We start from the raw sequence: 96,040 nt of genomic DNA, 5'->3' as shown, positions 1-96,040 counted from the left end.
ATTCATGCCTATGGCAGACAGGCTAGAAATATCTTGGATAATGCAAGAGCAGTGATTGCTTCTAGTATTGGTGCACAAGAGAATGAGATTATTTTTACTAGTGGCGGTACAGAAGCTGATAATTATGCTATCTTTGGCATTGCGAAAGGCAAAGAGGCAAAAGGAAAACATATTATTACAACAGAAATTGAGCATCACGCTGTATTGCATGCTTGCTATGAATTAGAGAAAAACGGGTATGAGATTACTTATCTTCCTGTTAATGAAGCGGGTGTAATTGATTTAAATGACTTAAAGTCTGCATTAAGAGAAGATACCATTCTCGTTACCATTATGTATGGCAATAATGAAATAGGATCTATACAGCCAATTAAGGAAATAGGATTACTATTAAAAGATCACCCTGCCGTATTCCACACAGATGCTGTACAAGCCTATGGTTTAGAGGCTATTGATGTGAAAGAGCAGCATATCGATCTTCTATCCGTTTCTTCCCATAAGATTAACGGGCCTAAAGGAATAGGCTTTTTATATGTAAGAAACGGTATTAAGCTAAATCCGCAATTATTTGGTGGAGAGCAAGAGAAAAAAAGAAGAGCTGGCACAGAAAATGTACCTTCCGTAGCAGGTTTTCAACTGGCCGTAGAAATTGCCGGGCAGGATAGATTACAAAAGAGAGAGCAATATAAAAAGTATAAGGAAATACTGATCGGAATCTTAAAAGAAAATAATATTTCATTTAAGCAAAACGGATTAGTTGAAAATACATTGCCACATGTTTTAAACTTAAGCTTTCCTGGTACAAATGTGGAAGCGATGTTAGTTAATCTTGATTTAGCGGGAATTGCTGCTTCAAGTGGTTCAGCATGTACTGCAGGATCAATCGAACCATCCCATGTCCTAGTAAGCATGTTTGGCAAAGAATCGGAGAGAACGAAAAATTCGATTCGATTTAGCTTTGGTTTAAATAATACGGAACAACAAATAGAAAAGGTCGGTCAAGAGTTAGTAAAAATTATAAACCGACTGACAAAATAAATACCTTCCCTTCCATCAAAGGGAAGGGCTAAAGGGGAAATTGAAATGGAAAAAGCATCGAAAGATACACGTGTTGTAGTAGGGATGTCCGGTGGCGTTGACTCGTCTGTTGCAGCACTTCTTTTAAAAGAACAAGGATATGATGTAATTGGGATTTTCATGAAAAACTGGGATGATACCGATGAATTTGGTGTCTGCACCGCTACAGAGGATTATGAAGATGTTATCCGTGTCTGCAATCAATTAGGGATTCCTTATTATGCAGTAAACTTTGAAAAACAATACTGGGATAAAGTATTTACTTATTTTCTTGATGAGTATAAGGCTGGTAGAACGCCTAATCCTGACGTTATGTGTAATAAAGAAATTAAGTTTAAAGCTTTCTTAGAGCATGCGATGAACCTTGGAGCAGATTATTTAGCGACAGGACATTATGCACAAGTTGTTAGAGAAGATGGGAAAGTGCGTATGCTTAGAGGAAAAGATGATAATAAAGATCAAACATATTTTTTGAATCAACTAACAGAAGAGCAACTAAGCAAAGTAATGTTCCCTATTGGTAGCATGGAAAAATCAAAGGTTCGCGAACTCGCTGCGAAAGCAAATCTTGCCACTGCTACGAAAAAAGATAGCACAGGTATTTGCTTCATTGGAGAACGCAATTTTAAAGAATTCTTAAGTGGATATCTACCTGCTCAAAAAGGGAATATGGAAACAATGGATGGCGAAGTAATGGGCCGTCACGATGGTCTTATGTATTATACAATTGGACAAAGACACGGTCTTGGAATTGGTGGAAGTGGGGATCCTTGGTTTGTAATTGGGAAGGATTTAAAACGAAATGTTCTCTATGTAGGACAAGGCTTTCATCATGAATTACTTTATTCAGACAGCATTATTGCAACAGATATTAGCTGGGTTTCCAAAGATAGCATAGGTACATCTTTGGAATGTACAGCTAAATTCCGCTACCGTCAGCCTGACAATAAAGTTACCGTTGAGGTTATGGGTGAAAATTCAGTGAAAGTCATTTTCCATGAACCGATTCGTGCTGTAACACCAGGACAAGCAGTAGTATTCTATCAAGGTGAAGAATGCTTAGGCGGTGGAACGATTGATAAGGTGTTCCGAAATAATGAAAGATTAACTTATGTCGGTTAATGATAAGTGTCGGCTAACTAATGAGTTAGTCGGCAGTTTTTTTAGAAGAGAAAAAGGAAGCTAGCAATATTCCTGCTTTAGGATGATTTGCTAGTTTCTTTTGTCTGTTGTTTCAACCGAATTCTATTTGAAAATATGCTATACTACCAATATGAAATGGAGTGTTTAAGATGGATAATAGTCAATTAGGAATACAATATATGAAAGAAGGAAAATGGGAAGAAGCAGCTAAATTTTTTATGGAAGAAATCGAGAAAAATCCTACTAATGCTGTTTCCTACGTTAACTTTGGAAATGTCCTATCTGCCTTAGGAGATGAGACAAGAGCGTTATCCTTTTATCAAAAGGCGATAGAAATAGATGATACTACGGCTGCAGCTTATTATAGTGCAGGTGCGGTTTATTATGAGAAAGAGGATTTAGAGTCCGCTAAAACAATGTTTGAACAAGCACTAGCAAAAGGATTAGAAACTAGTGATAATTTCTTTATGCTAGGATTAACTTATGTTGGTTTAGAGAAGGGGAAGCTTGCTATTCCTTATTTTCAACGTGCTGTTGAATTAAATAATCAAGATGCTGAGGCATTTTTTCAATTAGGTCTTTGTTTAGCTCAAAATGAATATATCGATGAGGCAATTACTCAATTTCAATCCTGTATTTCATTAGACGCTACTCACGCGGATGCTTACTACAATTTAGGCGTTGCCTATGGCTTTAAAGAAGAGACGGAAAAAGCAATGGAAATGTTGGATAAGGCATTAGAAATTCAGCCAGACCATCTCCTTGCTGGCTATGGGAAGCAAATAATCGAAGGAAATTAATAGGGGTGTAGAGTATAGAAAGGAGGATGTGAGTTGAACGAGCAAAATTCTTTGGATCTTTTTGAAAAGGAAAAAAAGTATGTGAAAGGACGACATCTTGTTACCATTTTTCATAATGAACAAAATCTCTACTCGGTTTTAAGAATAAGAGTAGATGAAACCAATCATGATTATGATGATAAAGAAGCAGTTATTACTGGTTATTTGCCAAAGATGAATGAGGAAGAGTCTTATACATTCTATGGTGATTTTAAAGAGCATCCAAGATTTGGGCTACAGCTGCAAGCAACTTCTTTTCGAAAAGAAATGCCACAATCAAAGCAAGGGATTATCGCATATTTATCCAGCAATCTGTTTAAGGGGATTGGGGAAAAAACAGCTGAAAATATTGTCGATACATTGGGAGAAGAAGCGATTTCTAAAATAATGAATCAGCCGTCGATTTTAGATACAGTACCTAAACTGGCTCCTGATAAAGCAAAGATACTATATGACACTTTAATGAAAAACCAAGGTTTAGAACAAGCGATGGTTTCATTAAATCAATTTGGCTTTGGTCCACAATTATCAATGAAGATTTATCAAGTGTATAAAGAAAATACGATAGAAATAGTGCAGACTAGTCCATATAAATTGGTGGAAGACATTGAAGGAATTGGATTTGGAAAAGCAGATGATCTAGGGGCACAGATAGGCATTACTGGAAATCATCCTGATCGACTAAAAGCAGGCTGCTTATATATTTTAGAGTTAAGCAGCAATCAAGAGGGACATGTATACCTCCAAGCTGAATATCTGCTGGAAAAAGTTAAAGTCCTGCTTGAAGAAAATCAAAAAGAGGAAATTGAATTTTCGCAAATTGCAGATCAAATTATTCAACTGGAAGCAGAAAGAAAAATCATAGTTGAAAATAAGAGGATATATTTACCTTCCTTGTTCTTCTCAGAAAAAGGAGTCGTACGGAATATTAAGCGTGTGATGGAACAAAGCGAGTATAAAGATCAATTTCCCGAATCTGAATTTCTCCTTGCACTTGGAAATTTGGAGGACCGAATAGGTGTCCAATATGCCCCATCTCAAAGAGAAGCAATTCAAACTGCCTTGATGTCGCCAATGCTTCTTTTAACAGGTGGTCCTGGTACTGGGAAAACGACAGTAATAAAAGGAATTGTCGAATTGTATGGTGAATTACATGGATGCTCCCTTGATCCAAAAGATTATAAAAATGACGAGCCCTACCCTTTTATTCTCGCGGCACCTACAGGTAGAGCTGCAAAGCGGATGGCAGAATCTACAGGGCTACCTGCTGTTACGATTCATCGCCTGTTAGGATGGAATGGGACAGGAACGTTTGAGCGAGATGAGGATCATCCTCTTGAAGGAAAGATTCTAATTGTGGACGAGACATCAATGGTAGATATATGGTTAGCCCATCAATTATTTAAAGCACTACCAGAGCATATTCAAGTGATTATTGTAGGAGATGAGGATCAACTTCCATCAGTAGGACCAGGTCAAGTCTTAAAGGATTTGCTTGATTCAGCGTGCATTCCAACCGTTAAGCTGAAAGATATTTATCGACAAGCAGAGGGATCTTCTATTATCGAACTTGCCCATGAAATGAAAAAGGGACAATTGCCAGCAAATTTACTTGTCCCACAGGGAGATCGCTCGTTTATAAAGTGCTCTTCTAGTCAAATTCCACAAGCAATTGAAAAAATAGTGCTAAATGCGAAAAACAAAGGTTTTGCACCGATGGATATCCAAGTATTGGCTCCTATGTATAGAGGTCCAGCAGGAATAGATCGATTAAACGAAATTTTACAGGAAATATTAAATCCTAATCCTGATGGCTCCCGAAAAGAGCTGAAATTTGGGGATGTTACATATCGAATTGGTGATAAAGTTCTTCAGCTTGTCAATCAACCAGAAAGCAATGTTTTTAATGGAGACATGGGGGAAATTGTATCGATTTTTTACGCGAAGGAAAATACAGAAAAGCAAGACATGGTTATTGTCTCTTTTGATGGAATAGAAGCAACCTATACGAGACAGGATTTAAACCAAATAACCCTTGCTTACTGCTGTTCTGTCCATAAATCGCAGGGAAGCGAGTTTCCAATCGTCATTATGCCTATCGTTAAAAGCTATTATCGGATGTTAAGAAAAAATCTAATTTATACTGGGATAACAAGAAGTAAACAATTCTTGATCCTTTGCGGAGAAGTAGAAGCAATGGAACTAGGCGTCAGCAGAAATGACGAATTAAACCGGCAAACGACCTTAAAAGAAAAAATTAAAGAAATGTTTGCAGATGTCTACAAGCCAGACGAAAAAGCTGAGTTGTCTACTGAGGATTCATTTGATTTATTATACGAAGGCAAAATAAATGAAATTGATCCAATGATTGGCATGGACAATATTACGCCATATGATTTTATGGAAGCATCTGAAGCATAAGGATTACTTTTGGGTCTTATTTAAACATAATTCAATAATAAATTTCCTTCTAGAGGAATTAGGCTGGGACAAAATTAAATAGACAATGAAGAATATCTCTTAAATTTTAGCGTGATCTTCACGAAAAAGTGAAGTGTATGCTGCGGGTAATAGTTGCAAACTTCATGGAACATCTTTTTTAAAACAAATAATAAATCCTGAACGGTTTATACAAACCTTTTGTTGGTAACCTCGTAAAATCGTTTGGGTCTATCTGTAGTGGGAAATCCTTTTGTCCCAACCTCTTTTTTTGCCAAAGTTTGCACTACATGATTTTAAATCCTTTGCGGAAAATAGTAATGTTATTCTTCTTCGAATAATCCAGTATCGATTCTAAAACTCCATAAAAATCGCCAACTCCTAAGAAAGTCTGGTATATTTGGACGCTAAATGGAGCATAATGGGAATACTTAACTGGGAATTCCATGTTTTATGGAATATTTCATGAAACGAATGAAGATGAGGTGTTTCCTATGCTCAAATGTCCAAATTGCCAGAGCAAAGATATTGGAAAAATTGGAATCAATCAATATTACTGCTGGAATTGTTTTATTGAATTATCTCTAACAAAGGGGATTATTCACACACATCAAGTGGAAGAAGATGGTAGCTTAAGTTCTTTAGATGATTTATTTGAAGAAGAAGAGCGTCGATTAAGCTAGGATTTTCTCTATATAGTATTGGCGCTCTCTTCTATAAAAAGGAGTGCAAAGTAAAATGGGTAAAGCAATCAATACAGCAATAGCAATTGGTGCAGGTGTAGTAGCAATAGGCTATATGCAAAAAAATAATATGATAAGTCAAAAGCAACTTAAAAGAATGCAAAAGAAAGTGATGAAAATGTTTTAATATGCTATTGAAAGGCTGTAGACAAGCTGTAAAAGTCTACAGTCTTTTTTCTCTGAAAATAGGAATAGGTATTAGACTATGCATAAAAAATCCTTCTATCTCTCACACTAATTTAGGAGGGAGGTAAGGAAATGGATATAAGAATAAAATGGTATTACCGATTAGGATTTACTTTATTACTTTTTATCGTTTTATTTGTGTTTATTAAATTATCACCGATTTGGTTGCCTGTTTTAAGTCTTATAGCAAAGGTTATTACTCCTTTTATCATTGGAGCATTTATTACCTATTTATTACATCCGATCGTAGAATTACTACATAAAAAAGGTTTGCATAGAGGATTATCGGTTGCACTTATCTATATTCTTTTTTTTGGCGGGATTGGATTTGCCTTATATAAAGGAATTCCCATTCTTATTCAACAGCTTGAAGAGCTTACAGAAAGTGCTCCTAAGCTTGCAGAAAGTTATAAAGATCTTATTGACTCAATCCAAAATAAAATGAAGTCTTGGCCGTTTAATCTACAGGAAAAAGTCGACCGAGGTATTGATATATTTGAAATAAAGATGGAATCTCTTTTGAATAAAGTAATTAATGGAGCAATGGGAATGATCAATTATTCGATTGTCATTATGCTTATTCCATTTATCTCTTTTTACATGCTTAAAGATATTGATGCGGTGAGAAAAGCCTTTAACGGGTTAATTCCAAAAAGATGGCGCAATAGTGCTCATTTATTTTTGGAAGATGTAAATGAATCATTAGGTAGCTATATAAGAGGGCAATTATTGGTTTGTACCATTATTGGTGTTATCTCGATGATATTATTTTGGGTGTTCCATATGAAATTTGCGTTAGTATTGGGAATCATTGTAGGGGCAACTAATGTCATTCCATATTTTGGTCCTATTATTGGTGCTATACCTGCTTTAATTGTGGCAAGCACTGATTCTGTTAAAATGCTGATAATTGTGGTTATTATCATTATTATTTTGCAATTTCTTGAAGGAAATATATTGTCCCCATACATAGTGGGAAAAAGCACTCATATGCATCCACTATTTATTATGTTTGCTCTTTTATTAGGAGAAGAGGTTGGAGGCATGATTGGCATGATAGTTGCTGTTCCGTTATTATCAATAGCTAAAGTCGCAATTATCCATATGAGAAAGCACTTTGGAAAAAAAGAGCCAGAAATGAACCGTATATAAACAGACCGTTATTGACAATACTGACTAATAATCAGTATAATTCGAATGAAGCATATATGGATAAAATGATGAAAGAAACAAGTAGATTATAGACCACTTGAAAAGAGAAGAATTCCCTTTAGGCTGAAAGGAGTTCTAAGTGAAGGATAATTGAAAGCTAGTTCTTGAATGCAGCTAATCACTGCCGTTTTCCGCGTTAAGGACAATTGAGAGATGGATAACACTTTTTAGTATTTTTGAATACTTTTTATCCATAATCAGGGTGGTACCGCGAGCAATACTTTCGTCCCTGTCCAGGGATGGAAGTTTTTTTTATGCCGAAAAAAAGGTGAAACTCTATATTTGTAGGAAATACATAAAGTAAAACAGGAGGAATATATTATGCAGAATTTAACTGGCGCAGAGATCAGAAGCAAATTTTTAGAATTTTTCCAAGGCAAAGGGCATGCAATTGAACCAAGTGCATCTTTAGTTCCCCATGACGATCCATCTTTATTGTGGATTAATAGTGGAGTAGCTACTTTAAAGAAATATTTTGATGGAAGAGTAATTCCAGAAAATCCAAGAATAACAAATGCACAAAAGTCTATCCGGACGAATGATATTGAAAACGTAGGAAAAACAGCTCGTCACCATACATTTTTTGAAATGCTCGGCAATTTTTCAATTGGTGATTATTTTAAAGAAGAAGCAATTGAATGGGCATGGGAGTTTTTAACTGATGAGAAATGGATTGGCTTTGATAAAGAGAAATTATCTGTAACCATTCATCCAGAAGATGAAGAAGCATATGTTTTATGGAAAGATAAAATTGGTGTTCCAGAGAATCGAATTATTCGTCTAGAAGGGAACTTCTGGGATATCGGAGAAGGTCCGAGTGGTCCAAATACAGAAATATTCTATGATCGTGGTCCTGAATACGGTAACGATATCAATGATCCAGAATTATATCCAGGTGGAGAGAATGACCGTTATCTAGAGGTTTGGAATCTTGTTTTCTCTGAATTTAACCATAATCCAGATGGCACTTATACTCCGCTTCCAAAGAAGAATATTGATACTGGCATGGGCTTGGAGCGTATGGCATCTGTTGTCCAAAATGTTCCGACTAACTTTGATACAGATTTGTTTATGCCGATTATTCAGGCTACGGAACAATTAGCTAACGTGAAGTATGGAAAAGATTCTTCGAGTGATGAAGCATTTAAAGTTATCGCGGATCATATACGTACAGTTGCTTTTGCGATTGGGGACGGAGCACTTCCATCGAATGAAGGAAGAGGCTATGTATTAAGAAGATTATTGCGTAGAGCAGTACGATATGCAAAGAAAATTAACATTAATCGTCCATTTATGTTTGAATTAGTTCCAGTTGTTGCAGAAATTATGGTTGATTATTATCCAACTGTAAAGGAAAAGACGGAGTTCATTCAAAAAGTAATGAAAAGTGAAGAAGAAAGATTCCATGAAACATTAAATGAAGGTCTTGCAATCCTTTCCGAAGTAATGGAGAAAGCAAAAGAAATAGGCGTAATAGCAGGAGAAGATATTTTCCGTTTATATGATACCTATGGTTTCCCAGTAGAACTAACAGAGGAATATGCGGAAGAACAAGGTCTTCGCATTGATCATGAAGGTTTTGAAAGAGAAATGGAAAGTCAGCGTGATCGTGCAAGAAAAGCTCGTCAAGAAGTAGATAGTATGCAAGTTCAAAGTGGTGTTCTAGGGAATATCAAGGTTGAAAGTCAATTTGTTGGTTATGAAGAGTGGGCAACTGAAGCAAAAATCATTGCATTATTAAAAAATGGGGAAGAAGTAGAGTCCGCTGAAGCAGGCGATGAAATTCAGTTTATCTTAGATAAAACGCCATTTTATGCAGAGAGCGGTGGACAGATTGCTGACAAAGGAAGCGTAAAAAATGATCATGTCACAATCAGAGTAGAAGATGTTCAAAAAGCACCTAATGGTCAAAATCTCCATAGAGGAACGATTGAAACGGGAGCTGTTATGATTAATGATGTATTAAATGCAACAGTAGATAGCCAAAATCGTTCAAAAATTGTTAAGAACCATACAGCAACTCATTTATTGCATCAGGCTTTAAAGGATATTTTAGGAACACATGTTAATCAGGCTGGTTCCCTTGTGCAACCAGATCGCTTACGCTTTGATTTTTCTCATTTCGGGCAAATTACAGCAGAAGAATTAGATGAAATAGAAAGAATCGTAAATGAAAAAATTTGGGAAAGTATTGCGGTCCAAATTGATTACAAAGATATAGATGAGGCAAAAGCAATGGGGGCAATGGCTTTATTTGGTGAAAAATACGGTAAAGTCGTTCGTGTTGTTCAGGTTGGTAAATATAGTTTAGAATTATGTGGTGGGTGTCATGTAGACAATACTTCAGCAATTGGTCTATTTAAAATTGTTTCGGAAGCTGGAATTGGTGCAGGTACTAGACGTATTGAAGCAGTAACTGGACAAGCAGCTTACCAGCAGTTAACAGATCAAATCCATTTATTGAAAGAAGCTGCAAATAAGTTAAAGACTAGTCCAAAGGATGTTTCTACTCGAATTGACAGTCTTCTTACAGAAGTAAAGCAATTACAACGTGAAAATGAGTCACTTGCTGCAAAAATAAGCAATATTGAAGCTGGCAACCTTGTAGACAAAGTAAAAATAATAAATGAGGTTCCTGTTTTAGTGGCTTCCATACCAAATGTCGATATGAATAATCTTCGTACTATGGCAGATGAATTAAAACAAAAAATTGGCTCTGTTGTATTAGTACTTGGTAGTGCAAATGAAGGCAAAGTTAATATAATTGCTGGTGTAACAAAAGATTTAATGGAAAAAGGCTTCCATGCAGGGAAGATTGTGAAAGAAGTAGCTACCATTTGTGGCGGCGGCGGCGGTGGTCGTCCAGATATGGCTCAAGCAGGAGGAAAGGATCCATCAAAATTAAAAGATGCCCTAGAATTTGTAGAAGAATACGTGAAATCCGTTTGATATTAGAGACAAGTAGTGTAAAATGTAGATAACTCTAAACAGAAATTGTTCGAAAAGGAAATGAGGTGTTTCAAAATGAGCTCATTCGATAAAACAATGAGATTCAATTTTCCAGAAGAACCGTATGAACATGATGTAAAAGAAGTACTTTATCAAGTGTACGAAGCACTTCAAGAAAAAGGGTATAATCCGATTAATCAAATTGTTGGATATCTGCTTTCCGGGGACCCAGCCTATATTCCCCGCCATATGGATGCGCGAAATATCATCAGAAAATTAGAGCGTGATGAAATCATTGAGGAACTTGTGAAATTTTATTTAAAACAGCAATGAGAGGAATAAACATATGCGAGTAATGGGCTTGGATGTTGGCTCAAAAACAGTAGGAGTAGCTGTTAGCGATGCTTTAGGATGGACAGCACAAGGAATAGAAACGATTCAAATCGATGAAGAAAAAGAGCGATTTGGTCTAGATCGCATTGGGTCCTTGATTGTTGAGTATGATGTAGGTAAAATAGTGGTTGGACTTCCGAAAAATATGAATGGTAGTATAGGATTTCGTGGAGAAGCTAGTCAATTGTATGGCAAGCTATTAGAAGAGCGATTTGAATTACCAGTTATATTTTGGGATGAACGACTAACAACAATGGCTGCTGAGAGAATCCTCTTAGAAGCAGATGTTAGTAGGAAAAAACGCAAGAAGGTTATTGATAAAATGGCTGCATCCTTGATTTTGCAAGGGTATTTAGACAGCCAAAAATAATGAGGTGGAAATATAATGGAACATGGCGAAACTAATACAATTACAGTTGTAGACGAACAAGGAAATGAACAATTATGTGAGATTCTGTTTACATTTGAATCTGATGAATTTGGAAAATCATATGTATTATACTATCCTATGGGAGAAGGAGATGACGATGAAGAAATTGATATCCACGCATCTTCTTTCATTCCAAATGAAGAAACAGGAGACGGTGAACTTTCTCCAATTGAAACAGAGGAAGAATGGGATCTTGTTGAAGAAATGTTAAATACATTCCTTGCTGAACAAGAAGAAGAGTAATCATCGTTTAAAAAAAGAGTCCTTAAGGGCTCTTTTTTTTTTGATACCATTGTAATTCTAATCTTATTAACTTCCCTCTAGATGTAAATTTCGATAAAAGCTACAACTTTTTTTGCAAAATATAGTATAATAGGTCGAGATATGTAAAAAATGTTTGAGTGGTTTGTGTCAAGGAGGGAAAAGATTGACTAAAAATAAAGAAGAAAACAATGCTTCTAATAGCAAGAAAGAGTTATTTTTAGCTAATTTACATCAGAGACAACAAGAAGCGAAATTAGTGAGAAGAATCGTTGCAATCGTTGCCTTTGCATTAATTGTAATTATAGCAATTGTAGGGACAACTGGTTATTTCTATATTAAATCAGCCTTACAACCCGTTAATCCTGAAAGTGAGCAAGAAATTATTATTGATATTCCAATTGGTTCTGGTGTTAGCACTATTTCTCAATTGCTTGAAGATAATGGACTCGTAAAAAATGCAAAGGTATTTAAATATTATGTAAAATTCAAAAATGAGTCGAATTTTATGGCAGGCGAGTATCATATGAATCCCTCCATGTCGATTCAGGATATTATTGAAAGCTTAAAAACAGGAAAGATTATGCAGGACCCAGTCTTTACAATGACGATACCTGAAGGCAAGCAGCTTCAGGAGATTGCCGCTATCATCGCTGAAAAAACAAATCAAAAGGAAGCAGAGATTTGTTTTTTCAGCGATGATAGCGGCAATCTCCGGAAGCAATTAAATGACGAGGCTTTTATTAAAGGCTTAATGGCCAAGTATCCTGATCTTCTTACAACAGAGATTTGGGCAAAAAACATTAAACATCCCCTTGAAGGGTATTTATTCCCTGCTACTTATTCGTATTATGAAGAAAAACCAACACTAGAAGCGATTGTTTCTGTCATGCTTGATAAAACGGAAAGTGTAGTAAAAGCTTATGAATCGGAAATAGTTCGAGATAACTTAACGGTCCATCAATTTTTAACAATGTCTTCTTTAATTGAAGAAGAGGCAACAAAAAATGTGGATCGAAAGAAAATTGCAAGTGTCTTCTATAATCGGATTGAACAAGGCATGCCTTTGCAAACAGATCCAACTGTCCTCTATGCATTAGAGGAACATAAAGATAGAGTACTTTATAAGGATTTAGAGGTAGATTCACCATATAATACCTATCAAAATGTGGGCTTACCACCTGGACCGATTGCAAATGCTGGAACAGTTTCCATGGAAGCTGCGTTAGATCCGGAAGAAACGGATTATTTATACTTTCTAGCTTCAAAGGATGGGAAAGTGTATTTCTCTAAATCACTCAATGAGCATAATGACTTGAAAGCTAAGTATATTACGGAGAATAACTAAATAAAAGACTGCGGACAAACCCAAATGGATGGCTGCAGTCTTTTTATTTATGGATTTTTTGATTTGCGAATTTGTTTGTTCGAAAAATCGTCAATTTTTGTAGGGGATTTCCCTTAGATAGCGAGATTTATTAGCATTCTGCAATATTTTATGATAAAATGGTACAAGTGTTTTTGAGTGTGTAATGTTTCATTATCCGAATTTCATACACTTTTTATGAGTTGTTAGGTTCTTTATATAGAAGCTAACTATTTTTAGGTAGAAGACAAAAGGATAGGGCTTTAAGGAAAATAGGAGGGACTCATCCTTGCAAAATAAACAAATCCTGGATTACATTGAACAATTAATTCCAGAAAGAAATGATCAGTTGAGAGAAATCGAAGAGTATGCTAAAAAAAATGATGTGCCGATTATGGAGTTAATAGGGATAGAAGCATTACTACAATTACTACGTATTCAGCAACCAAAAAAAATATTGGAAGTTGGTACTGCTATTGGTTATTCTGCATTAAGAATGGCTGATGCGCTTCCATCTTCTCAAATAATTACGATTGAAAGAGATGAACAACGGTATATAATAGCAAAAGAAAATGTCAAAAGGCTCAAGCGAGAATCCCAAGTTATCTTATTGCAAGGTGATGCCCTTGAACTTGATTCTATAGTGGAACAATATGGACCGTTCGATGCAATTTTTATTGATGCTGCAAAGGGTCAGTATCAAAAGTTTTTCAATCTATACAGCCAGTTTTTAGCAGACGATGGAATTGTCTATACAGATAATATTTTATTTCACGGTTTAGTTGCTTCTAGTGAGATTGAGAGCAGAAATGTTCGCCAATTAGTACGTAAAATAAAAAATTACAATCAATGGCTTATGGAAAATCAGGATTATCACACAGCGATTTTACCTGTGGGAGACGGTATTGCAATTAGTAAAAAGAGGGGATAATAATGAAAAAGGGGATAATAATGAAAAAACCGGAATTACTAGTAACGCCAACCAGCATAAACGATATAGAGCCACTTATTGATAATGGAGCAGATGCCTTTGTTATTGGTGAGCAAAAATTTGGTTTAAGATTAGCTGGTGAGTTTAATCGTGAGGAAGTAAAAAAGGCGATTGAAATGGCCCACCAAAGAGAGAAAAAGATTTATGTAGCTGTAAATGCAATTTTTCATAACGATAAAATTGAAGATGTAACAGAATATCTTCGGTTTTTAAATGATGTGAAAGCAGATGCCGTTATCTATGGGGATCCAGCTGTATTAATGATTGCTAGAGAAGTAGCGCCAAGTTTGAAATTACATTGGAGTACTGAAACAACAGGGACAAATTGGTACACATGTAATTATTGGGGACGAAAAGGAGCTAAAAGAGCGGTTCTAGCAAGAGAAATTAGCATGGATACGATAATCGAAACGAAAGAGCATGCAGAAGTGGAAATTGAAATTCAGGTACATGGAATGACAACAATGTTTCAATCAAAACGTACCTTGTTAGAACATTATTTCCAATATCAAGGGAAAGAAGTAGAATTAGAAGCTAACAAAACGGATAAAAACTTCTTTCTGCATGATAAAGAAAGAGAAAATAAATACCCAATTTTTCAGGACGAAAATGGAACGCATATCATGAGTCCGAATGATCTTTGTATTATTGATGAGCTGCAAGATTTATTGGATGCTGGCGTTGATTCTTTTAAAATTGATGGCCTTTTGAAAGATTCAGCCTATATTATTGCAGTTACAGGTATTTATCATCAAGCAATAACGATGTACTTAAATGATCCAGATCGATATGAAGAAGAAAAAGACAATTTACTTGCTGAAATCGAAAAGCTTCAACCACCTAACAGACAACTGGATACAGGATTTTTCTTTAAAGAAACGGTTTACTAAACAAAACGGAGGAGAAGGGAAATGACATTAGTTAAAGATCCTATTTCTGAAATAAGAGATGGAAAAAGAGTAATTGTAAAGAAACCGGAACTGTTAGCGCCAGCTGGTAATTTAGAAAAATTGAAAATTGCTGTGGCGTACGGTGCAGATGCTGTTTTTATTGGTGGGCAAGAGTACGGGCTTCGTTCGAATGCTGGAAACTTCACTTTCGAAGAAATGAAAGAAGGAGTGGAGTTTGCTAAGAAATATCAGGCGAAAGTATATGTAACTACAAATATTTTTGCACACAACGAAAATATCGATGGTTTGGAAGATTACTTATTAGGTTTAAGAACTGCAGGTGTACACGGAATAATTGTTGCAGATCCTTTAATCATTGAGACATGTCGAAAAGTAGCTCCAGAAATTGAAGTGCATTTAAGTACACAGCAATCCCTTTCTAACTGGAAGGCCGTTCAGTATTGGAAGGAAGAAGGATTAGAGCGTGTTGTACTTGCTCGTGAAACTAGTGCAGATGAAATAAAGGAAATGAAAGAAAAAGTAGATATTGAAATTGAAACTTTCATTCATGGGGCAATGTGTATTGCTTATTCTGGTCGTTGTACGTTAAGTAATCATATGACTGCTAGAGATTCTAACCGTGGTGGCTGCTGTCAATCGTGTCGTTGGGATTATGATTTGTACAAGCTGGATGGAGAAAAAGAACAGGCTTTATTTACAGATGGAGATGCTCCATTCGCGATGAGTCCAAAAGACTTAAAGCTAGTTGAATCGATTCCACGGATGATTGAACTTGGGATTGACAGCTTGAAGATTGAAGGAAGAATGAAATCAATTCATTATATAGCTACAGTAGTTAGTGTCTATCGAAAAGTTATTGATGCTTATTGTGCAGATCCAGATAATTTTGTAATAAATGAGGAATGGCTTAAAGAGCTGGATAAATGCGCAAATCGTGAAACAGCTCCTGCTTTCTTTGAAGGACAGCCAGGGTATAAAGAGCAAATGTTTGGAAATCATAGCAAAAAGACCACTTTTGACTTTGCTGGTTTAGTGCTTGATTACAACGAAGAAACACAAATAGTAACATTACAACAAAGAAACTTCTTTAAAAAGGGGCAGGAAGTCGAGTTTTTCGGTCCAGAAATCGATAATTTTACAATGATTGTTGATAAAATTTGGGATGCAGATGGTAAGGAAATCGATGCTGCAAGACATCCATTACAAATTGTTAATTTTAAAGTGGATCACCCTGTTTATCCAAATAATATGATGCGAAAGGAGCTTTAAAAGCATGCAGCCGAAACCAGTAGTTATTGGTGTCGCAGGTGGCTCCGGATCTGGAAAAACAAGTGTGACCAAAGCTATATTTGACCATTTTAAAGGACATTCGATTTTAATGATCGAACAAGATTATTACTATAAAGATCAATCCCATCTACCATTTGAGGAGAGATTGAAAACGAATTATGATCATCCGCTCGCATTTGATACGGAGTTATTAATAAACCATATCCAAAAATTATTAAATTATGAGGCAGTTGAAAAGCCTGTATATAATTATGCGATGCATACTCGTTCAGATGAAACAATATTAGTTGAGCCAAAGGATGTAATCATTGTTGAAGGTATATTGATTTTAGAAGATGAGGGTCTTCGTGATTTAATGGACATGAAGCTGTTTGTGGACACAGACGCAGATTTGCGTATCATTAGAAGGTTGATGAGAGATATCAAAGAAAGAGGAAGAACCATTGACTCCGTTATTGAACAATATGTCAATGTAGTTCGCCCGATGCATAATCAATTTATAGAACCAACGAAGAGATATGCAGATATTATCATTCCTGAAGGTGGCCATAATCATGTAGCAATTGATTTAATGGTTACAAAAATTCAAACAATTCTTGAACAAAAATCACTTTTATGAAACAATAGATAATATTGAATTACCAACAATTAGGCTGTTTGTCAATGGACAGCCTATTTTTCCCAATTTTGATTATGTAAGTAACCAATAGGTTAAGATAACAGGCAGAATAGACAAAGAAATGTTAGATTTATTTCTTTAGATTATTTTTTGAATGAATAAAAGTTTTAATATTGAGTTGACGAGAATACAAGTAGACACCACAGGGAGTAGCGAGAAAGAGGAAACCATAAAGGCTTGCATAGCGTTGATCATTGCTCCATAAAGAAAACGGTGTATATTCAATCTGCTGGCTATATTTCTAACCAAATAAAAGTGGTATACTTTAACAAAAAACCACTAATCAGTGAAAAAATGTTAAAGCAGAACGGATAATCTAATAGAAAATGCTTTCTTTTTTCTTCAATCCGTATTAAACTCATTCTATTAGAAAAAAGCGCGTCTATCCAAAGTTGTCGTGCTATTATCTTTAATACATAATTATTAGGGATTTTATAGAATAGCCTTTTTGCTATTTTTTCAACTATCCCATACTTGAAGGAGTGAAGATTTTGGCAATCGAAAAAGAATTTCCAATGACATTAGCAGGTAAAGAAAAATTAGAACAGGAACTAGAACAATTAAAAACAGTAAAACGTAAAGAAGTAGTGGAACGTATTAAAATTGCTCGTAGTTTTGGGGATTTATCCGAAAACTCAGAGTATGATTCTGCGAAAGAGGAGCAGGCATTTGTAGAAGGTCGTATTACGACGATTGAAAATATGATTCGCAATGCGAAAATAATCTCTGAAGATGAATTTGATCGTGACACTGTTTCACTTGGTAGTTCTGTAACATTTATTGAGCTTCCAGATGGAGAGGAAGAAACATATACAATCGTTGGTAGTGCAGAGGCAGATCCGTTTGAAGGGAAAATTTCTAACGATTCTCCAATCGCAAAAAGCTTAATCGGCAAAAAAGTTGGAGACAAGGTAATTGTACAAACTCCAGGTGGAGAAATGAATGTACAAATCGTAACAATTAAATAAGTATGATTTAAAATGAGTTGGTAACAATATAAAAAGTTATCATAGACTTGTTTATAAAGGAGACACCTCGTCAACACTCTTGATGAGGTGTTTTTTTATATGTGGAGAAAAAGAATAGTTGGCATTGGCATCATTTTTTTGCTCGCCTTGAGTGTATTGCTTTTACGATTAATACAAGTACAGCTGGTAGAGACAACTCATTTTACTAAGCATAATATTAATTTGGTAGAAGCAAGTGTGAAGCAAAGATCGCAGGAGATGGAATTAGACAATGGTCGGGGAACCTTTCTTGATAAAAAAGGAGATGCACTTACACACCAGACTAAGGCAGTTTTGATATTATTTCCATTTTTAAACAAAGTGGATTGGGATAGCAAAAAAGTAGCGGATATTATTGGGACGAGTGAATATAATGTAAAGAAAAGCATTTTAGATGCAAAAGAACCGGTAGTATTTGGAGATAAAGAACCTCTTGAATTATCAAACAGTCAAATGTCTGCCATCAATCAGTTGAAAATTCCAGGTGTATTTGCTGCCGAAAAAAAATTTCATATTAATAATAATATTGCAGAACAATTACTAGGTATCACGGGACAAAATGAAGAGCAATTACAGAAACGATATCCAGATAGAAAGCTGGCAGGTTCTACATTAATCGGATTAACGGGGTTGGAAAGAAGCTTTGACGAATTTTTATTGCCTGATGGAGAATCGAAGCTAGTGTATCATGTTGATGCAAAAGGAGGTCCTCTTTTTGGCTTAAACGTGAAATATGTGGAACCGGGAAATCCTTTTTACCCTGTAAATGTTCGAACAACGATTGATACTGATTTACAGGAGATGGCAGAAAAATTAGTCGATGAACAAGGAATTGAAAAAGGTGGTTTAGTTTTATTAGATTTGGAGGATAATTCCGTTGCTGCAATGGTTTCAAGACCACAAATAAATAAAACAAACCCATATCAGACAGATGGAGTAAATAACTATATGTTAAAGCAGCAAATCGTTGGATCTGTTTTTAAAACTGTCATTGCTGCTGCAGCAATTGATAATGAATTAGATGACGATAATATTCAATATGATTGTAGCAAGAAGATTAACGGAGAACCGGATCCAAATTATCAGCATGGTATGTTAAACTTTACAGAAAGCTTTGCTGTTAGCTGTAATAATACATTTGGAACATTAGCAAAGGATTTAAAAGAAATAGATGAGAATTTGATTGAAGAATATGCCGAAAAATTATCTTTAACAAGCATGGTCGGTTGGCAAGGCAGTGTCTTTCATTCGGCAGATTTCCAGCAGTTTAGTGGAGAAGAAAAGGGAAGAGTATTTCTTAACGAGGAAGCAAAAAAGGATAAGAACTACGTTGCTTTAACTGGAATTGGCCAGCATGAAGTTCGTGTTACCCCACTAGCTGTCGCCAATATGATGGCGACTATTGCCAAAGGAGGTAAGAAGGAAAGCGTACAAGTTGTATCAGATATACAATACAAAAATGGAACGACCTTCTTTTCTTTTGGTAAACAGGAGCTAGAAGGAGAACAAATTTCTCCCTATACTGCTTCAAGACTGCAAAAGCTGTTAAGAGAAGTTGTTACGAACGAGAAAGGGACAGGTAGATGGTTTCAGGACCTCCCTTACGCGGTTGCAGGTAAATCGGGAACAGCGGAAACAGGAGTATTTCAAGACGGTAAGCAGCTCCATAATAAATGGTTTGCAGGCTATTTTCCATTTGATAAGCCTAGATATGCATTAGTAACGGTGAATTTAGATGTCTTTTCAGAAGAAGGTGGAGTGAATCAACTATTTGCAGAGGTGGTAAAAGGGGTATATGAAAAAGAGGATGAGTCTGCTCAATAAGTAAGTACCTATGGTTCACACTTTTCTAAAAGTACACTGCCATGTTAAAATATGTACAGTGAAATAGAATATTATGTGTAAGCCTACTTATATAAAAAGGATAAGGATAGACAATAGGAGGAGAAACACCTTGAGCAAAGAAACAAATAGTGAAAATAGTACGAGATATCAACAACGATCTAAAAGAAAGAAAACGAATCTTATCTTAAATGGGTTAATTATTGCCGTAATTTTATTAATCGGATTCGTATCTTATTCTATCTTTCATACGAACGACGAAAATAATGCTGATAAAAAACAGGATAGTAATACAAATATAGGTCAAGAAGCAACTGATGATGAAACAGTTAATCCAACAAATGAATCTGACGAAACAACAACTGAAGAGGAAGATGCAGCAGTAGAAGAGGAAGAAGAATCTGAAAATGGTGAAATCGTAACAGAAGGCGGCAGTGATTCCAATGTGGTAAAAACGATTGAGAATCCGTCCTGGGAGCCCATTGGAACCACACAAACTGGTGAGCATGCTGCATCATATTCAGACGATAGCGTGGATTGGAATGAGCAAATAAAAGCTTTATCCTATGCGACAGGATTAGATAGTAGTAATATGACAGTGCAGTTTCTTGGTAATAACAATAACGATCCACAAAAATCAATAGGAACCGTATCTTCCAAAGACAAATCTGAAATTTATCGAGTATATATTGAATGGGTAGATGGAAGCGGATGGAAACCGACAAAAGTAGAGGAACTTAAAGAATTAATTATTCGTTAAGATTAGAACTGGAACTGGAGAAATGTCTCTCCAGTTCTTTTTTATTAGCATTAAAAATGCTTTTTCATTTTAAAGTGGACAACCGAGGTATAATAAGGTCGACCATTATCTAGTAGAGTAACTTGATGAGAAACAGAGTGCACAGAAAGTAAGATTGATTTATTTACTTCAATTTGTTCATTTATTTTTTTTTCTATTGATTTTAAACTCTCTCCTTCGAAAAATTCTACTTTATCTTCAATCATTTCTAATTGAATATTCATATCTAAACATCCTTTCCTCATACAGTAAAAATATCATAACATAAGCAACCAATAGAACAATAACAAAATAGATAAAATACAGGAGTAATTGTTGAAAAATAGGGAATAAACACACTTTTATTAGATTCTTGATAACAAGTAGAAAGATATGTTAAATTAAGAACAAGAAATTTTAAAAACCATAGTATACTTATAGGAATTATATATTATAACAATAGAGGTGCGAAGCTATGGGAAAAGAGTTCCTTGAGATCTTTGAACAATGGGCTGATTCGTATGATGACAGTCTCACTAATGATAAAGAATATGAAGCAGTTTTTCGTCATTATGATCGTATATTAACGAATGTTGCAGAACGTTCTGCTGGTCATGTTGTTGAATTTGGACCAGGTACCGGAAACCTTACACTTAAATTGATTGAAAAAGGATTAACTGTCACGGCGATTGAACCATCACCTGCCATGAGAAGGTTAGCAAAAGACAAAATTGGCACAAAAGCACAATTAATAGAGGGGGATTTCCTTCATTTTAAGCTAGATAGTACTCCAAATACATTTGTAAGCACCTATGCTTTTCATCATTTAACCGATCAGGAAAAGGACGAAGCGATTAAACAGTATAGTAATCTCCTCCCTAAAGGTGGTAAAATAGTGTTTGCTGATACAATGTATGTCACGAAAGAAGCGCACTACCAAGCAATTAAGGGCGCAACGGGGAAGGGGCAGAATAATTTAGCAGAAGACTTACAAAGAGAATACTATACAACAATTCCCATTCTTACAGAGATCTTAGAGAAAAATGGTTTTTCAGCTCGTTTCGAAAAGATGAATGATTTTGTTTGGATTATGGAAGGGAAAAAATAAACGAAAGAGGTTAATCAATTGAAGATCGCAATTATTGGTGCAATGGAAGAAGAAGTAACTTTATTACGTGAAAAAATAATAAACAAGAAAGAACAGACAATCGTTGGATTTCAATTTATTGAAGGGGAATTGTACGGGAAAGAGGTTGTTCTCCTTCGTTCAGGTATAGGAAAAGTAAATGCAGCAATGAGCACAACAATCCTCCTTCAAACATTTAAACCAGATTACCTTATAAATACTGGATCAGCAGGAGGTTTAAATCCTGATCTAGAAGTAGGGGACGTTGTCATTTCGAACGAAGTACGCCATCATGATGTTGATGCCACTATTTTTGGTTATGAATACGGGCAAGTTCCACAAATGCCAGCAAGCTTTAAGGCAAATGAAAAATTAATTGATGTAGCAGAGCAGAGCGCAAAGGAAATTGGTAATCATACAATCGTAACAGGATTGATTACCACTGGTGATTCGTTTATTAATCAACCTGAAAAAGCAGCCTTTATTCAATCAAAATTTGATAATCTGCAAGCTGTAGAAATGGAAGCAGCAGCAATCGCTCAAGTAGCGTATCAATATAACATTCCATTTGTTATTATACGCTCTTTATCTGATATCGCTGGGAAGGAATCACATTTATCCTTTGACCAGTATTTAGAAAAAGCAGCTGTACATTCAGCAAATCTAGTGATGGGTATCGTTGATAAAATTTAAAAAAGATGGAGGAGGGAAAAAGCCTCCTCGTCTTTCTTTAACAATAAATACTAGTAAACCACTAAGAATAATTGGAACTGAAGTAATTTATGGATTCAGACGAAATTTCTTATAAATAGGGTAAGAATAATAAGGGGGTGTGTAGTGTTGAAAGTTTATCAAAATGTGCATCAATTAATTGGGCATACACCTATTGTTGAATTGACTCATTTTTCATTACCTGAAAATGTTCATTTATTTGCAAAGTTGGAATTTTATAATCCTGGTGGAAGTATTAAAGATCGCCTAGGTTATGAATTAATTCATGAAGCATTGCAGAGTGGAAAGATTACCAAAGGTGGAACAATTATTGAACCTACTGCGGGGAATACAGGGATTGGGCTTGCGCTAGCAGCATTAAATACAGGAATAAAGGTAATGGTATGTGTACCTGAAAAATTTAGTGTGGAAAAACAAGAGATTATGAAGGCATTGGGTGCAGAAATTATTCATACACCTACTTTATTAGGAATGAAAGGTGCAATAGAAAAAGCGAAGGAGCTGCATCAAAAAATTCCTAATTCCTATATACCAGGACAATTTGAAAACGAAGCAAATCCCAATACGTATTATAAGACACTTGGTCCAGAAATTTGGGAGCAATTAAATCATCATGTCGATATATTTGTCGCTGGTGCCGGAACAGGCGGTACTTTTATGGGAACGGCCCGATATTTAAAAGAACAAAATCCAGCTATTAAAGCAGTAATAGTAGAACCAGAAGGCTCTATTTTAAATGGTGGGAAAAGTGGGCCGCATAAAACTGAAGGAATTGGAATGGAGTTCATACCAGTATATATGGATCCAGCCTTTTTTGATCAGATTCATACAGTTTCTGATGCAGATGCATTTGATTATGTAAAGCTAGCTGCTGAAAAGGAAGGTTTACTTATAGGTAGTTCTTCAGGAGCCGCTTTATATGCTGCTATCCAAGAAGCATATAAAGCAAAAAGTGGTAGCAACATTGTTGTGATTTTTCCAGATTCTAGTGATCGGTATATAAGCAAAAAAATATTTGATGGAGGAATATAAATGAAAAGAAAAACAAAATTAATACACGGCGGAATTCCTGGTGATCCTTATACTGGAGCAGTGAATGTTCCTATCTATCAAGTAAGCACTTATAAACAGGACGGAATTGGAAATCATAAAGGCTTTGAATATTCCAGAACGGGCAACCCTACTCGCCATGCTTTAGAAGAACTCATTAAAGATTTAGAGGAAGGAAAAAGAGGCTTTGCTTTTAGCTCTGGGATGGCAGCTATTACTGCAGTCATGATGTTATTTAAAAAGGGAGATCATATTCTACTAACAGACGATGTATATGGTGGAACTTTCCGTGTAATGACAAAGGTTCTAAATAAGTTTGGGATAGAGGCAACCTTTATTGATACAAGTAATAGTAGCAATATAAAAGAGGGAATCAAAGAAAATACTGTTGCTTTATATATTGAAACTCCGACGAATCCGTTATTGAAAATAACAGACATCAAGGAGGCGTCTCATGTTGCTAAAGAAAATGGCTTATTAACGATTGTAGATAATACATTCTCTACACCATATTGGCAAACACCATTAACATTGGGCGCAGATATTGTACTTCATAGTGCAACGAAGTATTTAGGCGGTCATAGTGATGTCGTAGCTGGATTAGTCGTTGTTAATGATGATAAATTAGGAGAAGATTTTCATTTCGTTCAAAATTCAACAGGAGGAGTATTAGGACCCCATGATTCTTGGCTATTAATCAGAGGGATGAAAACACTTGGAATACGCATGGAAGAGCATGAAAGCAATACGAAACAAATCGTTGCATTTCTAAAAGAACATCCATCTATTTCAAAAGTATATTATCCAGGATTAGCCACTCATCCAAATCATGAAATAAGCCAAAAGCAAGCACTTGGCTTTGGAGGGATGGTAAGCTTTGATGTCGGAAGCGCGGAAAACGCTGATAAGCTTTTGGAAAAAGTAAAATATTTTACCTTAGCAGAAAGTTTAGGGGCTGTTGAAAGCTTAATTTCGGTTCCAGCAAGAATGACACATGCCTCGATTCCAGCAGAAAGAAGATCCGAGCTAGGCATAACAGATGGACTTGTGCGTATTTCGGTTGGACTAGAAGACGTAGAAGATTTAATAGAGGATTTAAAGCAGGCATTACAATGAGTTAAGACAAGAGGTTTACAGATAGTTACGGCTATTTGTAAACCTTTTTTGACTAAAGTAAAAAACTCTTATGTTAGTAGAAAAAGAAATTCGATAACAAATAAAAGCTGTAAGCACCCGCACCCCTAGAATAAAAATCTTCATTAGCTTTTCGAACATCCCTTTTTATATTATTTATGGATATCACTTAAATTTTGCTCAATGGAATTGTTATATATAGAACTTATATGAGATAGGCCATTTCATTAAATAGCAGGGCGAAATATCTATATTTTCAAAAAAAGGTTTACAAAATTGGCATTGAAGGATATAATTACCAATGTGAGAACAAAAAATTCGAAGGAGGTTGAATAAAATGGCAAGATTATTACCAGAATTAAACAGTGTACTAGTAATTGAATATGCAATATACACGAATTCAACCACTCCGGAATGGGATTTGTTATCTTAGTTCATTTTAACTAAAATATATCCAACCGCAGGGTAGTCGTGTCCTGCGGTTTTATTATGCCTTTTTTAAGCCGCAGATAGGTCTATTTGCGGTTTTTTTGTGCACTCACGAGAAAAATATACCATTTTTGGAATTAAATACAAAAAAGTAGGAGGAGTAATCAATGACGTTAAATTTAATCTTTTTAACCGTTACACTGAAGAAAAAACAATGGACAAATAATGAAATTTTGCAGGAAATGGAAATGGAAAGGCGGATTGCCGAAAATCGTAGAAAATTATCTGAAATAGACTACTTAACACATAGGTTATAAAAAATTTCACTCTTGGGAGGTGAAGACATGACCTTAAATATTTTCTTTATAACAATAACGATTCATCTGAAAAAGATGACGGAAGAAGAATACCTTCATTTACAGGAAATTGAGCAAATGATGCAAGAAAATAAAAATAAACAGATTCAATCTGGATGTTTCTCTCGCATCAATTATTAAAATAAATAGGTGGTGTTAATTATGACGATAAATATGCTGTTTTTTACGATAACCTTTCATTCGAAAAAAATGACAGAAGAAGAAAAGATGCATCAACAATATATTGAAGAAATTATAGAAGAAAATAGAATGAAGCAAATATCAGTTACTCGCTTTTTATAAAAATGAAAGGGGCGGAATAAAATGTATTTAATCATCCTACAATGTCGTCAATCAATCTTATGGGCAGAGAAAGATACAGACTAACAAGTTACATCTAAATCGTCGCCTTTTGCAGGAATAGGATTGGGGTAATATATTGTGCCAGAACAATAAGAAGCTGATGAATATAGTCATCAGCTTCTTCCTTAATCATTAGGTTAATTCACTATTTTGGTATAGCTGTTGTTTTTAACTAATAATACTCCCACACGATTAACAGGACATTAACCGATTATTTTTTAATAAATCGGTATTCCAGCAATTGATTTAAATCGTTCATTTGCTCCAGTAGCTTTTCTCCTACGTTTGTTTCTAATACCTTCTTCCGTTGAAGTTCTCTATCAACAACTCTTTTTACAGACAAGACGTCCGTACCGTTTTCTAATACATCTTCCTTTGAAGTAAAATGCTTATGGGCAACTAATTGCATCCCATAGGAGTTATATAATAATGTATATCCTGCAATCCCTGTCTTAGATTGGTATGCTTTGGAGAAACCGCCATCAATAACAATCATTTTCCCATTTGCTTTAATAGGATTTTCTCCATTTATTTCAGCAACGGGGGTATGCCCATTAATAATATGTCCTTGATCCGGATTCAAGCCGAATTCCTCTAAAATACTGCGGCATATCTCTTCCTTTTCCCTTAAGGAATAATAAGGGTTCTTTTTCTCTTTATGCGTGTCCTTCTCTTTAATAAAGTATCGCTCAAATGTAGTCATATCCTTTTTGCCAAATAAAGAGGAGTTTTCCCCTGTCCATAAATACCAAACCAAATCTGTTGCAAAGTCATCGGTTATTTCTGGATGATTAAAGCTATAGCGTAAATAATATTCAAAGAGATCAAATAATTCCTTACCACGATAATCCTTTCCATCGATGCACATTGCTTTCATTGTTCCATCTTCATTTAAAGGAATGCAGCCATGGATTAATAAATTACTATTGTATTTTAAATATAATCTTCCTTTATTCATTAAAAAGTGAACATGTCTAGCTAGTTTTTCTGAATGCTGTATCGAAAAAAGCAGCTTATTCATGACTTGTTCTTCTTCTTTTAAAAGGATGGAAGGTGCGTTCGGATCGATTGTATTAAAGCAGGTATTTTCTAACGGGTAAATCTTTCCATTTAAATCAATAGTATTCATTTCGTAATCAATCTTTTCTAATAGGAGGCGATGATGCATTTGGAAATCAGGGCGCCTTTTAATAATCGGCATTTCCAGCTTGAATTGAATGATGGAAATAGCTTGATGAATTTTTGTAATTTGTAAAATGTTTTCTTCTGTATTCTCTTCTTTTTTTGCATTCATTTTTGGACGAAAAGCTTCATTATCTTTATAATATTTATTCGCTAAGTTAAGAAGTGGGCGCAAATTTATTCCATATGCATCTTCGATAATATCTAAGTTGTCATATCTAGCACAAATTCGAATAATATTAGCAAGACAGACTTTTGATCCGGCATATGCCCCAATCCATAGAACATCATGATTTCCCCATTGTATATCTACTGAGTGATAATCCATTAAAGTATCCATGATTTTATCTGGAAAAGGTCCTCGATCATATATATCTCCTACTACATGTAAATGATCGACAACAAGTCTTTGAATAGTATAGGCTAGGCCAATAATTAGTTTATTTGCTTGTCCTAATGAAATAATTCTGTTAATGATACTTGAATAATAATCCGTTTTATTATTTAATTCATTTTTTTCATACAATAATTCTTCAATTATATACACAAACTGCTGTGGCAATGCTTTTCTAACTTTAGAATTTGTATACTTGGAAGATGCATATGATACCAATCGAATCATTCTTTCGATTGTATCGGCATACCAATCATCTAGTTCTGATGTATGAATAAACGAATTAACAACTCTTTTTAGCTTTTCTTCTGGATAATAAACCAATGTTGCAAATTCATCGATTTCTGATTTCGAAAGCTCCTCTTTAAATAAATCACGGATTTTTTCTTTAACATTCCCTGAACCATTCCTTAAAACGTGTTGAAAAGCATGATACTCTCCATGCAGATCACTGACAAAATGCTCTGTCCCCTTTGGGAGGTTTAGTATCGCATCTAGATTTATTATTTCGGTAACCACTTTCTCTTCTGAATCATACTTTTCTGTAAGTAAATCTAAATATTTCGTATCCATTTTGTTTGGCGCACCCCCATGAAATAGAAAACAGCTATCAATATATGTATTATACAAGGAAAAAGTGAGAATTTAGTAACTATTTTAAAATATATGGAAAATAATTCTATTGTCCCTTTTTACACTAGAAACAAGCAGTTAGAGATATATCTTCTTAGATGAAATACTTCCTGATATTACCCAAAATAGAGGCAAATAAACCAAAATAAAATAGATTTTCTAAAGTTTATTGTCGTCTGGACATGCAAAACCTACTCTCTTTTCACATAGTAATGAAGTATAGGCAAATGTCCTTGAATGTGGAGGTGGAAAGATGTCTGGAATCTTATTGTCGCTTGGAGCTTTATTAAAAGAATTAGTTTTCCTTGTATCCTATGTTAAAAATAATGCATTTCCCCAACCATTATCAGCGAGTGATGAAAAGAAATATTTACGGTTAATGGCTGAAGGAGATTCCCATGCAAGAAATATGCTGATAGAGCATAACTTGCGCTTAGTCGCCCATATTGTGAAAAAATTTGAAAATACAGGTGAAGATTCAGAGGATCTAATTTCGATTGGAACCATCGGTCTTATTAAAGGGATAGAAAGCTTTTCTGAGGGAAAAGGGACGAAATTGGCTACTTATGCTGCTCGTTGTATAGAAAACGAAATTCTAATGCATCTAAGAGCGTTAAAGAAAACAAAAAAAGATGTATCCCTTCATGATCCTATAGGTCAGGATAAGGAAGGGAATGAAATCAGCCTAATCGATGTGTTGAAGTCAGAATCGGAAGATGTTGTTAATACAATTCAATTGAATATGGAGCTTGAAAAAGTAAAGGAATATATTGATGTGCTAGATGAAAGAGAAAAAGAAGTAATTATCGGAAGATTTGGTCTTGATTTGAAGAAGGAAAAAACACAAAGAGAGATTGCAAAAGAACTTGGAATTTCAAGAAGCTATGTTTCTCGGATTGAAAAAAGAGCATTGATGAAAATGTTCCATGAATTCTACCGCGCAGAGAAGGAAAAAAAACGGAAAAATGAGTAATAACTATACATAAGGATGTTAAAAACGTGCACATTCTTATGAGAAAATATTTTGTTTTCCAATAGGATGAATTCATGAAAAAAACCTGATTAATAAGGATAGAACCTATTATAAGTATATGTTAAGAATAAAGCAGAAGGATAGCAGGAGCCACTTAGTCATTGGTTTTGATCTATAAACTAAGTGGCTTTCTAATTCCTTAATATTTAGCATAGTGTATGTACTCTGTATTGTCTGTTGCGACAGTTTTTACTACATCACCTTGCCGATTTTTATAAATTTCATATTCACGATATACCTCTACAATAAAGCCATCCTCTTCCTTCGTCTCTTCTAATTTGTATTCAAGTTCGGGAGCACCGAATATTTCATCTGTATTACTCGAAACCTCTTGATCTTCATTTGTTTGGCCATAAAAAAGAACTTGATTTTTATTGATACTGGCAGTTGGGGTTTCTATGTATGCGATAAGAGCTAAAAGGACAATAACGAATATTAAAGAGATTTTTTTCATAGCTAATCTCCTCCTTCCTTTTCATTGTATGCATGTCCTTTGGAAGTATGCTGATAAGAAAAGAATGGAGTTTTTTAGAACTGGGAAATTTAGTCATTTTAAAGCTTCATATATCATATCGTTAATAAAGGTACAGGCCTTTACTGCCATGATTGTAAAGATGGAAGATTAGTATATACGCAAGAAAAAATTATGGAGATAGCTCAAAAATTTTCAAAAACCGTAAATATTTTATAATAATTGTAATATAAATGAAATATATAATTCTTTATTTCGAAAGGATAAGAGTTAATGGAAGGGGTTGAAGACCGATGTTTATGAGACAGCTGCTATTTATCACAATCATGCTATCCGTTCTTACTATTGGACCTATTCGTGGTGAATATGACTTCAAGGTAAGTGAGGATTATGATCAAACGAATGTAACTATTTCGGAGCTAAAAGATAAGGTTAGAAATATTCAAAGCAAAGCAGACATCAACTCCTATCTAGGTAAAAACTACCAAGTAATTAGAGGGGAAATGTATAACAATATTGTGTGGAGATTTGATATATATCCTGTGACAAGCTATCAATATACATCTGAATATGACAGGATAGATATGGAAGGTTTACAGGAGGGTTTAGTGAAATATCAAGTGTTTATCAACTTTGGCGGAGATGAAAATACTATTATCAGTAAATCTATTTATTATTGTGATAACGGTGGAAATGTCCGTGAAGTTAAATATATAGACAATACAGAGAGGGAGGAAATTATTTTTTCCAGATAGTAGTTAAGAGATGTAAGTAATCTCAATTGGAACATATAGCAATCTGTGAGTTGAAAAAAAGGATTAGATAAAGTTTTCCATCTTAATTTCTCTACTTTTGTAAGTATACTTAGGCTTTAAAACAAGCAATTTTTCACCACCTTTCTATACTATTAGAAAGGTGGTGAAAAGCATGGTGAAAATTTTTATCGATCCTGGGCATGGTGGGTCAGATTCTGGGGCAGTAGGAAATGGATTAGTAGAAAAAAATATTACATGGAATATTGCTCAACAAATAAGCAATATTCTTCAGAATGAATATGAAGACATCGCTATTCTCATGAGTCGGACAGGTGATTCCACAGTGAGCTTGTCAGAAAGAACGGATGCAGCTAATAAGTGGAATGCTGATTTTTATCTTTCTATCCATATTAATGCCGGTGGTGGAACAGGATTTGAAAGTTATATTTATCCAGGAGTTGGGACACCTACTTTAACTTATCAGCAAGCGATTCATAGGCAAATAATCGAAGAAACAGGCTTTAATGACAGAGGGATGAAAAGTGCAAATTTCCATGTGTTAAGAGAAACTGATATGCCTGCTTTATTAACAGAAAATGGCTTTGTTGATACAATGTTAGATGCTAATCAACTGAAAGATAGCAACTTTATTGCAAAAATTGCAAGAGGACATGTCAATGGTTTGGAAAAAGCATTTTCGTTAACAAAGAAACAAAGCCAAACAACTATATACCGAGTCCAAATCGGGGCATTTAAAGAGAAAGAAAATGCCGATAATCTGGCATTACAGGCAAGTGGAAAAGGATTTAATACAGCTGTTCTGTTTCGAGATAGCTTTTATATAGTGCAAATCGGTGCCTTTAGTAGTAGAAATAATGCCGAACAATTGGCTGCAAAAGCAAAAGACGCAGGCTTTAATACTTTTGTTTCAAATTAGTGGTATAAGATTTTTGAAAGAATATAGAAAAACATTAGAAAATAGAACAATTGCCTAAAACATTGGAATCAAAGAAAGAATATTTTATAGAAAGAGAGGAGGGATATAAATGGTTGGTTATGGATACCCAAATCAAATACCACCTGCTGTTCCACTTGGCGGAATAGGACCAACTCCAGTTGGCTATGGAGGAGCTCCTTATCCAGCTTATGGCGGCGTATATGGTGGTGCCGGTGGTTTCTGGTATGCATTTTTAATCATTCTATTTATTGTTATTATTCTTTTTTGGGGTGTTTGGGCATTCGGCGGTTATTTTCGTTAAGTTGAACAATCTCTTAACAATGATAACGCCACTTTATCAAAATAATGGACAATAGGAGCAACCTATTGAAATGAATGTAAATGGATAACAAGCATCGTTTTACTAAATAGGGATGCTTGTTTTTTTGGTAGCCTATTACCTTAACTCGCTTCCTATTTTTGCAGAAAGAATGGAAATATTTCGATAATCAAACTATAATGACATAGTAGTAAATAAAGGGAGGAGCTGAAAGGGCTTTGAATATAAAGGAATATCAAGATACATGGGATTTAGAAGGATTATTTCCTGGAGGAAGTGATTCCCCGAAGTTTAGAGAGCATTTAGCAATATCCATGGATGAAATTGATAAATTATCAATGTATGTACATAAGTTTGAGCCTTTAAAAGAAAAAGCGGACCAAGATGTTTTACAGCAAATTGTACAACAGTTTGAAGTAGTTGTAAGAAAAGTAAGGCAGGCAGGTGCTTTTGTTAGTTGTTTAGAAGCACAGAATATGGAGGATAAAGAGGCAAGCACATTAAGGGGAAGAGTAACAGAATTAAGTGCCACATTTCAAAATGTATTAACAATCCTTGATGGGAAATTATCCTTATACAGTGATATAGAATGGGACTCCCTTTTTAAAGCAAATGAGCTGGAGGAGCTTTATTTTGTACTGTCGGAAAGAAGAACAGCAGCAAAAGAGAAATTATCAGAAGCTGAAGAAACGCTTATAAATAAATTAAGTGTTGACGGGTATTATGGCTGGGGCCAAATGTATGATACCATCGTTGGAAAAATGCAGATTCCTTTTCAAGAGGAGAAATTATCTGTCGGACAAGCAGCAAATAAATTTTCTAGCCCAGATCGTTCTATTCGTAAAAAGGTATTTTCAGAATGGGAAAAGACATGGGATGCAAATGGAGAAGTTCTTGCAAAAACATTAAACCATTTAGCTGGCTTTCGATTAAATATTTATGGAATGAGAGGTTGGAATAGTTTTTTAAAAGAACCATTAGATATTAATCGCATGCAAGAAAAGACATTACAAGCGATGTGGAATGCGATTTCAAAAAATAAACAACCGTTTGTGCAGTTCTTAGATAGAAAAGCGAAACTGTTAGGTTTAGAAAAGTTGAGTTGGTATGACTTAGATGCCCCACTAGGAAAGGTAGAAACAAAAATGCCATATCAAGAGGGTGCTGAATTTATCATTAAGCACTTTGAACAATTCGGAACAGAAATGGCTACTTTTGCAAAAAAAGCATTTGAAGATAGATGGATAGAAGCTGAAGATAGAAAAGGCAAGCGACCAGGGGGCTTTCATACTTATTTTCCAGAAAGTGCTCAATCGCGGATTTTTATGACGTATTCTGGTTCTCCTTCAAATGTCTCCACACTAGCTCATGAATTGGGTCATGGTTTTCATACCTATGTGATGAGGGATATGCATACATTAAATAGAAATTATGCGATGAATGTGGCAGAAACAGCGTCTACGTTTGCGGAGATGATTGTGTCGGATGCGGCTGTAAAAGCTGCGGCAACGGATGAAGAAAAGCTGGTATTACTGGAAGATAAAATACAGCGATCCATTGCATTATTGATGAATATTCATGCTCGCTTTTTATTCGAAACTAAATTTTATGAAGAGCGTCAAAATGGTCTAGTTCGCAAAGAGCGATTAAATACATTAATGCTGGATGCTCAAAAAGAAGCATATGGAGAGGCTTTAGCAGAATATCATCCTTCTTTCTGGGGGTCAAAGTTACATTTTTATATTACAGGTGTACCTTTCTATAATTTCCCTTATACATTTGGGTTCCTGTTTTCTCTAGGAATCTATGCAAAAGCTATAGAAGAAGGAAAAGGATATGAGGAGAAGTATATTGCTTTATTAAAGGATACTGCAAGCATGACAGTGGAAGAATTGGCATATAAGCACCTCCAAATTGATTTAACAAAAGAAGCTTTTTGGAACAGTGCTATTCAGCTTTGTATCAATGATGTAGAAGAATTCTTGAAGTTAACAGCTGAATAATAAATCGAACGTTTGTATTTTTGAAAAAAGCAATGGACATGTATTATAGAAAAGATAAAATCGAGAGACCTCATCATCTAGCATTTTACAGCTGTATGATGAGGTCCTTTGTTTTCATTATAAAAGGCTAAATGCCCTTCGTTAGAGCAAGTTAAATCTTTCTCCATTTAAAACTTCCAATCATTAATATGGAGAGAATGAGCATAAGAAATAAGTAAATGTGTGGCGGTAGGAAAGCGAGCCATAGACAGCTAAAGGTTAAGATACAACCAGCTGCCGTTATCGGTAAGCCTGTAAAAAAGCCATGGCTTTCTGTAATATTAAATCGAGCTAATCGAAAAGCTCCACATACAATATAGAGGACTGTAAAAAATGAGCCTGGTGCCCCTAATTCAAATAGTACTCCTTGGTATACTAATAATGCTGGTGCCACTCCAAATGAAATGATATCGCTCATGGAGTCAAGCTGTTTACCAAGTTCAGATTCAATATTAAACTTTCTGGCAGTCATTCCATCAAGTCGATCTGCTAATGCAGCAATAAAAATAAGTAATAGACTTAATTGGAGATGTCCTTTTAAACTATAAATAATGGCAAAAGCACCTAGAAAAATATTTGTTAAAGTTAAAACATTAGCTAGTTGTGTTTTAATTTTCTTAATTGTTTGTTCTAAAACTTCATGTAAAAACATTAGATTCACTCCCAGTATGAAATGAATTTCATACAACTATTTTTAATATAATCATATATAATTTTAATGTAGTATATGAATATTCGTAAAGAAAAATTTTATTCATTGGAGGATTGCTTTGTTGAAAGAAACAATGTATCGACTTTGTATCGAACTAACAAACGGAAGATGGAGTTCCTATTTAATTAAGAAATTTGCCTGTTCTAGAAGGAGTCGTTTTATTATCCCTTCTTTTGCAAAGGTTTACCAAATAAATATAGAAGAAATGGAAAAACAATTAAATGAATATCGGTCGCTGCATGAATTTTTTATTAGAAAATTAAAAGCAAATTGTCGAGAGATTCATGCAGCTCCAGGAGAAATAATTAGCCCTGTTGATGCAGTAATTGAAGATATTGGGAAAGTTAGGAGCGATTGTACTATTTTAGTTAAGGGAAAATCGTATTCTATTCATGAAATGCTTGGAGATGAAAAAACGGTTAATAAATATGTCGATGGGACGTATCTTATTTTTTATTTAAGTCCTAGTCATTATCATCGAATTCACTGTCCTGCTACAGGTACCGTTACAAACTGTTGGACACTTGGAAGTAAATCGTACCCTGTTAATAATTATGGATTAAAGTGGGGGAAATCTACCCTTTCTAAAAATTATCGGTCTATAACAGAAATCCAGGCCGAAGAAGGAAATAGTATTTGTATGGTGAAAGTTGGAGCAATGTTTATTAACTCAATAGTACGGAGCCATAAAAAAGACCGTCTAGTACAAGGAGAGGAAATGGCCTATTTTTCTTTCGGATCAACAGTTGTGTTACTATTTGAAAAAAATACATTTATACAGAAGGACTTTCCTTCTCTACCATATCCGGTTAAAATAGGAGAGGTTATTGGAGAACATAGTAACGTAGATACATTGAAGGCTCAATAAAATGAAACTACAACTGCCTTTTAATGTGTGTAACTGGAAAAGTATGAATCATTTTGGTTTTCTTTAGAATAAATGCTTGTGTTGTTTATTTCTTGCTAGGATAGAAAAATTTACGGGGAATGACCAAATATTATTAAAAGAAAAACAGCCTAATTAAAGGCTGTTTTCAAATGTATAGATGGTTCTATCGCTTTTCACTTATTCAAGAGGAAACTTTTATCTTGTTGCTTAAAGAACGTCGGTGAATTTCAGTTTCGATGAGACGAATAAATTCAGGGCTTAAATTTAGTTCCCTAGCTTTATGGTATGACTCAATCAGTAATTCATCTGACAGTTTTCGCATGCCAGAAACACCTCCATTCGAATAAATAGTTAGAACTTTTAGCAAGAAACAAATATATAAATGTGGTTGTCTTCAGTGCTGAAAAAGGTGTTCATTCTTCTTCTGAGGTAAAATTAGTGTTTTAAAAAAGTGGGTACCATACATACTAAATATACATATTCGACATAGTTTTTTTGAAATACATGGCTTGTCCAATAAAATAGATAGTAGGATTTACACTTTTTGTTTTTCTTCCTTTTTCTGCAAACTGTCTTGGAAGTTTATAGGATATTATTCTGTATCCTTACTTTAACAAAAATAAACATAGAGAACAACTGTTCGTTTATCCACAATGATTAGTGGATAACCTGTGATTATTTTGTTGAGAAGTATGTGGATGACACATAAATCAATGGGTATTATGTGTATAATGTTATCCACATATGTTGAAAAATGCGTTTTTTGTCGAAAATTATTTTGTTATTATCAAAAAAAGAATGGATAGGGTATCTTCTTTAAGAAGAAAAACGGTATAATATTATTTTCTTCTACCGTAAAAATGGTTACCATAAAAGAACAAGAAATATTGGAAAAAGCATAGAAATGAGAGAGTTAAGAGGTGTTTTTTTAGTGTTTAATCAATTTTTGCCTAATCAGTTTGTTAAAAATATATTTGAGATTTCTCCAGAAAGCTTAAAAGAAAAAGGAATTAAAGGGATTATCACTGATTTAGATAATACGTTAGTGGAATGGGATCGGCCACTTGCAACACCACAAATTATCGAATGGTTTGCAGAAATGAAGAGAAATGACATTAAAGTAACAATTGTTTCTAATAATAAAGAAACGAGAGTAAAGTCGTTTTCAGATCCATTGCAAATTCCTTTTATTTTTGCTGCGCGCAAACCACTTGGGCGAGCTTTCAATAAAGCTATCATGCAAATGAATGTAAAAAAAGAAGAAACGGTTGTCATTGGCGACCAATTATTAACGGATGTTCTTGGTGGTAATAGAAGTGGCTTTCATACTATTTTAGTGGTTCCTGTTGCACAAACGGATGGTTTTATGACAAGGATCAATCGGAAAATTGAAAGAAGAATTTTAAATTGGTTTCGTAGAAACGGAAAATTGACTTGGGAGGATTAATACGTGACAGAAAGAATACATTGTATTGGCTGTGGAGTTGTCATTCAGACGGAAAATAAAAATGAACTAGGATATGCACCTTCTTCTTCTTTGGAAAAAGAAGAAGTAATTTGTCAAAGATGTTTCCGTTTAAAGCATTATAATGAAGTACAGGATGTTTCTTTAACAGATGATGACTTTTTGAAAATTTTAAATGAGATTGGCAAAAGTGATAGCCTGATTGTCAAATTAGTAGATATATTTGATTTCAACGGAAGCTGGCTGCCTGGATTGCATCGTTTCACTGGGAAAAATAAGGTTTTATTAATAGGAAATAAAGTCGATCTTTTACCGAAATCGGTGAAACAGCAGAAAGTTATCAATTGGATGAAAAAAGAAGCAAAAGATTTAGGGTTAAGACCTGAAGATGTGTATCTCGTTAGTGCAGAAAAAGGAAAGAATGTGAAGGAAGTATTAGACGCAATTGAATATCATCGTCATGGAAAAAATGTTTATGTGGTTGGCTGTACGAATGTTGGGAAATCGACATTTATTAATCGAATTCTTAAAGAGGTTTCTGGCGAAGAAAATGTAATCACGACTTCCCATTTTCCTGGTACAACCCTAGATATTATTGAAATTCCATTATCTGATGGCAAATTTTTAGTGGATACACCTGGAATCATTAATCACCATCAAATGGCTCATTTTGTTGATAAAAAGGATTTAAAAGTTATTACTCCGAAGAAAGAAATTAAAGCGAGAATTTTTCAATTAAACGATAAACAAACACTTTTCTTTGGCGGACTAGCTAGATTTGATTTTGTAAAAGGGGAGCGTAATAGCTTTGTCTGCTATTTTTCCAATGAGATAACGATTCATCGTACGAAATTGGAAAATGCAGATGAATTATATAATAAGCATGCAGGGGAATTATTGACTCCACCGAATAGAGAGCAAATGGATGATTTTCCAGAGCTAGTAAGACATGATTTCTCGATAAAAGAACCGAAGACAGATATTGTTTTTTCGGGACTGGGCTGGATAACAGTTAATGAACCAAATATTCAAGTAGCTGTTTATGTACCAAAAGGGGTTCATGCAATGCTTCGTAAATCATTGATTTAAGGTATAATGAGCAATTTCAATAAGGGGAAGGGAGAGCGGTATGAGGAAGAATTATGCAGTAATTGGCGATCCAATTCAACATTCGATGTCACCTGCCATGCACAATGATCTTTTTCAATTCTACGGAATAGATGCTGAAATGAAGAAGATACATATAAAAAAAGAACTGCTTGAAAGTGGATTAATCGAGTTAAGAGATATGAACATAGCTGGCTTTAATGTTACCGTACCACATAAACAAGCAATCATTCCCTTTTTGGATGAACTAGACCCATTGAGTAAAGCCATTGGTGCTGTCAATACCGTGGTTTGTGAAAAAGGAAAGTGGATTGGGTATAATACAGATGGAGAAGGATATTTAAGAGGACTGTTAAAACAGCTCCCGGACTTGCCGCAGAGAAAAATAATCATAATCGGTAGTGGTGGCGCTGCTAGAGGAATCTATTTTACATTGGCTCAGTATGGGGTGCTACAAATTGACATTTGTAATCGCACACTTTCAAACGCAGCTGCTTTAAAAGACGCGTGTCCCTATCCTGTGAATACGAATATAATGGATTTTGCTTCAGCGGAAAAGACGCTTAGTGAGTATGATCTTATTATACAAACGACATCTATTGGTATGTCACCACATATTGACGATACACCTATTCAGCTAACTAATTTGAAGAGAGAAGCGCTAGTAAGTGACATTATCTATAACCCGCTCGAAACGAAAATTTTAAGTGCAGCGAAAATTAAAGGCGCAAAAACACAAAACGGGATTGATATGTTTGTTTATCAAGGGGCATTAGCATTTGAGAAATGGCAAGGATTTTTTCCGGATACAGAAAGAATGAAACAATGTGTTTTAACACAACTAGGAGGATAATACATGTTAAGAGGTAAACAAAAAAGATTTTTACGAGCAAAGGCACATCATTTAAGTCCAATTTTTCAAGTAGGAAAAGGCGGCGTAAATGAAAATATGATCAAGCAAATTAGTGAGGCTTTAGAAGTAAGAGAATTATTGAAAATTAGTATTTTACAAAATTGTGATGAAGATAAAGACACTGTTGCAAGTGAACTAGTAAATGGAACGAAAAGTGAGTTAGTCCAAATTATCGGAAATACAATCGTTTTATATAAAGAATCAAGAGAAAATAAAACGATAAATTTACCATCTTAAAGCGGTTAAGAGGCGATTTTTTTGAAAAAAGTAGGGATATTGGGTGGAACATTTGATCCACCTCATATAGGACATCTGATCATTGCAAATGAAGTGCTCCATGCAAAAAAATTAGATGAAATATGGTTTATGCCAAATCAAGAACCTCCACATAAAATAAAATCAGGGAATGTAACGAATAATCAGCGAGTGGACATGTTGCAATTATCGATAGAGGATCACCCTTCTTTCTCTATCCAAACAATTGAATTGGGTAGAGAAGGAAAATCATATACATTCGATACAATGACACTATTAGGAGAGGCTTATCCTACTATTGATTTCTATTTTATAATAGGTGCAGATATGGTAGAATATTTGCCTAATTGGTATAAAATTCAAGAGCTTATGGAAATGGTACAATTCATAAGTGTAAACCGTCCTAAATATGAACTTGAAACAGTTTATCCTGTTCAGTATGTAAAGGTTCCTGATATTAATATTTCCTCTAGCTTAATTCGTGAAAGGGTGAAGGAAGGGGAAACTATTTCATTTTTAGTAAGAGATGAAGTAAAGAGATATATTGAGGAGAATCGACTATATGAATCGTGAAGAAGCATTGCGGATAGTGAAAGAACAGATAACGGAAAAGCGTTATATTCACACAATTGGGGTAATGGAAACAGCTATTAAGCTAGCGACTAAATATGGTGGGAATGTTGAAAAGGCGGAATTGGCAGCGATTTTTCATGATTACGCAAAATTCCGCTCCAAGGATGAAATGAAAAAGATTATTGTCGGGCAAAACATGGATCCAAATCTTTTGTTATTTCATTCTGAATTATGGCATGCGCCGGTTGGGGCTTTTTTAGTAGAGAAAGAAGTAGGTATTAAAGATAAGGAAATACTTGATGCAATTCGATACCATACATCTGGTAGACCTGAAATGAGCAAGCTCGAGAAAATAATTTATTTAGCTGATTATATTGAACCGGGAAGAGCATTTCTTGGTGTTGATGAGGTAAGGGAATTAGCTGAAGTGGATTTTGACCGTGCTTTTTTACAAGCGGTGAAAAATACGATTATATTTCTAATTCGAAATAATCGAGCTGTATTTCCTTTAAGTTTTGAAGCATATAATAGTTATTGTATAAATATGGAGGTTGATTGAATGGATGAACGTACTTTATTATGGACTGCTGTAAAAGCAGCGGATGATAAAAGAGCAGAAAATATTGTTGCGCTAAATATGAAAGGTATATCCCTTGTAGCAGATTATTTCGTGATTTGTCACGGTAATTCAGACAAGCAAGTACAAGCAATTGCAAATGAAATTAAAGATAAATCTGGAGAGCTGGGTATTTCGGTTAAACGCTTTGAAGGATATAATGAAGCGAAGTGGATTTTAGTTGATTTAGGAGATATCATCGTACATGTTTTCCATCGCGATGAAAGAACCTATTACAATTTAGAACGCCTTTGGGGAGACGCTCCAGTTGAAAACATTGAAAGCGTGATTAGTCAATGAGTTATGAGCAGTTTGCCTATCTTTATGATCGTCTAATGCATGATGTACCATACGATAAGTGGGTACAGATTATAAAAAAGGCAGCAAACGATTATAAAGTGAAAGGAGCAAACCTTTTAGACTTAGCGTGTGGTACAGGTGAATTATCCATTAGGTTGTCACGGGCTGGTTTTCAAGTTACCGGGATTGATTTATCGGAGGATATGCTAAGTGTTGCGCAAGCCAAAACAATGGAAGCAGGCGAAGCTGTATTTTATATAGAGCAGGATATGTCTCAGTTAGAAGGCTTGCCTGTCTTTGATATCGTTTGTATTTGCTGCGATTCCATCAATTATTTACAAACAGACGAAGATGTTATCAATACTTTTAAAAGCGTTTATGAGCATTTAGATGAAAATGGTCTATTTATCTTTGATGTTCATTCTTTGTATAAGATGAATCATTTATTTATCAATCAAACCTATGCGGTGAATGATGAGGATGTAAGCCTTATTTGGCAATGCTATGAAGGAGACTATCCGAATAGTGTAGAACATGATTTAAGCTTTTTTCAATTGGATGACAAAACAGATATGTATCGTCGCTATGATGAACTCCATTTTCAACGAACCTATTCTTTGGAGCAATATATTGAATGGATCGAACAAGCTGGTTTTACAATACTGAAAGTAGAAGCCGATTTTTCAGAGGGCCCAATAAATGAAAAGGCAGAGCGTCTATTCTTTTATTGTAAGAAAAAATAAGCTGTTTTAAAAATGGTTTTTTCTAAAGAATTAAGAAAAAGTCTTAATAACAAGAAAGGGAAATGTTCAGCAGATAGAACATTTCCTTCTTTATGTCTTATGGTCAAAAATTTTAACGTTAGCTTATAATAATTTAATAATTTGTAATTACAGAAGGAATTCAATTAAGTAGCATAGAATGTATTGATAGCATTAGATATTTTTATGCCCTGAGACAAGATTTTTAAGGGATAGCTGGTCATCCTCATATTTGGCCTGTGTAGCTTGAAATAATTGGTTAAAGGTATCTCCTATCTCGCGTTCCAATACGTTTATTCCTTCGCCAGTGATTCCGCCCTTTACGCTTACTTTTTCCTGTAAAGTAGGTAAAGTATAATACCCTTTCTTTAATAACTCTCCTAACCCAATCAGCATTTCACTTGCTAATTTAGTGGCTGTGTCTAAATCAATTTCTGTTTCCTCCACTGCTCCATCTATGAACCTTCTAGTAAGATAACAAAAAAATGCCGGTCCACAACTGACTATATCAGAGGCAACCCTCGTAATATTATCTCCAATTTCTAATGGTGTTGAAAATTTTTCATAGAAACTCTCTAATTGTTTTTTCCATTCATCCGTACAATTGCTTCCAAAAGAGAATAAAGATACCCCTGCTAATGCTCTATTTGTAATGCTTGGAATAATCCGTGCAACAGAGCAGTTAAAGAAAGTATCAAGCTGGTCAGGGCTAATTGGACTTGTAATGGATACAACACATTTATCCTTTGTTAAAAAAGGTGTAATGTTTTGGGCGACACCATACATATCATGGGGCTTTACGCATAAAAAGATAAGATCTGTTTCTTTTGCAATTTCGATATCACTAGGGCATATATTAATGTTTGGGTAATTTTCTTTAATTTCTATCGCTTTGTCGATTGTTCGATTGTAAATAAATAAGTCTTCGGGGGAAATAGCATTTCCGTCAAGCATCGCTTCTATTAATATTTTCCCCATATTTCCTGTACCAATCATTCCTATTTTCACTTTTTCTTCCCCCCCTATAATGAGCGGTTTCTCATATAACGATATGAAGCAACAATACAAAATATACCTGAAAGGATGATTAGTTATGATGGACTGGCTTCGTAAAAATAAAAAGTTCCTTATCCCTGTTTTAGGAGGCATGCTTCTTTTATTGCTATTTCGTTTTTCCCCTCTCTTGATGCAAAAAAACGATCAAGAAGACTCCTTTCAGCAAGAAGATTTATTTGCTGCTGAAGAGGAAATGGCAGAAGAGGATACTATCGTTGAAGACAATCAAGCTACATTGATGCTAGTAGATGTAAAAGGGGCGGTTAAAAATCCAGGAGTTTATGAAGCAAGTGAGGGAGAGCGTGTGAATGACATTATTAATAAGGCAGGAGGAATTTTGCAAAATGGAGAAAAAAATGCAGTTAATTTTGCGATGAAAGTAACCGATGAGATGATTATTTATGTTCCTTATATTGGAGAAGAGGAAGAAGCTGCTATTGATGAAGCTAGCAACCAAGCAAGTCTTTCTTCTAGCGAGGGATTAATTAATATAAATAAAGCTAGTGAAACGGAATTGCTTGAATTGCCGGGAGTAGGACCGTCTAAAGCGGCCGCAATTATAGAATATCGTGAACAAAATGGAGGGTTTTCTGCGAAGGAGGATATAAAAAATATAACTGGAATTGGCGAGAAAACATATGAAAAATTGGAACCTTTAATTTCAATAAACTAAATTTTCATTATAGTAACAATGAGCCGACAGAAAGGCTAAATCAGCAATGAAGCAATCCAATAGCATCTTTTTCGCAATTGACTCAAAACATACTTCCCGATAAACTAAATGAAGAATTAGATTATTGTATTGTCTTTATTCGTTATCTAGGGGAGTGTATATAAATTGGATAGAATTTCATGGAACGAGTATTTTATGGCTCAAAGTGAGTTGTTAGCCTTAAGAAGCACATGTACAAGATTGGCAGTTGGAGCGACTATTGTTAGGGATAAGCGCATAATTGCTGGTGGATATAACGGGAGTATAGCTGGTGGCGTTCATTGTATTGATGAAGGCTGTTATGTAATTGAGAATCATTGTGTTCGAACAATTCATGCAGAAATGAATGCGATTTTACAATGTGCTAAATTTGGAGTTCCAACAGACGGGGCAGATATATATGTCACTCATTTTCCTTGTCTCCAGTGCTGCAAAGCAATTGTACAAGCAGGAATTAAAACAGTGTATTATGCTATGGATTACAAAAATCATCCATATGCACTAGAGCTTTTTGAACAGGCTAAAATTGCAACTGTACAAGTGGATAGAAAGGATCTTGATAAAAAAGAAGAGAAAAAGGTTTTTGTGGAAACTATTATTAAACAATTGAAAGAAAATAATACAGATACTGTGGATGTAGATATGTTGGAAAAAAGAGCAGTAGAATTATTTTCTATAATACCTACAGCAAAGACGTCTATTTGATCTTCCTTTTCCTTTCCCGGTCTACTGCAGTGGTTAGGAGCGATTTATGTTTCAAGCAAGGTTACTGTATTTCGCGATTTCAGCGTTTTTGGGAATATTATGTTCTTATGTTCAGCATTTATTATTTTATTTATTATTTTGCGTGTTCATAGGGTGGCTTTTATTAGCAAAAAAAGTAGCGTTAGGATCAAGTGGTTTTCTGGTTTGTGTTTTTCTTCTTTTTCTTGTTCGAGGAAGTTATGATCATCAAATAAACCACTCGAAAATAAAGGAGGGTGATGCTTCTTTAAGCATCACCTTCATAGAGCAAGCTTCGGTAGACGGGGATAGGTGGAGGACTGTTGGAAAGGATAAACAAACAAAAGAAAAACTGCTTGTCTCCTACAAAATAGATACGGAAAAAGAAAAAGCTTTCTTAGAAGAAGCAAAGGTGATAGGAAAAACGTGCATGCTTAAGGGGGGGTTATCACTTCCAACTTCCCAAAGAAATGAGAATGGCTTTAATTATAGGCAGTATCTTGAAAACAAATCTATTTATTGGATATTCTCGATAGAAAATTTAGATTTAACAAACTGTGTGAAAGAAAAGGATTTCATCTTATTATTAAAGCAGCTGAGAGAAAAAGGGATGATCTGGATTGCTAAGCATTTTTCAGAGACAACCATTCCTATTGCAGAAGCACTCATTTTTGGAGATCTTGGAATGATGGATGAGGATCTTCAAACAGCTTATCAGCGCTTAGGGATTATCCATCTATTAGCTATTTCAGGTTCACATGTTGTTGTTTTAGTAGGGATTCTTTATTTTGTGATGATCCGATTTGGATTAACGAAAGAAAGGGCTAGCACTGTTTTGCTGCTACTTTTGCCTATTTATGCGGTGCTGACAGGATTAAGTCCATCGGTAATTAGGGCTGTTCTAACCAGCATGATTTTATTAGCCAAAAATAAATTTCGTATTTTATCTCCATTGCCCATGATTGATATAATTAGTATAGTATTTTGTTTTTGTTTAATTATGCAGCCACGAATGCTTTTTAGTATTGGTTTTTTGTTGTCTTTTATCGTTTGTGTCTTCCTCATTATTTCCTTCACTCTTATTAAAGAGTATCAGTCCTCCACCGTTAAAATGTACTTCTTTACTACATTTGTGTCCGAATATGCAGTAATTCCAGTTATTTTGTACTGTTTTTTTGAAATTCCTACTTTATCCTTGCTAGCGAATCTTATTTTTATCCCTTTTTATACGGTCATTGTTTTGCCATGTTTAATCATCCTTTATGTGCTCTCTTTTCTATTCCCACAAAATCTCTCCTTATTTTCTTTCCCTTTGGATATTGTGCTAATGCTTGCAGATAAAATGGTGTTAAAGCTCGCTAGTTATCCCTTTAGCACGCTTATTTTAGGAAGACCATCTTTCTTTTTTCTATGCGCTTATATTGTCAGTTTGCCGATTTTCTTTTATTTATATGAAAACATATCAAAGAAATCGAGGAAATGGCTGTATTGTCTTCCGATATTGCTTGTTAGTCTTCAGTTTATTAATAATGCCTATTTATCAAAAGGAGAAATCACTTTTATTGATGTAGGACAAGGCGATAGTATTCTTATTAATTTGCCGAATAATAAGGGCACCTATCTTATTGATACTGGAGGTACGGTAACCTTCCCTATGGAGGACTGGCAAATGCGAGATGAGCCCTTTGAAGTGGGGGAGAATACAGTTGTTCCTTTTTTGAAAAGTAAGGGGATATATACGATTGACAAATTGATATTAACACATGGTGATTTAGACCATATTGGAGGAAGTACTGCAGTGATGGAGCAATTAAGGGTAAAAGAAATAATCTATCCTAATGTTATAGGTGAGCGTTCTGTAGAGGAAGAAAGATTATTCGCTTTAGCGGAGAAGAAACACATCCCTATTCGCTTTGTACAAGCAGGACAAAAATGGAGTGTAGGGAAGGATTCTTTTTGGGTTTTATCTCCTTTAGAGAATAAGGAGTTAACGAAGAATAATGGGTCCATAGTGATATTTGCAAAGATTTCAAATATCAAATGGCTTTTTACAGGGGATATAGAAAAAGAAGGGGAACAAGCGTTATTGCGGGAATTTCCACTTTTAAAAAATATAGATATTTTAAAGGTGGGGCATCATGGGAGCAAAACTTCTTCAACAAGTGAATTTATCGAGCGGCTAAAACCAAGGATTGCCGTCATATCAGTAGGAGAAAATAACCTTTATCATCATCCTAGTAAGGAAGTTCTTACTACCTTAAATGAAAACAAAGTAAAAGTTTTCAGAACAGATGAAAATGGGGGCATTACTTTTTATTTTTCCGAAAAAGGTGGCACATTTCATTTGCAAATTCCATAGAATATAGCAAAAGAGAATGGCTATAATTAATTGGAAAATGTCACTTAAATACCTATCCAAAAGGACCAAAAAATACTTATCTAAAATTGACATGCTACGCATTTCCTCAGCTGTCAGGACTTGACACAAATAGATTTTAGACCATTCGTGCAAACTATGAATACCACAAAGTGCACCGTTACACATTAAGTATCCTAGGCCTTAATGTGTAACGTTCATTATAGATTGAAGGAAGGTTCCTCTGATCACTTTTTTCTCGCTACTAGTTAATCTTGATAAGGCGAAAGTAACGCTTTATATAAGAATTTTCTTTGACAAGAGAGAGGTTATCAAGAGGACCTTCTTTCTGTTATTATAGGAGCAAATTTTAAAAAAAGGACAAAAAACAAGAATTTCGTATATAATAATGGTTTAGTAATAGATAAGCAATTCAAGTTTTTAGGGAATGGGGAGAAGAAATGATCGAAGAATTATGGAAAAAAATAAAGAGTAAAGATTTTTCTTTTGTCTATTTATTATACGGACTGGAGTCTTTTCTAATAAATGAAACAAAATATTTACTGTTGCAATCTTTATTAAACGAGGATGATGAGGATTTTAATTTATCTACATATGATTTAGAGGAAACACCGATAGAATTAGCAATAGAGGATGCAGAAACAATTCCTTTTTTTGGGGAAAGAAAAGTAATTGTATTAAATAATCCGTTTTTCCTGACAGCTGAAAAATCTAAGTCAAAGGTAGAACATGATGTAAAGAAATTAGAGGAATATTTGAAACAGCCTTCCCCGTTTACTACAATGATTTTTATAGCTAGTTACGAAAAATTAGATGAGAGAAAGAAAATAACTAAGCAGTTAAAAACGGCGGCATCTGTTTTAGAAGCGAAAAAATTAAATGAACAAGAATTGAAGAAATGGTTGAAACAACGTGCAGCGTATAATCAGGTTGAGATAAATGAAGACGGATTAGACACGATACTAAGTCTTGCTGGAACGAATTTATCCCTTTTAACAACGGAAATTGATAAAATGGCTTTATATGTACAAGATTCAAAATTAATAACAAAAGAAATTGTAGAAGAATTAGTTGCGAAATCGTTGGAGCAAAATATCTTTAGCTTGGTTGATAAAGTGATCTCTAAAAAAATAGATGAAGCTTTGCGGATTTATTATGATTTATTGAAGCAAAATGAAGAGCCATTAAAAATTCTTTCTATAATAGCGAACCAATTCCGCTTAATCTATCAAGTGAAGGCTCTCGCGCAAAAAGGATATGGACAACAGCAAATTGCATCGGTTTTAAAAGTTCATCCCTTTCGAGTGAAATTAGCAGCAGGACAAGCCCAGCGTTTTACAGAAGATGAATTAACAAAATGTATCCAACTATTTGCTGAAGGCGACTATCAGTTGAAAACAGGAACAATGCCTAAAAATATGGTGATCGAAATGATTTTATTTCAATTAGGACATGGGGTGTAAAAAAGGGTTGTATGCAAAAATTAAGAAAGTCATATTTTTCAAAATTTATAAATAAAGGACATAAAAAAAGACTATCTATTCGATAGTCTTTTTTTTACTCATTATGCGTTTAAAGCATTTTTTCTTTTCGCTAAACGAGATTTTTTACGAGCAGCAGCATTTTTATGAATAAGACCTTTTGCAGCAGCTTTGTCTAATTTACTAGCAGCTTCTACAAAGCTTTCATTTGCAGCAGTTGTATCATTAAGAGCAATAGCAGCTTCAGTCTTTTTAACAGCAGTACGCATTGCAGATTTAACTGTAGTGTTTTGAGCGTTACGAGCTTCACTAGTTTTTACACGTTTAATAGCAGATTTAATATTTGGCATTTACGTTCACCTCCTAAAAAGAAGCATCAAGTTCATATATAAACTCGATATATACATTCCTAAAAAACTTAAAGAACAAGTGATATTTTATCAAACGAGGACTAATAATGCAAGACTTCCTGCTAATTTGGACAATATGAATTTTTTTCGATAGAAAGGCAATGCTAATAATACGTTTATATTAATTCGATTGGAAGGGGATAACGATGGAGGAAAAACTAGATTTAAGGATGTATTCTATACGAACTGACTTAGCTATTGAGGCGAAGGATTTAGCTTTACATAATCAAAGTCTTGTTCAAAATGAACAAGACCAATCACAGCTTGATGGTGTGATTATCAAGGAAAAAGAAGAAAATGGCATTAAAATGTCCTATGTGGAAGTTACGGAAAAGGGCGAAGAAATGATAGGGAAGAAGCAAGGGAAATATTTAACAATAGAAGTATTAGGAATAAGACAGCAGGATACTAAATTGCAAGAGAAAGTAGAGCAATTATTTGCAAAAGAGTTTTCACAGTTTTTAAAGCAGAGCAATATAAGAGAGGATGCTTCTTGTTTAGTAGTTGGGTTAGGGAACTGGAATGTTACGCCAGATGCATTAGGACCCCAGGTTTGCGAAAATATACTTGTAACGAGACATTTATATGAATTACAGCCAGAAAGTGTGGAAGAAGGGTATCGCCCTGTATCAAGCTTAGCACCAGGAGTAATGGGCCTTACAGGAATAGAAACGAGCGACATAATTAAAGGAGTAGTAGAAAAAACGAATCCTGATTTTGTTATTGTAATTGATGCACTTGCCTCTCGCTCAATAGATCGTGTAAACTCTACTATCCAAGTTTCAGATACAGGAATCCATCCAGGATCTGGGGTAGGAAATAAACGGAAAGAACTAAGCAAAGAAACATTAGGAAGACCAGTGATTGCAATTGGAGTTCCAACTGTAGTGGACGCTGTATCAATCACTAGCGATACGATAGATTATATTTTAAAACATTTCGGAAAAGAGCTCAGAGAGGGAGATAAGCCGTCGAGAGCATTAGCACCAGCAGGCCTAACCTTTGGAGAAAAGCGGAAACTGACAGATGAGGATTTACCGGAAGAACACCATCGGAAGACTTTTCTTGGAATTATTGGAACATTGCCTGAAGAGGAAAAAAGAAAGCTAATTTATGAGGTGTTATCACCAATCGGTCATAATTTAATGGTAACTCCAAAAGAAGTAGATGTTTTTATTGAAGATATGGCTAACTTGCTTGCTAACGGCTTGAATGCTGCCCTCCATTCAGCAATTAATCAAGAAAATGTTGGATATAATACTCATTAAAATACTAGAAAAGTGGTTCTATCTTTCCTAGTACTTTCATATAATTTTAATAGAGTTGCTAGGAAAGTATTACTTTAATTAGTGAATAGGAAGCTTCAAAAAGTGAAGTTCTTGCTTCACGTTAATAGGGGATAAGTAAGGGAATTGCAGACTTGATAATTAGATTAAAGGGGCTTGATCAAGTTGAAACTATATACTTTAGGTGCTGTAGGAATCGTTATGTTAATGTTTATATGTGTATTATTTGGAATGCAGCAAGCAAATAGCGGAATTCATAAAATGAAGGGATACGAAGATCAGGGGTTACAAAGTGCCGTATCCGTTAAAAATGAGGATGGAAATGTAGAAGCTTCCATTCTTGGACAAAATGTCACAAGCCATGATTTGAATCAAAAGAAACAGCAATTAGAAGAAATGAGAGCATTTAATTTATTGTCCAGTATCGGTAAAGGGGTAGCAGATACGGTTTCTTCCTTGGCAGAAAAAGGCGTGAGTCTAGTTGAAGATATAATTGAAGAAAAAGAAAAATAGAAGACTGTTTAGTAATTCATTTTACTTTTCGTTGAATCTTATTCTTCACACTGCTATAATCAAAAATAGTGTACATGCGCGATTATTGTAGGAGTGAACTAAATGAACAGAGAAGAAATGCTTAAAAGACAATCAAAAATTAGGAATTTTTCTATTATTGCACATATAGATCATGGTAAATCAACGTTAGCTGATAGAATTTTAGAAAGAACAAATGCACTCACTGCACGTGAGATGAAAGATCAGCTATTAGATTCTATGGATTTAGAAAGAGAACGAGGAATTACAATTAAACTAAACTCAGTCCAGTTAAAGTATAAAGCGAAGGATGGAGAAATTTATACCCTTCATCTAATTGACACACCAGGTCACGTGGATTTTACATATGAAGTATCACGTAGTTTGGCTGCGTGTGAAGGAGCTGTACTAGTAGTTGATGCTGCACAAGGAATTGAAGCACAAACATTAGCCAATGTTTATTTAGCTATTGACAATGATTTGGAAATTGTTCCTGTTATTAATAAAATCGACCTTCCAAGTGCAGATCCTGAAAGAGTTAGAAATGAAATTGAAGAGGTAATTGGGCTGGATGCTTCTGAGGCTGTACTAGCTTCTGCTAAAGCTGGGATAGGAATTGAAGAAATACTTGAACAAGTAGTAGAGAAAGTCCCTGCTCCAGAGGGAGATCCTGAAGCACCATTAAAAGCACTTATTTTTGACAGCTTATATGATGCATATCGTGGGGTTGTGACGTATATCCGTGTTGTTGATGGAACGGTAAAACCTGGTGACAAAATTAAAATGATGGCAACAGGCAAAGAATTTGAAGTTATTGAGGTGGGAGTATTTACACCGAAAGCTACTCCAACAGATCACTTATCTGTTGGAGATGTAGGTTTCTTAACAGCGGCAATTAAAAATGTTGGTGATACTCGCGTTGGGGACACTATTACAAATGCAAAGAATGGTGCAACAGAAGCATTACCTGGATACCGTAAGCTAAATCCAATGGTTTATTGTGGTCTATATCCAATAGATAGTGCAAAATTCAATGATTTGCGCGAAGCGTTGGAAAAATTAGAACTGAATGACTCCGCGTTGCAATTTGAGCCGGAAACATCACAAGCATTAGGTTTTGGTTTCCGTTGTGGTTTCCTTGGTCTTCTTCATATGGAGATTATTCAAGAGCGGATTGAACGTGAATTTAAAATTGACTTGATCACTACTGCTCCAAGTGTTATTTACGATGTTATTTTGACAGATGGATCAGAAATCAAGGTAGATAATCCATCTGCAATGCCAGATCCTCAAAAAATCGACCGAATTGAGGAACCATATGTTAAGGCGACGATGATGGCTCCAAATGAATATGTCGGTGCAATTATGGAATTGTGTCAACAAAAAAGAGGCGTATTCATCGATATGCAATATATGGATGAAACTCGCGTCAAAATTACGTATGAAATTCCATTATCTGAAATCGTTTATGATTTCTTTGATCAATTGAAATCAAACACAAGAGGATATGCATCATTTGATTATGAGCTGATTGGATATAAAACTTCTACACTTGTAAAAATGGATATTTTATTGAATGCAGAACAAGTAGATGCACTTAGTTTTATTGTGCATAAGGATTTTGCTTACGAAAGAGGAAAAGTAATTGTTGAGAAATTGAAAGAGCTTATTCCTCGTCAGCAGTTTGAAGTGCCAATTCAAGCTGCAATTGGTCAAAAGATTGTTGCTCGCTCTACCATCAAAGCGATGCGTAAAAACGTATTGGCTAAATGTTATGGCGGAGACATTTCTCGTAAGCGTAAATTGCTTGAAAAGCAAAAAGAAGGGAAAAAACGAATGAAGCAAGTTGGATCCGTTGAAGTACCACAAGAAGCATTTATGGCTGTATTGCGTATGGATGATAGCAATCCCAAAAAATAAATGTGTTTAATGAGATAAGAGAGCATGAGATGAGTATAATGCATGAAACTTGCTAATCACATCATTGACTGCTATAAGTAAAGGGGGTAGGTGCTAAATTAGCATCAACCTCTTTTCTTATTTTACCATTGAAACAGGAGCGTAAATAACCTGTTAGCAATAGAGTTGACTAATTTAAAGGTTGTGAAAAATTGATACAAGCAGCATATATCCATATTCCATTTTGTGAGCATATTTGTCACTACTGTGATTTTAATAAAGTATTTTTAAAAGGACAGCCGGTAGATGAATACTTAGATTCGTTGGAGATAGAAATAAAGTTAACCATTGAAAAATATGGGAAGCAGCAGCTTTCTACCATTTTTGTTGGGGGAGGAACACCAACAAGCTTATCTGCTTCGCAATTAGAAAGACTATGTGGAATCATTAATACAGAACTTCAGCATCATCCTGGGATAGAATATACCTTTGAAGCGAATCCAGGTGATTTAACAGAAGATAAATTAAAAGCACTTTATGAAGGTGGAGTCAATCGTCTAAGCTTCGGTGTTCAATCCTTTAATAATGAACTATTACAAAGGATTGGTAGAACACATAAGGCGGAAGATGTGTTTTCGTCGATTGAATCAGCGAAAAAGATTGGTTTTAACAATATAAGTGTGGACTTAATTTATAGTTTGCCAGGACAAACATTGGAAGATTTTCAAGAGACATTAAAGACGGCATTTACATTAGATATCCAGCATTATTCAGGCTATTCTCTCATTATAGAGCCGAAGACAGTTTTTTATAACTTGATGAGAAAGGGGAAACTACCTACACCTGGTGAAGATGTGGAAGCAAGCATGTATGGGGTATTATTGGAAGAAATGGGGCGCCATGGATTTCAGCAATATGAGATCAGTAATTTTGCAAAGCCTGGATTTGAAAGTAGACATAATTTAACCTATTGGAATAATGAAGAATATTTTGGGTTCGGTGCTGGCTCCCATGGCTACGTCACAGGGAACCGCTACTCTAATCATGGCCCTTTAAAAAAATACATGCAGCCATTAGAACAAGGTGAGTTGCCGATTTTGCAGGAACATAAGGTTACAGAAATAGAACAAATGGAAGAGGAATTATTCCTTGGATTAAGAAAAAATAAAGGGGTGAATTTATCATTATTTGAAGAAAAATATAAAAAAAATCTCTTACAGCTTTTTAATAAAGAAATAAAGGGGTTAGTAAGTAGAGAGCTTATCGAAATACAAAGTGATTATTTGAAGTTAACCGAAAAGGGTAGATTTTTGGGGAATGAAGTGTTTCAATCCTTTATTGGTGTCCTTGAATAGCTTTGGCAAAGGAGCCTATATAATTTAGGCTTTTTTCTAAAGGGTGTCATATTTTAATTTGGGAATTTTATGAAATGCTAAACAGGCAGAATACACATAGGCTTTAAAGGGAAAAGCGAAAAGGGGAGCACCCATTAGATGCCGGAGCATGCCTATGACTAGCCAAAATGATAGCAAAGTGAATTTCAGCTTGGCTGCTTAATAAATAACTAACATTATGTAACAGTCTTCAAAAGAAACGGAGTGTCAATATTGGTAAGAAGTATACGTGAAGGGAAAAATTTCTTGCAGAAATAAGGAGCAAATTATTGACACAGACCCTTTGTTTTTGCTACTTTATATATAGATTTAGCACTCGCTTGTAAAGAGTGCTAACAGAGGTGATTAATGTGTTAACTGATCGTCAATTATTAATATTACAGGTGATTATTGATGATTTTATTTCAACAGCACAACCAGTAGGTTCTAGGAGTTTATCGAAGAAAGAAAATATCACGTTTAGCTCCGCCACCATTCGTAATGAAATGGCAGATTTAGAGGAATCTGGGTTTATAGAAAAAACACACTCTTCTTCTGGTCGAGTTCCTTCAGAAAAGGGTTATCGTTTTTATGTTGATCATCTTTTATCACCACAGAAATTAAAGCGTTCAGAAATATCGAGAATTAACTCACTGTTTGCAGAGAAAATATATGAATTAGAAAATATTGTGCAAAAATCTGCTAAAATATTGTCTGATTTAACAAATTATACTACTATTGTCCTTGGGCCTGCCGTAAAGGAAAATAAATTGAAAAAGATTCAAATAGTCCCTTTAAATAACCACACGGCAATTGCAATTATAGTGACAGACTCAGGGCATGTCGAAAACAGAATGTTCCATTTGCCTGATTCCGTTCATGCAGAGGAAATCGAGAAGTTGGTTAATATCTTGAATGAACGATTAACGGGGGTCCCGATTGATAAGCTTCATAACAAGATCTATAAAGAAGTTGCTTCTTTATTGAAACAACATATTAGCAATTATGAGTATTTTATCAATTCACTTTCCGAAACGGTGAAAATTGAAACGCATGAAAAATTATTTTTTGGCGGAAAAACAAATATTTTGAGTCAACCTGAGTTTCATGATATTACAAAAATAAGAAACTTGTTGAATATGATTGAAAAAGAAGATGGTATTCCAGAACTCATTCGCAATAATTCTTCTGATATAAGCATTAAAATTGGAAGAGAAAATAATAATATCGCAATGGAAAACTGTAGTATTATCTCTGCTTCTTATAGTATTGGCAGTGAGCAAATTGGGTCAATCGCTATTCTTGGACCAACAAGAATGGAATATTCAAGGGTCATAAGCCTATTAAATATTTTATCGAATGACCTTACAAAAGTACTCACTAATTTGTATCAAAAATAACTTCTGTGGAATATTTAAAAGTGTAGAAAAATGAATTTAAATAAGTGCCATAAAGGATTGGTGGCTTTCATTTAAATGATTCCTTTAAGGGAGGTGAACAAGTTGGCAGAAGAAAAAACAACGAATAGTGCTGAGATGGAACAACAAGCAGCGCAAGAAGATATCAATGTAGAAGAAACAGTTGAAGCAGTATTTGAAGAGGCAGAAGCAACTCCTTCCAATGAGGGAAATGCAGTTGAAGAAGAATTGAAGGAAGCTAATGAAAAAATTGCTGCGTTAGAAGCGAAATTAGAAGAAGAATCTAATCGCTATCTTCGCCTGCAGGCTGATTTTGATAATTCACGTCGCAGATCAAGGCTTGATATGGAAGCGGCTCAAACATATAGAGCACAAAGTCTTGTATTAGACTTATTACCAAGCATCGATAATTTGGAAAGAGCATTAAAAATTGAGGCAGTAGATGAACAAACACAAAGTTTATACACTGGTGTAGAAATGGTTTATCGTGGAATGCTTGAGGCTCTTAAAAAAGAGGGTGTAGAAGCTATCGAAGCGGTTGGAACAGAATTTGATCCACATCTTCATCAAGCAGTTATGCAAGAGGAAGTAGAAGGAACGGAATCTAATATCGTGGTAGAAGAGTTTCAAAAAGGGTATAAGCTAAAAGATAGAGTGATTAGACCTGCAATGGTTAAAGTAAGTCAATAAGCGTTACATACTAAAAAATAGGAGGGAAATTTCCATGAGTAAAATTATTGGAATTGATTTAGGTACAACAAACTCTTGTGTTGCTGTACTTGAAGGTGGAGAACCAAAAGTTATCCCAAATCCAGAGGGTAACAGAACATCTCCATCTGTTGTAGCATTCAAAAATGGAGAACGTCAAGTAGGGGAAGTTGCAAAACGTCAATCTATCACAAACCCAAATACTATTATGTCTATTAAACGTCATATGGGTACTGATTATAAAGTAGAAGTAGAAGGCAAAAACTATTCTCCACAAGAAGTTTCTGCTATTATTCTTCAATACTTAAAAGGGTATGCAGAAGAGTATCTTGGAGAAAAAGTTACAAAAGCTGTTATTACTGTGCCTGCTTACTTTAATGATGCAGAACGTCAAGCAACTAAAGATGCTGGTAAAATTGCTGGTTTAGAAGTGGAACGTATTATAAACGAACCAACAGCTGCTGCATTAGCTTATGGTCTTGATAAAACAGACGAAGATCAAACAATTTTAGTTTATGACCTTGGTGGAGGTACTTTCGACGTATCTATCCTAGAACTTGGTGACGGTGTATTTGAAGTAAAATCTACTGCTGGTGACAACCGTCTAGGTGGGGATGACTTTGACCAAGTTATTATCGATTATTTAGTTGAACAATTCAAAAAAGAAAATGGCATTGATTTAAGCAAAGATAAAATGGCTTTACAACGTCTAAAAGACGCAGCAGAGAAAGCGAAAAAAGATCTTTCTGGTGTAGCTTCTACACAAATCTCTTTACCATTTATCACAGCTGGAGAAGCTGGACCACTTCATTTAGAAGTAACGTTATCTCGTGCTAAATTTGAAGAGATTTCTGCAAACTTAGTAGAGCGTACAATGGGACCAACTCGTCAAGCACTTAAAGATGCTAATCTTAGCGCTTCCGAAATCGACAAAGTTATCTTAGTAGGTGGATCAACTCGTATCCCTGCTGTTCAAGAAGCAATCAAAAAGGAAATCGGTCAAGAACCTCATAAAGGCGTAAACCCTGATGAAGTAGTTGCAATGGGTGCAGCTATCCAAGGTGGCGTAATTACAGGTGATGTAAAAGACGTTGTACTTCTAGACGTAACACCACTTTCATTAGGTATCGAAACAATGGGTGGAGTATTTACGAAGTTAATCGATCGTAATACAACAATTCCTACATCTAAATCTCAAGTATTCTCAACTGCTGCTGATAGTCAAACAGCTGTTGATATTCATGTGCTTCAAGGGGAGCGTCCAATGGCTGCAGATAATAAAACATTAGGCCGTTTCCAATTAGCTGATATTCCACCAGCACCACGTGGAATTCCGCAAATCGAAGTATCATTTGATATCGATAAAAATGGTATTGTAAATGTTCGTGCGAAGGATCTTGGCACAAACAAAGAACAAACTATTACAATTAAATCTTCTACAGGCTTATCAGATGAAGAAATCGACAAAATGGTAAGAGAAGCAGAAGAGAATGCAGAAGCAGATAAAAAGCGTAAAGAAGAAGTAGAACTACGCAATGAAGCAGATCAATTAGTTTTCACTACTGAAAAAACGCTTAAAGATTTAGAAGGTAAAGTGGACGAAAGCGAAGTTGCGAAAGCAAACGAAGCGAAAGACGCTTTAAAAGCAGCTATTGAGAAAAACGAATTAGAAGAAATTCGTGCGAAAAAAGATGCTCTTCAAGAAATCGTTCAAAACCTTTCGATGAAATTGTATGAAGAGGCTGCGCAAGCAGCGCAAGCAGCACAAGGCGCAGACGGCGGAGCATCTGGTAAAGATGACAACGTAGTAGATGCAGAGTTTGAAGAAGTAAAAGACGATAAATAATTGTATAAAAGCAATATATTGTTAGTGAAAAGTCAAAGTCAGGTTATCTTGACTTTGACTTTTCTTTTAGTAAGGCAAATTTTTTTGTGTTTTTAATCGATAGTTAAGAAAGATAGGAATAAACTATTGTACTTTGGAAAAGCAAAATGATACAATAGCATCTATGTGAAAAGAATCGGGGAGTGGTAATCAATTATGGATAAACGAGATTACTATGAAGTCCTAGGAGTCAGTAAAGGGGCTTCTAAGGATGAAATAAAAAAGGCATATCGAAAGCTTTCAAAAAAGTATCATCCAGATATTAATAAGGATGCAGATGCAGATGAAAAGTTTAAAGAAGTAAAAGAAGCATATGAAGTACTGAGTGATGATCAAAAAAGAGCTCATTATGATCAGTTTGGTCATACAGATCCTAATCAAGGCTTCGGTGGAGGCGGAGACTTCGGCGGCTTTGGTGGTTTCGAAGATATTTTCAGCACTTTCTTTGGTGGTGGAGGTTCAAGAAGAAGAGATCCAAATGCACCGCGTCAAGGCGCTGATTTACAGTATACGATGACTCTATCGTTTGAAGAAGCAGCGTTTGGCAAAGAAACCGAAATTGAAATACCGAGAGAAGAAAATTGTGAAACATGTAATGGGACAGGTGCAAAGCCTGGTACAAAGCCAGTTACATGTAAACACTGTAGCGGTACAGGACAATTGAATGTCGAGCAGAATACACCATTCGGTCGAATTGTGAATCGAAGAACATGTAATTACTGTAATGGAACTGGTAAAGAGATTAAGCACAAATGTTCAACTTGTGGTGGAACAGGGAAAGTGAAAAAACGCCGCAAAATCAGTGTTAAAATTCCAGCAGGTATTGATGACGGTCAACAATTAAGAGTATCTGGCCAAGGGGAACCTGGCATAAACGGTGGACCAGCAGGAGATTTATATGTTGTGTTCCATATAAGAAGACATGAATTTTTCGAGCGTGACGGCGAGGATGTATATTGTGAAATGCCAATCACTTTTGTTCAAGCTGCACTTGGGGATGAAGTGGAAGTACCAACCATTCATGGAAAAGTAAAGCTAAAAGTACCTGCAGGGACACAAACTGGAACGAAATTCCGACTTAAAGGCAAAGGGATTCCGAACGTTCGTGGATATGGTCAAGGTGACCAGCATGTAATCGTGCGCCTAATTACGCCAACAAAGTTATCTGAGAAGCAAAAGCAACTATTGCAAGAATTTGCTGAAGTAACTGGAGTTTCCCCTCAAGGAGAAGAAGAAGAGAGCTTTTTCTCTAAAGTAAAAAAAGCATTTAAAGGGGAATAATCAAAGCTACATTTGTAAAATGTTTTTATGGTAAAAAAGATTTAAGAAATACGGAGCAGACTAAAATACATGGAGAAACTCCAGGGATTAGTGAGACAGGAGAACACCAGTTTATAAAGCCTGAGGATACTAAAAGTTTTGCCTTATGGAAAGTAAAGTGTATTTAAGTCTGCTGGTTAAATAGTAAAAGTATTACTAAAACAGCCATAATCAAAAAGGAGTTGGTAGAAATGAAATGGTCAGAAATCACGATTCATACGACAAATGAAGCGATTGAACCTATTTCAAATATTTTGCATGAAGCAGGTGCTAGTGGGGTAGTTATTGAAGATCCCTTTGAATTAATAAAGGAAAGAGAAGACCAATTCGGCGAAATCTACCAACTTAATCCTGATGATTATCCAGAAGAAGGTGTATTAGTTAAAGCGTATTTACCAATTAATAGCTTTCTTGGAGAAACCGTGGAAGCTATTAAAGAAAATATTAATAATCTAGTACTATTTAATATTGATATTGGTTTAAATAAAGTTTCCATTATGGAAGTGAATGAAGAAGAATGGGCTACTGCATGGAAAAAATATTATCATCCGGTCAAAATATCTGAGAAATTTACAATTGTACCAACATGGGAGAACTATACGCCTGTCCATACGGATGAATTAATTATTGAATTAGATCCAGGGATGGCTTTCGGTACAGGAACACATCCAACAACTGTATTATGTATCCAAGCTTTGGAAAGAATAGTTAAAAAAGAGGATATGGTTATTGATGTTGGTACAGGTTCTGGTGTATTGAGCATTGCAGCAGCAATGTTAGGAGCTAAATCTGTACTTGCCTTAGATTTGGATGAGGTTGCGGTACGTTCTGCAAAGCTTAATATTAAATTGAACAAGGTTCATGAAACAACAACAGTCCGTCAAAATAATTTATTGAGTGGTGTAAATGAACAGGCAGACGTGATTGTGGCTAATATTTTGGCAGAAGTTATTGTGCGATTTACAGATGATGTATATCGATTGCTAAATAAAGATGGTTACTTTATTGCTTCTGGGATTATTCTACAGAAGAAAGAAGAAGTAAAGGATGCTATTATTGCATCGGGCCTAGAAATAATTGAAACAGTTCAAATGGAAGATTGGGTAAGTATTACTGCCCAAAAAAGAACAAATGAGTAGCACTATCTATCTTTTAACGGTTTAAAGCTGTAGGAGTAAGCGTATATACTATTGAAAAAGGGAAGTTTCGTCTTGCGATTCTTCCTTATCTATTGGTTAAAGGAAAGTAGGTATTCGATTGCAGCGTTATTTTGCTAAAAATGAAGAAGATATATTTTTTATCCAAGAAGACGATTATCATCATATTGTTCGTGTGATGCGGATGGATATCGGGGATGAGATCTACTGTGTAAATAACAATCAGCAGGTAGCACGGTGTACAATAGCAAATATTTCCGAAAACGAAGTCACAGCAAAAGTGGTACAATGGTTAGAAGGAGAAATAGAGCTTCCTGTTTCTGTTTCCATCGTGAGCGGAATGCCAAAAGGGGATAAGCTAGAATGGATTATTCAAAAAGGAACAGAATTAGGTGCTTATAAGTTTATCCCTTTTATAGCAGCTCGCTCCGTCGTTAAATGGGATGAAAAAAAAGGTGGGAAGAAGCTTGTTCGCTGGAATAAAATTGCGAAAGAAGCAGCTGAACAATCCCATCGAACGATGATACCAGAAGTTAGTACCCCGATTAATATAAAAGAATTAATCAAACTTTCAGAAGGCTATGACATAAAGTTAGTAGCATATGAGGAAGAAGCAAAACATGGCGAATCGTCTATGTTAGCGAAAAACTTACAGTCGATGACAAAGGGACAATCTATTATGGCGGTATTTGGGCCAGAAGGTGGTCTAAATGAGTCAGAGGTAATGTTATTAAAAGAGCATGGTTTTGTACCATGCGGACTTGGTCCAAGAATACTAAGAACAGAGACTGCACCTTTATATTTATTGTCTGCTGTATCTTATCATTTTGAATTGATGGAGTGATTAAAAATGCCAACAGTTGCTTTTCACACATTAGGATGTAAAGTAAACCATTATGAAACGGAAGCGATCTGGCAGTTGTTTAAACAACAGGGCTATGAACGTGTAGAATTTGAAAATATGTCTGATGTATATGTTATTAACACATGTACAGTTACAAATACAGGCGATAAGAAGAGTCGACAAGTTATTCGTCGTGCCGTGCGAAAAAACCCTGATGCCGTTATTTGTGTCACAGGGTGCTATGCACAAACTTCTCCAGCAGAAATAATGGCTATCCCTGGAGTCGACATTGTGGTCGGTACACAGGACCGTGTGAAAATGCTTGAATACATTGCACAGTATAAACAAGAAAGACAGCCGATTAATGCAGTTGGAAATATTATGAAAAATCGTGTTTATGAAGAATTGGATGTACCTTCGTTTACAGATAGAACGAGAGCTTCTTTAAAAATTCAAGAAGGCTGTAATAATTTTTGTACATTCTGTATTATTCCATGGGCAAGAGGATTAATGCGTTCTAGAGACCCTGAAGAAGTTATTAAACAAGCACAACAATTAGTTGATGCTGGCTATAAAGAAATTGTCTTAACTGGAATTCATACAGGTGGGTATGGATCAGATATGAAGGATTATAACCTAGCAAACTTGCTTCGCGACTTGGAAGCTCAAGTAAAGGGCTTGAAGCGTCTTCGTATTTCTTCTATCGAAGCTAGTCAAATAACAGATGAAGTAATCGAAGTATTGGATAAATCAACAATAATTGTAAACCATCTTCATATCCCTATTCAATCTGGCTCTGACACTGTTCTAAAGAGAATGAGAAGAAAATATACAATGGAATTCTTTGCTGAAAGAATCACAAGGCTAAAAGAAGCACTACCAGGATTAGCAATCACCTCTGATGTTATTGTTGGTTTCCCAGGTGAGACGGAAGAAGAGTTTATGGAAACATATAATTTTATAAAAAACCATAAATTTTCTGAGCTACATGTGTTCCCATATTCGAAGAGAACAGGAACTCCTGCCGCGCGAATGGACAACCAGATTGACGAAGAAGTCAAGAATGAACGCGTACATCGTTTGATTTCTCTTTCTGATCAGCTTGCAAAAGAATATGCGTCTAACTATGAAGGGGAAGTAGTAGAAGTTATTCCAGAGGAAGTCTACAAAGAGGATGGCAATGGAAAGCTATATGTTGGATATACAGATAACTATCTAAAAGTTGTTTTCCCTGCTACAGAAGAAATGATTGGAAAAATTGTTAAAGTAAAAATTACAAAGGCTGGTTATCCTGTGAATGAAGGACAATTTGTCCGTGTTTTAGAGGAACTAGAAGATCAAGCTGCAATTGTTTCTTAAGTTATCGAATTAAACATTTATCCCTTATTAATATTTTGATTTTACGTAAGTTGTTCAAGCTCTTAGTACTAATTAGTCCGAAGAGCTTGACCATAAATTTTATAAAGTACATATATCAAAGGAGAATCATAATGAACATTGCTAAAATGATTGATCACACTTTATTGAAAGCAGATGCAACGAAAGAACAAATTGTTACACTTTGTGAGGAAGCTAAGGAGTATACGTTTGCTTCCGTATGTGTTAATCCAACTTGGGTGAAAACTGCAAGTGAATTGCTTAATGGATCAGAAGTTAAGGTATGTACAGTGATCGGTTTCCCTTTAGGTGCAACTACTTCTGCTACGAAAGCATTTGAAACAGAAGATGCAATAAAAAATGGTGCTACAGAAGTAGATATGGTTATTAATATTGGGGCATTAAAGGATAAAAATTATGATTTAGTAAAAGAAGACATAAAAGCTGTAGTTGATGCTGCAAAAGGCAAAGCATTAACAAAAGTTATTATTGAAACAAGTTTGTTAACAAATGAAGAAAAAGAGATTGCTTGTAAATTAGCAGTAGAAGCAGGAACAGATTTTGTAAAAACATCTACTGGTTTCTCTACAGGTGGAGCAACAGTGGAAGACATTGCATTAATGAGGAAAACGGTCGGACCAACTATAGGTGTGAAAGCTTCTGGAGGGGTACGCAGCAGCGAAGATACGGAGAAAATGATTACTGCAGGAGCAACTAGAATTGGAGCAAGCTCTGGTGTTGCAATTGTAAATGGCTTAACGAGTACTAGTGACTATTAATATTACTTTTAAAAAATCCTTAGAGAATGCGATTTTTCGTTTTCTCTAAGGATTTTTTTTATTGCTTCATCCTCTTTCTTACAAAGTAAGTATCATTAATAACTTTCCATATAAATTTTCCGATAATTACTAGGGGTTGTGTTCATGATTTTTTCGAAATTACGATTAAAGCTACGAATGTTTCGGTATCCTACCATATCGGCAATTTCCGTAATCTTGCTATCCGTTGTTTTTAATAATTGTGAGGCTAAGGTTACTCGATGACCATTTAAAAAATCCACAAATGGCACTTTCAGTATTTTTGTGAAAAATCTTGAAAGATAGGAATAATCATAACCGAATTTTTGAGATAAATCCTTTAATGATAGTTCCTCAGTAAAATGATTTTGGATATAGCTCAATAAATCATGTAATAAATAATCATCTCTTCTTGTTTCCTCTTTAAAAGATGTTTGATTTAACAATTCGGCGCAAATCAAATAAAGTACTCCTTTTTTGGCGATCATCGTGCTTTTCTTATTAATTAAGATATCTTTTATCATTTCAGTTATAGAGGGCTGTAACTGGAATATTGGATGGATTAAGTCTTTGTTTTTACTAAGTTGATAAAATTGATTGACCAATTCAGGAGAAAAGACATAAATCCATGAATGGTTTTTCTGATTGCTTTGAAAACTATGTATTTGATTCGAAAGAATGAGAGCGTTTTCTCCAGCGTGAAGAGTATATGTTTTATTTTGTATATTAAGCTCCAGTGTCCCTTCATCGACCATTACCAGCTCCATACTGCGGTGGAAATGCGGAAGATTAGTAGGATTGAATGCTGAAATACGATCAAAATCTCCATTTTGTCCAAAATAATTTGATTGATAGTATAACATTCAATATACTCCTTTCAAGTCAAATTTTGTCCATAATTATACAATTTAAGTACTAGTTACGTCAAACAGTGATGACTAAAATTAATCTGTGATAAGAAATGGAAATTCTCCTTTTCTTATTATTTACAAGTTGTATCAAAAGAGATTGCTTGTAAGGGTTAAGCAAGACAATAAAATGGCAAATGTTTTTTGGTTGTTTTGTAATAATGGCTAATTCACAACAGAAAGGGTGACTAATGACAGGGAAGAAAAAGCGGTTACAAAACAACTGATTAGACCAACGCCTAAAAGATAGGAGCGATGAAAAGGTGAGTGCGAATTTAGACTTTTTATATACCCCTATATTTATTTTAAGAGATATTATTGATTTTACGTAGTGTTTTTTATTTTATAAGTATATTTATATACAAGAAGAAATATCTTTTTTGAAGTAAAACAAATTAAAAAAGAAAGAGTGTAGATTCCTATTGAATAATTATCAATGGATTTGGAGTTATGTAAAGAAGAACAAGAAAAGAATAATTAGTGCAACATTGATTTTATTAGCAAATTCCTTTTTTGTAGTGATTATTCCTATTTTAAGTGGAAGATTGATTGATGAAGTCATTGAGAATAATCGAGTCCAGCTCCTAGTTCCAATCCTGTTAGCAATGATAGGAGCAACACTTATCAGAACCGTTACACGTTATATATACCAAATGTTATATGAACGTGTTGGTCAAGACGCTCAATTTGTTATTAGGCAAGATATGTATAAGAAATTGCAAGAACTTGATTTTGACTTTTTCAATCATAACAGAGTAGGAGATATTATGGCGAGAATGACAGGCGATATGGACGCCATCCGCCATTTTGTATCATGGGTTACCTACAATATTGCTGAATGCGTAATTTGGTTTACAGTGGCAATTATTGTAATGATGAATATCGATTGGAAATTAACTTTAGCACTTGTGGCAGTCACGCCAATAATTTTTATCTTTACACAAAAAATGTCCAGATCAGCACATCCTGTATTTTTAGAAATTCGAGAAAGTTTTTCAAGACTTAACTCGATGGTAGAAGAAAATATAAGTGGAAACCGAGTTGTTAAAGCGTTTTCTCGAGAAGAATACGAAATTGAAAAGTTTAATCATTTTAATAACGATTATCGGAAACGAAATCTGGATTCTGCGAATGTTTCGAAAAAGTATTTACCATGGCTAGATGGATTTGCAGGCTTATTAGCTGTAATTACCTTGTTACTAGGCGGTTTATTTGTAATTCAAGGGAGTATGTCGATTGGTGATTTAGTTGCCTTTAACGGCTTTATGTGGCTATTAAATATGCCAATGCGCATGAGCGGCTGGCTGATAAACGATGTACAGCGTTTTAACGCCTCTTGTGTAAAAATAAGAAACTTACTAAATACCGAACCGCAAATCATCGTAGAAGAAAGAAAGCAAGGAAAGAAAATCTCTGGATATGTAACATTTAAAAATGTTTCCTTTTCGTTTTCTGATGATCCAGAAACGCTGATTTTAAAAAATGTGTCCTTTACTGTACGACCTGGTCAAACGGTGGGAATATTAGGGGAAACAGGTTCAGGTAAATCTACATTAGTTAACTTAATTGCAAGATTCTATGATCCGACAGATGGAGAAGTATTAATTGATCATGTAAATGCAAAAGAATGGCCAGTGCGGAAGCTTCGTGATCAGATATCTATGGTTATGCAAGATATCTTCTTGTTTTCAAATACAATTGAAGAAAATATTTCATTTGGAAATCCATATTTGAATATGGAACAGGTTCAGCGCGTTGCCGCTATAGCTGATGCTCATAATTTTATTGCCAGAATGCCTGAGGGCTACAATACCATTGTTGGAGAGCGTGGTGTTGGATTATCAGGTGGACAAAAGCAAAGGATTTCTTTAGCCAGAGCATTAGCAAAGGATCCATCCATCTTGATTTTAGATGATACAACATCCGCGGTAGACATGGAAACAGAAAGTAAAATACAAAAGGAATTAAATCAGTTAACTCAAAATAAAACAACATTCATAATTGCACACCGTATTTCCTCTGTTAGAGATGCAGATTTCATATTAGTACTCGACAAAGGAGAAGTAAAAGAACAGGGAACACATCCGGAGCTTGTTGCGAAAAAAGGGATGTACTATGATGTTTACAAAAGGCAGTTAGGATTAGTAGAGCAGGAAGAAGGGGGAGCAACCATTGGCCCGCAATAAATTTAATGTAGATGAAGAATTAGAAACCGAATTTAACTGGAGCCATTACAAAAGAATCGGTGCTTATATTAAACCGTATAAAAAGGCATTGTTTATTACATTGCTAATCATCCTAACTGCCAATGTGGCAGGGATGCTTGGTCCGTTTTTTACGAAAATAGCCATTGATGAAATAATACCAGAAAAAAATATTCCCCTATTAATTGGGATTAGTATTTTGTTTTTGTTATCCCTTGTCGTAATTGGAATCTGTATGCGCTATCGTATTCAATGGATTACAAAAATTGGTCAAAATATTTTAAAGGATATGCGCTTAGATATATTTCAGCATTTACAGAAGCTTCCTTTTTCCTATTTTGATAATCGTCCACATGGGAAAATCTTAATAAGGGTAGTAAACTACATCAATACTTTGAGTGATTTATTGAGCAATGGATTAATTAATCTTATTTCTGACATTATCAGTGTCATCATTACTTTAATTTTTATGTTGGCAATTGACGCAAAATTAACATTATATAGTTTAGCGCTACTACCTATTTTAGGGATATTAGTATGGGTTATTAAAAATATGCAAAGGAAAGCGTATCAAGTGTTAAGTAATAAGCAATCCAATCTTAATGCATATATTCATGAAAGTATTTCAGGGATAAAAATTACCCAATCATTTGCAAGGGAAGATGAGAATTTTGAGATTTTTGATGAAGTGAGTAACGAAACTCGAACTTCTTGGATGAAAGCTGTTACAGTCCAGTTTTTATTATGGCCAGGAGTGCAAAATATTTCTGTCTTAACGACAAGTTTAATTTACTTCGTAGGTATTCGTCAGATTGGAGTAGATGTTAGTACAGGGACGCTTGTTGCGTTTATAGGATATGTTAATAATTTCTGGAATCCTGTCATAAATATGGGGAACTTCTATAATGCACTTATTACGGCAACTGCCTATTTGGAGCGGATTTTTGAAACACTGGATGTGGAACCAGATATTAAAGATAATCCTAATGCGATACAAATGCCAACCATCAAAGGAAACGTAACATTTGACCGTGTCTCCTTCCGCTATGAGGAAGGGAAAAACATCCTTAACGATGTCAGTTTCCATATAAATACTGGAGAAAGTATTGCTTTGGTAGGCCCAACTGGTGCAGGAAAGTCAACCATCATCAATTTACTTAGTAGGTTTTATGATGTCAATGAAGGAAGCGTTAAAATAGATGGTATTGATGTGCGAGATGTAACGCTAAAATCACTACGTTCCCAAATGGGGGTAATGCTTCAAGATACATTTGTATTTTCAGGAACAATCCTAGATAATATTCGCTATGGGAAACTGGATGCGACAGAGGAAGAAATAATCGCAGCAGCTAAAATTGTCAGAGCCCATGACTTTATTAAAGATTTAAAGGACGGATATCATACAGTTGTCGAAGAGCGAGGCAGTACGTTATCTGCAGGACAAAGACAATTAATATCCTTTGCACGGGCACTCTTAGCGAATCCTAAAATACTAATTTTAGATGAAGCTACTAGTAGTATTGATACAAAAACAGAGGAGCTCCTTCAAGAAGGGATAACCGAATTGTTAAGGGGGCGGACTTCTTTTATCATTGCCCATCGCCTGTCGACCATTAAAAATAGTAGTCAAATATTCTATGTAGATGGTGGAAGAATTGTGGAAAAAGGTACACATGACGAGTTAATGGCCAAAAAAGGACTATACTATCATTTATATCAATCACAATATGATTTATTAAAGGTTATGTAAAAAAAACTGCAGACAAACAATGTTTCACTTGTTTGTCTGCAGTCTTTTTATCTCATATTAAGGGTGTAAGCAACTCTTTAGCTGTGTATTCGCACAATAAATTTGCCAAAACGTTCAGCAAAGGGAAGCACTAGCAGGGAAGAGAGGACATTAAATAAAAGGCTTGCATGGGCAAGCTGAACATCGATATCAGTAGTCATATTTTTAACAATAGCTGCTAATTGATCGATGAAAGGATAGAACAGAATAACTCCTCCGATATTTAGCCAAATATGGGCATATGCACAAAGCTTCGCGCTTTTTTCTGTACCTATCGAAGCTAAATAAGATGTAATGCATGTTCCGATATTAGAGCCTAGCATAATTGCTATAGCAATTTCTACAGGCAGCAATCCTACTTCTAAAAAACCCATAATAATTCCAATGGTAGCAGTGCTTGATTGAATTAATGCGGTAATAATGATTCCGACTAGAAGCGCTACGATAGGTCGATCTGCTAGTTGAAGGAAAAAAGCATGCAAGGAGGTCTGGTGTTCAATCATTCCAGCAAAATATTTAAATCCTCTCATTGTTGTAAAGACAATAGAAATACCAAATAAAATGAAGCCAATACTTCTTAATTGGTATTTATTAATAATCATAAATAGAACGCCGATGATAGCAAGCGGGAGTATATAATCATTAATGTCGAAAGTAATGAATTCAGTTGTAAAGGTAGTGCCAATATTCGTTCCTAAAATAATGCCGATGGATTGGGGAAAGGTTAAAACCCTTGCGGAAATCAGTCCAATTGTTAAGACCATTACTGCAGCACTGCTTTGAAGAAGTGCTGTAATTAAAATTGAAATAATTAATCCCTTCCAAGGCTTATCTGTTAATTTTGAAAGTAAACCTTTCAGCGATTGGGAAGATAAATTAAATAAACCTGTCCGTAAAAGGGTCATCCCATAAATAAATAAAAGGATAAGTACGATAAATAGTAAAAGATAAATCATTATATGCTTCCTCCTCTATAAAAACTATATGAAGTAATAGAGGAGGACATGTCTTTTGTCATCAAATAAATAATAGTAGAATTAGTAGTTTTTCACGGTGTTTAAAATAAGAAAGTGAGGGAAAAATGAAAGAGCGAGGAAGGATTGGAGGAGGAAGAGTGCTGATTTTTATATAAAAAACCCCTTTTTTTACGTTTTTTTTAAAACAATTTGTCTAACTAGGTCAAATACGGTTGACCTTGTTACTTTGATATATTATAATGTCAAGGTACATGGAAACCATGTTGATGTTAGTGTGTTGTGTTCGGAGGGAGGGAAAGAGAATGTCTAAAACCGTCGTTCGTAAAAACGAATCGCTTGAAGATGCTCTTCGTCGCTTCAAACGTTCAGTATCAAAAACTGGTACTTTGCAGGAAGCTAGAAAGCGCGAATTCTACGAGAAACCTAGTGTGAAACGTAAGAAAAAATCAGAAGCAGCAAGAAAACGTAAGTTCTAAGAGAGGGTGTAGCAAAATTGAGTCTTCTCGAACGTTTAAACAATGATATGAAGCAAGCGATGAAAAACAAAGAAAAAGATAAACTAGTTGTAATTCGAATGATTAAGGCTGCCATTCAGAATGAGAGCATTAAGCTTGGTAGAGATCTTTCTGAAGAAGACGAGTTATCTGTCCTTTCTCGCGAAGTAAAACAACGCAAAGACTCCCTCCATGAGTTTGAAAAAGCAGGTCGTGAAGATCTTGTTGACAAAGTACGTGCGGAGTTAAAACATGTTGAAATATATATGCCTGAACAACTTTCGGAAGAGGAGTTAGCAGAAATTGTGAAACAAGCAATCACAGAATCTGGTGCTACTTCAAAGAAAGAAATGGGAAAAGTGATGGCTGCTTTAATGCCTAAGGTTAAAGGAAAAGCAGATGGTTCACTAGTAAATAAACTTGTACAACAACACCTTTCATAAATAAGTTTATGTTTTAAAGGCTGCGGATATTGTCTGCGGCCTTTTTACATACATGTATTGAAAGGGGTTTCTTGATGTGTTTAGCCATTTTAATAGATGGGCTGTTTTATCCTGTACTCTAAAAACATATGAGGAGGATAGCCTCTTAAAAAATTAAAATAAAATGAAACTTTTTTAAAAGTAAACCGTATACATAGGCATAGCATGTAAATACTTTAGAATTTGGAAAGGAGGGAGAATTTGAGAAGACATAAGAAACGATTGTTGCTTCCTCTTCTATTTATCTTTTTTCTATCGATTATACCTAGTATTATCTATGCGAATAATGATGAAATCGTTTATGTTGTGCCGATAAAAAACACTGTAGAAAAGGGGTTGAGTGAGTTTGTAGATCGAGCAATTACAGAAGCTGAAGAAAATCAGGCTAGTGCAATTATTTTTGATATGAATACACCTGGTGGCGATGTTTCTGCTGCGATTGAAATAGGAAAAAGAATTTCTGAAACTGATCTTAAAACGGTCACCTATATTAATCAAGATGCTATTTCAGCAGGCTCCTATATTGCGTTAAATACCGATGAGATCTATATGGTGGAGGGAAGCAGGATAGGATCATCTGGAGTGATTGATGGACAAGGAAATGCAGCAGATGAAAAAGCTCAATCTTACTGGATATCTGCAATGAAGGGTGCAGCAGAGAAGACAGGAAGAGATCCAATGTATGCAATGGCGATGGCTGATAAATCTATATCCATCCCAGGAATCAAGGAAGCAGGAACATTTTTAACCTTAACTTCAACAGAAGCAGAAGAGGTGAACTATTCAAATGGTACAGTCCATAGTTTAGATGACGTGCTTGATGAACTTGGTTTACAGAATGCGAAGGTAGAAAGGGTAGATGAAAGCTTTGCAGATAAAGTTGCAAGGTTTGTGACAAATCCTATTATTATTCCTATTTTATTGTCGATTGGCAGTCTAGGCTTAATAATTGAATTATATTCACCTGGATTTGGGTTGCCAGGGATTGCGGGATTATCTGCTTTGTTATTGTTTTTCTATGGTCACCTAGTTGCAGGGCTTGCTGGATATGAAAGTCTCATTCTCTTTGTAATAGGAATTCTCTTGATTATACTAGAATTCTTTATACTTGGAGGAATAGCTGGGGCGATAGGGATTGTTGCTGTGATTGCAAGTATGTTTCTTGCAAGTGGAGATATTGCGGTGATTGGAATAAGCCTTTTAATCGCAATGGGAGTTTCTGTTATTGCATCTATCTTATTAGTAAAGGTGTTTGGTAGAAAAATGAAATTCTTTAGAAAAATAATATTAACCGATTCAACTAACACAGAAAGTGGATATGTTTCCAATCAAAATCGGAACGATTTAGTCGGAAAAACAGGCATAACGCTAACTGCACTACGTCCTGCAGGTGTAGTCGTTGTGGATGACGAAAGAATTGATGTAGTGAGTGAAGGTAATTTTATTGATAAAGAAAAGAAAGTGAAAGTAGTAAAAGCAGAAGGCTCGAGAATTGTTGTTAGGGAAATACTAACAATAGATATACAGAAGGAGGATGAGTAATGTTAGTAGGAGGATTTGAAATTTTTTGGATTATCGTAGTTGTATTGGCAATTATTTTATTAGGGGTACTATTAACCTTTGTACCAGTTATGCTATGGATCTCGGCTTTAGCAGCAGGCGTAAGAATTAGCATTTTCACGTTAATTGGAATGAGATTAAGAAGAGTAATACCAAGCCGTGTAGTAAATCCGCTAATTAAAGCACATAAAGCTGGGTTAAATGTAACAATTAATCAATTAGAAAGTCATTATCTTGCAGGTGGTAATGTCGATAGGGTTGTTAATGCTTTAATCGCTGCTCACCGTGCGAATATTGAGCTTACATTTGAAAGATGTGCAGCTATTGACTTAGCAGGGCGTGATGTTTTAGAAGCAGTTCAAATGAGTGTTAATCCTAAAGTAATTGAAACGCCTTTTATCGCTGGTGTAGCGATGGATGGTATCGAAGTTAAAGCGAAAGCAAGAATTACAGTGCGTGCAAATATTGAAAGACTAGTAGGGGGAGCTGGTGAAGAAACAATTGTAGCCAGAGTAGGGGAAGGAATTGTTTCTACAATCGGTTCTTCTGACAATCATAAAAAAGTGTTAGAAAATCCAGATATGATTTCTCAAACGGTTTTATCAAAGGGCTTGGATGCTGGAACTGCTTTTGAAATTCTGTCGATTGATATTGCGGATGTTGATATCGGCAAAAATATTGGCGCAGAATTGCAAACAGAGCAAGCGGAAGCAGATAAGAAAATTGCACAAGCAAAAGCAGAAGAGCGCAGAGCGATGGCGGTTGCCCAGGAACAAGAGATGAAAGCAAAAGTACAAGAAATGCGCGCAAAAGTTGTGGAAGCAGAAGCAGAAGTTCCGATGGCTATGTCTGATGCATTACGCTCTGGAAATATTGGCGTAATGGATTATATGAATTTGCAAAACATTACTGCTGATACGGAAATGAGAGGCTCTATTGGCAAATTGACAGATGATCAAAAAAATAAAGACGATAATGAGTAAACTATAGAAAGGGAGGGAACTATGATTTGGAAATCCTTCCAATAATTATTGGGCTTGTAGCTTTTCTTTTCTCTTCTATATTTGACAGTAGTAAAAAACAACAGGGACCAAAGCAAAAGAGAGCGCCAGCACCTAAGCCTGTAAAGCCTGAGGTGAAGAGAGTATCACCGGTTATGACAGTCCCTGAAAAGCCAAAAAAAGTGGAAAAGAAGACAGAAAAGCCGCTTTCTGAGCTAGAAAGGCTCCAAAGGGAAAATGCAAGTTTACAAAAGAAAATTAAAATGATGGAACAGCAAAGAAACAGAGGAGCTCAAGTGCCCATCCCTAATAAGGAAGATAACGCTGATTCGGACGGATTCTTTACTAAGGATAATATTATCCAAGCGGTAGTGTTTTCTGAAGTGTTAGCGTCTCCTAGAGCAAGGAATCCGCATAGAGCATCTATACAGCGCAAAGTAAAGAATTTAGAATAAAAACGAAAAAGAGTTATTATCGAGCATTATTTCTCCAGTGGAGAATAAACTGCTTGGTGATAACTCTTTTTTTGTTAGTGAACAGAATGTAGAAGAAAAACTCCTTAGAAAGCGTGCTATAAGAGTTTTTCTTAGCATAATGTAAAACTCCCTGAATATGATGATAGTAAGTGTAAGAAAGTGTACCGTCTATCTAGAGAATCTCATAAAAGAGAGGAAAGGGGGTTCTTTTTTTATGGCTAAAAAGTGGGGACACAACTTGCGGAACTGGATGATCAAAAACTTAGAACTTCCTCAAGATGTCATGATGGACTTACCTAGAATCACAATGATTGGACAAATACATATTTATGTAGAGAACCACCGTGGATTAATCACCTTTTCAGATAAAGAACTGCGATTGCTTTTAAAACAAGGGCAACTTCTCGTTAAAGGAAAAGGATTCGTTATTAAAACGATTTTGCCAGAAGAAATATTATTAGAAGGGAAAATAGATCAAGTTTTATACATAAATGAGTGATTCGGGAGGAAATTATGAAAAATCATTGGATAGAATATTTAGCAGGAATTATTACAGTGAAAGCAACGGGCAAAGGATTGGAACGCTTTTTAAATAAGTTATTAAAAAATGATATTTCTGTCTGGAACGTAAAAAAACACGGACCGCATGCTGTAACCTTTCAAATTAGTTTGAAAAATATCCACTATCTTCGTCATTTAGTTAGAGGCAGCGGAATAAAAATAGAGTTTCAGCGCAGAGCTGGAGCTCCATTTCTATATAAAAGATTGTGGAAGAATAGCGGTTTCGTGATTGGTTTATTCCTTTTTTTAGGACTAGTTCTTACTTTATCAAATATGGTTTGGGGAATAGAGATTAAAGGTGCGAATCCAGCGACAGAATATAAGATCCGTAAGCAATTAGACAAGATGGATATCAAAATTGGTGAATTCCAATTTTTCACAAAGGAATTAGATGAAATACAGGCAGAATTAACAAATAATATTGATGAAATCACGTGGATTGGCGTGGAGCTAAAAGGGACAACTTATCATTTTCAGGTTGTCGAGAAAAATGAACCAAAGAAGAAGAAAGAAGTTGGTCCGCAAAACTTAGTTGCTACTAAAAAAGCAACAATCGTCTCTGATTTTGTTGAATCTGGTACGAAGAGATATACAATTAATGAAGTAGTAAGAAAAGGACAATTATTAGTTTCTGGAGCAATAGGAAAGGAAGATAATGCAAAAAGTGTTTCTGCTAAAGGGAAAGTATGGGGAGAAGTATGGTATACAACAGAAGTGACAGTTCCTTTGGAAACTACTTTTCAAGTATTTAATGGAGAAGAAAAACAAAAATTTTATTTGAACCTTGGCAAGTGGGATATACCGGTATGGGGATTTGGTAAAATAGAATATAAGCAATTTGAGAAAGAAGAAAACAAGACCAATATCAAGTTTTTTAAATGGGAGTTACCGATTAAGATTGTCAACAAGACATACCGAGAAAAGGAAATTGTGACAAGAGGTTATAGTGCGAAGGAAGCTGAAAAAAAGGGGAAAGAGGATGCGAGAAAGGACATTCTGAAACGAATTGGTGAAGATGGAAAAATAAAGGAAGAAAAAATTTTACAACGAGATATAAAGAATGGTAAAGTAAAATTAAATATAGCTTTTACAACAATAGAAAACATTGCGAAAGCACAACCTCTAACTCAAGGAGATACAGAATGACAGAAGATTTAAAAACGATGAATGTAAAATTGAAAGATCCAAACGAAGCTATTGCTTTACTTGGTAATGGAGATAGCAATCTGCAAGTGCTTGAAAAAGAATTAGATTGTAACATCGTAACGAGAGGAGAAACGCTGCTTGTTTCTTCTGAAAGTCCTGATTCAATAGAGCTTGTTGGAGATATTGTTGATAAACTTTTACAAGTCATCCGAAAGGGTGTTTCCATTAGTCAACGAGATGTGATTTATGCAATCTCTTTGGCAAAGAAAGGGACACTTGAATACTTCGGGTCACTATACGATGAAGAAATAGCGAAAACGATTAAAGGGAAATCAATTAGAGTAAAAACGATCGGGCAAAGTGAGTATATACGATCCATTAAACGAAATGATTTAGTCTTTGGAATTGGTCCTGCTGGTACTGGGAAGACGTATTTAGCAGTTGTGATGGCAGTAAATGCGTTAAAAAGCGGCAAAGTAAACAGAATTATTTTAACAAGACCTGCTGTTGAGGCGGGCGAAAGTTTAGGTTTTCTGCCAGGGGACTTGAAAGAAAAAGTGGATCCGTATTTACGCCCATTATATGATGCGTTACATGATGTTCTGGGGATGGAGCATACTACGCGTTTGATTGAAAGAAATACGATTGAAGTAGCGCCACTCGCTTATATGCGAGGGAGAACATTAGATGATGCTTTTGTAATATTGGATGAAGCGCAAAATACGACTCATGCACAAATGAAAATGTTTCTAACAAGACTTGGATTCGGTTCCAAAATGGTGATAACGGGTGATAAAACACAAATCGATTTGCCGAAAGGCGTCAAATCTGGTTTAGTTGTTGCGGAACAGATTCTGCAAAATGTTAATGGAATCGGCTTTGTGCATTTGGAAGAAAGTGATGTTGTTAGGCATCCGTTAGTTGGCAAAATTATCAATGCATATGGTAAGCAGGATGTGTGAAATGAAAATGGACAATATCTTAAGTAATTAATGCTTAAGGGTATTGTCCTTTTTTATATTTGATAGGTTTAAAGAAACGTGAAATATTTCGAAAAAGGGTGAAAACAATCGAAAAAACTGTTATCATTTTACATATCATGTGATTTTTGTTTTATCAAAAGTGGCTTTGCTTATCTAGCAAAACAGGGAAGGTAAGCCTTTAATCAGTTTCAGGGGGAGATTAGATTAAGGGTGAAGAAATAGGTTCATGATGGGTAAGGATTAAATTAACCTATTTTTAACGATAGGAGGTCAATATGAGCGTTTGGCAGAGAATTATAAATAACTTAATAAAATGGATGAATATCACCTTTTTTAAAATTACTCTCTTTGTCCTAATTGGTGTCATTTTATTCTTTACGCTCTATGGAAACGTAAAGCCAGAAAAATTAAATGTACAGCTTTTTTCTGTAGCAGATCAAACGATTCGTTCCCCGATAACGGTGGAAGATAAGGAAAGTACAGAGCAAAAGAAAGAAGAAGCGAAAAACCAAGTACAGGATGTATATGTTGTTAATAAAGAAATTGCGCAAAACCGTGTTGATTTAATATCATCTATATTTGATTCTGTAACAGAAGTAAATAATGAAGTAGAGAAAGAACTGGAAGAAAAACGAAAAAAAGCCGAAGAGGATAAAAAGGATATAGAGTCAATAAAGGAGCCCTCTGTTGATGAGAAGCTCGAGTTGTTAAAAGGAAAGTTAACAAATGAAGTGACGAACGAAATTATGGATCGATCGTTAAAATCCCTTATCCCTTATTCAGAAGATCAATTAGAAATAGCAAAAGATATTACGGTTACTGCAATACATACAGTTATGAATGGAAAGATTCCTTCAGATGAGGTAGAAAATGCCAAAAAAAGAGTGGAGGATATATTAAAAGTTAATGATGGTTTAACATCAGATTTAAAAAGTGCAAGCATCGATTTAGGAAGATTTGCTATTATTCAAAATGAGTTTTACGACCCGACTGCAACTGAAGAGATGCGGCAGCAAGCGGTGGATAGCGTGGAGCCGATAAGAGTGCTTCAAGGCCAAGTGTTAGTAGAAGAGGGCCAACTAATCAGCCGAGAGATTCACAGACAGCTGGAGCTTGTTGGATTGTTAGATAGCGATAATTCGATTCAACCATTTATCGGTTTAGCGATAATTATATTGGCGATACTTTCTGTATTATATTTTTATACATTCAAAAGAACTGCAAAGGAGAAAAATATTCAGTTCTATTTAATGTTCTTTCTAATATTTAGTGTCACCATTGTACTAATGAAAACGATAAGTATGTTTCAGCAGTTTGAATATACAGAGATCGGCTATATTTTTCCAGCTGCAATGGCAGTTATGCTGATAAAGATTTTAATGGAAGAAAAATCCGCTATTTTTGTGACAATTATTCTTGCGATATGTGGAATGATTATGTTTAATGAAGGGGTTGCAGGAACTTTTAATGTTGGAATGGGGATATATATTATCGCCAGTGGTTTAGCAGGGATACTCTTTTTAAACAAAAGGAATCAGCGAACCAATATCCTATATGCAGGGTTCTTTATTTCTTTCATCAATATTGTTACGATATTAGCGTTATTGTATTTGCAAAATGGTCATTACGGTGCAAAGGAATATGGTGTATTTATTCTGTTGGCAATAATCTCAGGAATAAGCTCCGCTGTTTTAACGATTGGATTTCTTCCTTTCTTGGAAACAGGATTCGGCGTTCTTTCTACAATTAAGTTAATTGAGTTATCAAACCCGAATCATCCACTCTTACGTAAGATCTTAACAGAGGCACCTGGAACCTATCACCACAGTGTTATGGTAGCGAATTTAGCTGAATCTGCATGTGAAGCGATTGGAGCTAATGGGTTACTCGCGAGAGTTGGTTGTTATTATCATGATATTGGCAAAACGAAAAGACCGCATTTCTTTATTGAAAATCAAATGAATATGGGGAATCCCCATGACCGTATTCCTCCTCAGGCAAGTAAAAATATTATTATTGCCCATGCAATAGATGGTGCGGAATTGTTAAGAAAATATAAGTTGCCGAAAGAAATAGTGGATATTGCTGAACAACATCATGGAACCTCGCTATTAAAATATTTTTATTTTAAGGCAAAAGAAAAGGGGGGCGAGGTCAATGAAAATGATTACCGCTACCCTGGTCCAAAGGCGCAGACAAGAGAAGTAGCCATTATTGGGATTGCTGATAGTGTGGAAGCTGCTGTTAGAAGTTTAAATGCTCCAACAACGGATCAAATCGATTCTTTAATAAAAAATATTATCTCTGATCGTTTGCAAGATGGACAATTGGACGAATGTGATTTAACATTAAAGGAATTAGAAATTGTTCGAAATACATTAAGTGAAACCTTAAAAGGGATTTTTCATTCGCGAATCGAATATCCTGAAATGAAAAAGTAAAGGAAGTAGAGTATGAATTTAGAAATTGATTTTATTGATGAAACGGAAAAAGTAAAGGAAAGTGAAATAACAAAAATTCATGACCTTCTTCAATTTGCAGCGACAAAACAAAATCTGCAAGGCGAAATTGAGTTATCTATTACTTTTGTTCACAATGACCAAATTCAAGAAATAAATAAGGAATATAGAGAAAAGGATCAACCGACAGATGTTATATCATTTGCTCTTGAGGAACTGGGAGAAGGGGAGATTCAGTTAGTTGGTGAAGGTCTTCCTAGAATGCTAGGGGATATTGTCATTTCCATTGACAAAGCGGAGGAACAGGCAAAAGAATATGGCCATTCTTATATGCGAGAGCTTGGATTTTTATCAGTTCATGGATTTTTGCATTTGCTAGGGTATGACCATATGACAAATGAAGAAGAAGAAGTGATGTTTACTCTTCAAAAGGATATTTTAGATGAGTTCGGATTACAAAGATAAAAGAATTCGAAAGAACAGTCAATTATCCTCCTTTCGCTTAGCTATATTAGGAATACTAACGGCTATTAAACAAGAAAGAAATGTAAAGATTCATTTAGTTATTTCCATTCTTGTTATTGTATTAGGCATTTTAAACAATCTTTCTAAATACGAATGGATGTTTATTGCATTTTGCATTGGCCTAGTAATTTGTTTGGAGCTAGTAAATACAGCAATTGAACGTGTAGTCGATCTTGTTACTGGTGAATATCATCCTTTGGCAAAAGAGGCAAAGGATATTGCTGCAGGCGCTGTTTTTGTAGCAGCGATTCTTTCAGTTGTAATTGGTGGAATCATCTTTATCCCGAAAATAATGGAAGCTATAATTGGCGGATAAATAAAAGGAATAGATGGTAAGGGCTATCTGATAAAAATTTAGGCATTCTAAGCAAAAGGTTTGATTTTGCGCTTGTGTCTAGTTTTTAATAGGTAGCCTTTTTGTTGTTTAATCTTTTACAATGCATATCTTGAATCTAGTTAAGTTAAAAATATAGTCAATTATTTTTTAAACATTAGAAGTAAAACAACAAACTAAAAGATAAACTACTGACTTCTGCCTCTTTATTGTACATTGAAATTAGTATATAATTTTAAGACAGTACATAGTAAATAGGTTTATCGTTACTAAAGTTTGAAAACGATGATTTTTTTCTTTAAAATAATTCGCAAGGAAAGAACATTGCTAACTAAAAAGGGATAACCAATGTAAGAATATTATTTTAAGATAAAGCTTGTTGAAAGTATGCTAGACCAGTACCTTTTCAACATCTATTTATATTCCCATATGTAATCTGCAAAATAAATGAAACTTAGCTTAAAGAAAAGAGGGATATTATGAAAAAGGAACTTCTAATCGAAGAAGCAAAGCTCGCTCGTGAAAAAGCATATGTACCTTATTCAAAATTTAAGGTAGGTGCAGCTCTTCTTTCAGAAAATGGAACCGTTTATCATGGTTGTAATATTGAAAACGCAGCTTACAGCGTAACTAATTGTGCAGAAAGAACTGCATTGTTTAAAGCTGTTTCAGAAGGTGATACTATCTTCAAGAAACTTGTTGTCATTGCCGATACAGAGGGACCTGTTAGCCCTTGTGGAGCATGCAGACAAGTAATTTCCGAATTATGTCCAAAAGATATGGAAGTAGTATTGACGAATTTAAAAGGTGATGTCCAAATTTTAACTGTAGCAGAATTATTGCCAGGAGCATTTTCATCGGAGGCTTTACATGAACATAAATAATCAATCAGAGCATAAATCAGGATTTATATCTATTATCGGAAGACCCAATGTTGGGAAATCAACCTTTTTGAATCGTGTAATCGGTCAAAAAATTGCCATTATGAGTGACAAGCCACAAACGACTAGAAATAAAGTTCAAGGTGTATTAACGACAGATGACGCACAGCTTATTTTTATTGATACACCTGGAATTCACAAACCTAAGCATCGACTTGGTGACTTTATGATGAAGGTAGCTCAAAATACGCTGAAAGAAGTGGATTTAATTCTTTTCATGGTAAATGCAGAAGAAGGTTTTGGTAAAGGAGAAGAATTTATCCTTGAGAAATTCCAAACAGTCAAAACACCAATATTTTTAGTGATTAATAAAATTGATACGATACATCCAGATCAATTATTTTCAATCATTGAATCTTATAAAGAAAAGTATCCCTTTAAAGAGATTATTCCTATCTCCGCTTTAGAAGGAAATAATGTAGAAACATTGTTAACACAAATTAAGAAGTATTTGCCTGAAGGTCCACAGTATTATCCAGCAGATCAAGTAACGGACCATCCAGAACGCTTTATTGTTACGGAGTTAATAAGAGAAAAGGCATTGCATCTTACGAGAGAGGAAATTCCTCATTCCTTAGCAGTAGTAATGGATAAAATGGAGAAGAAATCTAACGATGTAATTCATGTGATGGCAACGATTATCGTAGAACGGGATTCACAAAAAGGGATTATTATCGGTAAACAAGGCGGTATGCTAAAGGAAATTGGAAAAAGAGCAAGAACGGATATCGAAAATCTTCTCGGAAATAAGGTTTATTTAGAGTTATGGGTAAAAGTCCAAAAAGATTGGCGTAACAAAATGACCCAATTACGTGATTTTGGGTTTAGGGAAGACGAATATTAATATCCTGTATATCCTGTTTGGGTTAAAAAGCAGGAATCATAGGTAATTAAAAATTATACATGCGATCAATTAACAATATTTTCGTCTCATGATTTTATAAAGACAGGCTATGATAAGATTAAGGTTGTAAACAGCTAGTTAAAAATCGAAAGGTGGGGTTTTACATGTTAGACTTTACCTGGAAAGTTTTTTCCCAAACAGGTAACATTGATACTTATCTACTCTTTAAAGAATTAGAAAAGGCTAATCATGAAATACCAGGAATACAAGAGGAGGAACTAGCAGAACTTGATTATCCCATCTCATAGCATGGTCCTTATTGAAGGGATGGTGAATGATGATGATGGAAAAATGTGAAGGTATCGTAATAAAATCAATTAACTATGGTGAAGCCAATAAAATAGTAACCCTCTATACGAGGGAATGGGGAAAGGTTGGGGTAATGGCAAGAGGTGCAAAAAAGCCAAGCAGCAGACTTTCTGCTGTTACCCAACCTTTTGTCTATGGGAATTTTCTTGTACAGCGTAGCAGTGGTTTAGGTCTTCTGCAGCAGGGTGATATTATTTCTAGTATGCGAACCTTAAAAGAGGATATATTTCTTACTGCCTACGCTAGTTATATAGTAGAGCTTACTGATAAATGTACAGATGAAAAAAAGCCTAACCCGTATCATTTTGAATTATTATTTCAAACTTTGAACTATATGAATGAAGAATATGATCCAGAAATATTAGTAAATATTTATGAGTTGAAAATGCTAAATAGCTTAGGGTTGTATCCAATATTAGATCGTTGTGTCTTTTGCGGCGCAACCGAAGGTCATTTTTCCTTTTCTATACGTGAAGGAGGATTAATCTGTCATCAATGCTTGGAAAAGGATCCTTACCATCATAAAATTTCACAGCCAACTGTAAAGCTTCTGCGGGTTTTTTATTTTATGGATATTTCCCGACTAGGCAGTATTTCTGTCAAAGATTCAACTAAGAAAGAGCTTAGTATGATAATTGATGCATATTACGAAGAGTATTCCGGCTTGTATCTGAAATCGAAAAAATTTATTCAATCGATGAAGAATTTAGGAGATGCTTTTACATAAGAGATCAAACACCTTGCTAATAGCAAACGTTTTCTCTTGAAAATAGGTTTTAGCAAGGTTGACAACTAATTTTTTTTTCGTTATTATTCATGTAAATAAGAGTGTTGTGTTGAAAAGAAAGTAGTACTTAAATTTCCTCATGAAAAGCGAGCTTGGGATAGTGAAAGCCAGGTGCATGAGCATTAAGGAAGGCGTTCTTGGAGCAACTAACGTATGAAGGTGGCTGTATTTTACAGCAAATAGGGTGGAACCGCGGGTTAACTCTCGTCCCTATGTCAATTATTTGGCATAGGGACGAGAGTTTTTTGCGTTCAAAAAAGAGAATGTATATAGATTCGATATATAAGTTTCTATGCTAAATATACGATTTATCAATTTCGGAGGTGTATTTAAGGCAATGAATATTCAAAACATGATTTTAACATTGCAGAAACATTGGTCTGATTATGGCTGTATTTTAATGCAGGCATATGATGTAGAAAAAGGGGCGGGAACGATGAGTCCCTACACTTTTTTAAGAGCGATTGGTCCTGAGCCTTGGAATGTGGCTTATGTAGAGCCGTCCAGAAGACCTGCTGATGGTAGATATGGGGAAAATCCAAACCGTTTATATCAGCATCATCAATTCCAAGTAATTATGAAGCCATCACCAGATAACATTCAAGAGCTATACTTAGATTCTTTAAAAGCACTAGGGATTAATCCACTGGAGCATGATATTCGTTTTGTGGAGGATAACTGGGAGAATCCATCTCTTGGCTGTGCCGGTCTTGGATGGGAAGTATGGCTTGATGGAATGGAAATTACGCAATTTACTTATTTTCAACAAGTTGGTGGCATTGAATGTAAACCAGTATCTGTTGAAATAACATACGGAATTGAACGTTTAGCATCCTATATTCAGGATAAGGAAAATGTTTTTGATTTAGAGTGGACAGATGGGTTTACAATTAAAGATATTTTTTATCAACCAGAATTTGAACATAGTAAATATACATTTGAAACGTCAGATACAGATATGTTGTTTAACCTATTTACGATTTATGAAAAAGAAGCACATAGACAAATGGACGAAGGTCTAGTACATCCTGCCTATGACTATGTATTAAAATGCTCACATGTTTTCAACTTACTGGACGCAAAAGGGGCTATCTCTGTTACAGAACGAACAGGATACATTGGAAGATGCCGAAACTTAGCGCGTAAAGTTGCGAAAACTTTCTATGAAGAAAGAGAAAAATTAGGTTTCCCAATTTTAAAAAGCAAGGAGGGAGAAGGTCATGAATAAAAGAGACTTATTATTGGAAATCGGTTTAGAAGAAATGCCAGCACGCTTCATCCCTGCTAGTATAAAGGCACTGAAGGAGAAAATGGAGGCGTGGCTAAGCGAGAAGCAATTAGGCTATTCCTCTGTTCAAGCCTTTTCTTCTCCTCGTAGATTAGCGCTTGTTGTTGCTGGATTAGATGTATCTCAACAAGATATGGAAGAAGAAGCAAAGGGTCCTGCAAAACGAATTGCGCAAAACGAAGCTGGAGAATGGTCTAAGGCAGCTGCTGGTTTTACAAGAGGACAAGGTTTAACGGTAGAGGATATATATTTTAAAGAAATTAATGGTGTTGAGTACGCGCACGTTAAAAAGTTTATTAAAGGGCAACAAACAAGTGAGCTGTTGCCAGAATTAAAAGAATTAATTTTAAGCTTAACCTTTCCCAAAAATATGCGTTGGGCAAATAATGATTTACGCTATATACGTCCAATTAAATGGCTTATCGCATTATTTGGAGAGGAAGTTATACCTTTCTCTATCACAAATGTAGAAACATCAAATAAATCGCTTGGTCATCGTTTCCTCGGTGGAGAAATTGTCTTCAACAATCCGTCAGATTATGAGAAAAACATGTTGGCTCAGTACGTGATGGTTAATGCTGTTGAACGTAAAGCGGCTATTGTGTCTCAAATTAAAAAACTAGAGGAAGAAAACAATTGGATGATTCCAATCGATGAGGATTTATTAGATGAAGTTACTAACCTAGTTGAATATCCAACTGCGTTATATGGTACCTTTGAAGAGTCATTTTTAGAATTGCCGACAGAAGTTTTAATAACTAGCATGAAAGAACATCAACGCTATTTTCCAGTGAAATCACAGGAAGGAAAGCTGTTACCATACTTTGTCACTGTACGTAATGGTGATCATTTGCACTTAGATAAGGTTGCAAAAGGAAATGAGAAAGTTCTTAGAGCAAGACTTGCTGATGCAGCATTCTTCTATAAAGAAGACCAGAAATTAGTAATTGACGATCTTCTTAAAAAGCTAGAGACGATTGTTTATCATGAAGAAATTGGTACTTTAGCGGAAAAAGTAGCTCGAGTACGAGTGATTGCAGCCAAATTATCTGAAAAACTGCAGCTAACTGAAGAAGTAAAGCAGGATGTTGACAGAGCAGCGCAAATTGCGAAGTTCGACCTAGTTACAAATATGGTTTATGAATTCCCGGAATTGCAAGGCTTAATGGGAGAACGCTATGCTTTGCAAAAAGGAGAGAAAAAGGCAGTAGCAACTGCTATTAATGAACATTATATGCCACGCCATGCGGAGGACGAAACAGCTCCAAGTAACGTCGGAGCAGTCCTTGCACTTGCTGAAAAACTAGATACGATTGTCTCATTCTTTAGTATTGGAATGGTTCCAACAGGATCACAAGACCCTTATGCCCTAAGAAGACAGGCAACAGGAATTGTACAGACACTAATGGATAAAAATTGGAGTATTTCAATTGAGGAATTAGTAGAACTTACGATTGAAGCAATGCCTAATACGTCAAAAGTAGCTGGTCAAGAGCTAGTTGAATCCGTTCTTTCCTTCTTTAAATTACGTGTGAAGCATATTTTACAAGAACAAGGCATCCGATATGATATGATAGATGCGGTATTAGCAGAAAAAATTGGCGGAGCTGCAAATGTGTTAAGAAAGGCTAAAGTATTAGAGCTCCGCAAAGAGGATGAGAATTTTAAAGAAGGAATCGAAGCGTTAAGCCGTATTATCAATATTTCTAATAAGGCAACAACGATTTCTTCGGTTGATCCAAGTTTATTTGAAAATAAATTTGAAAGTGAATTATACGATCGTTTTGCTACTGTTAAAGATAAAATTAATACAGAGATAAGTGAAGAAGAATATTTCGAGTTATTATTCTCATTAAAAGATGCAATTTCGGCATACTTTGATCATACAATGGTTATGGCTGATGATGAAAAGATTAAAGAAAATCGTTTAAATCTGATGGTAGAAATAGCTGCGTATATTAAAGGATTTGCGAGTGTAAACGAAATAATTGTGAAGTAATTGTAATTAATAAATGGTTTAAAGAGAGCTAGGCAGGGGGGCCCCTACCTAGTTTCGTTTTGTAAGAATTAATAGGTGTAATGATAAGAAGGAACAAACCTTTTAAATTTGTAGGTGCAAAAAAAGATAACTTTCGATTCTTTTTCTTTTGATTCCGCTTATTTCGTATATAATAGTTAGTAGATATCGTTACCTAAATGAAGGTGGTGAATAGGAAATCGAACTGAATAAACGCCAAGAAAAAATAATTGAAATAGTAAAAGAAAATGGTCCAATTACAGGTGAGCATATTGCAGATAAATTAAATTTGACAAGGGCTACCCTTCGACCAGATTTAGCAATATTAACAATGGCCGGCTTTTTAGATGCAAGACCTCGTGTTGGATATTTCTATACTGGGAAAAGCTCGGAAAGGCTAGTAATAGATAATATTCGCAATATATTGGTGAAAGATTATTATTCACATCCAGTTGTGGTTCATGAAAATTCCTCTGTTTATGATGCAATCGTAATTATGTTTACAGAAGATGTTGGAACCATTTTTGTTGTGGATGAAGATTCCACATTAACAGGAGTTGTTTCCCGCAAAGATTTGCTACGAGCAAGTATTGGTAAACAAGAGCTAAATTCTTTGCCGGTAGCAATTATTATGACTAGGATGCCAAATGTCACTTATTGTTTTAAAGAAGAAATATTGGTGGATGTTGGCTGCAAATTAATGGACCGAGAAATTGATGCACTCCCAGTCGTCGAAAAAACGGAAAATGGTCTTCTTGTGATAGGTAGGGTTTCGAAAACAAATATTACTAGAGCGTTTGTAGACTTATCTAACAATCGTGAGGAAATTGTGGAGGAACAAAATGACTGAAAGACAAATTATCTATGTTGTATCTGATTCGGTTGGTGAAACAGCTGAACTTGTAACAAAAGCAGCAATCAGCCAATTTTCCGGACATAATGTAAATGTATTAATTAAAAGATTTCCATTTGTAGAGGATAAATCAAATATTCATGAAGTAGTAATGCAAGCAAAAGTAGAAAATGGAATGATCGCCTATACACTTGTCAAACCAGAAATTCGGAATTATATGAGTGAGCTGGCAAGACAAGAAGGCGTATATGCATGCGATATAATTGGTCCAATAATTGACCAATTTCAAGTGCTATGGGGAAAAACCCCTTTATATGAACCAGGGCTTGTTCGAAAATTAGATGAAGACTATTTTAAAAAAGTCGAAGCAATAGAATTTGCTGTAAAATATGATGATGGTAGGGATCCGAGGGGGCTAGAAAAGGCAGATATTATATTAATTGGTGTTTCTCGAACCTCTAAAACACCTCTTTCTCAATTTTTGGCGCATAAAAGAGTTAAAGTAGCAAATGTCCCCATTGTACCTGAGGTAGATCCGCCAAAAGAATTATTTGAGATACCAGCAAGCAAATGCTTTGGATTAAAAATAAGTCCGTCAAAATTAAATAATATTAGAAAAGAACGTCTCATTTCTTTAGGATTAAGTGACCAGGCGAGCTATGCGCAAATTGAAAGAATAAAAGAAGAGCTAACCTATTTTGACGATATAGTTAATCGTCTCGGTTGTCCAGTTATCGATGTTACGAATAAAGCAGTGGAAGAAACTGCAAATATTATTCATAATCTGTATTATCGATCGAAATATAATACAAATAACTAGAAATATATTTAGAAGTTTACAGTGGGTAAGACTTGGTTCTTCGTTTGTAGAATCAAGTTTTTAATTGTAAAAAAACTATTGTGGTGGGTATTGCTATTTGAATAAGGTCTTACTCGCAAAGATTTTTTTATTACATATCTTTTTTTGTTCACATTTTTTTGGTTCTAGTATGGCATAAAAGGAATAATTATAGATAAAAAAAGGTGGAATTTCAAGCGGATTTGTACTATAATAAAAAATTGTGATAAAAAAGTATCATAATTTAGGTTTAGACTTGGCTTATTACGAATAAACTATTTATTGTGAGAAGTCAAGGAAAGGAATAAAAAAATTTTCGACATTACTTCTTTCGTGAAAAAATTATCTAGGAAGAAGGAATATGTGGAGTGATGTAGAATTAATAGTACATTAGGAAAACATATGATATATGTTGATGCTGATTCCTGTCCTGTAAAAGAAGATATTGTCGAAATAGCTTCTTATTATCATTATGAATTGCTATTTGTTGCATCCTATGCACATATGAAAAGGGATAATGATGAGCAGCAGTGGAAGTATGTGGATAGCGATAAAGAAGCTGTGGATTTATTTATTATGAATGCTACCAAGAAACAGGATATTGTCGTAACTCAAGATATAGGCTTGGCCTCCACGTTATTGTTAAAGCAAGTTTCTGTCCTTTCACCAAGGGGAGTAATTTATGAAGAAGAAAGTATAAATACTGCACTAGATATGCGATATTTATCTGCTAAAGCAAGACGAAAAGGGGTATATGGTAAAGGGCCAAAACCTTATACAGAAGAGGATCGACAAAAATTTAGAAGAAACTTTAAAAGGATTTTGTCGAAAAATGAAGGAGAATCGATTGGATACGTCGAATAATTCTTTAAAGTAGGCAATATGTAGGGAGATGTGTTAGATAATGGTGGCGCGCATTCCTGAAGAAAAACTCAATGAAATTAAACAGGCTACTGATATTGTTGAAATCATTGGAGAACATGTTTCCCTTACAAGACAAGGGCGCAATTTTATCGGTCTTTGTCCATTTCACGGCGAAAAAACACCATCTTTTACTGTATCGCCAGATAAACAAATATTCCATTGCTTCGGCTGTCATGCAGGTGGTAATGTATTTACTTTTCTTATGGACTTAGAAGGTTCTTCTTTTGTTGAAGTTGCTTCTAACCTTGCGGACAGAGCAAGTATAGACTTAGGAATAGAAGTCGCTGAACTGGAAAAAAAACCAGCAATTCCAGATGATTTACAGCAGATGATTGATGCACATGATTTATTATCTAAATTCTACCATCATTTGCTCGTAAATACAAAGGATGGTCAGCACGCTTTAGAATATTTGTCTAATAGGGGCTTTACTTTACCTATCATTGAAAAGTTCCAAATTGGTTATACGCTTAATTCTTGGGATTTAGCTGTGAAGTTTTTAGGGAAACGTAAATTTGATGTTTCACTATTAGAAAAAGCTGGTTTGATTGTAAAAAGTGAAAGGGATGAAAAATATTTTGATCGTTTTCGTGATCGAATAATATTCCCTATCTATGATCGAAATGGTAACACAATTGCGTTTTCTGGACGTGCATTAGGGGACAATAATCCCAAATATCTCAACAGTCCAGAAACACCAATTTTTAATAAAAGCAATACACTTTACAATTTTCATAAAGCAAGGCCTATAATACGAAAGCTACAACATACTGTTCTTTTTGAAGGATTTGCAGATGTAATAGCTGCTACAAGAGCAGGAGTTGAAAATAGTGTGGCGACAATGGGTACGTCCTTAACGGAGGAGCATATCGCAATTCTAAAAAGAAACGCACGAAATATAACAGTTTGTTATGATTCTGATTCAGCTGGGATAGAAGCAGCATTTCGTGCAGGGCAGCTTCTTACAAAGGCTAATTGTGTTGTAAAAGTAGTAATGTTACCAGACGGAATGGACCCAGATGATTATGTGAATAAATTTGGGGAAGATAAATTGCAACAAGAAATTCTTCATGGAAGCATTCCTTTCATGGGGTTTAAAATGCTCTACTATCGAAGAGGGAAAAACCTTCAAAATGAAGGAGATAAACTCGCCTATATCGAAGAAGTAATAGGAGAAATTGCTAAACTTGAGAAGGCAGTAGAAAAAGACCTCTATTTAAGGCAATTGGCGGATGAATTTTCGCTCTCTTTAGAGGCATTAAAGCAGCAAGAGATGCAGATGGATCAATTAGTTCCAAATGATTATGCTGTTGAAAAAAGTGTTGTTCCTGTTAAACAATATACAGTGAAAAAACGAGCAACCGGATTATTGCCAGCATATCATACTGCAGAAAAAAGACTGCTTGCACATATGTTTAAAAGTGAGGATATTGCCTACAAAGTGCAGACCTCATTACAGGGAAGAGCATTTAATATTGATGAACATCAAGCAATTTTTACTTATCTTCTTGCTTATTATGAAAAGGGCTTAGGCAACGATACAAGTTCATTCATGAATTTTATTGACGATCCTGACTTACAACGGATCGTAGCCGAAATCGAAATGATGGAAGTGAATGAAGAGGTAAGTGAATTAGAAATTAATGACTATATGAAACAGGTCATTAATTATGAGAAATTGCTTGAAATAAAAGAAAAGAAACAAATGCTGAAAGAAGCAGAACGTCAAAATGACTATATAAAAGCTGCTCAAATAGGCATGGAAGTCCTTTTATTAGAAAAAACGTTAAAATAGGTATATCATTGTCTTGATTTTTTGGAAGGAGGGGGACATATGGCTGAAAAGTCTGCCCGTTCAAAAGAGATTGAAACGGAACTAACCCTTGATCAGGTAAAGGAACAATTAACAGAAGTAGGTAAAAAAACTGGGGTACTCGCATATGATGATATTGCTGAAAAATTATCCAGTTTTGAATTAGATTCTCACCAAATGGATGAGTTTTACGAATTTTTAGGTGATCAGGGAGTCGAATTAATCGGTGATGGGGAAGAAGAAGCACCGAATGTCCAAGAACTTGCTAAAGGGGAGGAAGAATTCGATTTAAATGACTTAAGTGTTCCTCCTGGTGTAAAAATAAATGATCCAGTTCGTATGTATTTGAAAGAAATCGGAAGAGTTGATTTACTTTCTGCAGAAGAAGAAATTAATCTAGCAAAGCGTATATTACAAGGCGACGAAGAAGCAAAACGCCGTCTAGCAGAAGCAAACTTGCGCTTGGTTGTAAGTATTGCGAAACGCTATGTTGGACGTGGGATGCAATTTCTTGATTTAATTCAAGAAGGAAACATGGGCTTAATCAAAGCGGTAGAAAAATTTGATTATGAAAAAGGATTTAAATTTAGTACGTACGCAACATGGTGGATTCGTCAAGCAATCACACGTGCGATTGCCGATCAGGCGCGAACTATTCGTATCCCTGTTCATATGGTTGAAACCATTAATAAATTAATCCGTGTGCAGCGACAATTACTACAAGATCTTGGCCGCGAACCAACTCCTGAAGAAATTGGAGAGGACATGGATTTATCACCAGATAAAGTAAGAGAGATATTAAAAATTGCACAAGAGCCTGTTTCGTTAGAAACACCGATTGGTGAAGAAGATGATTCTCATTTAGGCGATTTTATAGAGGACCAAGATGCTACTTCTCCTTCAGAGCATGCTGCGTATGAATTGCTTAAAGAGCAATTGGAAGACGTATTAGATACGCTAACAGATAGAGAAGAAAATGTTTTACGTTTACGTTTTGGACTTGACGATGGACGTACGCGTACACTTGAGGAAGTTGGGAAAGTGTTTGGTGTAACACGTGAGCGAATTCGTCAAATTGAAGCGAAAGCATTAAGAAAGTTAAGACATCCTAGCAGAAGCAAACGATTGAAAGATTTCTTAGAATAATTTACCTACGCTTTAAGCAATCTTCAATATGATCCATAAAGAAATAGTTTACTTCCTGTATGAAGTGGCTATTTCTTTTTTTTAAGGTTAGAAAAATATATTTTACTTGGTTAATTATTTAACTACAAGGAAGTGATGCTTTAACATGCAAGATCAGAGAAAAATGATTATTGTAAAGGAAATTGCTTATTGGAAAGAAAACAAAATGCTTCCAGAACATTATTGTGATTATTTACTTACATTGTATACAGAAGGTAATGGTGTGGAAGAAAGCAAAGAAAAGAAAAAAAGCAAAGGTTTACTCGTCTTTCCGCTATTGTTTTTTTCTTTCATTCCAATAACTATATTTTTATTATATTTTACTGAATTGTCTTTCATTTTGCAAATGGCTATTTCACTAATTTTTCTGATTTTTTGTTTTATCGGGATTTTTTTGTATAATAAAAATCAGTTAAATGTAGATATACCAGCTACTGTTGCTGCAATTATCTTTCTTCTAGGTAGTGTAGCTTTTGTTTTGGAGTTTTTTTCTAACAAAATAATATTTTTATATATCATTTTATTCCTTAACTGTTTATTTTGGTATTTATGTGGTAAAAGGTATAAATTATTATACTTTACGCTTTCTGCTTTTATTGGCACTTTTTTATTACTAATACTTGTTGTATCAAAGTATATGCTTTAACTAGAATTTGAAATGTGGTGTAAATAATGAATACAGATAAATTATCTAAACGATTAGAGACCGTAGCAAAATACATACCTAAAAACGCAAAATTTGCAGATATTGGTTCTGATCACGCCTACTTGCCATGCTATATGGTGAAAAAAAGCGATGTTCGTTTTGCGATTGCAGGAGAAGTGGTTGAAGGGCCATTCCAATCAGCTGTAAAACAAGTGAAACAAGAAGGTTTTACGTCAAAGATATCTGTAAGAAAAGGAAATGGCTTAGAAGTAATTGAACCTAATGAAGTGGATTGCATTACGATTGCAGGTATGGGTGGGACATTAATTGCGACAATACTAGAAAATGGTAAGGCTAAACTAGGAGCTGTTCAAAGACTTATCTTGCAACCGAATATTAGTGCATCGTCAATTCGGGAGTGGTTGTTAACAAATGGATGGACTTTAATCGCGGAGGAAATATTGGAAGAGGATGGAAAAATATATGAGGTGTTAGTTGCTGAAAAAGGTAATCCTTATTCTTTATATAAAGCCAATAAAGAGAGCGCCTTATTATTTGGACCATTTTTAATGAGAGAAAAAAATACAGCTTTCGTTAAAAAATGGACGATTGAGAAAAAGAACTGGCAAAGAATACTTACACAGTTAGAATCTGCTCCAGAATCAGTAGAAAATTCTCTAAAGCGTAAGGAACTGCAAGGAAAGATTAAATTAGTGGATGAGGTGATTAAAAATGAAGAATATTAATGGCTACGAAATAATATCTTTGTTTGAACAATTCTCCCCTAAGGCATATGCAATGGAAGACGATAAAATAGGATTGCAGGTCGGTGATTTAAGAAGACCTGTAAACCGCGTTATGATAGCATTGGACGTTCTTGATGAGGTAGTTGAAGAAGCAATCTCACAAAAAGTGGACTTAATTATTGCCCATCACCCACCAATATTTCGTTCTCTTTCCAAAATAACGATAGATAATCCTTCTGGAAAATTAATGCATAAATTAATTAAGCATGATATTTCAGTATATGCTGCACATACAAATCTCGATGTAGCAAAAGGAGGGGTAAATGACCTTTTAAGTGATGCTCTGGGATTAAAGGATACTGAAGTTTTAGTACCAACCTATGAAGATAAATTGAAGAAATTAGTCGTTTATGTACCTAAAGAACATGTTGAACAAGTGAAAAAAGCAATTGGCGATGCAGGCGCTGGAGCGATAGGAAACTATAGTCATTGTGTTTTTTCAACAGAGGGAATCGGTGAATTTCAACCGTTAGAGGGAGCAGATCCATACATTGGGCATGTAAATAAATTAGAGCAAGTAGAAGAAGTGAAAATAGAATCAGTTTATCTAGCTTCCAAAGAAAAGAAAATAGTAAAAGCAATGTTAAAAACACACCCTTATGAAGAGGTTGCGTATGATATCTATGATTTACAAATAAAAGGGGAACAATTAGGCTTAGGCCGAGTTGGTAAAGTAGAAGAGACGACCTTACTAGAATTCGCTAATCATGTCAAAAAGGCACTTGAAGTGGACGGGGTACGGGTTGTAGGAAATTTAGATGCAAAGGTCAAAAAAGTTGCAGTATTAGGTGGAGATGGTAATAAGTATTATTCCCATGCTTTAATGAAAGGGGCAGATGTCTATATTACAGGAGATATGTATTATCATGTTGCCCATGATGCACAAGCGGTGGGGTTAAATATTATTGACCCTGGACACAATGTAGAAAAAGTGATGAAAACCGGCGTAGCAAAGGTTTTAAAGAAAATGTGTGATGATAAAGGCTATGATGTGGAGATTTTCCCTTCAGCAATTCATACGGATCCGTTTACTTTTATTTAATGAAAATATTATTGAGCAGACTGACTTTTTTCTATTAAAGTTTGTCTGCTTTTTTGGGGTTTTTAAGAGCTAGGGATGAATGCGATAAGTTGGAGGAAGAGGGAGAAAAGTGGCGTTCATGGGAGTGATGAACATTACAAGTAGAGGGTGAATTGGAAAAAGTAGCGTTCATCAAGTGAATGAAAACCAAAAGTAGAAGGGAATTCGAAAAAAGTAGCGTTCATCAAGGCCAATGAAAAAGCAATCAAAAGATAATTAGGCAACAAAAAAACGAAGATTCATCATCCTCCAAATATCCCCAAAAAAAAATAAACAAAACGCTCACTCCAGAAGTGAACGCTTGTTTTAATGTTATTTTACCTTAACTTTAGGTAAGATTTTATTTAATGGAACTTTTTTTTCAAATTGCCATGTGTTTTCATCTGTTGGATCATATTGATCTAGAAAGTTAATAACCTCTTTTGTGATAGGAGTTGGTGTCGATGCACCTGCTGTTACTGCAACACTGTTTGCATCTTTCAGCCATTCGAGCTTAAGCTCAGAAATATCTGATATACGGTAAGCGGTTGTATGGGCAATTTCTTCAGAAACCTGTGCTAAACGATTCGAGTTATTGCTTTTTGGATCCCCTACAACAATTAAAACGTCAGCTTCTCCAGCTTGTTTAGCAACGGCTTCTTGTCTTACTTGTGTAGCTAAGCAAATTTCTTTATGAAATTCGGCACTTGGGAATTTTTTCTTAATGCTTTCCATTAAATCAGCAACATCCCATTGACTCATCGTTGTTTGGTTTGTAACGAGAATTTTTTCCTGATTAATTTCTAGATTATTGAGGTCTTCTAGGGTTTCTACTAATGATACTGCATGTGGAGCAACACCAACAGCTCCTTCAGGTTCAGGGTGGCCTTTTTTCCCTATATAAATAACATAATAGCCTTCTTTTTCTTTTTCTCTAATTAGATCATGGGTCTTTGTTACATCTGGACAGGTTGCATCCAGTGTTACTAAACCTTTTTCTTCTGCTATTTTACGAACCTCTGGTGATACACCATGAGCAGTGAAGATTACCGTTCCAGAATGTACTTTTTCTAATATTTCTTTTCTGTTTTGTCCATCCAATGTGATTATGCCTTCTTCTTCAAATGCATCTGTAACATGTTTATTATGAACAATCATTCCAAGAATATAGATGGGACGAGGTAGTGTTTTATCTAAAGCAGCATTTCTAGCAATTACCATGGCATCAACAACACCGTAGCAATAGCCTCTTGGCGCAATTTTTATGACTTTCATTCTCCGATTCCTCCTGCACGATACTTCTATATAACAATATATTAAGTAATAGGTACGATTATTTCCTTCAAATAATATAACATGTCTATTATATATAACATAGGAGCGGTTTACAAAGTATATGTGTCTGGAAAAAGAAGTTCTAAAAAATAATCAAAAAAACTGACCACACAAAGCAAAGCCAATTAAGATTTATTCGTTTAAAATAGGCTTTGTTGTTTCATAGGTATCGAGCCTATTAGAAATGAAGCAATCTAATGGTTGTTGCTTGTTAGGTCAGTTATATTTATACGTATAATTTTGGTTTCGGAGCACCTGTAGGCTTTTCAGAATCCATTTCAAAATCATCTTCAATTGCTTTTGGTTGTTTCTTTTTAGTTGCTGCTTTACTTGTTTTTTCACTTTTGACTGGAACTGTTGTTTCTTCTGTAACTGCTGCTTCTTCCGTTTCTGGAGTGGAGCTCTTTAACCCTCTGTAAAGCTTCCACATAGCAGGTATATTCTTTACCATTGGACCATATTGATTAATCATTGGTCCTAATTGACTGGCGGTATTAAGGAATTTTTGAGAATTTGCTAAAAATCCATTAATAGATGAAGGGTTGGTTAACGTTTTTAGCAACCCGCCACCTCCTGAGGCAGCACTTCTAGCTCCAGCATTAGCAGCACCACTTGCAGCGCTATTGCCTCCGCCAAAAATTTTGGATAATAGTCCGCCGCCACTTCCTCTTCCAGGTGTACCACCTCTACCCATTGCGCCTCCAGGAAGGTTAGTTGGACCTCTCATTCCTTGCATTCTACCGCCCATTGGTGGTCCTTGGAACGGTCCCCGTGGTCTTGGTGGCATCATATAGAGAACGCCTCCTTTCACTAATACTACTTTATAGAGTATGCAAAGTTTCACAATATGTTTAGGTTTTGAAAGAAATATTGGATAGTCTCGAACATAATGTTAGATGCTAGGAATAGTTAAAATATAAACACTTATGCTTTTTTAAGCGTATTGGAAAAAATAAAAAGGGCACTCGTTATAGCCTTTTAGGTAAATTTTTATTATAATTAAATGATGGACAAAAGAGCTATAGATAAATGCCAAATCTGTGCACATTCATTTATCTGGCTATTAAGGAGTTTTATTATATGAGTAATAATCAATTTAAACAATACGAGTTAAAACCATTTATTATAGATGCAATTGATGAATTAGGTTTTTACGATCCGACTGAAATTCAACAGAAAGTAATTCCTCTTGTATTAAAAGGGGAAAGTGCGATTGGTCAATCGCAAACTGGAACAGGTAAAACACATGCGTATGTTTTGCCCATTATTCAAAGAATAGTTGCAGAAAAGCAAGCAGTACAAGCTGTAATTACAGCACCTACAAGAGAATTAGCGAATCAAATCAATCAAGAAATTTTAAAAATAATTAAGCATTCAGAAAAGCCAATTACATCGCGCCTATTTATCGGAGGTACGGATAAGCAGCGTTCAATTGAAAAGTTAAAAACACAGCCGCAGATTGTGGTTGGTACTCCAGGGAGAATTAATGATCTTGTCAAAGAACAAGCATTATTTGTGCATACGGCGAAAATTCTTATCGTTGATGAGGCTGACCTAATGCTTGATATGGGCTTTATTGAAGATGTCGATCAAATTGCTGCGAAAATGCCTAAGGATTTAAGTATGTTTGTGTTCTCTGCAACTATTCCTGAGAAATTAAAGCCATTTTTAAAGAAATATTTAGAAAATCCAACATATATTCATATTGAGCCAAAACAGTTGACTGCAGCAAAAATAGAGCATGTTCTGATTCCTTCTAGACATCGTGATAAAATTACAACGGTATATGAAGCATTAGTAAGCTTTAACCCTTATCTTGCGATTGTATTTACAAATACAAAACAAATGTGTGATGAAGTTGCAAATGGTTTATCAAACAAAGGTCTAAAGGTTGCAAGATTACACGGTGGATTAACGCCTCGGGAACGTAAAAAAGTAATGAAACAAATACTTGATTTAGAATTTCAATACATTAT

General features: G+C 35.1%; 96 protein-coding genes and 1 other annotated feature. Of the genes, 85 read left to right on the top strand and 11 right to left on the bottom strand.

Translation table 11 applies throughout. The features are described from left to right. The 20 genes from RTL21_RS03525 to RTL21_RS03430 all read left to right on the top strand — a co-directional run. The coding region (locus tag RTL21_RS03525) for a cysteine desulfurase family protein (RefSeq protein WP_312093373.1) at positions 1–1,038 on the top strand (1,038 nt) is incomplete at its 5' end. A gap of 45 nt (positions 1,039–1,083) precedes the next feature. Continuing rightward, positions 1,084–2,199 (top strand): tRNA 2-thiouridine(34) synthase MnmA, encoded by a 1,116-nt coding sequence (gene mnmA / locus RTL21_RS03520; RefSeq protein ID WP_312093371.1) that lies wholly within the window; start codon positions 1,084–1,086, stop codon positions 2,197–2,199. Positions 2,200–2,369: 170 nt separating this feature from the next. Beyond that, positions 2,370–3,020: a tetratricopeptide repeat protein gene (locus RTL21_RS03515; RefSeq protein WP_312093369.1), complete on the top strand. Its 651-nt coding sequence runs from the start codon at positions 2,370–2,372 to the stop codon at positions 3,018–3,020. A 33-nt stretch (positions 3,021–3,053) separates the two neighbouring features. Next, a complete protein-coding gene (gene recD2 / locus RTL21_RS03510) occupies positions 3,054–5,480 on the top strand; it encodes an SF1B family DNA helicase RecD2 (RefSeq protein ID WP_312093367.1) in 2,427 nt (808 codons plus the stop codon). 512 nt (positions 5,481–5,992) lie between these two features. Continuing rightward, complete coding sequence (locus RTL21_RS03505; protein ID WP_016202904.1) at positions 5,993–6,181, top strand: hypothetical protein; 189 nt, start codon at positions 5,993–5,995, stop codon at positions 6,179–6,181. Positions 6,182–6,236: 55 nt separating this feature from the next. Continuing rightward, positions 6,237–6,368: a YrzQ family protein gene (locus tag RTL21_RS03500; RefSeq protein ID WP_312093365.1), complete on the top strand. Its 132-nt coding sequence runs from the start codon at positions 6,237–6,239 to the stop codon at positions 6,366–6,368. Positions 6,369–6,499: 131 nt separating this feature from the next. Further along, positions 6,500–7,579: an AI-2E family transporter gene (locus RTL21_RS03495; protein ID WP_312093363.1), complete on the top strand. Its 1,080-nt coding sequence runs from the start codon at positions 6,500–6,502 to the stop codon at positions 7,577–7,579. A 59-nt stretch (positions 7,580–7,638) separates the two neighbouring features. After that, positions 7,639–7,873: a binding site (T-box leader), on the top strand. A gap of 87 nt (positions 7,874–7,960) precedes the next feature. Continuing rightward, positions 7,961–10,588 (top strand): alanine--tRNA ligase, encoded by a 2,628-nt coding sequence (gene alaS / locus RTL21_RS03490; protein WP_312093361.1) that lies wholly within the window; start codon positions 7,961–7,963, stop codon positions 10,586–10,588. A gap of 75 nt (positions 10,589–10,663) precedes the next feature. Beyond that, positions 10,664–10,921, top strand: a complete 258-nt coding sequence (locus RTL21_RS03485; RefSeq protein ID WP_312093359.1) for an IreB family regulatory phosphoprotein — start codon at positions 10,664–10,666, stop codon at positions 10,919–10,921. A 13-nt stretch (positions 10,922–10,934) separates the two neighbouring features. Beyond that, the gene (gene ruvX / locus RTL21_RS03480; RefSeq protein ID WP_312093357.1) at positions 10,935–11,351 is read left to right on the top strand and encodes a Holliday junction resolvase RuvX; all 417 of its coding nucleotides are present in this window, start codon (positions 10,935–10,937) and stop codon (positions 11,349–11,351) included. Positions 11,352–11,366: 15 nt separating this feature from the next. Continuing rightward, positions 11,367–11,654, top strand: coding sequence for a DUF1292 domain-containing protein (locus tag RTL21_RS03475; RefSeq protein ID WP_031538878.1), 288 nt, complete (start codon positions 11,367–11,369; stop codon positions 11,652–11,654). A gap of 184 nt (positions 11,655–11,838) precedes the next feature. After that, the gene (gene mltG, locus RTL21_RS03470; protein ID WP_312093354.1) at positions 11,839–13,020 is read left to right on the top strand and encodes an endolytic transglycosylase MltG; all 1,182 of its coding nucleotides are present in this window, start codon (positions 11,839–11,841) and stop codon (positions 13,018–13,020) included. Positions 13,021–13,327: 307 nt separating this feature from the next. Further along, a complete protein-coding gene (locus RTL21_RS03465) occupies positions 13,328–13,969 on the top strand; it encodes an O-methyltransferase (protein ID WP_312093352.1) in 642 nt (213 codons plus the stop codon). A gap of 20 nt (positions 13,970–13,989) precedes the next feature. Then, entirely contained in the window at positions 13,990–14,919 is a 930-nt protein-coding gene (locus tag RTL21_RS03460) for a peptidase U32 family protein (protein WP_312093439.1), read from the top strand. Between the two features lie 21 nt (positions 14,920–14,940). Continuing rightward, entirely contained in the window at positions 14,941–16,209 is a 1,269-nt protein-coding gene (locus tag RTL21_RS03455; RefSeq protein WP_312093350.1) for a peptidase U32 family protein, read from the top strand. A 4-nt stretch (positions 16,210–16,213) separates the two neighbouring features. Beyond that, on the top strand, positions 16,214–16,849 hold the full coding sequence (gene udk, locus RTL21_RS03450; RefSeq protein ID WP_312093348.1) for a uridine kinase: 636 nt from the start codon (positions 16,214–16,216) through the stop codon (positions 16,847–16,849). A 237-nt stretch (positions 16,850–17,086) separates the two neighbouring features. Next, positions 17,087–17,224 (top strand): hypothetical protein, encoded by a 138-nt coding sequence (locus tag RTL21_RS03445; RefSeq protein ID WP_312093347.1) that lies wholly within the window; start codon positions 17,087–17,089, stop codon positions 17,222–17,224. Between the two features lie 176 nt (positions 17,225–17,400). After that, positions 17,401–17,877 carry a transcription elongation factor GreA gene (greA, locus tag RTL21_RS03440; protein WP_312093345.1) on the top strand — a complete coding sequence of 159 codons (477 nt, stop codon included), beginning with the start codon at positions 17,401–17,403 and terminating at the stop codon, positions 17,875–17,877. A 99-nt stretch (positions 17,878–17,976) separates the two neighbouring features. After that, entirely contained in the window at positions 17,977–19,740 is a 1,764-nt protein-coding gene (locus RTL21_RS03435) for a penicillin-binding transpeptidase domain-containing protein (RefSeq protein ID WP_312093343.1), read from the top strand. A 130-nt stretch (positions 19,741–19,870) separates the two neighbouring features. Then, positions 19,871–20,518: a DUF1510 family protein gene (locus RTL21_RS03430; RefSeq protein ID WP_312093341.1), complete on the top strand. Its 648-nt coding sequence runs from the start codon at positions 19,871–19,873 to the stop codon at positions 20,516–20,518. Positions 20,519–20,568: 50 nt separating this feature from the next. Here RTL21_RS03430 and RTL21_RS03425 read toward each other — a convergent pair whose 3' ends face one another. Further along, entirely contained in the window at positions 20,569–20,781 is a 213-nt protein-coding gene (locus RTL21_RS03425) for a DUF2536 family protein (protein WP_312093339.1), read from the bottom strand. A 230-nt stretch (positions 20,782–21,011) separates the two neighbouring features. On the opposite strand from RTL21_RS03425, the gene RTL21_RS03420 reads away from it, so the two are divergent. From RTL21_RS03420 to RTL21_RS03390, 7 genes are all read left to right on the top strand, one after another. Then, the gene (locus tag RTL21_RS03420) at positions 21,012–21,644 is read left to right on the top strand and encodes a class I SAM-dependent DNA methyltransferase (protein ID WP_312093337.1); all 633 of its coding nucleotides are present in this window, start codon (positions 21,012–21,014) and stop codon (positions 21,642–21,644) included. 18 nt (positions 21,645–21,662) lie between these two features. After that, positions 21,663–22,355 carry a 5'-methylthioadenosine/S-adenosylhomocysteine nucleosidase gene (mtnN, locus tag RTL21_RS03415; RefSeq protein WP_312093335.1) on the top strand — a complete coding sequence of 231 codons (693 nt, stop codon included), beginning with the start codon at positions 21,663–21,665 and terminating at the stop codon, positions 22,353–22,355. Between the two features lie 147 nt (positions 22,356–22,502). After that, a complete protein-coding gene (locus RTL21_RS03410; RefSeq protein WP_312093333.1) occupies positions 22,503–23,426 on the top strand; it encodes a PLP-dependent cysteine synthase family protein in 924 nt (307 codons plus the stop codon). Then, positions 23,427–24,560 carry a bifunctional cystathionine gamma-lyase/homocysteine desulfhydrase gene (locus RTL21_RS03405; RefSeq protein WP_312093331.1) on the top strand — a complete coding sequence of 378 codons (1,134 nt, stop codon included), beginning with the start codon at positions 23,427–23,429 and terminating at the stop codon, positions 24,558–24,560. 614 nt (positions 24,561–25,174) lie between these two features. Further along, on the top strand, positions 25,175–25,324 hold the full coding sequence (locus tag RTL21_RS03400; protein ID WP_312093329.1) for a YrzI family small protein: 150 nt from the start codon (positions 25,175–25,177) through the stop codon (positions 25,322–25,324). A 27-nt stretch (positions 25,325–25,351) separates the two neighbouring features. Next, on the top strand, positions 25,352–25,504 hold the full coding sequence (locus RTL21_RS03395; protein WP_312093327.1) for a YrzI family small protein: 153 nt from the start codon (positions 25,352–25,354) through the stop codon (positions 25,502–25,504). 21 nt (positions 25,505–25,525) lie between these two features. Continuing rightward, complete coding sequence (locus RTL21_RS03390) at positions 25,526–25,666, top strand: YrzI family small protein (RefSeq protein WP_312093325.1); 141 nt, start codon at positions 25,526–25,528, stop codon at positions 25,664–25,666. Between the two features lie 271 nt (positions 25,667–25,937). On the opposite strand, the gene RTL21_RS03385 is transcribed toward RTL21_RS03390, so the two are convergent. Then, entirely contained in the window at positions 25,938–27,875 is a 1,938-nt protein-coding gene (locus tag RTL21_RS03385) for a fructose-1,6-bisphosphatase (protein WP_312093323.1), read from the bottom strand. A gap of 313 nt (positions 27,876–28,188) precedes the next feature. Between RTL21_RS03385 and sigK the strand changes: the two genes are divergently transcribed. Then, the gene (gene sigK / locus RTL21_RS03380; RefSeq protein ID WP_312093321.1) at positions 28,189–28,908 is read left to right on the top strand and encodes an RNA polymerase sporulation sigma factor SigK; all 720 of its coding nucleotides are present in this window, start codon (positions 28,189–28,191) and stop codon (positions 28,906–28,908) included. A 199-nt stretch (positions 28,909–29,107) separates the two neighbouring features. On the opposite strand, the gene RTL21_RS03375 is transcribed toward sigK, so the two are convergent. Beyond that, positions 29,108–29,422 (bottom strand): hypothetical protein, encoded by a 315-nt coding sequence (locus RTL21_RS03375; RefSeq protein WP_312093319.1) that lies wholly within the window; start codon positions 29,420–29,422, stop codon positions 29,108–29,110. 311 nt (positions 29,423–29,733) lie between these two features. Between RTL21_RS03375 and RTL21_RS03370 the strand changes: the two genes are divergently transcribed. The 4 genes from RTL21_RS03370 (at position 29,734) to RTL21_RS03355 (ending at position 33,475) form a co-directional block, all read left to right on the top strand. Then, entirely contained in the window at positions 29,734–30,195 is a 462-nt protein-coding gene (locus RTL21_RS03370; RefSeq protein ID WP_312093317.1) for a hypothetical protein, read from the top strand. Between the two features lie 172 nt (positions 30,196–30,367). Continuing rightward, on the top strand, positions 30,368–31,132 hold the full coding sequence (locus RTL21_RS03365; protein WP_312093315.1) for an N-acetylmuramoyl-L-alanine amidase: 765 nt from the start codon (positions 30,368–30,370) through the stop codon (positions 31,130–31,132). Positions 31,133–31,241: 109 nt separating this feature from the next. After that, on the top strand, positions 31,242–31,454 hold the full coding sequence (locus tag RTL21_RS03360; RefSeq protein ID WP_312093313.1) for a sporulation protein YjcZ: 213 nt from the start codon (positions 31,242–31,244) through the stop codon (positions 31,452–31,454). A 236-nt stretch (positions 31,455–31,690) separates the two neighbouring features. Further along, positions 31,691–33,475: a M3 family oligoendopeptidase gene (locus RTL21_RS03355; RefSeq protein ID WP_312093311.1), complete on the top strand. Its 1,785-nt coding sequence runs from the start codon at positions 31,691–31,693 to the stop codon at positions 33,473–33,475. A 151-nt stretch (positions 33,476–33,626) separates the two neighbouring features. Here the strand turns inward: RTL21_RS03355 and pssA are convergent, their stop codons facing one another. Next, positions 33,627–34,166, bottom strand: coding sequence for a CDP-diacylglycerol--serine O-phosphatidyltransferase (pssA, locus tag RTL21_RS03350; RefSeq protein WP_312093309.1), 540 nt, complete (start codon positions 34,164–34,166; stop codon positions 33,627–33,629). A 121-nt stretch (positions 34,167–34,287) separates the two neighbouring features. Here pssA and RTL21_RS03345 point away from each other — a divergent pair, with 121 nt between their 5' ends. Continuing rightward, positions 34,288–35,094, top strand: coding sequence for a phosphatidylserine decarboxylase (locus RTL21_RS03345; protein ID WP_312093307.1), 807 nt, complete (start codon positions 34,288–34,290; stop codon positions 35,092–35,094). Positions 35,095–35,296: 202 nt separating this feature from the next. Here the strand turns inward: RTL21_RS03345 and RTL21_RS03340 are convergent, their stop codons facing one another. Continuing rightward, entirely contained in the window at positions 35,297–35,437 is a 141-nt protein-coding gene (locus tag RTL21_RS03340) for a sporulation histidine kinase inhibitor Sda (RefSeq protein WP_016202937.1), read from the bottom strand. Between the two features lie 609 nt (positions 35,438–36,046). Between RTL21_RS03340 and RTL21_RS03335 the strand changes: the two genes are divergently transcribed. From RTL21_RS03335 to RTL21_RS03300, 8 genes are read left to right on the top strand one after another with little or no spacing between them, the layout of a single operon-like run. Then, positions 36,047–36,562: a YqeG family HAD IIIA-type phosphatase gene (locus RTL21_RS03335; RefSeq protein ID WP_396954417.1), complete on the top strand. Its 516-nt coding sequence runs from the start codon at positions 36,047–36,049 to the stop codon at positions 36,560–36,562. Between the two features lie 3 nt (positions 36,563–36,565). Then, positions 36,566–37,669 carry a ribosome biogenesis GTPase YqeH gene (gene yqeH, locus RTL21_RS03330; protein WP_312093302.1) on the top strand — a complete coding sequence of 368 codons (1,104 nt, stop codon included), beginning with the start codon at positions 36,566–36,568 and terminating at the stop codon, positions 37,667–37,669. A 40-nt stretch (positions 37,670–37,709) separates the two neighbouring features. Continuing rightward, positions 37,710–38,540 (top strand): shikimate dehydrogenase, encoded by an 831-nt coding sequence (gene aroE / locus RTL21_RS03325; RefSeq protein ID WP_312093300.1) that lies wholly within the window; start codon positions 37,710–37,712, stop codon positions 38,538–38,540. Positions 38,541–38,543: 3 nt separating this feature from the next. After that, positions 38,544–38,837 (top strand): ribosome assembly RNA-binding protein YhbY, encoded by a 294-nt coding sequence (gene yhbY, locus RTL21_RS03320; RefSeq protein WP_312093298.1) that lies wholly within the window; start codon positions 38,544–38,546, stop codon positions 38,835–38,837. A gap of 21 nt (positions 38,838–38,858) precedes the next feature. Then, positions 38,859–39,428 (top strand): nicotinate-nucleotide adenylyltransferase, encoded by a 570-nt coding sequence (locus RTL21_RS03315; RefSeq protein WP_312093296.1) that lies wholly within the window; start codon positions 38,859–38,861, stop codon positions 39,426–39,428. After that, positions 39,418–39,987, top strand: a complete 570-nt coding sequence (gene yqeK / locus RTL21_RS03310; protein WP_312093294.1) for a bis(5'-nucleosyl)-tetraphosphatase (symmetrical) YqeK — start codon at positions 39,418–39,420, stop codon at positions 39,985–39,987. The genes RTL21_RS03315 and yqeK overlap by 11 nt, the downstream gene beginning before the upstream one ends. After that, a complete protein-coding gene (gene rsfS / locus RTL21_RS03305) occupies positions 39,988–40,344 on the top strand; it encodes a ribosome silencing factor (RefSeq protein ID WP_312093292.1) in 357 nt (118 codons plus the stop codon). Then, a complete protein-coding gene (locus RTL21_RS03300) occupies positions 40,341–41,087 on the top strand; it encodes a class I SAM-dependent DNA methyltransferase (protein ID WP_312093290.1) in 747 nt (248 codons plus the stop codon). The genes rsfS and RTL21_RS03300 overlap by 4 nt, the downstream gene beginning before the upstream one ends. A 192-nt stretch (positions 41,088–41,279) precedes the next feature. Here the strand turns inward: RTL21_RS03300 and comER are convergent, their stop codons facing one another. Next, the gene (comER, locus tag RTL21_RS03295) at positions 41,280–42,113 is read right to left on the bottom strand and encodes a late competence protein ComER (RefSeq protein WP_312093288.1); all 834 of its coding nucleotides are present in this window, start codon (positions 42,111–42,113) and stop codon (positions 41,280–41,282) included. A gap of 85 nt (positions 42,114–42,198) precedes the next feature. Between comER and RTL21_RS03290 the strand changes: the two genes are divergently transcribed. The 4 genes from RTL21_RS03290 (at position 42,199) to holA (ending at position 47,436) form a co-directional block, all read left to right on the top strand. After that, positions 42,199–42,834 (top strand): helix-hairpin-helix domain-containing protein, encoded by a 636-nt coding sequence (locus RTL21_RS03290; RefSeq protein WP_312093286.1) that lies wholly within the window; start codon positions 42,199–42,201, stop codon positions 42,832–42,834. A 165-nt stretch (positions 42,835–42,999) separates the two neighbouring features. Then, positions 43,000–43,578: a ComE operon protein 2 gene (locus RTL21_RS03285; protein ID WP_312093284.1), complete on the top strand. Its 579-nt coding sequence runs from the start codon at positions 43,000–43,002 to the stop codon at positions 43,576–43,578. Between the two features lie 46 nt (positions 43,579–43,624). Next, positions 43,625–45,955: a DNA internalization-related competence protein ComEC/Rec2 gene (locus tag RTL21_RS03280; protein ID WP_312093282.1), complete on the top strand. Its 2,331-nt coding sequence runs from the start codon at positions 43,625–43,627 to the stop codon at positions 45,953–45,955. A gap of 458 nt (positions 45,956–46,413) precedes the next feature. Next, the gene (gene holA / locus RTL21_RS03275) at positions 46,414–47,436 is read left to right on the top strand and encodes a DNA polymerase III subunit delta (RefSeq protein ID WP_312093280.1); all 1,023 of its coding nucleotides are present in this window, start codon (positions 46,414–46,416) and stop codon (positions 47,434–47,436) included. A gap of 101 nt (positions 47,437–47,537) precedes the next feature. On the opposite strand, the gene rpsT is transcribed toward holA, so the two are convergent. After that, positions 47,538–47,804: a 30S ribosomal protein S20 gene (rpsT, locus tag RTL21_RS03270; RefSeq protein ID WP_016202952.1), complete on the bottom strand. Its 267-nt coding sequence runs from the start codon at positions 47,802–47,804 to the stop codon at positions 47,538–47,540. A 206-nt stretch (positions 47,805–48,010) separates the two neighbouring features. Between rpsT and gpr the strand changes: the two genes are divergently transcribed. From gpr to deoC, 12 genes are all read left to right on the top strand, one after another. Beyond that, positions 48,011–49,132, top strand: a complete 1,122-nt coding sequence (gpr, locus tag RTL21_RS03265) for a GPR endopeptidase (protein WP_312093278.1) — start codon at positions 48,011–48,013, stop codon at positions 49,130–49,132. A 183-nt stretch (positions 49,133–49,315) separates the two neighbouring features. Beyond that, entirely contained in the window at positions 49,316–49,663 is a 348-nt protein-coding gene (locus RTL21_RS03260; protein WP_312093276.1) for a YqxA family protein, read from the top strand. 102 nt (positions 49,664–49,765) lie between these two features. After that, positions 49,766–51,601: a translation elongation factor 4 gene (gene lepA, locus RTL21_RS03255; RefSeq protein ID WP_312093274.1), complete on the top strand. Its 1,836-nt coding sequence runs from the start codon at positions 49,766–49,768 to the stop codon at positions 51,599–51,601. Positions 51,602–51,792: 191 nt separating this feature from the next. Then, positions 51,793–52,935 (top strand): radical SAM family heme chaperone HemW, encoded by a 1,143-nt coding sequence (gene hemW, locus RTL21_RS03250; protein ID WP_312093272.1) that lies wholly within the window; start codon positions 51,793–51,795, stop codon positions 52,933–52,935. A gap of 389 nt (positions 52,936–53,324) precedes the next feature. After that, positions 53,325–54,353: a heat-inducible transcriptional repressor HrcA gene (gene hrcA / locus RTL21_RS03245; RefSeq protein WP_312093270.1), complete on the top strand. Its 1,029-nt coding sequence runs from the start codon at positions 53,325–53,327 to the stop codon at positions 54,351–54,353. A gap of 102 nt (positions 54,354–54,455) precedes the next feature. Continuing rightward, positions 54,456–55,061 (top strand): nucleotide exchange factor GrpE, encoded by a 606-nt coding sequence (gene grpE / locus RTL21_RS03240; protein ID WP_312093268.1) that lies wholly within the window; start codon positions 54,456–54,458, stop codon positions 55,059–55,061. A 34-nt stretch (positions 55,062–55,095) separates the two neighbouring features. Beyond that, a complete protein-coding gene (gene dnaK / locus RTL21_RS03235) occupies positions 55,096–56,925 on the top strand; it encodes a molecular chaperone DnaK (protein WP_312093266.1) in 1,830 nt (609 codons plus the stop codon). Between the two features lie 195 nt (positions 56,926–57,120). Next, entirely contained in the window at positions 57,121–58,245 is a 1,125-nt protein-coding gene (dnaJ, locus tag RTL21_RS03230; RefSeq protein ID WP_312093264.1) for a molecular chaperone DnaJ, read from the top strand. Between the two features lie 230 nt (positions 58,246–58,475). Next, entirely contained in the window at positions 58,476–59,423 is a 948-nt protein-coding gene (gene prmA, locus RTL21_RS03225; protein ID WP_312093262.1) for a 50S ribosomal protein L11 methyltransferase, read from the top strand. 118 nt (positions 59,424–59,541) lie between these two features. Then, positions 59,542–60,285 carry a 16S rRNA (uracil(1498)-N(3))-methyltransferase gene (locus RTL21_RS03220; RefSeq protein WP_312093260.1) on the top strand — a complete coding sequence of 248 codons (744 nt, stop codon included), beginning with the start codon at positions 59,542–59,544 and terminating at the stop codon, positions 60,283–60,285. A 6-nt stretch (positions 60,286–60,291) separates the two neighbouring features. Continuing rightward, entirely contained in the window at positions 60,292–61,644 is a 1,353-nt protein-coding gene (mtaB, locus tag RTL21_RS03215) for a tRNA (N(6)-L-threonylcarbamoyladenosine(37)-C(2))-methylthiotransferase MtaB (RefSeq protein ID WP_312093258.1), read from the top strand. A gap of 131 nt (positions 61,645–61,775) precedes the next feature. Continuing rightward, the gene (gene deoC / locus RTL21_RS03210) at positions 61,776–62,441 is read left to right on the top strand and encodes a deoxyribose-phosphate aldolase (protein WP_312093256.1); all 666 of its coding nucleotides are present in this window, start codon (positions 61,776–61,778) and stop codon (positions 62,439–62,441) included. A 95-nt stretch (positions 62,442–62,536) separates the two neighbouring features. On the opposite strand, the gene RTL21_RS03205 is transcribed toward deoC, so the two are convergent. After that, complete coding sequence (locus RTL21_RS03205) at positions 62,537–63,322, bottom strand: helix-turn-helix domain-containing protein (RefSeq protein ID WP_312093254.1); 786 nt, start codon at positions 63,320–63,322, stop codon at positions 62,537–62,539. A gap of 467 nt (positions 63,323–63,789) precedes the next feature. On the opposite strand from RTL21_RS03205, the gene RTL21_RS03200 reads away from it, so the two are divergent. Beyond that, positions 63,790–65,553, top strand: coding sequence for an ABC transporter ATP-binding protein (locus RTL21_RS03200; RefSeq protein ID WP_312093252.1), 1,764 nt, complete (start codon positions 63,790–63,792; stop codon positions 65,551–65,553). Beyond that, entirely contained in the window at positions 65,540–67,321 is a 1,782-nt protein-coding gene (locus RTL21_RS03195) for an ABC transporter ATP-binding protein (protein ID WP_312093251.1), read from the top strand. Before RTL21_RS03200 ends, RTL21_RS03195 begins: the two co-directional genes overlap by 14 nt. A 77-nt stretch (positions 67,322–67,398) precedes the next feature. Here RTL21_RS03195 and RTL21_RS03190 read toward each other — a convergent pair whose 3' ends face one another. Then, a complete protein-coding gene (locus tag RTL21_RS03190; protein WP_312093250.1) occupies positions 67,399–68,316 on the bottom strand; it encodes a Na/Pi symporter in 918 nt (305 codons plus the stop codon). A gap of 323 nt (positions 68,317–68,639) precedes the next feature. Between RTL21_RS03190 and rpsU the strand changes: the two genes are divergently transcribed. The 25 genes from rpsU (at position 68,640) to RTL21_RS03065 (ending at position 92,711) form a co-directional block, all read left to right on the top strand. Further along, positions 68,640–68,813, top strand: a complete 174-nt coding sequence (gene rpsU, locus RTL21_RS03185) for a 30S ribosomal protein S21 (protein WP_003152957.1) — start codon at positions 68,640–68,642, stop codon at positions 68,811–68,813. A 17-nt stretch (positions 68,814–68,830) separates the two neighbouring features. After that, complete coding sequence (locus RTL21_RS03180) at positions 68,831–69,274, top strand: GatB/YqeY domain-containing protein (protein WP_312093248.1); 444 nt, start codon at positions 68,831–68,833, stop codon at positions 69,272–69,274. Positions 69,275–69,514: 240 nt separating this feature from the next. Further along, complete coding sequence (locus RTL21_RS03175; RefSeq protein WP_312093246.1) at positions 69,515–70,855, top strand: NfeD family protein; 1,341 nt, start codon at positions 69,515–69,517, stop codon at positions 70,853–70,855. Then, positions 70,855–71,856: a flotillin-like protein FloA gene (gene floA / locus RTL21_RS03170; protein WP_312093244.1), complete on the top strand. Its 1,002-nt coding sequence runs from the start codon at positions 70,855–70,857 to the stop codon at positions 71,854–71,856. Before RTL21_RS03175 ends, floA begins: the two co-directional genes overlap by 1 nt. Positions 71,857–71,882: 26 nt before the next feature. Continuing rightward, positions 71,883–72,329 carry a hypothetical protein gene (locus RTL21_RS03165; RefSeq protein ID WP_312093242.1) on the top strand — a complete coding sequence of 149 codons (447 nt, stop codon included), beginning with the start codon at positions 71,883–71,885 and terminating at the stop codon, positions 72,327–72,329. Between the two features lie 235 nt (positions 72,330–72,564). Further along, the gene (gene yqfC / locus RTL21_RS03160) at positions 72,565–72,849 is read left to right on the top strand and encodes a sporulation protein YqfC (RefSeq protein WP_312093240.1); all 285 of its coding nucleotides are present in this window, start codon (positions 72,565–72,567) and stop codon (positions 72,847–72,849) included. A gap of 14 nt (positions 72,850–72,863) precedes the next feature. Beyond that, entirely contained in the window at positions 72,864–74,057 is a 1,194-nt protein-coding gene (yqfD, locus tag RTL21_RS03155) for a sporulation protein YqfD (RefSeq protein ID WP_312093238.1), read from the top strand. Further along, entirely contained in the window at positions 74,054–75,019 is a 966-nt protein-coding gene (locus RTL21_RS03150) for a PhoH family protein (protein ID WP_312093236.1), read from the top strand. Before yqfD ends, RTL21_RS03150 begins: the two co-directional genes overlap by 4 nt. A 296-nt stretch (positions 75,020–75,315) precedes the next feature. Next, a complete protein-coding gene (locus RTL21_RS03145) occupies positions 75,316–77,481 on the top strand; it encodes an HD family phosphohydrolase (RefSeq protein ID WP_312093234.1) in 2,166 nt (721 codons plus the stop codon). A 12-nt stretch (positions 77,482–77,493) separates the two neighbouring features. After that, complete coding sequence (gene ybeY, locus RTL21_RS03140) at positions 77,494–77,964, top strand: rRNA maturation RNase YbeY (RefSeq protein WP_312093232.1); 471 nt, start codon at positions 77,494–77,496, stop codon at positions 77,962–77,964. Further along, positions 77,942–78,340 carry a diacylglycerol kinase family protein gene (locus tag RTL21_RS03135; RefSeq protein ID WP_312093230.1) on the top strand — a complete coding sequence of 133 codons (399 nt, stop codon included), beginning with the start codon at positions 77,942–77,944 and terminating at the stop codon, positions 78,338–78,340. The genes ybeY and RTL21_RS03135 overlap by 23 nt, the downstream gene beginning before the upstream one ends. 497 nt (positions 78,341–78,837) lie before the next feature. Continuing rightward, the gene (cdd, locus tag RTL21_RS03130; RefSeq protein ID WP_312093228.1) at positions 78,838–79,242 is read left to right on the top strand and encodes a cytidine deaminase; all 405 of its coding nucleotides are present in this window, start codon (positions 78,838–78,840) and stop codon (positions 79,240–79,242) included. Further along, a complete protein-coding gene (gene era, locus RTL21_RS03125; protein ID WP_312093226.1) occupies positions 79,229–80,143 on the top strand; it encodes a GTPase Era in 915 nt (304 codons plus the stop codon). Before cdd ends, era begins: the two co-directional genes overlap by 14 nt. 164 nt (positions 80,144–80,307) lie before the next feature. Beyond that, positions 80,308–80,451 (top strand): YqzL family protein, encoded by a 144-nt coding sequence (locus RTL21_RS03120; RefSeq protein WP_312093225.1) that lies wholly within the window; start codon positions 80,308–80,310, stop codon positions 80,449–80,451. 32 nt (positions 80,452–80,483) lie between these two features. After that, positions 80,484–81,239 (top strand): DNA repair protein RecO, encoded by a 756-nt coding sequence (gene recO, locus RTL21_RS03115; protein ID WP_312093437.1) that lies wholly within the window; start codon positions 80,484–80,486, stop codon positions 81,237–81,239. A 397-nt stretch (positions 81,240–81,636) separates the two neighbouring features. Beyond that, complete coding sequence (glyQ, locus tag RTL21_RS03110) at positions 81,637–82,527, top strand: glycine--tRNA ligase subunit alpha (RefSeq protein ID WP_312093223.1); 891 nt, start codon at positions 81,637–81,639, stop codon at positions 82,525–82,527. Then, complete coding sequence (gene glyS / locus RTL21_RS03105; RefSeq protein ID WP_312093221.1) at positions 82,520–84,586, top strand: glycine--tRNA ligase subunit beta; 2,067 nt, start codon at positions 82,520–82,522, stop codon at positions 84,584–84,586. The genes glyQ and glyS overlap by 8 nt, the downstream gene beginning before the upstream one ends. Before the next feature lie 217 nt (positions 84,587–84,803). Next, complete coding sequence (ccpN, locus tag RTL21_RS03100) at positions 84,804–85,454, top strand: transcriptional regulator CcpN (protein ID WP_312093435.1); 651 nt, start codon at positions 84,804–84,806, stop codon at positions 85,452–85,454. Continuing rightward, entirely contained in the window at positions 85,447–86,277 is an 831-nt protein-coding gene (locus tag RTL21_RS03095) for a pyruvate, water dikinase regulatory protein (protein ID WP_312093219.1), read from the top strand. Before ccpN ends, RTL21_RS03095 begins: the two co-directional genes overlap by 8 nt. 420 nt (positions 86,278–86,697) lie before the next feature. After that, complete coding sequence (locus RTL21_RS03090) at positions 86,698–87,159, top strand: YaiI/YqxD family protein (RefSeq protein ID WP_312093217.1); 462 nt, start codon at positions 86,698–86,700, stop codon at positions 87,157–87,159. A 40-nt stretch (positions 87,160–87,199) separates the two neighbouring features. After that, positions 87,200–89,014 carry a DNA primase gene (dnaG, locus tag RTL21_RS03085; RefSeq protein WP_312093215.1) on the top strand — a complete coding sequence of 605 codons (1,815 nt, stop codon included), beginning with the start codon at positions 87,200–87,202 and terminating at the stop codon, positions 89,012–89,014. Positions 89,015–89,053: 39 nt separating this feature from the next. Next, the gene (gene rpoD, locus RTL21_RS03080) at positions 89,054–90,178 is read left to right on the top strand and encodes an RNA polymerase sigma factor RpoD (protein WP_016202990.1); all 1,125 of its coding nucleotides are present in this window, start codon (positions 89,054–89,056) and stop codon (positions 90,176–90,178) included. 163 nt (positions 90,179–90,341) lie between these two features. Then, positions 90,342–90,863, top strand: a complete 522-nt coding sequence (locus RTL21_RS03075; RefSeq protein WP_312093212.1) for a hypothetical protein — start codon at positions 90,342–90,344, stop codon at positions 90,861–90,863. Positions 90,864–90,889: 26 nt separating this feature from the next. Continuing rightward, a complete protein-coding gene (locus RTL21_RS03070; RefSeq protein ID WP_312093210.1) occupies positions 90,890–91,609 on the top strand; it encodes a tRNA (adenine(22)-N(1))-methyltransferase in 720 nt (239 codons plus the stop codon). After that, positions 91,596–92,711: a Nif3-like dinuclear metal center hexameric protein gene (locus tag RTL21_RS03065; protein ID WP_312093208.1), complete on the top strand. Its 1,116-nt coding sequence runs from the start codon at positions 91,596–91,598 to the stop codon at positions 92,709–92,711. The genes RTL21_RS03070 and RTL21_RS03065 overlap by 14 nt, the downstream gene beginning before the upstream one ends. Before the next feature lie 351 nt (positions 92,712–93,062). On the opposite strand, the gene RTL21_RS03060 is transcribed toward RTL21_RS03065, so the two are convergent. Both RTL21_RS03060 and vrrA read right to left on the bottom strand, forming a co-directional pair. Next, positions 93,063–94,004 carry a 4-hydroxy-3-methylbut-2-enyl diphosphate reductase gene (locus RTL21_RS03060; protein WP_312093207.1) on the bottom strand — a complete coding sequence of 314 codons (942 nt, stop codon included), beginning with the start codon at positions 94,002–94,004 and terminating at the stop codon, positions 93,063–93,065. 286 nt (positions 94,005–94,290) lie between these two features. Next, complete coding sequence (gene vrrA, locus RTL21_RS03055) at positions 94,291–94,854, bottom strand: VrrA/YqfQ family protein (RefSeq protein WP_312093206.1); 564 nt, start codon at positions 94,852–94,854, stop codon at positions 94,291–94,293. Positions 94,855–95,144: 290 nt separating this feature from the next. On the opposite strand from vrrA, the gene RTL21_RS03050 reads away from it, so the two are divergent. Next, on the top strand, positions 95,145–96,040 hold an 896-nt coding region (locus RTL21_RS03050; protein WP_312093205.1), incomplete at its 3' end, for a DEAD/DEAH box helicase.

Origin of the sequence: Niallia sp. (assembly GCF_031978665.1) — a bacterium.
GTDB lineage: Bacteria > Bacillota > Bacilli > Bacillales > Cytobacillaceae > Niallia.
The sequence above is the reverse complement of the archived record's forward strand: the minus strand, read 5'-3'. Positions and strand labels throughout refer to the sequence as shown.

Coding starts and splice junctions, on each gene's coding strand:
- aroE (WP_312093300.1), top strand. CDS start 37,710: ATGAGGAAGAATTATGCAGTAATTGGCGATCCAATTCAACATTCGATG.
- alaS (WP_312093361.1), top strand. CDS start 7,961: ATGCAGAATTTAACTGGCGCAGAGATCAGAAGCAAATTTTTAGAATTT.
- rsfS (WP_312093292.1), top strand. CDS start 39,988: ATGGATGAACGTACTTTATTATGGACTGCTGTAAAAGCAGCGGATGAT.
- cdd (WP_312093228.1), top strand. CDS start 78,838: ATGAAAAAGGAACTTCTAATCGAAGAAGCAAAGCTCGCTCGTGAAAAA.
- RTL21_RS03190 (WP_312093250.1), bottom strand. CDS start 68,316: ATGATTTATCTTTTACTATTTATCGTACTTATCCTTTTATTTATTTAT.
- dnaK (WP_312093266.1), top strand. CDS start 55,096: ATGAGTAAAATTATTGGAATTGATTTAGGTACAACAAACTCTTGTGTT.
- RTL21_RS03090 (WP_312093217.1), top strand. CDS start 86,698: ATGATATATGTTGATGCTGATTCCTGTCCTGTAAAAGAAGATATTGTC.
- holA (WP_312093280.1), top strand. CDS start 46,414: ATGATCGAAGAATTATGGAAAAAAATAAAGAGTAAAGATTTTTCTTTT.
- RTL21_RS03395 (WP_312093327.1), top strand. CDS start 25,352: ATGACCTTAAATATTTTCTTTATAACAATAACGATTCATCTGAAAAAG.
- glyQ (WP_312093223.1), top strand. CDS start 81,637: ATGAATATTCAAAACATGATTTTAACATTGCAGAAACATTGGTCTGAT.
- RTL21_RS03095 (WP_312093219.1), top strand. CDS start 85,447: ATGACTGAAAGACAAATTATCTATGTTGTATCTGATTCGGTTGGTGAA.
- sigK (WP_312093321.1), top strand. CDS start 28,189: ATGTCTGGAATCTTATTGTCGCTTGGAGCTTTATTAAAAGAATTAGTT.
- RTL21_RS03400 (WP_312093329.1), top strand. CDS start 25,175: ATGACGTTAAATTTAATCTTTTTAACCGTTACACTGAAGAAAAAACAA.
- RTL21_RS03390 (WP_312093325.1), top strand. CDS start 25,526: ATGACGATAAATATGCTGTTTTTTACGATAACCTTTCATTCGAAAAAA.
- glyS (WP_312093221.1), top strand. CDS start 82,520: ATGAATAAAAGAGACTTATTATTGGAAATCGGTTTAGAAGAAATGCCA.
- RTL21_RS03435 (WP_312093343.1), top strand. CDS start 17,977: ATGTGGAGAAAAAGAATAGTTGGCATTGGCATCATTTTTTTGCTCGCC.
- RTL21_RS03375 (WP_312093319.1), bottom strand. CDS start 29,422: ATGAAAAAAATCTCTTTAATATTCGTTATTGTCCTTTTAGCTCTTATC.
- gpr (WP_312093278.1), top strand. CDS start 48,011: ATGGAGGAAAAACTAGATTTAAGGATGTATTCTATACGAACTGACTTA.
- rpoD (WP_016202990.1), top strand. CDS start 89,054: ATGGCTGAAAAGTCTGCCCGTTCAAAAGAGATTGAAACGGAACTAACC.
- RTL21_RS03385 (WP_312093323.1), bottom strand. CDS start 27,875: ATGGATACGAAATATTTAGATTTACTTACAGAAAAGTATGATTCAGAA.
- rpsT (WP_016202952.1), bottom strand. CDS start 47,804: ATGCCAAATATTAAATCTGCTATTAAACGTGTAAAAACTAGTGAAGCT.
- RTL21_RS03425 (WP_312093339.1), bottom strand. CDS start 20,781: ATGAATATTCAATTAGAAATGATTGAAGATAAAGTAGAATTTTTCGAA.
- RTL21_RS03505 (WP_016202904.1), top strand. CDS start 5,993: ATGCTCAAATGTCCAAATTGCCAGAGCAAAGATATTGGAAAAATTGGA.
- rpsU (WP_003152957.1), top strand. CDS start 68,640: ATGTCTAAAACCGTCGTTCGTAAAAACGAATCGCTTGAAGATGCTCTT.
- ruvX (WP_312093357.1), top strand. CDS start 10,935: ATGCGAGTAATGGGCTTGGATGTTGGCTCAAAAACAGTAGGAGTAGCT.
- mnmA (WP_312093371.1), top strand. CDS start 1,084: ATGGAAAAAGCATCGAAAGATACACGTGTTGTAGTAGGGATGTCCGGT.
- RTL21_RS03135 (WP_312093230.1), top strand. CDS start 77,942: ATGAGTTCGGATTACAAAGATAAAAGAATTCGAAAGAACAGTCAATTA.
- deoC (WP_312093256.1), top strand. CDS start 61,776: ATGAACATTGCTAAAATGATTGATCACACTTTATTGAAAGCAGATGCA.
- RTL21_RS03340 (WP_016202937.1), bottom strand. CDS start 35,437: ATGCGAAAACTGTCAGATGAATTACTGATTGAGTCATACCATAAAGCT.
- recO (WP_312093437.1), top strand. CDS start 80,484: ATGATGGAAAAATGTGAAGGTATCGTAATAAAATCAATTAACTATGGT.
- RTL21_RS03300 (WP_312093290.1), top strand. CDS start 40,341: ATGAGTTATGAGCAGTTTGCCTATCTTTATGATCGTCTAATGCATGAT.
- RTL21_RS03485 (WP_312093359.1), top strand. CDS start 10,664: ATGAGCTCATTCGATAAAACAATGAGATTCAATTTTCCAGAAGAACCG.
- lepA (WP_312093274.1), top strand. CDS start 49,766: ATGAACAGAGAAGAAATGCTTAAAAGACAATCAAAAATTAGGAATTTT.
- RTL21_RS03405 (WP_312093331.1), top strand. CDS start 23,427: ATGAAAAGAAAAACAAAATTAATACACGGCGGAATTCCTGGTGATCCT.
- RTL21_RS03420 (WP_312093337.1), top strand. CDS start 21,012: ATGGGAAAAGAGTTCCTTGAGATCTTTGAACAATGGGCTGATTCGTAT.
- RTL21_RS03280 (WP_312093282.1), top strand. CDS start 43,625: ATGTTTCAAGCAAGGTTACTGTATTTCGCGATTTCAGCGTTTTTGGGA.
- RTL21_RS03460 (WP_312093439.1), top strand. CDS start 13,990: ATGAAAAAACCGGAATTACTAGTAACGCCAACCAGCATAAACGATATA.
- udk (WP_312093348.1), top strand. CDS start 16,214: ATGCAGCCGAAACCAGTAGTTATTGGTGTCGCAGGTGGCTCCGGATCT.
- RTL21_RS03500 (WP_312093365.1), top strand. CDS start 6,237: ATGGGTAAAGCAATCAATACAGCAATAGCAATTGGTGCAGGTGTAGTA.
- RTL21_RS03360 (WP_312093313.1), top strand. CDS start 31,242: ATGGTTGGTTATGGATACCCAAATCAAATACCACCTGCTGTTCCACTT.
- pssA (WP_312093309.1), bottom strand. CDS start 34,166: ATGTTTTTACATGAAGTTTTAGAACAAACAATTAAGAAAATTAAAACA.
- RTL21_RS03205 (WP_312093254.1), bottom strand. CDS start 63,322: ATGTTATACTATCAATCAAATTATTTTGGACAAAATGGAGATTTTGAT.
- yhbY (WP_312093298.1), top strand. CDS start 38,544: ATGTTAAGAGGTAAACAAAAAAGATTTTTACGAGCAAAGGCACATCAT.
- RTL21_RS03475 (WP_031538878.1), top strand. CDS start 11,367: ATGGAACATGGCGAAACTAATACAATTACAGTTGTAGACGAACAAGGA.
- RTL21_RS03065 (WP_312093208.1), top strand. CDS start 91,596: ATGAAGAATATTAATGGCTACGAAATAATATCTTTGTTTGAACAATTC.
- RTL21_RS03365 (WP_312093315.1), top strand. CDS start 30,368: ATGGTGAAAATTTTTATCGATCCTGGGCATGGTGGGTCAGATTCTGGG.
- RTL21_RS03515 (WP_312093369.1), top strand. CDS start 2,370: ATGGATAATAGTCAATTAGGAATACAATATATGAAAGAAGGAAAATGG.
- RTL21_RS03455 (WP_312093350.1), top strand. CDS start 14,941: ATGACATTAGTTAAAGATCCTATTTCTGAAATAAGAGATGGAAAAAGA.
- floA (WP_312093244.1), top strand. CDS start 70,855: ATGTTAGTAGGAGGATTTGAAATTTTTTGGATTATCGTAGTTGTATTG.
- RTL21_RS03150 (WP_312093236.1), top strand. CDS start 74,054: ATGACAGAAGATTTAAAAACGATGAATGTAAAATTGAAAGATCCAAAC.
- prmA (WP_312093262.1), top strand. CDS start 58,476: ATGAAATGGTCAGAAATCACGATTCATACGACAAATGAAGCGATTGAA.
- yqfD (WP_312093238.1), top strand. CDS start 72,864: ATGAAAAATCATTGGATAGAATATTTAGCAGGAATTATTACAGTGAAA.
- RTL21_RS03060 (WP_312093207.1), bottom strand. CDS start 94,004: ATGAAAGTCATAAAAATTGCGCCAAGAGGCTATTGCTACGGTGTTGTT.
- ybeY (WP_312093232.1), top strand. CDS start 77,494: ATGAATTTAGAAATTGATTTTATTGATGAAACGGAAAAAGTAAAGGAA.
- yqfC (WP_312093240.1), top strand. CDS start 72,565: ATGGCTAAAAAGTGGGGACACAACTTGCGGAACTGGATGATCAAAAAC.
- RTL21_RS03145 (WP_312093234.1), top strand. CDS start 75,316: ATGAGCGTTTGGCAGAGAATTATAAATAACTTAATAAAATGGATGAAT.
- era (WP_312093226.1), top strand. CDS start 79,229: ATGAACATAAATAATCAATCAGAGCATAAATCAGGATTTATATCTATT.
- yqeK (WP_312093294.1), top strand. CDS start 39,418: ATGAATCGTGAAGAAGCATTGCGGATAGTGAAAGAACAGATAACGGAA.
- mtaB (WP_312093258.1), top strand. CDS start 60,292: ATGCCAACAGTTGCTTTTCACACATTAGGATGTAAAGTAAACCATTAT.
- RTL21_RS03495 (WP_312093363.1), top strand. CDS start 6,500: ATGGATATAAGAATAAAATGGTATTACCGATTAGGATTTACTTTATTA.
- RTL21_RS03075 (WP_312093212.1), top strand. CDS start 90,342: ATGATTATTGTAAAGGAAATTGCTTATTGGAAAGAAAACAAAATGCTT.
- RTL21_RS03290 (WP_312093286.1), top strand. CDS start 42,199: ATGATGGACTGGCTTCGTAAAAATAAAAAGTTCCTTATCCCTGTTTTA.
- RTL21_RS03370 (WP_312093317.1), top strand. CDS start 29,734: ATGTTTATGAGACAGCTGCTATTTATCACAATCATGCTATCCGTTCTT.
- RTL21_RS03070 (WP_312093210.1), top strand. CDS start 90,890: ATGAATACAGATAAATTATCTAAACGATTAGAGACCGTAGCAAAATAC.
- dnaJ (WP_312093264.1), top strand. CDS start 57,121: ATGGATAAACGAGATTACTATGAAGTCCTAGGAGTCAGTAAAGGGGCT.
- dnaG (WP_312093215.1), top strand. CDS start 87,200: ATGGTGGCGCGCATTCCTGAAGAAAAACTCAATGAAATTAAACAGGCT.
- RTL21_RS03120 (WP_312093225.1), top strand. CDS start 80,308: ATGTTAGACTTTACCTGGAAAGTTTTTTCCCAAACAGGTAACATTGAT.
- vrrA (WP_312093206.1), bottom strand. CDS start 94,854: ATGATGCCACCAAGACCACGGGGACCGTTCCAAGGACCACCAATGGGC.